This is a genomic window from Cumulibacter manganitolerans (assembly GCF_009602465.1).
Lineage (GTDB): Bacteria > Actinomycetota > Actinomycetes > Mycobacteriales > Antricoccaceae > Cumulibacter > Cumulibacter manganitolerans.
In genome coordinates this window covers 1-113,482 of record NZ_WBKP01000002.1, presented here as the reverse complement: position 1 = coordinate 113,482, position 113,482 = coordinate 1, and the positions used below count along the sequence as shown (strand labels likewise).

The window sequence follows — 113,482 nt, the reverse complement described above, 5'->3', positions numbered from 1 at the left end:
ATGACCACGCTGGTACGCCGCCGAGGGAGCGCCCGGGTGGCCGAGCCGACGACCGCCCGCGCCCGCCTACTCCTGTCGGCGCTCGATACTGAGATCTGGGAGCGTGTCGTGGAGATCCATCATGCGGCTCGGGACGTGGTGCGCACGCAGATCGGCGCAGACGTTGGCTGGACGGTCGCGAACAGAGCCCCGAAGTCGAGCCTCGGTGGCTCGGCAAGGTCGCGCGCCGCGATGGACCAGAGGCACGACGATCGCCGCAGGCCTGACCGCCGGCGTCCCAGAAGACCTGGGCGTACCGCGCCCGCCATCGATTGGGACGAAGGCCACCGTGCGCGTTATTACGAAGGCCAACCAACAAGACTCTGTCAAAGACAGGTCACTAGCTGCCCCGGCGCGGGGTCGCCGCCTTGTGCGGCGGGACGGGCAGTGGACGCCGGGGAAGGGTCTCCTTCATCACGACGGTCGAGTTGGGGACCCGGAGCCCCGGCAGCTTGGACAGGACGGAGTCGTACAGGAGCTTGTAGGCGGCGAGGTCGCGGCTCACTACCCGAAGGAGGTAGTCGGGCTCACCGAAGAGGCGCTGGCCCTCGACGATCTGCGGCACCTCAGCCACCGCGGTGTCAAACTCCGTAATGGCCTCCGCGCTCCCGATGAACGAACCAGTCGCGCTGAGGACTGCTGAGTGCGGCGGTCAGATGCGAGAGGATGTCGCGGCGGACTGGGTCAACGAGGCGGTTTCGTAGTTGAGGCGACCCGGGCGCGAAGGACGCAGAACAAGCCCTGGTCGGCGCCGGAAGATACTCGGGGCGGCTGACCGGCTTCGGCGATGACCTGTTGGGCGCCGTCGGCGGCGAGGTCGGCATCGGCGAGCAGGGCGCGCAGTTCTGTGGTGGTGCGGAGCCGGGCGTGGGCGAAGTAGGGGTCCTCGTGCTGCGTGGCGGCCAAGTGTGCTCCGGCAGCACTGGCCAGGTTGAGATAGGCGATCAATACCGACCCGCCCGGCCGGGTGACCCGGCTGGCTTCGGCCAGGGCGCGAGGGGGGTCGGTGACGAAGCACAGGGAGGTGATGAACGCGGTGAGTGCGAACCGGTCGTCGGGGAAGGGCAGTGCCTCGGCGACAGCGTCCGTGACGTGGATGCCGCGTTGGCGGGCGAGGGCGGCCATGCGGGGTGCGGGCTCTACGCCGGAGCCGATACCTAGGGCGGCAGCGAAGCGTCCTGTCCCGACCCCGATCTCCAGCCTGTCTGGCGCGGACGCGGCGGGGCGGGCGGGGTCGAGGAGGGCGGAGATGGCGCCCAGCTCGGCCTGGAAGACGTCCGGGTGCTCGTCGAACCAGCGGTCGTAGTCGTCGGCTCGGTCATCGAAAGCCGTAATGGGGCCGGGAAGGGCTGGCGGGGTGTGCATGCGTTTTCAGCCTCTCACCGTGGTGGTGTAGGGACACGGGGATGAGTTTCGTACATCCGCACCGCAACACCGGTGGCTGAGACAACGCTGACGGCGGCAGCAGCCCACACCGCAGCGTTCAGTCCCATCAGGTCAGCGACGATGCCGCCGGCGATCGCCCCGACGGCATAGCCGAGGTCCCGCCAGACTCGGTACACACCGACGGCGCGGCCGCGCCACGCGGGGTGGGCGACGTCACCGATGACAGCCAGGAGGGTGGGGTACACCATGGCTGTTCCCGCGCCGAGGATCGCGGTGCCGGCCGCCCACATTGCGAAGCTGTCGCCGAGGGCGATGAGCGCGAGCGCGACGGCCTGAACGAACATACCGCCGGTGATGAGATGTTTTCGTCCGATTCGATCCGACAGGCCACCGGTGAAGAGCTGCCCGGCTCCCCATACGGCCGGGTAGATGGCGAACAGGAGCCCGATCTGGTCCACGGGAAGATCCGCCGTGGCGAACAGGAGCGGGAAGAGTCCCCAGGACAGTCCGAAGTTGAGGTTATTGACCAGGCCGGCCTGGCTCGCCGACGACAGTGCCGGTTCCTTGAAAGTGGTCTGGGCGAGGATTTCCCGGTTCGTCAGGTCTGCATGGAGGTGGTCGTGCAGCCCGTCGGAGCGCGCCACATGTTGGCCTGCGTCGAGGAGGGCGTGGCCGCGGGTCTCCCGGACGAAGACGCCCGAGAGCAGTAGTGCCAGTGCGGTGTAGGACAGGCCGAGCAGGAACGGCGCCGGGCGTAGCCCGTACTGCTCGGCGAGGTATCCGGCTGCCAGCGAGGTGATGGCCACGGCGCCGTAGCCGGCGGCCTCGTTAAGGCCCATCGCCAGGCCGCGCTGGTTGGGGCCGACGAGGTCGATCTTCATCACGACGGTCGTTGACCAGGTCAGTCCCTGGTTGATGCCCAGGAGCACGTTCGCGGCCACAACCCAGCCCCAGTCCGGCGCCCAGATCAGCATTAGCGGCACCGGGATGGCGAAGAGCCAGCCGACCATCAGGACGGGCTTACGTCCGTACCGGTCAGAGAAGGTGCCCGCAAAGTAGTTCGCGATTGCTTTGGTGATTCCGAACGCAGCCACGTAGGTGAAGATGAACGTGTACCCGCTCAGCCCGAAGACATCCTCGGCCAGCAGGGGCAGCACAGTCTGCTGCTGGCCCACCATGCCGCCCACGAGAGCGTTGATCGCGACCAGCAGCGTGAACTGTGCGGCGTTGGCCCGCAGCCCGAGCCTGAGCGGCATCTTCTCCGGCATCACGGGACCTGCAGTTGGCGGCCTGTCGCGGCGACCCAGTCCTCGGGGCCGCCGTCCAGGACGCGGACGTCGGTGCGTCCTGCGCGTTCGAGGATGCTGGCCGCCCCCATGGCACGCTCGCCATGCCCGCACATGACCAGCACCGGCCCGCCAGGGACCTCCTCGAGTCTCTCGGTCAACGCCCCGAGTTCGATGTTGACCGCTCCCGGCACGTGCGCGGCGGCGAACTCCGGCGCCTGACGCACATCCAGCACAGTATCGTCGGCGACGAGCTCGTCACCGCGAGCCATCCGTCCGGTCGCGGCCGGTTGTCCGGCGGCCTGCCAGGCCGGCAGACCGCCGGCGAGCTCGCCGGCAAGAGCGTCGAAACCGACGTTGGCCGCACCCCAGACAATGTCCTCGACACGCTGGTCGTGGTTGCGCACGACGATGACCGGGCGGGTGGGATCTGCCAGCCACCCGAGCCACGTGGAGAACACCGATCGCAGCGTGATCGACAGCGAACCCGGCACATGACCGGCGGCGTAATCGGCCGCTGCACGCACGTCAACGACCTGCGCGCCCTCCGCGATCGCCGTGCGCACCTCTTCCGCGCCCAAGGCCGTCAGCGCTGGTGTCTCGCCCAAGATGACCGGCCCGGCCTCGTTGACCTCACCCAGCCGCAGGAAGTAATCCGGGAACGTCCCCATCGAGCCCACTAACGCGTCAACGAACTCCTCCTCCCCAGCGACCTGCAGCAGCGGGTTCGTCGCACGCTCGCGGCCGATGGTGCTCACCCGCTGATCACCCGAGGACGCCGAGCAGAACGAGCCCGCTCCGTGTGTCGGCCACACCGGCGTCTCGTCGGGCAACTCCATCAGCCGCTGCAACGAGTGAAACTGTGCCCGCGCCAACGGCACCGTCTGATCTGGGCTCACCAAGTCCGTACGCCCGGCCGTGCCGACCATCAACGAACCTCCGGTGAACACTCCGGCGATTCGGTCCCCATCCCACAGCAAATACGACAGGTGCTCCGGAGAATGCCCTGGGGTGTGCAGCGCCTGCAACGCGAACGAGCCGACCGGCACGGTATCGCCGTCGCTGAGACCGTGCACTTCGAAACCACGCGGGCCCACCTCGGGTGCCAGCACACCGGCTCCCTCCACTGCGGCGAGCTCACGCACTCCCGAGATGAAGTCGGCGTGCATGTGTGTCTCGATCGCCCAGGCGATGCGCAGCCCGCGCCGCTGCGCCTCGGCACGCACCTGCCGCAAGTCGCGCTCCGGGTCCATCACCAGGGCGCGACCGCCCCCGACATCCAGCAGATACGTCGAGTTACCCAGACCTTCGTCGACGACCGGGATGAGATCGAACTGTCCCACGGTATTCACTCCTGTCCCCGTACTCGCCGCCAAGCGAGTACGCTGATGTTCCACAAGAACCTGGAATAGGCTCACATCCAGTGTTCCACAAAATTTTGGAGGATGTGATGGGGGATCGTCAGAAGAAGACCGAGCTGTTCGATCAGATCGCACGCGTCGGCAAGGCCGTTGGCAACGGAAAACGACTGGAGCTGCTCGACCTGCTCGTCCAGGGCGAACGCAGTGTCGAGAAGCTTGCCGCAGCAGCCGACCTCGGCCTGACCACGGCGTCCGCGCATCTGCAGGTGCTCAGGCAGGCAGGTCTTGTCACCACCCGCCGCGAGGGGACGAAGATCTACTACAACGTGGCCGGCCTCGACGTCATCCGCCTCTACGAGCAGTTACGCGCCGTCGCGACGGACCGAGTCGCCGACGTTCGCCGCGCCCGCGACGACTACCTCGGCCTCGACCCGACGGCTCCGGTCGATCAGACCGCCGAGACCAGCCGTGAGGAACTACTGGCCAAGGCCGCCGACGGCCGGGTGACGGTGATCGATGTCCGCCCCCGGGAAGAGTACGAGTTCGCCCACGTACCCGGCGCGCGCTCACTCCCGCTCGACGAGCTCGCGGAACGGCTCGGTGATCTTCCCGAGGACCAGGAAGTCGTCGCCTACTGTCGCGGCGCATACTGCGTCCTGGCTTACGAGGCCGTCAATCTTCTCCACGATCAAGGAGTGCCCGCTCGCCGGCTCCAGGACGGCATGCTCGAATGGCACCTGAGCGGCCTACCAGTCGAAAACGGTCAGGCGGCGTGACGGATCGGCCCCTCACTACAGCCTTCTTTACTGCTCCGTAGCGTCCGCTGTGACCGTGACTCGCTCGTCATGATCCGGTATTCCGAGGACGCGTGGGTCCGGTCAGGCGATCCACTCGGCGAGGTCGGCCTCAAGAGCGTGGCGAGGCTTGGCGCCCACGATCGTCTTGACGGGTTCACCGCCGACGAAGACCTTCATCGCCGGGATCGAAGTGATCTGGTATTTCGTTGCAAGGTCAGGGTTCTCGTCGACGTTGAGCTTGAAGATGCGGATCTTGTCGGCGTGAGCAGATTGGATAGCGTCGAGGACGGGGGCCACCATGCGGCATGGACCGCACCATTCGGCCCAGAAATCAACGAGCACAGGGCCGTCGGCCTGTAGTACGTCCGTTTCGAAGGTGGCGGAGGTGGTCGTCCGCGTTGTCATGGTTTCTCCTCAGGTGATGCGGTCGTGGCGGCGTCGACGAGCGTTGGGAAGACATCGTCGAGAGTGGCGAGGTAGTGCTCGGCATCGAGCGCGGCGACGGTACCGCTGGCGGCGGCTGTCACGGCCTGGCGGTATGTGGGGTCGATGACATCGCCCGCGGCGAAGATGCCCGGGACCGAGGTGCGAGAGGATCGTCCATCGACCGCGATCGTGCCCTGAGAGGTCAGGTCGAGCTTCCCGTGGATGAGGTGTGTCCGGGGGTCGTTGCCGATGGCGATGAACAGCCCGTCGAGCGCAAGTTCGCGCGTATCACGCGTGACGAGGTCACGCAGGACGACGCCGCTCAGCTGGCCCTGGCCCTTCAGCTCGGCGACCTCGCTGTTCCAGATGACCTCGATCTTGGCGTTGTCGAAGGCGCGCCTCTGCATGATCTTCGAGGCGCGAAACTCGTCACGGCGGTGAATCAAATACACCTTCGACGCGAACTTGGTGAGGAATGTAGCCTCCTCCATCGCGGAGTCGCCGCCGCCGACGACCGCGATCTCCTTTTCTCGGAAGAAGAATCCGTCGCACGTCGCGCACCACGAGAGGCCGTGCCCGGACAGCTCATCCTCGCGTGGGATGTTCAGCTTCCGGTAGGCCGAACCGGTCGCGAAGATCAACGAGCGTGTCTCCTCGACTCGTCCTGACCCGAGCGTAACGCGCTTGACTGCCCCGTGGAGGTCGAGCTCGGCCGCGTCGTCGTAGACGACTTCGGCGCCGAAGCGCTCGGCCTGTTGCTGCATCTTCGCCATCAGATCGGGACCCATGATCGCCTCGGGGAAGCCCGGGAAGTTCTCGACCTCGGTGGTGTTCATCAGTTCGCCGCCGACCTCGACGGAACTGGCGATGATCAGTGGCCGCAGATTCGCGCGCGCGGCGTAGATGGCGGCAGTGAACCCGGCGGGACCAGAGCCGATGATGATGACATCAAGCATGGTGAAGCAGAACCTCTTCTTGGGAACGTCATTAGGTGGTATTCGGGAACGCGATTAGGTGGCCCGGCCGCCGGGCAGCTGCCGGGAGGCGGCCGTGGCGTGACTGGGTCGGATGCGGGGCAGTGGCGGAGCGAGTACGCCCCCGCCGAGAGCAAGCCCGTGAAAAACGGAGAGGGTGACGACCTCCCGGACATCGCTCCACCACCCCGCTCCAGCCCGCGCGATCAAGACGTTGAGCGCACCTTGGGATCATCCGTTCGTAGGGCGTGGGTGGTCATGCGGTAACAGCGCGGCGGGCACGGGCCCACAGCAGCACCGGTATGAGCAGGAGGGCGAGGATGCCACCGCCGAGAGAGAGTGCCTGGTAGCTGGTCGCGGACATGACCATTCCGGACATTGCTCCGCCTCCGGCGCCGGCCAGGGCGATGAGCACGTCGATGGTGCCCTGCGTGCGCGGCCGGTTCTGCGGCACGGTGGCGTCCACCACGAGCGCGGTGCCGGATACGAGACCGAAGTTCCAGCCGAGGCCGAGCAGTACGAGCGCGAGGATCAGCAGGCCGAGCGAGTCGCCCGGCGCGGTCGCGGCGAGCACCCCGGCGAGCAGCAGCGTCACCCCGGACGCGATGACCATGGGGGTGCGGCCGAGCTTGTCCACCAGGATGCCGGTGAACAGGGACGGCAGCCACATCGCGCCGATGTGCATGCCGATGACCAGGCCGACGGCGGCCATCTCGTGGTGATGGGCGCGCATGTGGATCGGGGTCATCGTCATGATGGCGATCATCACGATCTGGGTCAGGACCATCACCGTGGCACCCACGTATGCGCCGATTCCGACCTTCGGCACCGCCCTGTTTGCCGAGCCGTTGGGTTCCTTCGCCGCAGTCTCCGTGGCGATGCGTCGAGCTAATAGATACGGGTCCGGGCGCAGGAGCATGAACAGCACGAGGCCCGCGGCGCCATAGGCGACGGCAGCGAGGATGAACGGCCCGGCCAATGTCGGCACACCCACCGAGTCAGCGAAGGCACCCATGGGATCGATCAGGTTCGGGCCAGCGACGGCACCGATGGTGGTCGCGACCATGGCCATGCTGGTGCCGAAGCCGCGCTTGTTCGCGGGAGCGAGGTCGGTGCCGGCGTAGCGGGCCTGGAGGTTGGTGGCGGTGCCCGAGCCGTAGATGAACAGGGCGAGGAACAGCAGCGGCACATTGTCGAGAACCGCGGCCGCGACGACGCCAGCGGCCCCGAGCCCGCCGGCGATGAAGCCGTAGGCCAGGCCCACTCGTCGGCCAAACCGCTGCGTGGATCGGCCCACCAGGAACGCGGCCAGCGCGGACCCGAGGGTGAACAGGCCCGTCGGCACTCCGGAGAGGGCGTCGGAGCCGAGCATGTCCTGGGCCAGCAGCGCACCCACCGAAATACCCGCGGCAAGACCGGCGCCGCCGAGGATCTGGCTGAGGATGACCACAGTCAATGTCCGCTGATGAACCCGGGCGGCTTCCTCTCCCGTCGTAACTGCAGTGATACTGCTCAGAAGGCGGGTCGGGTCGAGCGGTATCGGGAGGGCGGGGTCGCGGAGTCTCAGATCGAGATTCGTCGGCGGCGGCCTGCTCGCGGTGATCTCGTCAGGCAGCGGATCGGCTGTTTGTGAGGGTCGTGCACCTGGCAGGTGTTCGACCTGGTGCCGGGCTCCTTCGGGGTCTGGCGCCGGGGTCTCTTCTGACCTGCCGGAGCCCTCATGCACGACACCGCCGCGTCGCCGGCCCACCCTCGGATTGGTTCGCTGTTCTCCGGATACGGTGGTCTTGATCTGGCCGTCGAGCACGCTACCGGCGGGCAGACGGTCTGGTTCTCTGAGCTCAACACCGCCGTCGCGGGCGTCTTCGCCCACCACTGGCCGGATGCCCCGAACCTCGGCGACATCTCCACAATCGACTGGGCCACAGTGCCGCCGGTAGACGTCCTCTGCGGCGGCTTCCCGTGCCAGGACATCTCGACCGTCGGCAAAGGCGCCGGCCTCGCACCGGGTACCCGCTCGGGACTCTGGTCGTACATGGCGACCGCGATCGAAGTGTTGCAACCCCGGCTCGTGGTGATCGAGAACGCCGGCGGGTTGCTGTCTGCAACCGCCACCCGTCCCGAGACGAAAGGTCAACGCCATGACGACCGCAACCCCGACGACGCAACCCCCGGCCCCGCGAGCGCCATTCGCGACCTGGAATCCGAACCGTGGATGCTGGGAGACGACGCAGCTCGACCTCTTCGCGCGCTCGGAGCGGTACTGGGCGATTTGGCCGACCTCGGGATGGATGCGCGCTGGATCGGCCTACCGGCGTCACTGGCCGGTGCACCGCATCACCGGTTCCGCATCTTCAACACCGCCTATCGCCAAGACCCTGTTCCGGACGCCTCTGGCCTCGGACTCCTCGCGCGGTGGCGAGACGCTGGATCAGGTGCGGGCGGGCGTCGGGGAACGATCGTGCTGAGCCATCAGGTCATCGACCTGGCCTTGCACGGCCCGGCTGGCTCACCGGACAGAGGAGGCGAATCGGAGACGCTGTTCGCGCTCGTGGAGAGCATCTTCGTCGCTGGGGCGATACGCCGCCGCGATCGCCCGATGGGAACACATCACCGGACGCCCCGCCCCTGCGCCCGCGATCCTGAACGCCGTTGGCGTATCTGAAGATGCTGCGGGTCGAGGAGATGGCGCGCCTGCTGCGGGAGACCGATCTGACGATCGCGCAGGCGGCACGGCGGGTCGGGTGGCGCTCGCGTAACCGGGCCACGGAGGCGTTCGGCGAGTACGTCGGGATCACGCCGAGCCGGTATCGGGCCGGATGCTCTGCCGGTGGCCGGTTGCCCGCCTTTGAGCCTTCATTGCCCGCGTAAAGGCCACCATCGCCGGCCGTGGCGTCCGTGGCCGGGAGTTCGCTGATAGGCCGGTATGTCCTACGTCAGGTGCCTTTCGTGTTCCTGGCGGCCAACTTACCGATTCGTTTGTTCGCTGACCGTCTCGAACTCACCGGAGACACCTGGCTCACCTCGCAGGTAGCAGGCCCGCCACCCACACCCCGGGTGGCTGGGTCTACCGGGAGGAGGCCGAACGATGGCGACGAGGCAAGAGGAGGCCCGCCAGAAGCGGGAAGCGAAGCTCGACGAGCTCCACGAGCGACTGACCAGTGCGGTCGAACAGCTCGTTACGGGTGAGGACTGGGCCGAGATGCTCCGGTTCGCCGCGAAGTTCCGGTCGCGGAGCTTCAACAATGTGGCCCTGCTGTGGGCACAGCACGCGGCGAACTTTGAGGCCGGCCGGGTGCCAGAGCCGTTCCCGACCTACGTTGCCGGGTACCGGCAGTGGCAGCAGCTCGGCCGGCAGGTGGAGAAAGGCCAGCCCGGCTACCAGATCCTCGCCCCCGTCACGGGCCGGTTCGCGTCGGCGAACCCCGCGGACCCGGCCTCCTGGTACCGGCTGGGCCGGGGTGAGAAGCCGAAGCCGGGCGAGGTGGTGCGCTCGCGGATGGTCGGGGCGAAACCGGCCTACGTGTGGGATGTCTCGCAGACCACGGGCAATCCGATCCCTGAGACGCCGTCACCGGTGCTGCTCGTGGGTGAGGCGCCGGAGGGGTTGTGGGAGGGGCTGGCCGGGCAGGTCGAGGCGGCGGGGCTGACGCTGATGCGAGTGCCGCACGAGGGCATGATCGACGGCGCGAACGGCAGGACCGACTTCGAGGCGAAGACGGTCGCGGTGCGGGAGAACATGGACCCCGCCGCGCAGGTGAAGACCCTCGCGCACGAGCTCGCCCATGTGCTGATGCACGACCCGGATTCCGAGGATGCCCGTCAGCATCGCGGGATCGCTGAGGTCGAGGCCGAGTCCGTGGCGTTGATGATCGGTGCTGCCCACGGAATGGACACCACCGAGTACACGATCCCGTACGTCGCCGGATGGGCCGCGAACGTCGACGGCAAGGAGCTGGTCGAGGTGGTGCAGGCCACCGGGGAGCGGGTACGCAAGACCGCCGCCGGCATCCTCGATCAGCTCGACACGACCCAGGTGCCCGATGGCACCCCGCCGGGCCTGAGCCGCGACGCTACGACCCGGCAGAGCCCGGCGCAGGATGCCCCGGCCCGCGCTGCCGAGCCGTCGCCGGCACGACGGGCGGCACCGGAGCCTGACCGTGGGCGGCGCGGGATCGAGGGGCGGGGGCTGTGATGAGCGGCCGGAGCCGGTTCACCGCCGCGCTGCGGCAGATGGATGCCTCCTGGCCGCTGCCGGAGGCGGCGGTGCTGTTCGCCCGCGCTCGGGTGCCGGTGTTCCCGTGCGCGCCGGGCGGGAAGCAGCCGATCACTGGCCGGGGGTTTCATGATGCGACCACGGATGTGGCGCAGGTGGAGGCGTGGTGGGCGCGGTTCCCGTCGGCGAACATCGGGATGCCCACCGGCGCCGCCTCCGGCGTGGTCGTCGTGGACGTCGATGTGCACGACGTCAATGGTTACGACTCCTTCGCCCGCGCGCGCCGGGCCGGGCTGGTGGAGGGATGGGAGACGCTGGTGCGCTCACCGACCGGCGGCCTGCACGTCTACTACCCAGCCGCCGAAGGCGTGGAGCAGTCGTCGTGGCAGGCTGGGAAAGCGGGGATCGACTTCCGCGGCGATCGCGGCTACATCATCGTCCCGCCCTCGCGTCGCCGCATCGACGGCCAGCACGTGCTCTACCGGCCCGCGTCCTTCGCCCCGACCGACAGCCGGGCGCTGGAGGCAGGCCGGCTGCGAGAGTTCCTCGATCCGAAGCCGCCGACCCGCCCGCGCCGGACGGGGCCGACGGCGGCGCCGGAGGCGATGGCGGGCCGGTTGGCGGCGTGGGTGGCGCGCCGGCCGGAGGGCGAGCGCAACGCCGGTTTGTTCTGGGCTGCGTGCAAGCTCGCCGAGAACGGCCTGCCCCGAGATGACGCTCTCGACGTGCTGCAGGCCGCCGCCGCGCACGCTGGGCTGGGCGAGCGAGAGATCACTACGACCGTCCGCTCCGCCTACCGCGCCGTCGGCACCGCACCACCCGCGACCACGGGTGCCGGGTCGCGGTTCGAGGCCTCGCGTCCCGTCGTGCGGGCGGCGCCGGCCAGGGGGCTGGCATGAGCACGCGGGTGGGGCGTCGGTGGGCGGTGGTCGCCGCGGCGTCGGGCACGGTGCTGATCGGCGGCGGCGCGTTCTGGCTCAGCTTTGTCGCGTTGGCCGATCTGGCGGTGCGCTCGGGCATCGTCGCCAGGCAGGCGTGGATATGGCCACTGCTGGTGGACGGGCTGATCGTGGTCGCTACCGTCGCCGTCGTCGCCCTGGATGGGCATCGGGCGGCCTGGTACCCGTGGACGCTGCTGATCGCCGGCGCGGGCATGTCGGTGACCGCGAACGCCGCCCACGCACTGGTGACCGCCGAGGCGTCCGTACCGGGGGTGCTCGCGGCGACGGTCGCGGCCGTCCCGCCGCTGGTGCTGCTGGCCAGCACCCACCTGACCGTCGTCCTCACCCGCCCGGCCCCACCCGCCGAGCAGCCCCCGGTGCAGGAAGCCGCTGTGCTGAGCGCCGAGCCGCGCGAGCAGACCGGCGACGCTCAGCGGCTGGCGCTGCCGGAGCGTTCTGCGCCAGCGGTCGACGCTGAGCCCGAGACGCCGACAGCCCGGCCGCCCAGGCCTGCCACCGCTCTGATCCCCGCGGTGCCGACCGGCCCCGAACCGGAGCCGGCGCACGAGATCTCACCGGAACCGGATACCTCGGATGAAGTCAGCACCCGCCCCGCACCTGCACAGGATGCACGCCCCGCACCCGTCTCGAGGGCGGCCGGTTCGGTCCCGGATCGGCGTGCGCGAGCCGCGGCGCTGCGGGAGGCGGGCTGGTCGAACAAGCAGATCGCCCGCGAGCTCGGAGTGCACGCCTCGACCGTGAGCCGCTGGTTTCCGCGTCCCACCGGCAGCAGTGAGTCAGAAACCCCGATGAAGGAAGACAAGGAGAAGGATCATGAACCCCCACGAGCATGACCACGAGCACGCGGCCCGGCGTGAGACGCCGCAGGCGACACGCCCCGAGCTTGTTGAACGGGCGATGGCGCCGGATGCGATCGCCGCCGCCGATGTCGACCGCACGACCACCCCGGACGCGGAGGGCGCCGATCCCGATCCGTCGTTGCGGAAGGCGCGCGGCGTGGACTGGGTGCGTTCCTCGGACCTGCTGGCCCGTGGCAGCGGGGTTGCCTCGCGCCTGGCGATCGACTTCGAGGCGAACCTGGCGCACAAGGCCCATGACCCGCTGGCCCGCGGGGCCAAGCAGCTGGGCCAGCGGATGCGGGAGCTGCCGCCGGTCTCGGCGTTCGGCCGCAGCACAGGCCACGAGGGCGCTGGGCGTGGCCCGGTCGGGATGAGCTGAGGTGACCGGCCATGACCACGATCACCGATGCACCGGATGCCGGGGCGGGTGCGTGCACCTGCTTGCCAGGAGGTGCCGAGACCATGACGACGAACACTACGAATACTGCCGGCCCGGAGTACGTGTCCGGTGCCGGGCTGCGCGCTCTGCTGCGGCGACTGCACGCGGCCGGGGAGCGAGCCTGGGTCGACGATCCGGTCGCCGCGGAGCTGATGCGGTTCTGCGCGGAGAAGTACGGCGCGTTGGCGCGTAAACACGGGCTGGACCCGTGGGAGGCCGCCAGCGCGGCGTTCGATGTGATGCGCACCCGGTCGGCCAGGGAGGCGCATGACCCGTGGGGCGTGGTCACGCACGCGGTGCGGATCACATGCATTGCTGAGGAACGCGCCCAGGGCCTGCTCTGCTCGACCCACCAGGCCCGCCGCCCGCACATCTCGGCGTTCCACGACGCCGAGCGCATCTCCGACCGGGAGACGCCGCTGTGGGCGTACCACCCGGCGTTCCAGGTCACCGACCCCGAACCCGACACCGATCCCGCCGGCGGCAGCGCTGACAACGGCGACGGCGGCGGAGGGGTGCGGGCGGGAATGTCGGCGTCGTCGGCGATGGAGGACGCGATCGCGCTGGTGACGATGCTCGGCTGGGAACCGGCGACGGCGCGGGCGTCGGTGGAGCACATCTGCGGGGCGCTGGCCAAGGCCGGGGCACGGCACACCGCGTATGAGACGTTGCGCCGCGACCAGCACGCCCGGGCGCTGCTGGACCTCCCGGGCCGGTCCTGGACGGTGCTGCTCAAGGCGCTGCTGGGTACCCCGCACCCGGCGCTGGCGGCGACCCCGGCCGGGCGAGGCGTGCTGCTGCGGCTGCTGATCGGCGAGACGCTGCCGGTGCTGCTGCGCGATGACGATCTCGTGCTCACCCTGTGCCTGGCCGTCCCGACCCAGCGCCGCCGATAACTGAGACCGCACACAGAGAACCGACAGGCCGGGAAGAGGGGGTGAGTGGTGATGGGGATCGAGCTGGAACGCACGGTCGACTCGATCCAGGTCGGCACGCGCCACCGCACCGACCTGGGCGACATCGACGCGCTGGCCGCGTCGATCCGCGAGCACGGCCTGTTGCAGCCGATCACCGTCGCCATCGACGGGGTGCTGGTGTGCGGCAGGCGGCGTCTGGCCGCGATCCGGCAGCTCGGCTGGCGCACCGTCAGCGTCTGGGTGCGCAGCGGCATCTCCGACCGGCTGGGGCTTCTGCTGGCCGAGCAGGACGAGAACGTGCACCGCAAGCCGCTCACCCAGCTCGAAGCCGCCGCCTTGTATCGGGAGCTGAAGCAGCTCATGGCCGAAGACGCCGAACGCCGGCAGGTGGCCTCCCGGTTCAGCGCCGACCATCAGCCGAATAGCGACGGTGGTGGAAATTTTCCACCACCGTCGGGGCCGGTCGGGAAGGCCCGCGAGCAGGCAGCCGCGATGATCCCCGGCGGCACGTCCTACAAGACGATGGAGAAGATCGGCCACGTCCAGTACGTCGCCGATGACCCCGACGCCCCGGAGGCGTTGCGTGAACTGGCCGCGACCGAGCTGGCCCGGATCGAGGCGGGCGGGCCGGTCGACCCGGCCTACCAACGCATCCGCGCCGTGGCCGCCGAGGTCGAGCAGGCACGCCAGTCCGAGCTGCACGCCCTGGCCGCAGAAGCCGTCGCCCGCGTCACCGGCCCGGGTCGCGGTACGAAACGCAAGACGCCCGCCACCGAGACGGTGCGGGCGCCGGGCCGGTGGCCGGTGGCGGCGTTCGTGCAGACCTGGACGTCGCTGGCCGACTGGTGGACCCACTACGACCCGGACGAGCTCGCCGCCGAACTCACCGACGACCAAGCGCGCGTGTTCCTGACCGTGGTCGACGGCACGGTCGCCTTCGCCGACCGCCTGCGCCCCCTGCTCACCATCGACCCCACCGAAACCCGCGAGGCCGGCGACGATGCCGTCGGCGAGGAGCCCATGCAGCAGGGAGCCGCCGACGAGGGCGCGGTGCCGCGCCGGCACCTGCGCGCCCTCTAGCCTCGCCGCCCGACAGCGCCCGGTACGGGGTGGAGGCCGTGCACCTGGACGGCATGAAGACTTCTGCTGCTGACACTCCGCCCCGCAAGCGCGTGATCGTACTGATCGCCGCAGGCCTGTCCGTTCTGCTCCTGGCCGGGATCGGCGTCTACGGACTCATCCAAGGCCCGCGCACCGGCCCACCGCCCGACAACTCCGAGGCCGACGGGCCCGCGGCGACCGCCGCACCCGAAGACGGCACGCAGACTCCGGGCCGGATCGTCCCGGTGGAGCGCAGCAGTGACCCGGAGACGTTCGCCCGGAATGTCGCGACGGCGGTGTTCGCATGGGATACCGGCGCCGGGTTCATGCCGCTGGACTACACGGCGGTGGTGATGGAGGTCGCCGACCCCACCGGCACCGAGCAGGCCGGCCTCGCCAATGACCTCGCCGCCTACCTGCCCGTCCGCGAGGCGTGGGTCGATCTGCGCCAGTACGCCACCACCCAGCACCTGGAAATCACCGATGCGTTCGTGCCCGAGGCGTGGGCGACCGCGCAAGCGCAGGCCCAGCCCGGGCAGATCACCGAGGGCACGACAGCGATCACGATCGAGGGCGTCCGCTACCGCGCCGGGGTGTGGAACGAGAAACCGGTCGCGTCCGAGCACGAGGTGGCGTTCACCGTGTTCGTGATCTGCGAGCCCGCCTACGACACCTGTCATCTGCTGCGGCTGTCCGAGCTCGACAACCCCCTGCGCTGACCCGGACGAAGGAGGGCTGTTGTGGTGAAGAAGCTCGCGATCGTGCTGCTGGCGCTGGTGCTGGCGGCACCGTTGTTGTCGATGGTCGGGATCGGGCTGCTGATGAATCCCGCCCTCACCTCGACCTGCACCATCGACGGCGGCGGCTTCACCGTCGGGGAGGTGCCCGACGAGCTGACCGTGCGCACCCGCGACGGTGAGGAGTTCACGCTCAACAAGACCCAGCTGACGCATGCGGCCACGATCATCGAGACCGGCTCCGGCATCGACGGGGTGAATCGGGACGGGCTGCAGATCGCGATCATGGCGGCCCTGACCGAATCCACGCTGCGCCAGCTCGCCAACCCGAGCGCCTACCCGGAGTCGACGGAGTATCCCAACGACGGCACCGGCAGCGACCACGACTCGTTGGGGCTGTTCCAGATGCGCCCGCAGGCCGGCTGGGGCACGGTCGAAGAGCTGATGGACCCCACCTATCAGGCCGAGGCGTTCTTCGGCGGCCCCGACGGCCCCAACGCCGGCTCGCCGCGGGGCCTGTTGGACATTCCCGGCTGGGAAGACATGGGCAAGGGCGAGGCCGCCCAAGCCGTCGAAGTGAGCGCGTACCCGGACCGGTACGAGAACTACAGCCCTGTGGCCGTGACGGTCCTCGACGCCCTGCTCGGCACCGATACCGGCCCCGCCGCTGGCGATGACTCTGAGGCGGTGCCCGCCGTGGCCGGGGTGACGGAGTCGTCGCGGGTGGTGTTCCCCCTGCCGGAAGGCACCTGGACGCCGACCAGCCCGTTCGGGCCGCGCATCCATCCGATCACCGGGGAGCAGTCCTTCCATACCGGCAGCGATTTCTCTGCCGCCGACGGCACCCCGATCCTCGCCGCCGCGGACGGCACGGTCACCGTCGCGGAGTACAGCGACCAGTGGGGCGGGACGGTCGTCATCGAGCACAGCATCGACGGCGAGGCGGTGGCGACCGGGTACTTCCATTCCTGGGCCGACGGCATCCACGTGTCCGCCGGCGACACCGTGACCGCGGGACAGCACATCGCCGATGTCGGCAGCAGCGGGATGTCCACCGGCCCCCACCTGCACCTGGAGGTCTACGACGGCGGCACCGCCGGCGAGCACACCGACCCCGCCGCCTGGCTCAACGGCCACGACGCCGCCGACCTGCCCGAAGCCGAGACCGGCCCGCCCGGAGGCGACTGCGACCCCACCACCGGCAGCGGGCCGGGCGGGGAGCCGGAGCCGTTCACCGGCGACCACCCCGACGAGCTGGTGGACGGTCCGACCACCGGCGGGCAGATCACCCGCCGCACTCTGCACCTGTATCAGCAGACCTCGGGGGCGTTCCCCGAGGCCACCTGGGCTTGCTACTCGCCCCGCCCCGGCAGCGTCTCCGAGCATCCGCTCGGACGGGCGTGCGACATCGCTTTCGGGAACGCGATCGGGCAGCTGCCCACCCCGGCGCAGCACGAGCTCGGCTGGGAGGTCACGAACTGGCTGCAGACCCACGCCGAGACCCTCGGGGTGGAGTACCTGATCTGGGATCAGAAGATCTGGTCCCTGGCCCGCGACAGTGAGGGCTGGCGCGATTACGACGGCGGCGGCATGCACGATGCCGACTCCATCACCGGTGGGCACCGCGACCACCTGCATGTGACCATCGCCGATTCGGGCGGGGGTGCGTGATGGACGTGTTCCCCGATTTCGACGGGCTGGCCGGGATCGGCGAGATGGAAGAGGTCATCGGGGCGCTGCTGATGTTCGTGCTCGTCATCGCCGTGCTCATGCTTATCGTCTCCGGCATCGCCTGGGCGATCGGTGCGTCGACCGGGAACTACCAGGTCGCCTCCAAGGGACGTGCCGGTGTGCTCGTAGCGCTCGGCGCGGCGATCCTCGCCGGCAGCGGCATCGCCTGGATCAACTGGCTCGTCTCGGTCGGCGAACAGCTCTAACCCGCACACCACGCACGCTGCGCCCACCCTCAGCGGACTCGTCCCCGGCGGTGGGCGCTTTCTCGTGCTGGCGGGCCGGGGTGCACCTGGTGGCAGAACCATTTTTCCGTCTTCGTCCAGAGGAGTTCTGCCGTGATCGACATCGACCCCAACAGCTCGGGCCTGCCGGGCATCGACCAGCTGCGCGACATCGTCGGCGCCGTGATGACCGTCGGCCTCATCCTGTCCGTGCTCGCGCTGATCGTCTCGGCGATCGTGTGGGGTTTCGGCTCCAACTCCTCGAACCCGCACCTGGCGGGCCGGGGAAAGATCGGCGTCCTCATCTCCTGCGGCGCGGCCGTGATCTGCGGCGCGTCGGTGACGCTCATCAACTTCTTCTGGGACGTGGGCCAAGCGGTGTGAGCACCCGCCCTCCTCTCACACCCCTGTCCTGTAAGGGAGGTTCGTGATGGCGCTGTGCGATATCCCCGTCATCTCCAACGTGTGCGACTCGGCCGGTGAGGCGGCCGCATCGCTGATCTCGGCCCCGTTCGACTGGTTCGCCCAGGCCGTCGGCGGCGCCGCGGGCTGGCTGCTGGAAGCGATGTGGGCGGTGTTCGACACCACCACGATGGTCGACGTCACCCAGGACGGGTACGTGTCCGTCTACAACCTGCTGTTCGGCATCGGCATCTTTATCGTCCTGGTCTTCTTCTGCTTCCAGCTCATCCTCGGCCTCATCCGCCGCGACCCGACCGCCCTGTCCCGCGCCGCCCTCGGCGCCGGCAAAGCAGTGCTCGGCAGTTTCGTGGTCATCACCCTGGCCGCGCTGGCATTGGAGATCACCGACCAGCTGACCATCGGGATCATCCAGGCCGCCGGGGAGACGACCGGCACGATGGGCGACAAGATCATCCTGCTCGCCGCCGGCCTCACCGCGATCAACATCTCCGCACCGGGCGTCGGGGCGATCGTGACGATCTTCCTCGCCGGGCTCATGGTCGCCGCCACCGCGATCGTGTGGTTCTCCCTGTTGATCCGCAAAGCGCTGCTGCTGATCGCGATCGTCCTCGCCCCGCTCGCGTTCGCCGGGGCGGCGTGGGATGCGAGCCGGTCGTGGATCGGGAAATGGGCGGCGTTCGTGATCGCCCTGATCATCAGCAAGCTGGTGCTGGTGGTCGTGCTCCTGATCGCGATCACCCAGATGGCCACCCCCATCGAGGCCGATCTGACGGCGATCACCGAACCGATCACCGGCATCGTCATGCTCGCAATCGCCGCGTTCGCGCCGTACATGGTCTATCGCGTGATCTCCTTCCTCGGCTTCGACCTCTACAACACCATGGGCGCCGAACAAGAGGCCAAGAACGCCATGAACCGGCCCGTCCCCGTCCCGGCCACGCCCTCCGGCGACGGCCCGAAGAAGATCCTCGACGACGGAGGCGGCCGCGGTGGTGGCGGTGGGGATGATCCGCCTCCACCCGGAGGCGGTGGCGGCGGGGGGAACCCGCCCCCACCCCCGCCCGGCGGTGGTGGGGGCGGAACTCCGCCGCCCCCACCCGGAGGCGGCGCCGGAGCAGGCGCCGGAGCAGGCGCGGGTGCCGGTGGTGCGGGTGGTTCCGCTGCCGGTGCGGGAGCGGCTGCCGGGCCGGCCGCGGCGGTGGTGATCGGCGCGCAGGTCGCGAAGAAGGCCGCGACCGCCGGCCCCGAGGCCGGCGCGCAGATCGGCGGACAGGCCGAGGCCGCCGCCGATGGCGCGAACCAGAACACCTACGACACCGGCGCCGGCACGGACTCGCGGGTGCCGCCACATCAGACCCCGCCGCCGAACGCCCCCGACGGGCTGAAGCCGCCCGACAGCGACGGCCGCCCGCCGAGCAGGAAGGAGTGAACCGCGATGGCCACGAAACACAGCACGGAGGACACCAGCGCCCAGGCCGGGTCGGGGGCGGAGCTGGTGCCGGTGAAGTTCAGCCGCCTCACCCGCCGGGGCGTGCTGCTGGGCCTGTCCGCGTCGCAGCTGGTGACCCTCGGGATCGGAGTGCTGACGCTGGTGGGCGCGTTCTACGCCGGCGGCGGCATCCTCATCGCCGCTACCGCCCCGGTGTGGGTGCTGTCGGTCGTGCTGACCTGGATGCCGGTCGCCGGCCGCCCGGTCGTGGAATGGATACCCGCGGCCGGCTGGTGGCTGTGGCGCAGCACCGGCGGGCAGCTCGCCTACCGGCGCCGGATCGTCGCCCCGCGACCGGCGGGCACGCTCGCCCTGCCCGGCGACCAGGCGCGGTTGCGCGAGCACGTCGACCCGGAGACCGGGGCCGGGATGATTCACGACCCGCACCAGCACACCCTCACCGTCGTCTGCGAAGTGCGGCATCCCGCGTTCGTGCTGCTCGACCCGGCCGAACAGCACCGCCGCGTCACCGCCTGGGGCAGGGTGCTGGCGACCGTGTGCCGGTCCGGGCGGATCGCGACCTTGCAGGTGCTGGAGCGCACGCTGCCGGATTCGGGCACCGGGCTGGCGGAATGGTGGGCAGCGCACGGCACCCGCGACGGCTCCTGGGCCGCGACGACCTACCAAGAGCTGATCGAGCGGGCCGGTCCCGCCGGGGAACGCCACGCCACCACCCTGTCCCTGTCGCTGGACATGCAGGCCGCCGCCCGGCAGATCAGGACCGCCGGCGGCGGACTACGCGGGGCCGCCGCCGTGCTCCGCCAAGAGATGTCCACCCTCACCGCGGCGCTGCGCTCGGCCGACCTGACCCCGGCCGGGTGGCTCACCCCCGGCCAGGTCGCGGTAATCCTGCGTTCTGCCTACGACCCTGCCGTGGCCGCGACGCTGGAGCGGCACGGGGAGCTGGGCCAGTCCCTCGCCACGGCGGGGCCGGTCGCGGTCACCGAGACCTGGACCAGGCTGCACACCGACTCGGCGTACCACGCGGTGCTGTGGATCAGCGAGTGGCCGCGGTCGATGGTGTATCCGGGGTTCCTCGCCCCGATCGTGCTCTCCTCCGGGATCGGGCGGGCACTGTCGCTGATCTACACGCCGATGCGCACCGACCAGGCCACCCGCGACATCCGCAAGAAGAAGGTCGAACACATCTCGGACGCCGCCCAACGCCGCAAGATCGGGCAGATCGAGGACGCTGCGCAGACGGCCGAATACGAGGACGTGCTCCAGCAGGAGGCCGATCTGACCGCCGGGCACGGGGTGCTGCGCGTCACCGGCCTGATCGCGGTCTCCGCGCCCACGGTCGAGGAACTGGATGCGGCGGTCTCGGCGATCGAGCAAGCCGCCATCCAAGCCTCCTGCGAAACCCGCCGCCTGGTCGGCCAGCAGGCCGCCGCGTTCACCGCCGCCGCTCTGCCGCTGGCCCGCCAGGTGTGACGGCGTTCAGCCGTTCTGCTGAGTCACCGTCGTTCGCGAGAAGTGAGCGTGTTCGGGGGCAATATCGGGCCGGAGGCAATGCATGACCTCGTAAGTGTTGTTCATCAAGATGAAGCCGTCCGACGCCATCGCTCCGGCAGAAAAGACCACCTGATCGTCTCCAAGGGCTTCCAGGAGTTCTGCGTTGTCGTCTCCGTGCACCAGATCGCCGTAGAGGAACTTTCGCGCGATCTCGTTATCCCACGCATCGATGCGCGGCCCCGGTGCATCCGGATCAATGGGCGCTTGCATGATCCGCATCCGACGAACCGGGTACTTGCTCCACCCCTCACGCAGCTCACCTATCCGCTCCTTGTTGACGGCGTCTGCCGGAGGGCAGAAGAAGTCGAGGGCCGTCATGACGGTTCTCCACGCCAACCTGTCGCCCTTCTTGGACAGCGTCAGGGGGCGTATCAACGTGAGAGCGTAGGCGACTTGCTCTCTGGGAGGGATCACCTGGCGCAAATCTCGCACAGAGGTTTCGCCGGTGGTCTTATCGAGCACGAGGTTCATATGGAGCTGTTGCCCGAGCTTGAGTGCGTCATCGCGCTGAGCAAGTCCGCATGAGAACAGTTCGTCCGCACGACGCTTGAACAGCCGCAGAGTCTGGAGATGCTTGCTCACCAGCGGATCGCTGTTCTCATCGGCCACGCGGTCGCTCTCCTCGGTGTTGGTCGGATGCTCGGTGCGCACCTCTCAGTGACCAGAAGCTGAGGGAGGAACCGTGCCTACATTCTATGATCCCGTCGCCGACGCTGAGGAGGCGTCGCAGGCGTTGCGCGGTCTGGCGCACGCCAGCCGTGACATCGCCCATCCCGAGGACGCCTACACAGTGATGGGGAACCTGCTGTCCGGGGTGCGTTCCTTGCAGCAGTCCCTCGCACAGATCGCGCAGCAGCACAACCGGCACGAGGGCCGCGCCTTCGATGACCACGGCGACCAGGCCGCGGGCATCCGGGACGCCCACCAGGCCGCCGGGCAGCTCTTCGACGCGGCCACCGGACTCGATGCGGTGGAGGAACGGCTGAACCTCGCCATGCAGGCCGCTGGGCGGATCGCCTGGCACCCCGCACCCGGGCCGCCCGCGCCGTCAGCCGCCGCGAGCCTGGAGCGGGGGTCCGAGGCGGTCTCACGGTGGGTGAACATCGTGTTCCTCCAGGGCGAGGAAGCCGATGCGGTGCTGTCGATGATCGACCGACACGGCCCGGACGCGGCGATCGAACACTTGTCCGGCTTCGACTACGGCACCGAGACCACCGATGCGGCGATGGAAAACGGCTATGTCTACGACACCCTCCCCGCCGGGCCGTTGGACCAGGAGGCTGTCGGCGGCGAGTACACGCTGACCTACAACCCCGACATGGGGCACGTCGGCCTCTACCGCCGCCACCCGATCCCGCCCGAAGACCGCCTTGACCCCGAATCCCGCATGGCTGGGCCCATCGGCCCGAACGTCGGCGGCGCTGTGAGCGTGGCGGGAGCGGTCGGCGGGCCTGTGGCAGGAGCGGGAGGTGCCACCGGGGCCGGGGCGTCCCGGTCGACCAGAGCGCTCGGGGCATCCGATGCGGCGAGTGGCGGGCGCACGGCCCCGGCTGCGGCCGGGAAAGGCCGTCCGGCGAAGACCGACGGGTCGTGGTTCACCCATCCCGGCGTCGCGGCCGTCAAACGCGACCGCGGCCTCGGCCTGTAAGCGGCGCCCCGCCGTGCACGGTGCCGTCGCCCCGGTCACGGGGTGGCGGCGCCGCCGTGTGCGGGCCGGGGCGCACCTGACCGGCATCCCTGTCCGCCCTGCATCTCGGGAGGTCCCTGGTGCCCACGTTCTCCTATCCCGCCGCCTACGCCACCGAAGCGGCCCGGAATCTCCGCGCCCTCGCGAGCGCCGGCCAGCTCACCGAAGCGGGGGCGCATGCGATCATCGCGGACCTGCGCGATGCGACCGCGGCGATGCGGCTGGTGCTCGACCGGCTCGCCGCCGCTCACACCATCCCCAGTCACCCGACCGCGTTACGGGCCGCCGCGCTGCAGGCTGGCGATGAGCTCCATCAGGCTGGCACCACCCTGGACGAAGCCAGAGGCCGGCTGGCCGGAGCGGCTCGCGCCGCCGATGAGATGACCCGCATCGATCCCGCCGGGGCGCCTGCCGCCGGTGGCGCCACGCGGGGGTGGGGGCTGTGAGCGAGAAGGAGCGCCTGCACACCGCCGTTCTGGTCGCCCCTGCCGAGGAACGGAGGCGTCTGCGCAAACAGCGCCGCCAGGCCGCCGCACAGTTGCAGGCCGAGCAGCGCCGGCAGAAGATGGCCGCCGCGAAAGCCAAGGCCGACGCCGAGCGCGCCGAACGCAAGGCCACGCAGTATCTGCCGGCTGCCGGAGAGGCGGGGCCGGTGGCGTTGCGGACCCCGGGCCGGTTCCGGCTGCCTCGCCACCAGGACACCTCCGCGACGCTGGCGGCGCAGTATCCGTTCCTGGCCGAGGGAGGACTGGGCAGCGAAGGCGTCTTCGTCGGCCAGAACCTCTACTCCGGCGCCAGCTTCGTGTATGACCCGTGGGTGCTCTACCAGGCTGGGATCATCACCGCCCCGAACGTGGTGCTCGCCGGGATCGTGGGGTCGGGGAAGTCCTCGCTGGCCAAGAGCCTCTACACCCGGTCGCTGCCGTTCGGGCGGCGGGTGTACGTGCCGGGCGACCCGAAAGGCGAGCACACCGCCATCGCCCGCGCGGTCGGGGGCCGGGCGATCCAGCTCGGCCACGGCCTGCCCACCCGCCTCAACCCGCTCGATGAGGGCTACCGGCCGACCGGGCTCAGTGATGCGCAGTGGGCGACGACGGTCGCCTCCCGCCGTCGTGACCTGATCGGCGCGCTGACCGAGACAGTGCTGACCCGGCCGATGACCCCGCTGGAGCACACCGCGATCGACACCGCCCTGACCGCGACGGTTCGTGAGAACGAGGTGCCGATCCTGCCGATGATCGTCGACCACCTCCTCACCCCGTCGGACGACCCCGACGGGCGGCTGGCGGAGGACGGCCGGATGGTCGGGCACGCGCTGCGGCGTCTGGTCGCCGGCGACCTGTCCGGCCTGTTCGACGGCCCCAGCACCGAGCAGTTCGATCCGACGTTGCCGATGGTGTCGCTGGACCTGTCGCGGGTGACGGAGAATGCCACGCTCATCTCGGTGCTGATGACCTGCTCCAGCGCGTGGATGGAATCGGCGCTGCTGGACCCGAACGGCGGTCAGCGGTGGGTGATCTATGACGAGGCCTGGCGGCTGATGAGCGAGCCCGCGCTGCTGAAGCGCATGGACGCGCACTGGCGGCTGGCCCGCGCCTACGGGATCAGCAACATGCTCATCTTCCACAAGCTCACCGACTTGGAGAACGTCGGCGACCAGGGATCGGCGATGCGGTCGCTGGCCAACTCTTTGTTGGCGAACGCCGAGTCGCGGATCATCTACCGGCAAGAATCCGACCAGCTCGGCACCACCGCGAAGACCCTCGGCCTGACCGGCACCGAACGCTCCCTCCTGCCGACCCTCGGCACCGGGCAAGGACTGTGGCGGATCAAGGACCGCTCCTTCGTCGTGCAGCACCAGCTCCATCCCGACGAGTACGACCTGTTCGACACGACCGCCCGCATGAGCTGAAATCTCCGCAAGTTCCCCGGATTTCTGACTATTCGTCACTGTGGCTGACGGTTCGTCAGTATTCCTGAAGGTCTATCGGAAGCCCTGACGATTCGCGCGTGAACATGCGTGTCCAGCGCGAGACGGGCGGGGCGCACCTGGCGGGCATGAGAAAGAACCCCACCAGCCCCACTCCGTCCGAGTCCGCACCGGTGTCGTTGCGAACCGTCGTCCTGGACGTCCAGCCGGACGGGTCGATGACCGTCACGATCGACGGCACCCCGCACCCGCGACCTGAGAACACCGGGGTGTGGTCGCGGAAGATGTTCCCGCAGATCATCGACCAGGCCAGTGATGAGCGGGCGGTGCCGGTGCGGTTCGAGGTGCATGAGGCCGACGGCACCAGCTTCACCGACCTCATCCCGGCCGCGCCCCGCAAGCCCGTAGCCGAACCGACGCCGCAGAAGAAGGAGAAACGCAAGCCGGGCCGGCCGGTGCTGGTCGAGGTCACCGGGGACGGGTTCGTGCCCGGCGAGGACGTGGCGGTCGCGGTGATCGTCTCCCACACCGACGCCACCGGCGACGGCACCGCCCGCGCCCTCCTCGACCCGGCCCAGACCACCATCTCGGGTGGGGTGGTGTTGGTCGGGCGCATCTCCGGCACCATCGTCGTGGAGACCCTGCGATGAACATGGCGTCGCAGGGACGGCAGACCGGCAGCTTCGGCGACGAGCTGACCAACGCAGCCATGATCGGACTGGTCGCCCTGTTCGGCCTCGCGCTCATCCTGCGCGCCGCCGGCAGCATTGCCGCGTTCCTCACCGGCACCGACCAGCCGGCGGCAGGGCCGGCGGCGGGGGTCGGTGTGCTGTTCCGGCCCGGCGACCCCGCCGCCGCGCTCGACGCGGACGGGCTGCATCCGTTCGCCTACTGGACGGTCGCCGTCGTTCTGCTCGCCGCTCTCGCCGCCGCGGGCGGCTGGGTGTGGGTGCGGCTGCGCCGTCACGCCCGCAAGGTCGAGACCGACCCGCACACCACCGCCGGGATCGCCACCTCGCATGAGATCACCACCACCGCGTCAGCGCGGGCGCTGCTCAAACGCGCCGCGAACCTGCGCCCCTCCCTGGACAGCCCGACACCGGCGGACGTGGGGTACCGGCTCGGCACCAGCAAAGGCAAAGAGGTATGGGCATCAGTCGAAGACTCGATCCTGCTGATCGGGCCGCCCCGCTCCGGCAAAGGCCTGCACGTGGTGATCCCGGCGATCCTCGACGCGCCCGGCGCGGTGATCACCACCAGCACCCGACCCGACAACCTCACCGCGACCCTGCGCGCCCGCAAACGGATCGGCCCGGTGGCCGTGTTCGATCCTCAGCACTTGGCCGAGGGCGTGCCGGCAGGGATGCGCTGGTCACCCATCCGCGGCTGCGCCGACCCGCTCACGGCGATGATCCGCGCCACCGGCCTCGCCTCCGCCACCGGTTTGTCAGCGGGCGGGGTGGAGTCCGGCGGGTTCTGGGAAGGGAAGACCCGCACCGCCCTCCAAGCCCTGCTGCACGCCGCCGCCCTCGACCACCGAAGCCCGGAAGAGCTGTTCCGGTGGACTCTCGACCCCTCGGCGGCGGCCGAAGCGGTCGCGATCCTCACCAACCACCCCGACGCGGCGACCGGATGGGCGGACTCGCTGGAATCCATGATCGACGCCGACCCCCGCACACGGGACTCGATCTGGCAGGGCGTGTCCCTCGCCCTGGGCGCACTAGCCGACCCGCGGGTGCTCGATGCCGTCAGCCCCGGCCCCGGCAAGGACTTCGACCCCGAACGGTTCATCCGCGACAAAGGCACCCTCTTCCTCCTCGCCACCGGCGCCGGTGCCGGCGCATCCGCCGCACTGGTCGCCGCCCTGGTCGAAGACCTCGTGGAGACCGCCCGCCGGATCGCGGCCCGCTCACCGGGAGCCCGGCTCGACCCGCCCGTGCTGCTCGCGTTGGACGAGATAGCCAACCTCGCACCGCTGCCGTCCCTGCCGGTGCTGATGGCCGAAGGCGGCGGCACCGGCATCACCTGCGTGCCCGTCTTGCAATCCCTCGCCCAAGCCCGCGACAAGTGGAACGAGAACCAGGCGAACGCGATCTGGGACGCCTCGATCGTGAAGATCATCCTCGGCGGCGCCTCCAACAGCAAAGACCTCCAAGACCTCTCCTCGCTGATCGGCGAGCGCGACGAGTACACCGACAGCGTGACCCTCGGCGATCACGGCACCCGGCAGAACCAACGCTCCGTGCGGCGGGTGTCGATCTTCCCGCCCGACCGACTACGGACCCTGCCCTTTGGCACCGCCGTCACCCTGCTGCGCGCCGCACCACCCATCGTCACCGACCTGACCCCGTGGCCAGCCCGGCCCGACGCCGCCCAGCTGAAAACGAACCGCGGCGAGATCGAGGAACTGCTGCGCCGCCCCAACCACTCGGCGTAATGCGCAGGACGGCGGGCGTGCACCTGCCTGGCACAGCGGCCCCGTGACGAGGGGCTGCCCGAGCGCAGGAGCCAGCCATGTCCATGCACACTCAGACCTCGGCATCGGGGTTCATCGCCTCCGACCCGCAGCTGAGCCACACCTCCAAGGGTGATGCTCGGTTTTACGCCCGGTTCGGGCAGGAGCACTACCGTCGCGAGGCCGATGGGTCGTACACCCAGCTGGAGACGACCTACCACAACATGGTGATGTTCGGCCGGTCGGCGCAGCACGCGCACGAGCGGTTTGCCAAGGGCGACAAGTTCATCGCCGAGGGCTACACCCGCACTCCCGAGTACGAGCGCGACGGGGAGATGGTCGCCGGGGAAGAAGAGTTCATCGCCAAGCGGATCGGCCACGACGCGGCACGCACCCGCTACGAGGTCGACCGCACCCCGCGCCGTAACGCCGCAGAACGTCAGGCCGTCGAGCGTCAAGCGCCTGCCTTCGAGCCGCCCGAACGTCAGCAGGCCCGTTCCGCGCCGGCCATGGGCATGTGAGACGGGAGCCAGCATCATGACTGATCAGACCCCTATGGTTCCCGGTCCCAGCGAGTCTGAGCCGGAGGACTTTCCCGACGACATCGACCTGGACGACGACTACGACACCGAGGACGAGGGTGAGGAGGATGCCGGCCCGCCTGGACCGGTGAACTGGTACCTGCTGCGCGCCGACGTGCTCGAAAAGGAGTGGTACGCCCTGAACCGGTGGGTGGAGAGGCTGCGCCGCACCTACGGGCTGCCCGCCAGCGTGATCCCGCCGTTCTGGCACCGCCACGACGAACTCGTTTGGGAACTGTCAGCTCTCCATCTGCACTGGCTGTGCGCCTACCACCCCGAACAAGACGGGTCCGCCCCGTTCGGGTGGCACCGCGACTTCGCCGACGCCCGCGCCCGGCTGCGCGAATGGGTCGCTGCCTCCGGCACCCGCCTGGACCGCGACCGGCCCACTCGGCAGACCGCCTGGCCCGGCGAGGAACCGCCCGAGCCGGTCGAGGACGTGTTCGTCGCCGACCGCGACCGCGACTTCGTGGACTACGTCGCTGCACAGGTCGCCGAGCGCCGCGCCGCCGAGGACGCCTTCTACGCCGGCGCCGACGTAGATCCCGACACCGGGGAGGTGTTGGGCTGATGGGCACGTATGTGAAAAGGACGAACCGGCGCCGCTACGAGGACCGCAAGTTCTCGGTCCGGCCGGTGCATCGCGATGCCCCCGACCTGCACAAGCTCTGCGAAGTGCTGATCCGCCTGACCTTGCAGGAGAGCGGACAGTCCCGCATCGACCGTCGCGCCGCCGAACCCCCGGACACCTACCGCCCGGCAACCGTGGCCACGCCCGCAGGCGACGACGTTCCTCGCCCGGTCGAGGGCGCAACGGTAGAATGAAGCCGACAAGCCTCGCGTCGAGCGTGGCGTGTTGTGGTCCTAAACCCCACCCCGGGATCGGGGCGGGCAAGCGATACGTGGTCGACCTGTCGGCCTAGTCCTACGGACCCCACAGCGGGGTTCCTCTCACGATCAGCACCCATCAGACGGTCATCCGTCTGGGCGCGAGGTCCGATCCATCGTGAGAGAAGGACCCATGAACGCCACATCCCTGCGCATCGACCCGGTGCGCAGTCTCGTTGACCCACCCGCCAGCGGCGCCCTAGCCGTGTCCTACCTGCGCGTCTCCACCCGCGAGCAGGCCGAACGCGGAGGAGCCGACGAGGGATTCTCCATCCCTGCCCAACGCGAGGCGAACAACCGCAAGGCCGAACAGCTCGGTGCGGTCGTCGTTGAGGAGTTCGTCGACGCCGGAGCGTCTGCGAAGTCCGCCGACCGGCCCGAGCTGATGCGGATGATCCAATACGTCAAGGCCAACAAGGTCGCCTACTGCATCGTGCACAAAGTCGACCGGCTCGCCCGCAACCGCAGCGATGACGTCGCGATCCACCTCGCCCTCCAACAGGCCGGGGTCATGCTCGTCTCCGCCACCGAGAACATCGACCAGACCCCCTCGGGGATGCTGCTGCACGGCATCATGTCCTCCATCGCGGAGTTCTACTCCCGCAATCTCGCCACCGAGGTCACCAAAGGCATGACCCAGAAGGCCGCCGGCGGCGGCACGATCGGCAAGGCCCCGATCGGCTACCTCAACGTCCGCACCACCGACGAACTCGGCCGCGAAGCACGCACCGTCGAACTCGACCCCGAACGCGCCCCCATGATCCAGTGGGCATTCAAGGCCTACGCCTCAGGGAACTGGACCGTCAGCCAGCTCCACGACGAGCTCACCTCCCGCGGGCTGACCAGCGTGCCCACCCCGAAACGGCCCGGCAAGCCGCTCGCGGTGTCCTCGGTGCACCGGATGCTGATCAACCCCTATTACAAGGGCGATGTGATCTACCGCGGCACCCGCTACCAGGGCAGCCACGAACCCCTCGTGCCGCCCGAGGTCTGGTACCAGGTGCAGTCCGTGCTCACCTCCCACAAGAGCGCCGCCGAAGCCACCCAGCTCCACGACCACTACCTCAAAGGCACCGTGTTCTGCGGCGCCTGCGGCTCCCGGCTGATGGTCTCGAACGCGAAGAACCGCCACGGCAACGTCTACCCCTACTTCGTCTGCTCCGGCCGGCACTCCAAACGCACCAACTGCACCCGTGGCGCGATCCTCATCGAAGACGTCGAGCACATGATCGAGCGCTACTACGAGCGAGTGCAGATCACGCCCGCTCACCGCGAAGCACTCGGCGGGATGTTGCACCACGAGTTCGACCGGCTCATGGCCGACGAGACCGACGAGCTGAACCAGCTCACCACCAACCGTGACCGGCTCCAGCACGAACAAGAACGTCTCCTGCACGCCCACTACGCCGACGCGATCCCACTGGACCTGCTCAAACGCGAGCAAGACCGCATCCTCGGCGAGCTCCACCAAGTCAACCGCCGCATCGACGCCCACCACGGCGAGTACGCCGACGCCAGAGCCCACCTCGAAGACGCCCTCAACCTGCTCGCTAACTGCGCCGACATCTACGCACGCTGCGACGACACCAACCGCCGCCTGTGCAACCAGGCGTTCTTCACCAAGATCTACGTCGAGGAAGACGACGAACTCCGCGTCGAGTATCAGCGCCCCTATGAGATGCTGCTCGACCCCGAGGTCAGCGGCAACGCCCTCAACTGGGCCCAGGACAGCAACAAGGCCCGAACCCCTGCCAACGATTCGTCGGGCAAGGGTTCGAGCCTTGTGCGCGGGGTGGGCCCCGTGGGACTCGAACCCACAACCTACGGATTAAAAGTCCGCAGCTCTGCCAATTGAGCTAGAGGCCCGCGCCGGGCGGTCAGGTCGCCGGCGACATCCAAGTATGCCTGACGGCAACCCCGCCTCCGCCGGTCACCGGGTTTGTGCGGGCCCGGTGGCGAAAGCGGGGCGAGCCTGCAAGGATGATGCGAGCGCGACACTCCGGGAGGGGATAATGGGTGCATGGGGCACGGGCCCGTTCGAGAACGACGACGCCCTTGACCTAATCGGCGAGATCAACGACTCAGACCCAGATGCGGTAGCCGAGCTGCTGTCCGAAATCCTCAGCGTCCCCGACCCGAAGGACGACCTCGACGAGGTCGACGGCACTGAGGCGTACGCCGCGGCGGCGCTGCTCGCGGCGAAGCTGGAGCGGCTGGAGATCTCCTCGCCCGACGTCCTCGATGCCGTCTCGAAGATCCCGACGGACGTCGTGGGGGCGCTGCTTCCCGGCGCCCGCACCATGCTGACCCGGATCCTCGGCGAGAACAGCGAGTTCGCCGAGCTGTGGATCGAGTCCGGACGCCTGGAGAAGATTCGCGGCGAGATCGGCAAGATCCAGCGCGCCCTGCGCTAGCCCCGCCAGCGGGCGCTTCCTGGGCGTCGCGCCCCGACGACGCACGCTCAGCGGAAGGATGCCTATGAGGATCGCAGTGACCTACGGGTCCAGCACCGACTTCCCCGCCGTCATCGACGACGTCGTGGCCTACGAAGAGGCCGGGATCGACGCCGTCTGGCTCGGCGAGTCGTACGGGTACGACGCGATCAGCAGCCTCGGCGCGCTGGCGTACGCGACGTCGCGCATCCAGATCGGCAGCGGCATCATCCCGGTGCATACTCGCTCGGCGCCGCTCATCGCGCAGACCGCCGCCGGGCTCGATGCGCTCAGCGGTGGCCGCTTCGCGCTCGGGATCGGCACGTCCGGGCCGGCGGTCGTCGAGGGGTGGCACGGCCGGGCGTACGCCGCGCCGGTCCGCACGGTCGCCGAGACCATCCAGGTATGCCGCGCGGCGTGGGCTCGGGAGCGCGTCGCGAACGACTTCCTCGGCGTCCCCGCCGGCGACCGGCGTCCGCTGAAGATGATGGCGCGCCCGCCGCGCGCGGACATCCCGATCTTCGTCGCCGGCCTGGGGCCGCGCTCCGTGCGCAGCCTCGCCGCGCACGCCGACGGCTGGCTGACGGTGATGTTCTGGCCCGAGCGCGCGCAGTCGGTGTGGGGCGAGCAGCTGGCCGAGGGCTCCGCGCGCCGCTCGGCCGACCTCGCGCCGCTGCAGATCACCGCGCCGGTGTACGTCGCGATCGACCCGGACGACGACAGCCATGAGCTCGCGATGCGTCAGAACGCGGCGCACTACGTCTCGGTCATGGGACCGCCGCGCGACAACTTCTACTACGACCTGATGTGCCGGTACGGACTGCAGGCCGAGGCCGATGCGGTCACCGAGGCCTACCTCGCCAAGGACGTCGAGCGCGCGGCGCGGCTGGTCCCGGACGAGTTCGTCGCCGCCACCTCGCTCATCGGCAGCGCCGAGCACGTGCGGGAGCGGGTCGAGGCCTTCGCCGCAGCCGGCGTCACGATGCTGAACACCACCCTGGCCGGCGAGAGCCGGCAGGAGCGGATCGAGCAGCTCCGTCGCCTCCGGGCGATCACCGCCGAGGTGCCGCAGCCGACTTCTTGACCGGCGACTTGTCGCTCGTTGCCACCTTCGCGGCCGTCTTCCGCGCGGACGCCTTGCGGGAGGCGGCCTTCGCAGGCAGCGCGACGGCTGCGCCGCCCAGGGACTGGTAGAACTCCTCGTCCGCGGGCTCTGCGCGCAGGCCGAGCGCATTCGCCCAGAGATAGGTGAGTGTCTTGTTGGCCCGGTCGAAGTCGTAGTCGCGGCTCTCGGTCACATGCCAGGTATAGAAGGAATGCGTCGTCATGGCGACGAGCGCACTGGCCACCATGTCCGGATCGAGGTGGCTGCCGAGCGTGCCGTTCTGCTGCTGCCGCTTGACCAGCCCGAGGATCTGACGCTCGGCACGATGACGCAGCTGGATGCGCATCGCGTGCAGCTGCTCGTCGAATGTCGCGGCCTGCTCCATCAGCGCCATCAGCCGCAGGTTCTGCAGGTAGACCCGGTAGAACTGCTCGTTCCCCCGCTCGATGCGCTGGATCCTGGTCAGTGACCGGTCCGCGGTATCCGGCCGGTAGATCCCGGGCGAGAACTCGGTGACCACCGCGCGAAAGATGTCGGTCTTCGAGTCGAAGTACGTGTAGAAGGTCCCGTGCGCCACCTTCGCCTCGCCGGCGATGTCGACCACCCGGGCATTGAGGAAGCCATCGCGCTCGAACACGACCCGCGCCGCGACGATGAGACGTTCTCTCGTGCGCCGCGCCTTCGGCGTCATCGCCTCGAGCTTTTCCCTGGCCACCTCGGCAGATTCCTCGGTCATGCATCACCTTCCACGTCCCGGCTCCGCAGTGCCCCGAACCTGCCACGACATTACTGGCGCGGGAGCGGCGCCGGGCGGTGATACGCATCGCGCAGGAAGACGCAGGCACGACCAGTGCCGCCTTTGTTTGCCGAACAGTATTGACACCGACATCAGTTTCAGATGAGTATGACGTCGGTGTCAATTTTTGACGCAGATCACAACCGGCGCGACCGAAACGGGATGGCATGCCGCAAGCAGTACGTGACCTCGACGCCGGTTCGCCGGCAGCCGCCGGCGCAGAGCGGTCGGGACCGAAGTCTTCGGACGATCAGCCCATCTCCTTGTATGAATCCCTTTTCGCTCCGCGTTCGGTGGCGATCGTCGGGGCATCGGGAAAGGGCACCGGGATCACGACCCGACCGCTCCACCTGCTGCGTCAGCACGGCTTCGCGGGCGGCATCTACCCGGTCAACCCGCGCTACGACCGGATCGACGGTCTCCGTTGCTACCCCGACCTGGCGTCGATCGAGGGCGCTGTGGACGTCGTCCTCTCGCTGGTGCCGGCGCAGCACACGGCGGACGTCGTCCGGCAGGCTGCCGCGGTCGGGGCGCGCGTGGTCGTGATCTTCGCGTCCGGGTTCGCCGAGGTCGGCGACGCCGGCGCCCGAATGCAGAGCGAGCTCACCGCCATCGCGCGCGAGACCGGCGTACGGGTCATCGGGCCGAACTGCCAAGGACTCATCCACGTGCCGAGCAGCTTCTTCGGCACCTTCACCGCAGCCGCGGATCGGGAGATGCGCGGCACCAGCGGTGTGGCGTACGTCGGACAGAGCGGCGCGATCGGTGGCTCGGTCCTGGACCTGTCGGCCGAGATGGGGCTCGGCCTGACCGCGTGGGCCTCCACCGGCAACCAGGCCGACGTCGACCTCGTGGAGGTGGCGGACGCCCTCGTCGACGACGACGAGGTCCGCGTGGTGCTGATGTACGCCGAGGCCATCACCGACGGCGCCCGGTTCGTCGCCCTCGCCGAGCACGCCCGGCAGGCGGGGAAGCGTCTCGTGCTGCTGCGCTCCGGCCGCTCGGCCGCCGGCAAGCGGGCCGCGGCGTCCCACACCGGAGCGATGCTGGGCGACGACCGTCCGCTGGTCGCCGCCGCCGAGAGGTACGGCGTCATCCTGGTCGACGACGTCGACGAGATGCTCGCCGTCGGTGCCGCGCTCTCCGGTCACCAGCAGATGCGCGGCAACCGACTGGGCATCGTCACGACGTCCGGTGGAGCCGGAATCCTGCTGGCCGACCACGCCGAGCTCAACGGCGTCGAGGTGGCCACCCTGACCGACGACACCATGCGCGCGCTGACCCCGCTGGTCCCCGCCTTCGGCGCGGTCGGGAACCCGGTCGACGTGACCGCGCAGGTGCTCAGCGGCCCCAGCGGCAATGCGGACTTCGCCGAGGTCTGCCGGCTGACCGCGGAGGACCCGAACGTCGACGCTCTCGCCGTCGTGCTGACGATGGTCACCGGGGCGCGCGCCGCGGGCCTGGCCGAGACGCTCGTCGACGTGGCGCGGGCCAGCATCGACAAGCCGCTGTGGGTCGTCTGGCTGGCCAGCCGGGAGCAGACTCTCGACGCCCGCGGCGTCTTCCGGGACGCCGGTCTACCGATCTTCGCCTCCGCCGGCGATCTGGCGCGGACCGTCGCGCACGTCGCGCCCGCGCCGGTCTCCGGTGCACCCGGGTCCCCGTCGATGTCAGTCGATCCGGCGGTGCTGCAGAACCGTCCCGACCGCCTGGCGCGCGTCTTCCGTGCTCTCGGCATCGAACGCGCCACCCCGTCCCTCGCGACGTCGGGCGCCCAGGCCCGCGACCTCGCCGACCGTGTGGGCGGCCCGGTGGCGATGAAGATCAACGCGGCCAGCGTCCCGCACAAGTCCGACATCGGCGGTGTGCTGCTGAACGTCTCGCCCGACGGTGCCGAGGCGGCATTCGACGCGCTGGTCGCCGCGGCGCGCGGGCACCGGGTCGAGGACCTCGCGGGCATCGACGTCGAGCCGATGGCCCGTCCCGGGGTGGAGCTGATCGTCGGCGTGACGGCTGCCGGCGACGGGTTCCCGGCCGTCGTGAGCGTCGGGCTCGGCGGAACCACGACCGAGGTGTTCCACGACATCGCGTCGGCGTCCGCGCCGGTCGACGAGCACGAGGCGTCGATGCTTCTGCGCCGGCTCCAGGCGTGGCCGTTGCTCGACGCGTTCCGGGGTGGCCGTCGGGCGGACGTCGAGGCGGCGGCTCGGGCCGTGAGCGCGGTCAGCGCACTGGGCGACGCGGCGCGCGACCGGGTGATCGAGTTCGAGATCAACCCGTTGATCGTGCACGAGGAAGGCCACGGCGCGACTGCCGCCGACGCGCTGCTCCGCCTCGAGCCGGACGCCGACCCGCAGAGCCACTAGTTTCGCGCAACCCACTCCCCGAAAGGAAGCCGCATGGGCCAGATCGACCTGGAGAAGAAGGACGGCATCGCCGTCATCACCGTGAACTCGCCGGACGTCAAGAACGGGCTGACGCCCGAGATGGGCCAGCAGCTGCAGGACGCGTGCGAGGACATCGACGCGGACATGAGCATCGGTGCTGCCGTCGTCAAGGGCGCCGCGGGCACGTTCTGCTCGGGCGCCGACCGCCGGCGCTGGGTGCCGGGACGCGACCAGGCCGACGACGAGGTCTACAAGGAGAGCGGCGCGGTGTACGGCGGCTTCCGCCGGGTCGGCGACCTCAAGGTCCCGACCATCGCCGCTGTCCGCGGCGCAGCGGTGGGGGCGGGGATGAACCTGCTGCTGGCGACCGACATCCGCATCGTGGCCACCGACGCCCGCCTCATCTCGGGGTTCCTGAAGATCGGGCTGCATCCCGGTGGCGGCTACTTCACGATCTCGCACCGGACCGCCGGCCGCGAGGCGACGGCGGCCATGGGGCTGTTCCAGGAGGAGGTCAACGGCGCCCGCGCGGTCGAGCTGGGCCTGGCGTGGGAGGCGCTCGACGACGACCGGGTCGAGGACCGGGCCATGGAGCTCGCCGCACGACCGGCCAAGGACCCGGAGCTCTCCCGGGAAGCGACCCGGTCGTTCCGGGGCGAGACCGACAACTCGGCACTCGGCTGGGATGCAGCGCTGCAGTTCGAGCGCGCCATCCAGATGTGGTCGCAGCGCCGGCGAAACAGCCACTGACAGCCATCGATCTAGTCAAGGAGAAACCATGCGGCACAAGGGACTCACTGCAGCGCTCGCCGTTGCTTGTCTTGCGTTGACCACCGCCTGCGGAGGCGGCAGCTCGTCCTCGTCCTCCCAGGGCGCGTCCGAGCGCAAGGCGCAGACCAGCGACTGCCCACCCGTCGACAAGGCGCAGATCGACCCGACGGCGACGTTCACCTGGATCTACAGCGTCGGCAACACCAGCTTCGACCCGAACAAGATCACCACGAACAACAGCCAGATGTACCTCTACCCCATCTACGACAGCCTGGTGCACGTGGACGCCGCGGGTGAACCGAAGCCGATGCTGGCCAAGGACTGGAAGATCAGCGACGACGGCAAGTCGGTCACCATGAACCTGATCGACAACTGGACCTACCACGACGGCACCCCGTTCGACGCGGCGTCCGTCAAGGCCAACCTCGAGCGCAACAAGACGCCGGGAGGCTGGAACGAGCAGGCGTTGAGCGACGTCGCCGACATCAAGGTCGTCGACAAGGACACCGTCACCATCACGACGAACAGCGGCGCGCCGGCCCTGATCCCGGTCCTGGCGGGTTCCGCGGGGATGATGATGAGCCCGGCCGTCTTCAACGACCCCAAGCAGGCCCTGACGCCGACCGGCGGGTCCGGAGCGTTCAAGGTCACCGCCTACCAGCCGGGCTCGAAGGTGGAGTACACCGCGGTCGACAAGTACTGGGATCCGGACTCGCTGCACGTGGCGAAGATGAACTACCTCATCTCCGGTGACGACAACGCCCGGCTCAACTCGGTCATCACCGGGCAGTCCGACAGCACGTTCCTGCGCGCCAGCATGTACGACGCCGCGAAGCAGGCCAAGCAGGTCGTGTGCGAGGCACCGAGCCTGTCGAGCTACAACATCGCCTTGAACACCAAGAAGGCCGAGTTCGGCAAGAAGGAGGTCCGGCAGGCGCTGAACTACGCGATCGACCGCAAGTCGATCTCGGCCGTCACCGACGGCTTCTGCAAGCCCGGCATCCAGATGTACCCGGACTTCTACTTCGCCGCGAACGCCGACCTGGGCCCGGACAAGTACGCCTACGACCCAGGGAAGGCGACCGACCTGCTGAAGAAGGCCGGCCTCGACAAGGGCTTCGAGTTCACCCTCGAAGTCGTGAACCTGGCGCTGTACCAGCAGATCGCCGAGGTCATCCAGGCGAACCTGCAGGCGGTCAACATCAAGATGAACATCGTCCCGGTGGACATCGGCAAGCTCGCCGACGACTTCTCCGTGGCGAAGACCTCCGACGCGTCGCTGTTCGAGCAGAAGGCGGAGCAGGATCCGAGCATCCAGGTCGAGTCGTACCTGAGTCCCGACGGATTCAACAATCCCGGCGGCTGGAGCAACGACAAGATCACGGATCTGGCGAAGGAGGCGCTGTCGGGCAAGAGCAACGAGGAGCGCGGCAAGTCGTACTCGAAGCTGTTCCAGGTCGCGCACGACGAGGCCGCGCCGTTCGTCACGCTCTGCCACCTCACGACGCCGTTCGTGATGAACGACAAGACGATGGGCGTCGAGATCTACGCAGACGCCACGCGCCAGTTCCGCGGCGTGGCCAAGAAGAAGTAGCCCGACCGGTGGGGCCAGGCCAGTCCTGGCCCCACCCTTTCGGAGGTATCGGTGCTCCAGCTCATCACCCGCCGTCTGGCGGCGACCATCCCGCTGCTGATCGTCGTCAGCTTTCTGATCTTCTGCTTGATCCTGCTGACCGGAGACCCGGCGACCCAGCTCGCCGGGCAGAACCCGACGCAGGAGAAGATCGACCAGGTTCGCGAGCAGCTCGGCCTGAACGATCCGTTCTTCCATCGCTACTGGGATTGGCTGAGCTCGGCGTTCCAGGGTGATTTCGGGAAGTCCCTGTTCACCCACGAGTCGGTCATGAGCTCGATCATGAGCCGGCTGCCGGTCACCCTGTCCCTGGTCGTCGTCTCGCTGCTGATCGCGATCCTGCTGGGCGTCGCCCTGGGCCTGGTCGCGGGTCTGCATCCCGGCACCTGGATCGACCGCGCGGCGACGGTGACCGCGAGCATCGGCGTCGCCATCCCGTACTTCTGGGTCGGCATGATGCTCGTCCTCGCGTTCGCCATCGACCCGCAGATCCTTCCCGCCGTGGGCTACGTCAACCTCACCGACGACCCCGTCCAATGGTTCCTGCATCTCGTGCTTCCCGCACTGTCGCTCTCGATCGCCCCTATGGCGGTGATCGCGCGGCAGACGCGCGCCAGCGTGGCGACGGTCATGAACGAGGACTACATCCGCACCGCGAACGCCAAGGGCCTCGCCCGCACACGGGTGATCGCCAAGCACGCCCTGAAGAACGCCGCCGTGCCCGTCGTGACGGTGTTCGGCCTCGAAGCCAACCGGCTCATCGGCGGCACCGTCGTCATCGAGAACCTGTTCGTCCTTCCCGGTCTGGGCCAGCTGGCCTACCAGTCCGTCTTCCAGCGCGACTTCCCCATGGTGCAAGGGGTGCTGCTGTTCACCGCCATCATGGTGCTGCTCATCAACCTGCTGGTCGACATCTCCTACGGCTACTTCAACCCACGGATTCGGCAGTCATGAGCACACCCGAGCACACCCCAGACGCCATGGTCGCGACGTCGGCCGATCCGACCCCGATCGCTGCCGTCGAGCTGCCCAGGGCGCCGGGCACCCGGCGGTTCCTGCGCCGGTTCCTCGCCAACAAGCTCGCCGTCGCGGCCCTGGTCGTGCTGCTGCTCATCGTGCTGTCGTCGGCGTTCGCACCGCTGGTCGCGCCGTACAAGCCGGAGCAGATCGACGTGGCGAACCGGCTCGCCGGCACCACCGCCGACCACTGGCTGGGCACCGACTCGCTCGGTCGCGACACCTTCAGCCGGCTGCTGTTCGCCGGGCGCATCTCGCTGCTGGCCGCCGCTACCGCGGTCGGGATCGCCATCGTGGTCGGCGTCCCGACCGGGCTGATCGCCGGCTACTTCGGCGGCCGGACCGACTGGGCGATGAGCCGGATCGCCGACATCCTGATGACGTTCCCCGCCGTCCTGCTGGCGATGGCGATCATCGCCGCCCGCGGCCCGGGGCTCAGCACGGCCATGGTCGCCCTCGGCGTGGTGTACTCGCCGCGCCTGTTCCGGGTGGTGCGCAGCTCCGCCCTCGCGGTGCGCGCGGAGACCTACGTCGAGGCGTCGATCAGCATCGGCTCCAGCGCCTTCCGGATCATCCGCACCAGGATCCTGCCCAACATCCTCTCCCCCCTCCTGGTGCAGATCTCGCTGTTGCTCGCGGCGGCGCTGCTCGCGGAGGCGGCGCTCAGCCTGCTCGGTCTCGGCGTCATTCCGCCGACTCCCAGCTGGGGCAACATGCTGGGCCGCGGCTTCGAGGACATCCGCAAGGCACCGCTGCTCGTCGTCTACCCCGGCGTCGCGATCGCGCTCGCCACCATCTCCTTCAACCTGATCGGCGACGGGCTGCGCGACAGCTTCGGCCGCGAGACCCGGAAGGGCGACTAGATGACGAACCCCGCCGCAGAGACCGTCGACCTCCCGCGAGCTGCCGGCAAGCCGTTGCTGCGCATGGACGAGCTCCAGATCGACTTCGCCACCGATCATGGCTGGGCGAACGTCGTCGACCGGGTCTCCTTCGACGTGGCCCCCGGCGAGATCGTCGGCCTGGTCGGCGAGTCGGGATCCGGCAAGACGGTCACCAGCCTCTCCATCCTCGGCCTCATCCCCACTCCGCCGGGCCGGATCTCCGGCGGCCACATCTGGTACGGCGACGAGGACCTCACCTCGATCTCCGAGCAGCGGATGCGCGACATCCGGGGCAACGAGATCTCGATGATCTTCCAGGAGCCGATGACGAGCCTGAACCCGGCGTTCACCATCGGCGACCAGATCGGTGAGGCGTGGCGGGTGCACCGTGGCGGCAAGCGGGCGGCCGCAACCCGGCGGGCGGCCGAGATGCTCGACCTGGTGGGGATCCCCAACGCGGCGCGCCGGGTGAACGACTACCCGCACGAGTTCTCCGGCGGCATGCGCCAGCGGGCGATGATCGCGATGGCGCTGGTCTGCGAGCCCAAGCTGCTCATCGCCGACGAGCCCACCACGGCACTGGACGTGACGGTGCAGGCGCAGATCCTGGAGCTCCTCCGGCGGATGCGGGACGAGACCGGGACGAGCATCGTGTTCATCACCCACGATCTCGGCGTCGTCGCGGAGCTCTGCGACAAGGTCGTGGTGATGTATGCAGGGCAGGTCGTCGAGACCGCCGTGGGACGTGACCTTTTCGTCCAGCCGAAGCACCCGTACGCCGAGGGCCTGCTGACCGCGATGCCGCAGCTCGGCCCCCGCGGACAGCGTCTCGCCTCGATCCCCGGCCGCACGCCCGAGCCGTGGGCGATGCCGGACGGCTGCCGCTTCCACCCGCGGTGCCCGTACGCCGAGGAGATCTGCACCTCGGGCGTGATCGACCTGCGCAGCGTCGGCGAGGGCCGCACCGCACGGTGCGTGCGCACCGACGAGCTCGACCTGGAAGGGGCGAAATGACCGAGCACAGCGCAACCCTCGAGGCCGCCGGAGCACCCCAGCAGGACGGCTCCGCGCTCATCGACGTCCGCGACCTCAACGTGACGTTCACCAAGAAGTCGCTGCTGCAACCCGCGCGCGTCGTGCGCGCGGTGAACGACGTGTCGTTCCAGATCCCCGAAGGGAAGACCCTCGGTCTCGTCGGGGAATCGGGCTCCGGCAAGTCCACCACCGGTCGCGCTCTGCTGCGGCTGGTGCCCATCGAGAGCGGCACCGCTCGGGTGGCCGGCGCGGACATTGCCCGCCTGTCGGGAAAGGCGCTGCGCGCCGCCCGCCGCGACATGCAGATGATCTTCCAGGATCCGTACTCGTCCCTCGACCCGTCAGCGACCGTCGGCGCGTCGATCGCCGAACCGATGGTGGTGCACGACGGCGTCAGCGGGCGGCAGGCCGCCAACCGCACCGCCGAGCTGCTCGACCTGGTCGGCCTGCGCCCGAGCCATGCCACCCGCTACCCGTACGAGTTCTCCGGCGGCCAGCGCCAGCGCATCGCCATCGCGCGAGCCCTGGCGCTGAATCCGAAGTTCATCGTCTGTGACGAGGCCGTCTCGGCGCTGGACGTGTCGACCCAGAACCAGGTGATCAACCTGCTCGAGGACCTTCGCGAGCAGTTCGGGCTCACCTTCCTGTTCATCGCGCACGATCTCGCGGTCGTGCGGCACATCTCCCATGAGGTGGCGGTCATGTATCTGGGCCACATCGTCGAGATCGGACCTGCGGAGCGGATCTACAACACGCCGGCTCACCCCTACACCCAGGCCCTGCTCTCGGCGATCCCCGACGCCAGCCCCTACCGCGAGCGCCGCGAGCGGATCCTGCTCACCGGCGACCTGCCCGACCCGGCCAATCCCCCGACGGGCTGCCCGTTCCAGACGCGGTGCGCCTACGTGATAGACGTCTGCCGTTCGGAGATGCCGCCGATGACTCCGGTGACGTCCGGGGGCACGGTCGCCTGCCACCTGCAGTCGCACGGCCCCGCCCTGTCCGGGGACCCGCTCGGGTCACCCGGCGAGCTGCTCGCCGCGCGCGACGCAGAGGCCGTGTGATGGCGGGGCCACTGTCGGGCATCACCGTCGTCGAGTTCGGGCAGTTCGTCGTCGTGCCGTTCTGCAGCATGCTGATGGCCGACGCGGGCGCCCGCGTGATCAAGGTGGAGCCGCCGGCCGGCGATGCGTACCGATCACGCGAGGACGGCCTGCCGCGCGAGTTCAGCCGGCAGTTCGTGATCAAGAACCGCGGCAAGGAGAGCATCGCCCTCGATCTGGCGCATCCGCAGGCGCGCCCGGTCATCGAGCGTCTCGTGCAGCAGGCGGACGTCGTCCTGGTCAACCTCAGCCCCTCCGCGACCAGTCGCCGCGGTCTCGACTACGAATCGGTACACCGCCTCAACCCGCGGGCCGTGTACGGCGTCGTGTCGGCGTACGGGCACACCGGGCCGGACGCCGACCTGCCCGGTATGGATGTCGTGGTGCAGGCCCGGTCCGGGCTGCTGAGCTCGCTCGGGGCCCAGCAGGACGGCGTCCCGCTGCACAGCGAGGTGCAGGCCTCGGACTACTCCTCGGCGCTGCTGCTCTTCGGCGCCGTCTGCGCGGCGCTGTACGCGCGCACCGTGACCGGACGCGGGCAGCAGGTGGCGGCGTCCCTGCTCGGCGGTGCACTCGCGCTGCAGAACAACTCGATCGCCCACGTGCATGAGAAGGACGGCTGGCGCGAGGACTTCGTCCGCGACGACCTGCCACGGCTGCGCACCGCGGGCGCCGGCCGCGACGAGATCGAGGACCTCCGCGCGGCGCGCCGACCGGACCCGTCGCACCACACGGCCCACTACCGCGCCTTCCGCAGCCGCGACGGGTTCGTCGCCGTCGGCGCGGGCAGCCCGGCGGCCCGCAACCGGCTTGCCGTCACCCTGGGTATCGACCCGGCGCAGGCGGACACCGACCCGGACGGCTTCGGCAGGTCGGTCGCGACCGCGATGATGGCGCGCGACACCGACGAGTGGATCGCCGTGCTGCGGGCGAACGCCGTGCCGGTGGCACCGGTGCGGCACCTCGAGGAGCTGATGTTCGACGAGCACGCGCTGGCCGAGGGGCTGGTACGCGACTACGACCACCCGGTCATCGGGCGCTACCGGGCGCTCGGGCAGACCTTCCAGATGAGCGACACACCGCTCGAGCCGAGCAGGGCGGCCCCGGGCCTGTCCGAGCAGGCGCCGCAGATCCTCGCCGAGCTCGGTTTCGACGACGACGAGATTCGTGCGATGTACGACGCAGCCGCCGTACTCGCGCCCCCTACAACAGAGAAGGAGTGAGCATGCAGTTCGCCCCGACCCCGCTCAGCCCGGCCGAGCTGGAGCTGCGCGACGACGTGCGGGAGTTCCTCGCCGCGGAGCTGCCCGACGACCACGTGCCCGGCCTCGGCATGGCCGCCGGCCACGACCCCGTGTTCTCCAAGAAGCTGGCCGCCAAGGGGTGGCTCGGCATGGCGATCCCGAAGAAGTACGGCGGTCACGAGCGCACCGCCGTGGACAGGTTCATCGTCACCGAGGAGCTGCTCGCCGTGGGCGCTCCGCTCGGCGCGCACTTCGTCGCCGATCGCCAGTCCGCCCCGACCATCCTGAAGTTCGGCACCGAGGAGCAGCGCGAGCGCTTCATCCCGCGCATCGTCGCCGGCGAGCTGTGGTTCTCGCTCGGGATGAGCGAACCGGACTCCGGGTCGGACCTGTCGTCGGTGCGCACGACCGCGACCAAGGTCGAGGGCGGCTGGCTGCTCAACGGGACGAAGGTGTGGACCAGCGGCGCACACCTCAACCACTACTTCGCGGTGCTCTGCCGCACCTCCCCGCGCGGCGAGGACCGGCATCAGGGCCTCAGCCAGCTGCTCGTGGACCTGCACGACGAGAACGTCGAGATCCGCCCGATCCCGTTCCTCGACGGCAGCCACCACTTCAACGAGGTGCATCTCGCGGACGTCTTCGTACCGGATGAGATGGTGCTGGGCGAGGTCGGTTCGGGGTGGATGCAGGTCACCTCCGAGCTGGCGTACGAGCGATCCGGGCCGGACCGGTTCCTGAGCTCCTTCGGGCTGCTCAAGCACTTCATCGGCGAGTACGGCGACCAGCTTTCCGCACGGCAGCGGCAGATCGTCGGCGGCCTCACCGCCCGGTTCTGGACCATCCGGCAGATGTCGCTGGCGGTCGCGCGCATCATCGACCAGGGCGGCGCTCCGGCGATCGAGGCTGCGCTGGTGAAGGACGTCGGAACGAAGTTCGAGCAGTCCGTCGTGGCGCTCATCCGGGAGGCCGTGCAGCGGGAGATCGACCCCGACAGCACCTCCACCCTGCAGCACCTTCTCGCCGGCGCCGTGCTCTCGGGTCCGGCGTTCACCATCCGCGGCGGGACCACCGAGGTCCTCCGCTCCGTTGCCTCGAAAGGACTGCGCGCATGAGCACCGACACCTCCGAGATCCGCGCGGCGCTGCGCGGCATGCTGGCCGACGTGTGCGGCCAGGACGCGGTCGTTGCGGCCGAGCCGCTGGGCTGGAACGAGCAGGTCTGGCAAACCCTCGACGAGGCCGGGTTCACGCTGATCGGCGTGGCCGAGGACGCCGGTGGATCGGGCGGGACGCTGACCGACGGAGCCGTGGTGCTGCAGGAGCTCGGCCGCGCCAGCGCATCTGTGCCGTACGCCGAGCACGCGCTGATCGCCGGCTGGCTGCTCACCGAGTCCGGTCGCGACCTCGGCGAGGGCGTCCGCACTGCGGCGGTGCTGACCGGCCGCGACGAGCTCTCGATCGACAACGGAGCCGTCTCGGGCACGGTCGCGCGGGTCCCGTGGGCACGGGCCGCCGACCGGATCGTGCTCGTCGCGCCGTCCGGCGACGGCGCCCAGGTCGCGGTCGTCGACCGGTCGAGCGTGGAGATCCGCCCCGGCCGCAACCTCGCCGACGAGGCTCGAGACACCATCCGGCTCGACCGTGCCGCGGGCGAGACCTGGACGATCGATGCCGGCGCGCTGCGCGAGGCGCGGCTGCGGCTGGCGTTCGCGCGGGCCGCGCTGATCTCCGGCGCGCTCGAGCGCGTCCAGGAGATCAGCGTGCGCTACACCGGGGAACGCGAGCAGTTCGGCCGCCCCGTCGCTCGTTTTCAGGCGGTACAGCGGCACCTGGTGAAGATCGCCGAGCAGACCCACCTCGCGCGGATGGCCGTCGACGCGGCGGCGTACGGCGACCGCACCACGCTCGACGAGTTCGCCGTGTCGGCCGCGAAGATCATCGCGAGCGAGTCGGCTTCGGCGGCCACGGCGCACGCCCACCAGGCGCACGGCGCGATCGGCATGACCAAGGAGTACGAGCTCGGCCAGCTGAGCCGGCGGCTGTGGTCGTGGCGGGACGAGGGCGGCAGCGAGACGGCGTGGGGCGAGTCGCTCGGCGAGGCGATCGCGGAGGCCGGAGCGGACGCGCTGTGGCCGCGGATCTCCGACGGCGTCCACGAGGCGGCAACGTCGTGAGCGGCGTCGACGTCGACGTCAGCGAGCGCATCGCCACCGTCACCCTGAACCGGCCGGACCGGCTGAACGCGCTCAGCAAGGAGGTCATGGCAACCCTCATCGACGTCTTCGACGGCTTCAACTTCGACGACGACGTGTGGTGCGTCGTGTTCACCGGGGCCGGTGATCGCGCGTTCAGCGCGGGCGTCGACCTGAACGAGGTAGGGGACGGCGACAAGAACCAGGCCCGGTTCACGATGCCGAACTCCGGCTCGGCGCGCAACCCCTTCGAGACCGTCCTCGAGTGCCGCAAGCCGGTGATCGCGGCGCTGAACGGCGTGGCCGTCGGCGGCGGCCTGGAGATGGCGCTGGCCTGCGACATCCGGCTGGCGGCCGACCACGCCCGGCTGGGGCTGCCGGAGGCCAAGCGCGGCATGGGCGCCAACTTCGGCTCCCAGGTGCTCCCGCGGGTGATCCCGCGCGGGCTGGCGTACCAGATGCTGTACACCGGCGAGCTGATCGATGCCGCCACGGCGAAGCAGTGGGGGCTGGTCAACGAGGTGCATCCCGCGGCCGATCTCGCCGGCCGGGCCCGCGCGCTCGCCCACTCGATCGCCGGCAACGCGCCACTGACGGTGCGCCGCTACAAGGAGGGCATCACCAAGGGCGCCGACCTGCCGCTCAGCGCGGCACTCCGGCTCAACGTCGGGCCGAACCCGTACCTCAGCGAGGACCGGAAGGAGGGCGTCGCGGCCTTCGTGGAGAAGCGGACACCGAAGTGGCAGGCCCGCTGAGGCTGAGCCGAATCGCCCGCTCGCCGCTGCTCACTCCCGCGCTGGACGCCATCGCGGTCAGCGCCGTCAGCGTCGTCCCGCTGAACCTCGTGGCGGCGCTGAGCGTCCAGATCGCCGCGGAGCTCCACTTCACCGCGGGGGCGCTGGGTGCGGCGTCGGCCGCGTTCTTCGGCTCGCAGGCGGTCTGCTCACCGTTCGTGGGCCGGCTGGTCGACGCGGTCGGCGCGCGCCCGGCGATGCGGCTCACGTCGCTTCTGGTGGCCCTCAACCTGGCCGTCAGCGGCGCCTTCACGGCGAGCCTCGGCACGCTGATGATCAGCCTGATGGTCGCCGGCGCGGTCAACGCCCTCGCCCAGCCGGCGACCAATCAGTTCGTCGCCGAACGCATCCCGTTCCGGCGGCAGGGGTCGGCGTACGGCGCGAAGCAGTCGGCGATCCCGGTCGCGTCGCTCGCCGCCGGCCTCGCCGTCCCCGCCCTCGGCCTGACGATCGGCTGGCGGTGGACCTTCGTCGTGTTCGCCGTCGTCGCCGGCTGCCTGGCGCTGCGCTCCCCCGGTGGACGCCGCTCGATGGGCGCCGCACCCATCCCGGCCGCGCGACCCACCACGCTGACGCGACGCAGCCTCGTCGTCCTGAGCGTCTCGTCCGGGCTGGCTGCGGCCTGCGGCAGCTCGCTGGGTGTCTTCCTCGTGCAGGGAGCGGTCGCCGACGGGTGGACCGAGGGCGGTGCCGGTCTCCTGCTCGCGACGGCGAGCATCTTCGGCGTGATCGGCCGGTTCGTGGCCGGCGTCCGCGCCGACCACCGGGACGGCCGGCACCTACGGGTGGTCTCGCTGATGATGGCCGGCGGCGCGATCGGCACCGCGTTGATGGCGACCGGCGTCCCCGCGGCGTTCGTCGTCGGAGCGGTCGTGGCGTACGGCGTGGGCTGGGGCTGGCCCGGCCTGTTCATCTTCGCGGTCGTCCGGCTGAACTCCTCCCGGCCGGCCGCGGCCACGGCTTTCACCCAGGGCGGGACGGCGATCGGCGCGGTCGCCGGTCCGGTCTGCTTCGGGCTCTGGGTCGACACGCACAGCTTCGCGACGGCGTGGGCCGGGGTCGCGTGCGTGCTGCTGATCGCGGGAGCGGTGGGCTGGCTCGCGCGACGGATGATCATCGCCGAGGATCCCTTCGGCGACGCCGTCCCGTTCGCGCAGCCGACCTAGGCGCGCCGACGTCTTCGTGACCGCGCCGGCCGAAGCGCGCTCGATCCCTCCCCCGCGCCACCGTGCGGCTGCCGGCTTTCCTTGTATTCCCCCGATGCAGCGATCCTGCTGCATTCGGGGAAACTACCGCCGATCGCGGGCGGCGCTGACGCTACGGTTCGCGGCGCCCGTTGCCGAGTGATCGGTACTAGCAGCCGTTGGGCTGCACGCCGGACGATGTGATCCTCCAGCGTCCGTCGCCGCCGAGGTTCAGCTGCGAGTCGATGCGCATGCCAGGCGAGCCATGGGATACCAGCTCGCCGGTGGACACCTTGCTCATCGTCTCGGTGGTCGCGTCTCGGCACTCGTAGACCGTCGCCGTGCCGGCGGTGACGGACACCTGGATCGCCCCGAACGTCACCTGGCCCGATGGCCGGGTGCCGTCAGCGGCGAACTGCGCGAAGACCGCGACCCAGTTGTCGATGACGTGCTTCTCGGCGTACGGCGCGAAGGCGGTCCGCACCTGTTGCGCCGACGGCGTGCCGAGGGTGTAGATCGTCTCGTAGTAGTGCTTGTACGCCGCGAGCGCGGCTTGATCGGCCGGCGGGATCGTCGGTGGCGCCGAGGAGGGCGGCGGGATTGTCGGTGGCGCCGAGGGGGCTGCCGAACTCGAGGAAGCCGGGCCCGCACCGGAGGCGCCGGAGCTGCCGGAGGCACTGTGGTTGCTCGGATCCTCGGCCGGCTCACGTGCGGGGTCTGCCACTGACTCGGCGGCGGACAGCCCGCTCGGCTGGGTGACGTCGCCACCGCTGCACGCGGACGTCGCGGCGGCCGCGCAGGCGAGCATTGACCCGACGAGCCACCGCACGTGCCAGCCGCGGGGCGTCGGGGCTTGGTTGCGCTGCAATACCGCGCAGCGATCAGTCGTGGTCGGCATCGATGAGCTCGGGCTTCGCGGTGAGCACCGCGAGCGGATAGCCGGCAGGTGCGCTCGTCAGGTCGGGCAGCGTGCCGCTGACCGTCTGCGCTCCGTCGAACCCGACCCAGCTGACCGAGTACCGCGCCTGCACGGTGACCGGCCACGACGAGCCATCGGTCTCTTGGCGGAACTGCAGCGAGCACGTCGGCGACGCCTTGTCCATCGGCGTCCCCGGCGGAATCGGCGTTCCCGGCCCCGCGCAGGAGTAGTCGGGAGTGACACCGCCGTCGTTGGGATGAACGACGATCGTGGTCGGCGAGATGGTCGCCTGAATCCACACCGGGCCGGCCTCGACTCGCGGCGTGAGACTGTTCCAGCTCGTCGCCCAGAGCCACGTCTCGGCGTTCTTGAGCGTGGCGCGCCGGCCGTCAGCCAGCAGGTAGAACGGGTCCATGCTGACTGCGGGAGTCACCACCTGCACAGACGTCCTCGCTTGCTGCGCGAGCTGCAGCGGTGACGGCGGAGGCGGCGGTGCGGGACCGGGGGCGAGACCGGCCGCGGGGTCTTGCGGCTGCGCCGCCGGACCTCGGAGGCAGTTGTACAGCGACTGGCGCGTCTCGCACGAGCCGGCCTCACTCGCCGTAGCCGCCGCCGGCGCCGGAGTGCCCTGCGGAGCCGCCGGCGAGGGCGGAGCGGGCGGCGGTGCCGGCTTCCCGTCGGCCGCCGAGCTTGGCCCGCTTCCCGTAGCGTCGACATTGCCCATGATCGTCACCGTCGGCTCATCGGTTTGGATCTGAATATCGTCGGCCCTTGAGCCTGGGCCAGACACAATTAGAAGCCCTACGACGATCACGCACACAGCGATCGGTAATCGCCGTTGCCCAACTAACACGCCGACTCCGTCGCAACGGCCTTCACAACGAGCCAAGATCCCGACTCCTTTGTCAGCCGTCCGTCGATGAGCGTGCCCGGCCCGCCCCTGGTTAGGGTCGTTCCATCAGTCGTGGAGACAACGAGTTCCGAGGAACTGTCTCGGCATTCCTTTGTCGTCGCTTGAGCGCCCTTAACAACCACCTCGAGAGGACCAAAGTGAATTTCGCCGGCCGGCCGCTTCCCCGCTGCAGCTAATGACTTGAATACCTCGACCCAGTTATCGACCACAGGTTTCGTCGCGTAGATGTCGAAGGCCGCACGAACCTCGACCTCGGTCGGTGTCGCGAGTGTGTAGATCGCGTTGTAGTAGCCCTTGTACTGGGCGATGACGGCTTGTTCTTCGGATGACGAGGCGGCGGAGCTCGACTCCGCCGCGGAGGTCGTCGCCTGGCTGGAGGACGGCTCGTCGCTGAGAGTGGAGGGCTTGTCCGACTGGTCGGTGCAGGCGGCGAGGCTCAGCGCGAGGACGCCCGCGACGCCTGCACCCGCAAACCTCGTCAGTCGGATCATCGTCGAACCTCATTGCCGCTCGCTCGTGGCCACAGAATAACCAGGTCACGTGAAGCGACACCAGGTTTTCCACAGCACGCATGGCACTCGAGGGAGCCCTGCGCCGGAGGATGCGGTGGATTCCCGAGGTGCAGCAAGATTGCTGCATCAGGGGAAACCTACCGACTGGTAACCGGCCGGTGGGCGGCGAGTGGTCGACAGCGAGGTGCGACTCGCCGACTGGGACGGCGAGACGCGAGCTAGGCGGTCTTGGTGGACGCGGCGGCCTCGAGGCCGAGCTGCTTGATCGAGGTCTCGCGCATGTCGACCTTGCGGATCTTGCCGGTGACCGTCATCGGGAACTCGTCGGCGACGATCACGTACTTCGGGGTCTTGAAGTGCGCGAGGCGGCCGTGGCAGAACTCGCGCACCGCGTCGGCGTCCAGCGGCGCCGCGGCCGACGGCTTCATCTTCACCCACGCGCACAGCTCCTCGCCGTACTTCTCGTCGGGTACGCCGATGACCTGGACGTCCTCGATGTCCGGGTGGGTGTATAGAAACTCTTCGACCTCTCGCGGGTAGATGTTCTCGCCGCCGCGGATCACCATGTCCTTCAGCCGGCCCACGATGTTGCAGTAGCCGTCCTTGTCCATCGTCGCGAGGTCCCCGGTGTGCATCCAGCCGTCGACCACCGCCTCGCGGGTCTTCTCCTCGTTGTTCCAGTAGCCGAGCATCACCGAGTACCCCTTCGTGCAGTACTCGCCGGTCTCGCCGTACGGCACGGTCTCGCCGGTCGCCGGGTCGACGATCTTGATCTCGATGTGCGGCAGCACCCGGCCGACGGTCTCGGTCCGCCGTTGCAGGTTGTCGTCCGGCCGCGTCTGGCAGGACACCGGCGAGGTCTCCGTCATGCCGTACGCGTTGGTGATGCCCTCCAGGTGCATGTCCGACGCGATCCGCTTGGCCACCTCGATCGGCACGTTCGAGCCGGCGATGACACCGGTGCGCAGCGACGACAGGTCGCGGGGATGCTTGTCGAGTTCGGCGAGCATCGCGATGAACATCGTCGGGACGCCGTACAGCACCGTGCACTTCTCGGCGACCACGGCATCGAGGGTCACCACCGGGTCGAATGCCGGCGCCGGGATCACGGTGCAGGTCCCGTGCGTGAGGGCGCCGAGGTTCCCCATCACCATGCCGAAGCAGTGGTAGAAGGGCACCGGCAGGCACACCTTGTCCTGCTCGGTCCACTCCTGCATCTCGCTCATGAAGTAGCCGTTGTTCAGGATGTTCCGGTGCGACAGCGTGGCGCCCTTCGGGAACCCCGTCGTCCCCGACGTGTACTGGATGTTGATCGGGTCGGTCTGCTCCAGGCCGTCCATCACCGCGTGGATCCGGTCGACGTCCGCCTCGGTCGCCATCAACGCGTCCCAGCTGTCCTCGCCGAAGAAGACCAGCCGCTTCACGGTGGGTGTGTCGGCCTGGACGTCGTGCAGCATCCGCTGGTACTCGCTGGTCTTGAACGCCACCATGGCGACGACCATCGAGATCTCGGCCTGGTTGAGCACGTAGGCGAGCTCGTGCGCCCGGTACGCCGGGTTGATGTTGACCAGGATCGCGCCGATCTTCGCCGTGGCGTACTGCGTGATCGTCCACTCCGGGCAGTTGGGCGCCCAGATGCCGACGCGGTCGCCCTTCTGCACGCCCAGATCCAGCAGCCCCGTCGCGACGCGGTTGACGTCCTCGTCCAGCTGCTTCCAGGTCCAGCGCCGGCCCGTCGGGCAGTCGACGATCGACTCGCGATCGGGGAACCGGGCGGCCGTCTTCTCCAGCATCGCGCCGATGGTGTCCGTCAGCAGGGGCGGCTGGTCATCGCCCTTGCGGTAGCTCTCAGTCATCGCCTGTACATCTCCATAGCGTGCGAGGCGCCCGAGGCGCCCATGCGGCAACAGCAGGTGCAACCCACCCACCCGTTCATCCTGCCCACCGCAAGCAGAGTTGGGTAGGTCACATCGAGACGATACCCGCGGGACCACGTCGGCCCTATCCAGGTCGACGGTCGACCAAGCGCCCGATTTCCTATAGAACTTCTAGCAACCGCCAATCGATCCGGCGTATGCCGGGAAGGAGCCACCGGATGGGACCCCTCAAGGGCATCAAGGTTGTGGAGATCGCGAGCCTCGCGCCCGCGCCGATGGGAACGACGATCCTCGCCGATCTCGGCGCGGAGGTCGTCCTGGTCGACCGGCCGAACGCCGGACCGGGAGGCTCGCGCACCGGCGACGGCAACCCGATGCGCCGCAACCGCAAGTCGATCACCCTCGACCTGAAGAAGCCCGAGGCGCTCGAGGTGCTGCTCAAGCTCTGCGACGAGGCCGACGTGTTCGTCGAGGGGTTCCGCCCCGGCGTGACCGAGCGCCTCGGCATCGGTCCGGAGGACCTCGCGGCGCGCAACCCACGGCTCGTGTACGCCCGGATGACCGGCTGGGGCCAGACCGGCCCGCTGGCGCAGACCGCGGGGCACGACATCGACTACATCGCGATGACCGGCGTCCTGCACATGCTCGGCAAGGCCGGCGACAAGCCGCAGTTCCCCGCCAACCTCATCGGAGACTTCGGCGGCGGCGGCATGCTGATGGCCCTCGGCATCCTGGCCGCTCTGGTCGAGCGCAGTGTCTCCGGCAAGGGCCAGGTCGTCGACGCGGCCATGGTGGACGGCGCCGCCCAGCTCGGCAGCTTCATCTTCGGATTGCGCGGCGCGGGGCAGTGGAACGAGCCGCGCGGCGAGAACCTGCTCGACGGCGGCGCCCCGTTCTACGACACGTACGAGTGCGCGGACGGCGGCTACGTCGCGGTCGGCTGCATCGAGCCGCAGTTCTACGCCGAGTTCCTCAAGGGGCTGCAGATCGACCCGGCGTCGCTGCCCGACCAGCACGACCGCAGCCAGTGGGCCGCGACCAAGGCCCGCTTCGCCGAGGTGCTCGGCAGCCGCCCGCGCGCTCACTGGGAGCAGGTCTTCGAGGGCACCGACGCCTGCGTCGCGCCGATCCTCTCCCCCGAGGAAGCCGTCGTGCACCCCGCCAACACCGAGCGCGCGGTGTTCACCGAGATCGCGGGCGTCCCCCAGCCGGTCGGCGCCCCGCGGTTCAGCCGCACCGTGAGCGACCTTCCGACCGCGCCGCCGTCCCCCGGCCAGGACTCGGACGACATCCTGCGCAGCGTCGGCCTCTCCCCGGAGGACATCCAGCAGGTCAAGGACGCCGGGGCGCTCGGCTAGCACCTCGACGGAACGATCCGCCGCTCGCCGGGCGGCGGGTCGTCCTGGCCGAAGACCGACCAGCAGAGGTCGTTGCGCAACCGCCGATCGTCCAGGACGGGCGCGCGGACCGCGGCGGGCGGCAGCGCGCGTTGCCAGCGGCACTCGCGCCGGCCGGCCGGTTCTCCGGCGGCCGCCCGCACCGCCTCGATCGCGTACGCCGCGGACGCGCCGCGTCGCTAGACTCACTCGGATGCCAGGTGAGTCGTTCCCCGATACGCCGCCGGATCGCCGTGGCGAGGCCGATCCGGTCGGTCGGCGTGACCCTGACCGGGACGCCGGGGCACCGACCGAGCACCACCACTCCGACGACGCCGCCGAGGTGCCGCACGGGCACCTGGCCGCGGCCGCCTTCGCGGGTGTCGCGGACAACGAGTCGGTCCGCAGCGCCTGGCGCAAGCATCCGGTGGCGTCCATCCTCACCCGCGTCGTGGTCGCCGTCGCCGGCGTCCTGCTCGGTGTGCTGATCGGCGGGCATACCACCGCGGACGTCGGCCCCATCCACGTCAGCGCCGACCTCCTCGTCGGCTCCGGCGACGCCACGCTGCGCATCCCGCCCCTCGGGGCGCTCGACGTGGATGCGTACAAGGGCCCCTTCAGCCTCCAGATGACCGTGCTGACGGTCGATCGGGCCAAGGCGACGGCGTACGTCAACGGCAGCAAGAGCCTCGACGAGCTGACCGCGGCCGTCGAGTCGGACCTGCAGTCCGCCCTCACGACGCTGTTGATCAAGACCGTCGTCTGGGCCATCGTCGGGGGCGGCGTCGCCAGCCTCCTCGTCTTCCGGCGAACCCGCGAGGTGCTGGTCTCGATCGCCACCTCGATAGCGCTCATCGCGCTCAGCGGCGCGATCGGCTACGTGACCTTCGACGCGAAGGCCTTCCAGCAGCCGAAGTACACCGGTCTTCTCGAGCAGGCGCCCGCGATCGTCGGCAACGTCAGCAACTTGGCCGACAAGTTCGCCGACTACCGCAAGTCGCTGGTCAAGCTGCTGACCAACGTCTCCACGCTCTACACGACGGTCTCCACGCTGCCCACCGACCCCGGTGTCGCCGACACGACCAAGGTGCTGCACGTGTCCGACCTGCACATGAACCCTGCCGGCTTCGATCTGATGAGCAACCTGGTCAAGCAGTTCAAGGTGGACTTCGTGATCGACACCGGTGATCTGGTCGACTGGGGAACGCCGCAGGAGGCCGCGACGTTCTCCACCATCGGCGCGCTGAAGGTGCCGTATGTGTACATCCGCGGCAACCACGACTCGAAGACGACCGAGGCCCAGGTCGCGAAGTACCCGAACGCCAGGGTGCTCGACCAGACCGAGGCGGAGGTCGACGGCATCACCATCGCCGGCGTCGGCGACCCCCGGTTCAGCCCCGACCGCACGACGTACGACGACTCGACACTCAACGAGGCGGCCGCGAAGGCGGCCAAGGAGTTCGCGGCATACCTCGAGGCGGTGCCGAAGAAGCCGGACATCGTGCTGTTCCACGATCCGGGTCCCGCGAAGCTGCTGAAGGACTCCGGGCCGCTGATCCTCTCCGGCCACAAGCACAAGCGCTCGGTGAGCGCCGTGGACAAGGACACCCTGCTGATGGTGCAGGGCTCGACCGGCGGGGCGGGGCTGCGCGGCCTCGAAGGCGACAAGCCGACCCCGTTGACCGCGTCGGTGCTGTACTTCGACTCGGCCACGCACAAGCTGCGCGCCTGGGACGACATCACCGTCGGGGGTCTGGGCCAGACCGACGTGTCGATCAACCGCACCTTGGCGCCGCAGGCCGTCCAGGAGGCCGAGGAATCGGCCGCCAGCATCAGCTCCAGCGAGCCGTCGGAGTCGACGTCGAGCGCCAGCTCGTCCAGCCGGCCGCCGTCGGGCGCCCAGCAGCCGGCCTCCACCTCCGCGCCGCCCACCGAGGCGGCGACCACCAGCGGTCCGTGAGCGGGTCGCTGCCGTCGAGTGACAAACCGCACGCCGGGTGGCGCCGCTGTCTAAGAATCCCGTATGCTTCTCTAGCCCCAAACGACGGGGATCCGAACCTGGATATCTGTCGCGCGGAGGGTACGGCCCCATCGTCTAGCGGTCCAGGACTCTGCCCTTTCACGGCAGCAACACGGGTTCGAACCCCGTTGGGGTCACGAGGTACTATCAAGTGCTTCAGAAACTGAATAGCAAGGCCCTGTGGCGCAGTTGGTTAGCGCGCCGCCCTGTCACGGCGGAGGTCGCGGGTTCAAGTCCCGTCAGGGTCGCTTCACAAGCGATCGCGACATTGCAGTACGTCGCAAGCAAGGCCAGGTAGCTCAGTTGGTACGAGCGTCCGACTGAAAATCGGAAGGTCGGCGGTTCGACCCCGCCCCTGGCCACCACACGAGCGCTGGTCAGTCGCCCAGCGCCTCACCGAGAAGCTCCAGAGCGGCGACCGCGAACGCCTGCATGTTCGCTTCGCGATCGTCCGACCCCGTCTCCATCGCCCTGGACCGCTCGGTGGTTCCCACTACGCTCAAGCAGCTGTGGCCGGGCGCGTCGCCGTACCGATTGCCGGTCGGACCGGCCGCCCCGGTCTCCCCGATGCCCCACGTCGCGCCGAGCCGGCTGCGCACCCGGTCGGCGAGCGCGAACGCGTAGGGCTCGCTGGAGGAACGCATCCCCGTCAGGTCGGACGCCGTCAGCCCGAGCAGCTCTGCGCCCGCCACCCGGGTGTAGACCACCGCGCCGCCGACGAAGTACGCAGAGGAGCCCGGCTGGGCCAGCAAGGCCGCGGCGATCAGACCGGCGGACGACGACTCCGCGACCGCGACCGACTCACCGCGCTCCCGAAGCCGTTCCGCGACCTTCTTCGCTGCTGACAGCACCGGCTCCATGAGTCCTCCCGAGGGTCCCCGCGATCTGCGGTGGATTAGTGAACGCTGTTCGCCGATTAGCGTGCACTACTCCACCGCAGAAGGTTGGCGGGGGTCGTCGGCGACCACCAGCGGGCTCTCAGGATCGCCACAGAGTGGTGGGACCGAGGTGTGCGCTGCGACCCCGTAACGAACGGCGCGGCACGGATCGGCGTCGTCGCGCTGAACAGCGCACCAATCCTCCGTTCGCGTGCTGGTGCCCGAGCCGACGGACGGCGAGAGTGGCAGACGGTCGGCCGCCCACTCCGGCCGACAGCCCCCGTCCACTCCCTAAGGAGCGCAATGCCCAGCTCACGCGTCGTGAGAACCCTCGGCGTCGCGGCCACCGGCGCCGCGATAGCGTTCTCCGGCCTCGGCCCGGCGTCCGCCGATCCCGTCGCCTCCGGCAGCACCGCCACCCCGATCAAGCATGTCGTGGTCATCTTCGACGAGAACGTCTCCTTCGACCACTACTTCGCGACCTACCCGAACGCCGCCAACGTCGCGGGCGAGACGGCGCAGGGCACCGGCACCCCGGCGCCGGCGTTCACCGCCGCGCCCGGGACGCCGAAGAAGATCGACACGCTGGCCAACGCCGGCCTGCTCGCACCGAACAACCCGAACTCGGTCCAGCCGCAGCGCCTCACCCCTTCGCAGGCCGTCACGTGCGACCAGGACCATACGTACACGAACGAGCAGAAGGCCTACGACAGCGGAAAGATGGACCTGTTCGTGGAGTCGGTCAGCAAGGACGCCTGCGCCACGACGCCGAACGCGTACGGCCGTCCCGGCCTGACGATGGACTACTACGACGGCAACACCGTCACGGCGATCTGGAGCTACGCCCAGCAGTACGCGATGAGCGACGCGTCGTACAGCACGGTCTTCGGCCCGTCGACGCCCGGCGCGCTGAACCTCGTCTCCGGGCAGACCCACGGCGTGCGCTCGTACGACCCGACCACCCGGCAGCAGACCGCCACGCCCGATGCCTACACCGTCCGCGTCCCCGACGCCGCCGGCGTCGGCACCGTCACGAACGACCCGGATCCGGTCTGGGACGACTGCTCCTCGACCAAGCACCCGCTGGCCGGCATGGACGGGCCCAACGTCGGTGACCTGATGAACGCCAAGGGCGTCACGTGGGGCTGGTTCCAGGGCGGCTTCCGGCCCACGCAGGCCGCCACCGCCACCTCCCGCGCGGTGTGCGGGCAGAGCCACCAGAACGTCGCCGGCAACACCGTTCCGGACTACTCGCCGCACCACCAGCCGTTCCAGTACTACCAGTCGACGGCCAACCCGCAGCACCTGCCGCCGGCCTCGTCGGCCGAAATCGGCAAGAACGGGCAGGCGAATCACCAGTACGACCTCACCGACTTCGAGGACGTCGTCAACTCGGACAACATGCCGGAGGTCTCGTACCTGAAGGCGGGCATGTACCAGGACGGCCACGCCGCCTACTCGGACCCGATCGACGAGCAGGCGTTCCTGGTCAAGTACATCAACATGATCCAGCAGTCCAAGAACTGGAAGGATACGGCGATCGTGCTGGCCTACGACGACTCGGACGGCTGGTACGACCACAGCGCGGCGAAGGTGCTCAACGCCTCGAGCTCGCCGGACGACGCAGCCTGGTGCAAGGACGCCGCAGCCGCCGGCGTGCCGATCGCCGGTGGCTACCAGGATCGGTGCGGACCGGGCCCGCGCCAGCCGCTGCTCGTGATGTCGCCGTTTGCGAAGCGCAACTACGTCGACCACACGCCGACCGACCAGGCCTCGATCCTGCGGTTCATCGAGGACAACTGGCACCTCGGCGAGATCGGTGACCACTCCGCCGACGCGTGGGCCGGCGATCTCACCGGCCTGTTCGACTTCCATCACCCGAAGGCGCCCTCCGTGCTGCTCAACGGCGACGGCACCGTCGCCTCCAACAGCAAGCCCGTCCCGGGGAAGAACCCGGGAGCCGGCACCGACTAGTCCCGCAGCGACGAGGGGGCGTACGCCGATCCGGCGTACGCCCCCTCGTCACGTCCACGGGCCCGTTCGCCGTGCGCCACCGGTGCGCCGCCCTCGTCAAGCCGCTGTCCACAGCTCCGCGCCCGTCCACAGAACGGCCGCGGAGCGTTCGACGCCGTCCCCGGCAGTTTCTAGTTTTCCGGTCATCACGTCCGCCACGACCTCAGGTGACCGTCATGACCGCACCCCGCATCAGCGCCACGATCGGCGTCGCCGCGACCCTGTTCGCGCTCCTTCCCCAGCACGCGCACGCCGAGCCGTCCCCGGGCCCCGCGCCCTACTTCGCCGGTGAGCACGTCGACACGGGCCTCCATCTGCGCATCGCGGGCCACGGGCTGATGGGTACCTATACCTACGATGTGACGGCGAGCAACGGCCCACACGCCACGGCGTACTGCATCGACCTGAACACGACGTACCGCAAGGGTGCGGCGCTTCGCGAGGCGCACTGGGCGGACGCGCCGGTGATCGCGCCGTACGCGACGCAGGTCAACTGGCTGCTGCATCACAGCTACCCCTACCTCGCGCTCGAGAAGGTCGTCGCGGCCGAGCCCTTCGACAACGGGCTCTCGATCGGCGAGGCCGTCGCCGCCACGCAGGCCGCGGTGTGGCACTACAGCAACGGCGTCAACCTCACAGCCTCCGACGTGGCGGGCTCGGCCGGTGAGCGGCACGACGTGCTCGCCCTCTACCAGCACCTCGTCGGGCCGGCGAACGTCGGCATGAGCGAGATCCCCGACACGACGCTCTCGCTGACCGCCGACGGCACGAGCGGTGTCGCCGGCTCGCGGATCGGCCCCATCACCCTCACCACCTCCGCGACGGCGACCCTCGCGCTCACGAGCGCACCGGCCGGCAGCCGCATCGTCGACGCCCAGGGCCGGCCGGTCGGCGGCACCACGACGTCCACCGAGCTGTACGTCGAGGTGCCCGCCGACGCCGGTCCCGGCTCGGCGACCATCACCGCATCCACCGCCGTCCAGACACCGACCGGCCGCATCTTCACACCGACCGCCTCCGACCCCGAGTCGGCGACCCAGTCCCTCGTCCTCGCGACCGTGCAGCCGGGCACCGCCGAGGCAGTGATCACGGTCCCGTGGCGAGCCCGTCCCGCGCTCGGCACCACCGCGACCGATCGCGCCGATCACGACAAGCTGGTGCTGCCCGGCGGCATCGTCTCCGACCTGGTCGCCTACCGGGGGCTGATCGCCGGTCAGACCTACACCGTCGTCGGCCGGCTCATGGACGTGGCGACCGGCAAGCCCACCGGGACGACGGCGTCCACGACCTTCACCGCCACGGCGACCAGCGGCTCCGTCCGCGTCGATATCCCGGTCCCGGCCGGCACCGCGCCGGGTGCCGCGCTGGTCGTCTTCGAGAAGGCGTACGACGCCACCGGCGCGCTCGTCGCCGAGCACAGCGACCTCGGGTCCCAGGCGCAGACCGTCACCGTCGCCGCGCCGCCGCCCACCACCTCGGCTCCCCCTTCTTCCACACCTCCGCACCCGACCACCCCGTCCGCGCTGCCGGCGACGCCCACCACGGCGCACCCCAGCGCCACCCAGGCCGCCCCGCCGGTCACGACCTCGCTCACTCCGGCCCCGGTCACGACCGGCCCGCCTCCGACGACCACGCCGCCCGCTGCGACCTCAGTCACGCCGCCCGCGGCGCCGACGTCGTCCGCCGCGCGGGCGACGGCCGGGCCGTCGACGTCCGCCGGGCCGATGGCCGGCAAGGCGCTCGCCGGCACCGGCACGGACGGTGGGCGGTGGGCACTGATCGCCGGCTCGCTGCTGCTGCTCGGCGGCGGTGCGGCGCTGCTCGGGCGACGGCGCGGCAGCAGCTGACCGGTCACCGCTCGGCCACCCCGCAGGCAGGACCGAACCGGATCGCGTCGACCGGCACAATGACGGCATCGCACCCCGACAGAGCAGGAGCACCACCTCGTGTCAGAACCCGTCGATCGACCAGAGCAGCGAACCACCCGCCCGACGACGTCGGAGGCGCCTTTCGACCCGGCGCAGCATCGGTTCGGCGATGCGGCGTACCTCGAGGATCTCCACGTCGGCCAGCGGTTCTACATCCCGTCCCGCACCCAGACGCCCGCGCTGTTCAGTGCCTTCCAGCTGGCCAGCGGCGACAACCACCCCATCCACTACGACCGGCCGTACTGCCAGGCGCGCGGGCACCGCGACCTGCTCGCGCACGGGCTGCAGGTGGCGATCCAGGCGGCGTCCGGCGCGGGCGTGTTCCCGCACGTGCTCGGCGACTCGCTGATCGCGTTCATCGACCAGTCCTCACGCTTCCTCGCGCCGGTGTACGCCGAGGACACGCTCTACCCGATGCTGGAGATCACCGACCTCACCCCCAACCGCAGCACCGGCGTCGTCACCGTCGCCGTCACGATCCACAACCAGGACGGCGTCCTGGTCATGGACGGCCGGCACCGCTACCTCATCCGGCGCCGTCCCGCGCAGGCCTGAGACCCGCAGCCGCCCACCTGCGGCACCGAGGATTCGTTAGGATCGCTAACGAGTAGCCAACCACCGGGAGCCTTCATGAGCCAGCAGAGCGCAGCCGACTACCTCCGCGAGGCGGAGCAGACCGCCGTCCGGGTGGACGACATCCCCGCCGACACGCCGGTCCGCAACGTGGGCAAGGTCGGCGTCATCGGAGCCGGCACCATGGGCGGCGGCATCGCGATGGTGTTCAGCAACGCCGGTCACGATGTGGTCCTCGTCGAGCAGGCCCAGGAGGGCCTCGACCGGGGCCTGGCGACGATCAAGGGCAACTACGACCGCACCGCCGCCAAGGGCAAGATCAGCGAGCAGGACGTCGCCGAGCGCATGGGGCGCATCACCCCGTCGCTGTCCCTCGACGACCTCGCGGACGTCGACCTCGTGATCGAGGCGGTGTTCGAGGACCTCGAGGTCAAGAAGGACCTGTTCGCCCGGCTCGACAAGATCGTCAAGCAGGGCGCCATCCTCGGCACCAACACGTCGCGGCTCGACATCGACCAGATCGCGGCCGCCACCGAGCGGCCGCAGGACGTCATCGGCCTGCACTTCTTCAGCCCCGCCAACGTCATGCGGCTGCTGGAGGTCGTCCGCGGCGAGAAGACCGCGCCCGACGTCATCGCCACCTGCATGCAGCTCGCCCCGACGGTCGGCAAGAAGCCCGTCCTGGCGCGGATCTGCGACGGCTTCATCGGCAACCGCATGCTGACGCCGTACCGCCGGGAGGCCGAGTTCGTCCTCGAGGAGGGCGCCACCCCGGAGCGGGTGGACGGCGTCCTGAAGAACTTCGGCATGGCCATGGGGCCGTTCGCGATGGGCGACCTCGCCGGCCTGGACGTGAGCTGGGCCGGCCGCAAGCGGCAGGCCGCGACGCGCGACAAGTCGCTGCGCTACTCGACGGTCGCGGACCGCATCTGCGAGGCCGGCCGGTTCGGGCAGAAGACCGGCGCCGGCTGGTACCGCTACGAGAAGGGCGACCGGACGCCGATCCCCGACCCGGAGATCGACGCGCTGATCGAGAAGTCCGCCCAGGAGGCGGGGATCGAGCGCGGCGAGGTCTCCGACCAGGAGATCATCGACCGCACGATCCTCGCGCTGGTGAACGAGGGCGCACAGCTGCTCGACGAGGGCATCGCGCAGCGCGCGTCCGACATCGACGTCGTGTACGTCAACGGCTACGGCTTCCCCGCCGACCGCGGCGGCCCGATGCACTGGGCCGAGCAGCGCGGGCTGGGCGAGGTGCTCGCCAAGATCGAGGAGTACCACCGCATCCACGGCGCGTACTGGAAGCCCGCCGAGCTGCTGCGCCGGCGGGTCGCCGACGGCGCCGACCGCTTCTAGATCTCCCCGGCGCGCGGGCCGTCGCGGCGGGTTGTGCGCGCCCGCGCGGTGCCGGAGAATCCACGCATGTCGATGGCTGACTCCGCTTCAACAGCGTCCGAGGTCGACGTGGTCGTCGTCGGAGCCGGCCTCTCCGGAATCGGAGCGGGCTACCGGCTCCAGCAGGCGCATCCGGAACGCAGCTACGCCATCCTCGAGGCGCGCGACGCGATCGGCGGCACCTGGGACCTGTTTCGCTACCCCGGCGTCCGCTCCGACTCGGACATGTACACCCTCGGGTATCCGTTCAAGCCGTGGACCAGCCCGCAGATGATCGGCTCGGGCGACGACATCCGCGAGTACGTCGCCGAGACCGCCCGCGAGTTCGGCATCGACCGGCACATCCGCTTCGGCAGCAAGGCCACCGACGCGGCGTGGTCGAGCGAGACGCAGCGGTGGACCCTCACCGTGACGCACGGCGGCGAGCGGCGCGAGATCCGCTGCGCGTTCCTCTACCTGTGCGCCGGGTACTACCGCTACGACCAGCCGTACGATGCCCAGCTCCCCGGGCTGGACCGGTTCGCCGGCACGGTCGTGCACCCCCAGTTCTGGCCCGAGGGCCTCGAGTACGCCGGCAAGAAGGTCGTCGTCGTCGGCTCCGGCGCCACTGCGGTCACCCTGGTTCCCGCGCTCGCCGACAGCGGCGCGGCGCACGTCAGCATGCTGCAGCGGACGCCGACCTACATGACGGTGCTCCCGACGGAGGACCCCCTCGCCAGGAAGCTCGACGGCTCGCGGATCCCGCCCAAGATCGTCGACAAGATCAACCGGGCCAAGAGCATCGCCGGGAACTCGCTCATCTACCAGCTCTCCCGCCGCCGGCCCGAGACCGTACGCAAGATGCTGCGCGGCATCCTGGAGAAGGCCGTCGACGACCCGGCCGTGCTCGATCGGCACTTCACGCCGACGTACCAGCCGTGGGACCAGCGGCTGTGCCTGGTGCCGGACGGCGACCTGTTCCGCGCGATGAACGACGGGCGCGTCGACGTCGTCACCGACCACATCGAGACCTTCCTCCCCGAGGGCGTGCGGCTGCGCTCGGGGGACGTCCTGGAGGCCGACATCGTCGTGACGGCGACCGGCCTAGCGCTGGAGGTCGCCGGCGGCATCGCGCTCAGTGTGGACGGCGAGCAGGTCGACCCGGCGCAGCGGTGGCAGTATCGCGGGCTCATGCTCAGCGGCGTACCGAACGCCGCGGTGTGCTTCGGCTACATCAACGCCTCCTGGACGCTGCGCGCCGACCTGTCCTCGCGCTACGTGTGCCGGCTGCTGTCGTACCTCGACGAGCACGGCTACGGTGTCGCGATGCCGATCGCGCCCGGCGACCTCGATGCCCGTCCGATGCTCGACCTGCGCAGCGGCTACGTCACGCGCAGCGCCCACCTGCTGCCGCGCGCCGGGGCGGCCGCGCCGTGGCGGGTCCGGCAGAACTACGCGCTGGACGCGCTGCACATGCGGCGCGCCGATCTCGCCGAGTCCATGCAGTTCACCGCCAAGAAGCGGCCGGCGGCCGTTACCACCGGCTAGCGGTGGTTCTGGGACACTGGTAGGCGACCGACACGTCAGGAGCCTGCCACCCTCATGTCCGCCCCCCACGATCCCGAAGTCGCTCGTCTCGGCGCCGCCACCCGCCGCTCGTTCATGGCCGGCACGACCGCCGTCGCCGCCGCCGTTGCGCTGACCGCGTGCACGGGCCAGGGCGGCGGTCCGCAGCGGGCCAAGGTCTCCAGCGGCGACCGCATCGGCCGGGTCGACGCGGTGCCCGTGGGCGGCGGTCGGGTGTTCCCGAAGGCGAGCATCGTGATCACCCAGCCGGTCAAGGGCGACTACGTCGGCCTGTCGGCGATCTGCACGCACCAGCAGTGCACGCTGCGCGAGGTGAGCAACGCGACGATCTACTGCGGCTGCCACGGCTCGGAGTTCACCCTCGAGGGCAAGGTGCAGAAGGGCCCGGCCACCGCCGACCTCGATCCGCGGAAGATCAAGGTCGATGGCGACTACTTCGTCGTGGCCTAGGACCGGCTACTCGCGGACGACCTGCGCCGGAGTCTTGTCCGGCCGCCACCCCTTCCAGACCGGCTGCCGAAGCCGGCCGGACGACGTCCACTCGGCGTAGGACACCTCGGCGACGTAGACCGGGCTGACCCAGCGGGCACCGCGAGCGTCTGCCGGGGGGACGCCGGTGGCCTGTGGCGTACGGCGTTCGATCTTCGCCAGCTTCTTCAGCGTCTCGGCCAACACCCGGTCGCTCAGTCCGCTGCCGACCTTCCCGGCGTACACCATCTCCTCGCCGTCGGGGACGGCGAGCAGCAACGACCCGAGCGTCGCCGACCGGTTGCCCTGGCCGGGGCGCCAGCCCACGACCACGACCTCCTGTGTCTGCTGGTGCTTGAGCTTCAGCCACGCGGTCGTGCGCACGCCGGGTAGGTAGGGGCTGTCGAGCCGCTTGGCGACGATGCCCTCGAGCTCGAGGTCGGCGCTGCGCTGCAGCGCCTCGTCGGCGGTGCCGTCCAGCGGCGGCGGGACATGCGTGTGCTTCCCGTCCGCGACGAGCTCCTCCAGCGCCGTACGGCGCGCCGCATAATCCCGCTCCAGAAGGGATTCCCCGTCGATGTCGAGGACGTCGAAGAGCATCATCTGCACGCGGATGCGTGACGAGCTCGGCCGCTCCTGGAGCCGCTCGAAGCTCGGCCGCCCACTCGCGTCCAGAGCGACGATCTCGCCGTCGAGCACGCAGTCGTGCGCCGCGAGCTCGGCGATCTCCTGCAGCTCGGGATACGACTTCGTCAGGTCGATCCCGTTGCGGCTGGTCAGGACGACGGAACCGTCGCGGACGGCCGCCATGGCGCGGTAGCCGTCCCACTTGACCTCGTAGGCCCAGCCGTCGCCGCGCACCTGCCCGATCCGGCCGACGCTCGCCTGCATCGGGCGCAGCGGTCCGCGCCTGCGGGGCGCCTCGGGCGCGGCAGCAACGACCACGGGTGCCTCGACGTCCGACCCCTCGACGTCCGGTGGCTGGCCGCCGTCGAGACCGGCCATCGGATCACCGATGCGTTCGAGGCGCTCGATCACCTCGTACATCTCCAGGTGCCGTAGGCCGGGAACGATCTCCGCCCACTCCCGGGGACAGGCGACCTGTGGGGTCGGCGTACCGCGCAGCGAGTACGGCGCGACCGTCGTCTTCGCCGCGTTGTTCTGCGACCAGTCCAGCAGCACCTTCCCGCCGCGCAGCGACTTCTTCATGTCGCTGACGATGAGGTCGGGATGGTCGGCCTCCAGCGCACGCGCCAGCGTGTGCGCGAACTGCGACGCCTGCTCCGACGTCTGCTCGCCGTCCAGCCTGGCGTAGAGGTGGAGGCCCTTGCTGCCGGAGGTCACCGGCACACTGTCCAGCCCGACGTCGTCCAGGATGTCCTTGCACAGCAGGGCAACCTCGACGCAGGACTCCAGATCGGCACCCGGTCCCGGATCGAGATCGAGCACCAGCCGGTCCGGGTTCACCGGGTCGTCGCCGTCGAACTTCCACTGCGGCACGTGCAGCTCGAGCGCGCCCATCTGCGCGCACCACACCAGCGTCGAGGCGTCGTTGATGAGCGGGTACGTCACCACCCGATCGGAGTGCTTCATGCTTCGGCGCGCGATCCACGACGGCGCACCATTGCCGAGGTTCTTCTCGAAGAACACCTTCCCGGGCGTTCCCGCGTAGCCGACACCGTCGACGAAGCGTTTGCGCGTCGCGGGCCGCATCGCCGCGTGGAGCACGAAGTACGGCGCGACGGCCGCGTAGTAGGCGAGCACTTCCTGCTTCGTCGTCCCGCTCGTCGGGTACATGACCTTGTCGAGGCTGGTGAGCCGCAACGACCGTCCGTCGATGCGAGTGGCTGCGGGCAGGTCGGGGCGGGTCATAGCATCAGTGTGACGTGTCTTCGAGCGACGTGCCGAGCATCGGGAAGCGAGTGGGTCATGAGGTCGATCTGGAAGGGCGCGATCGCCTTCGGGCTGGTCAACGTGCCGGTGAAGATGTACTCGGCGACCGAGAACCACGACGCGCCGCTGCATCAGGTGCACGACGAGGACGGCGGCCGCATCCGCTACCAGCGCCGCTGCGAGAAGTGCAACGAGATCGTGGAGTTCGCGCACATCGACAAGGCGTACGTCGACGGCGACCGCACGATCGTGCTCACCGACGCGGACTTCTCGATGCTGCCCTCCGAGCAGAGCCACGAGATCGAGGTCGTCGAGTTCGTCCCGCGCCAGCAGGTCCCGGTGGAGCTGTACTCCTCGACGTACTACCTGGAGCCGGATTCGAAGTCCGCCAAGGCGTACGTGCTGCTGCGCCGGGCCCTGCAGGAGACCGACCGGCTGGCCATCGTGAAATTCGCGATGCGGCAGCGCACCAGGCTCGCCGCGCTGCGGGTGAAGGACGACGTGCTGGTCCTGCAGTCCCTGCTGTGGCCGGACGAGGTCCGCGAGGCCGACTTCGCCTCCCTCGGCGAGGAGGTGAAGGTCAGCGCGGCCGAGCTGAAGATGGCCGCGCAGCTCGTCGACTCGCTCGCGACCGATTTCGAGCCCGAGAAGTTCACCGACGACTACCAGGTGCAGCTCCGGCAGCTGATCGACGCGAAGATCGAGCAGGGCGACACCATCGACACCGAGGCGACGTTCGGCGCCCAGAAGTCGGCGGACGAGGGCGAGGTCATCGACCTGATGGAGGCGCTGCGTCGCTCCATCGAGACCAAGCGATCCGGCGCCTCGACCGACGCGTCGGCCGAGGCGGACGGCGGGTCCGAGACGGAGGACGAGACCGCGGCGGCCGAAGAGGAGGCGCCCGCTCCGCGCAAGAAGCCCGCGAAGAAGGCACCGGCCAAGAAGGCCGCCGCGAAGAAGGCGCCCGCCAAGAAGACCGCCGCCCGCCGCAAGGCCGCTTCCTAGCCCGGTCCGGAATCACGGGGGATCTTCGCGCGCGCCGCCCCGTCGCCTGTGAGACTGTCGCCATGCTGTCGTTGCGCATCTCGGCCCCGGCGTCCCTGAGCGATCAGGTGGTGACGCTGCTACGCGACGCCCCGTACGTCACCGGGCTGAGCATCGTGCGCGGCGCGTCCCTCGTCCCGGTGGGTGACGTGATCACCGCCGACGTCGCGCGAGAAGGCGCCAACGCGGTGATCGACCAGCTACATCGGCTCGGCGTGCATCGCGACGGCGCCATCCGGCTCGACCCGGTGGCGACCTGGCTGTCGCTCCCGGCGCTCGAGGCCGAACGCGCCGCACCCGGCGCGTCCGCGGACGCCGTCGTCTGGACCGAGGTGGGCAACCGCGCCTACCAGGACTCCGAGCTCAACTGGACCTACCTGAGCTTCATGGTGCTCGCCACCCTCCTTGCCGGCGTGGCCATTGTGCTCGATTCGCCGATCCTGACGGTCGGCGCGATGGTGCTGGGACCGGAGTTCGGCCCCATCGCCGCCATCGGGCTGGCGCTGGTCCGGCGCCGGCCGCACCTGCTGCGGCTGGCCACGACCACGCTGGTGCTGGGCTTCGCGGCCGGGATCGCGTGCACGTCCCTGGCCGCGCTGCTCGGCCGCGCCATCGGCTGGGTCTCGCTCTCGGACATCCTGCACCGCACGCAGACCGAGTTCATCTACTCGCCCGACCGCTGGAGCGTCGTCGTCGCGACGGTCGCGGCAGCGGCCGGCGTCCTGTCGCTCACCTCCTCGCGCACCGGCGGCCTGGCCGGCGTGTTCATCTCGGTGACGACGGTCCCCGCGGCCGGCAACCTCGGTATGGCTCTCGCGTTCGGCGCCTGGAACGAGCTGCGCGGCAGCGCGCTGCAGCTGAGCCTCAACCTGGCCTGCATGGCCGCCGCCGGCGCCGGCACGCTCGCGCTGCAGAACCTGATCTGGGGACGACTGACGGTGCGCCGCAAGACGCTGATCGGCCGGCCCGACTGGGACCGCACCGCCCCGGTCGACCGGGCCGCCGAGCGCGCGCGGCGCGAGCCGAACCGCTAGCGCTCGGTGCCGGCCGCGGTGGGCGCCGCCAGCGGCGAGCTGGCGACCAGACCCAGCATCGCGCTGTGCGCCCGGACCAGCGCGTCGCCGTACGCCTCCTCGGTGCTCGGGTCGGCGCTGATCAGCTGGGCGAACCGCTTCGCGGCCCCGGTGACCAGCTCGGCGATGACCCGCGGCGGGATGACCGGGTGCGCCAGCCCCTCGTCCACCAGTCGCTGCATGTACTTCTCGTGCCGGCGGTTGGTCCGCCGATGGATGTCCTCCAGCAGCGCGGCGTACGCCGGGTCGCCCAGCGCCTGGTGCGCGATCACGGTGAGGACGCCGTAGTGCCGGACCCACTCGTGGATGTAGGCGCGGAGCGTCAGCTCGAAGGTGTGGTGCGGCGTTCGGCCCGACTGATCCTGCAGCTCGATGAAGTGCTCACGCACCCGCCCGGCCACCACCGCCAGCACCTCGTCCTTCGAGGAGAAGTAGGCGTAGACGGTCGGGCGGGTCACGCCGGCCGCCTCTGCGAGGTCGGCCATCGTCGTCTCGGCGTAGCCCTTCGAGGCGAACACCTGCTCGGCCGCGTCGATCAGCTGGTCGCGCCGCCTGCTCATGCGAGGCTCGCTCGTAGCGCCCGGATCACGAGCTCCCGGGTGCGGGCCGGATCGATGACGTCGTCGATCTCGAACGCGGCCGCAGTGCTCAGCGCCTTGCCGCGCTCGTACTGCTCGGCCACCAGCTCGTCGTAGCGGTGCTTGCGCTCGCGCGGCTCGTCGATCGCCTCGAGCTCCTTGCGGTAGCCGAGCCGGACGGCGCCCTCCAAGCCCATCCCGCCGAACTCGCCGGTCGGCCAGGCGACGCTGAGCACGGGGGCATGCATGGACCCGGCGGCCATGGCCATCGCGCCGAGACCGTAGCCCTTGCGCAGGATGACGGTGACGATCGGCGTGTCCAGCCGCGCCCCGGCGACGAAGAAGCCGCCGAACTTGCGGACCGTCCCGTGGGTCTCCGACTCCGGACCGACCATGAACCCGGGCGTGTCGCACAGCGACACCAGCGGCAGCCGGAGGGCCTGCAGCATCGTCAGGAACCGCGAGGCCTTGTCGGCCGCGTCGTGATCGATGGCGCCACCCAGGTGATGCGGGTTGTTGGCCATCAGGCCGACCGCGATCCCGTCGATGCGCGCGATCGCCGTGACGATGCCGGCCCCGAATCCGCGCCGCAGCTCGATCAGCGATCCGGTGTCGACCAACGTCTGCAGCACCGGCCGCACGTCGTAGCTGCGCAGCCGGTTCTCCGGGACGAGGTGACGCATCAGCCGCTGGTCGGCGCTCGTCCCCTCGCGGACCTGCCGGGTGAGCAAAACGATCGTCTCGCGCGCCGTCCGCACGGCGTCCGCCTCGTCCTCGGCCAGGATGTCGACCACGCCGTTGGGGTACTGCACCGACATCGGGCCGACCTCGCCCGGCGGATAGACGCCGAGGCCGCCCCCCTCGATCATCGCCGGACCGCCCATGCCGAGGCTCGCCTCCGGGGTCGCGATCACGACGTCCGCGCAGCCGACGAGGGCGGCGTTGCCGGCGAAGCAGTAGCCCGACACGACGCACACGATCGGCACCTTGCCCACGAGGGAGGCGAGGGTGCGGAAGGTCGGGACCTCGAGCTGCGCCACGTACGGGTGGTCGGTGTCGCCCGGGCGGCCGCCGCCGCCCTCGGCGAACATCACGACCGGCAGCCCCTGCCGCCCGGCCACGTCCAGGAACCGATCGGTCTTGCGGTGGTTCTGCAGGCCCTGCGTTCCGGCGAGCACCAGGTAGTCGTACGACATGACCGCGACCGGGCGGCCGTCGATGGTGGCGGTGCCCAGCACGATGCCGTCTCCGGACGTGCGCTCGATGAGGTCCTGCACCGACCGGCGGCGCCGCTGCGCGGCGAGCGTCAGGGCGCCGTACTCGACGAACGAGCCGTCGTCGACGAGGTCGGCGATGTTCTCGCGCGCCGTACGCCGGCCCTTCTCGTGCCACTTGCGTACCGCCTCCGTGCGCCCCTCGTCGAGGCCGTACCGGTGCCGCTCCAGCGACTCGCGCAGATCGGGCCGGATCTCGTCGAGGTCGAGCTCGACGTCGTCGTGGGTCGCCTCGGCGCCGGGCTCGGCCTCCTCGAGGTAGACCAGCCCCTGTCCCTCGGAGACCACGTCGCCGACCTCGACGGCGATCGCCCGCACGACGCCGGCCTGCGCCGCCGGAACGACGTGCTGCATCTTCATCGCCTCGAGCACGATGACCTCGTCGGTCGCTCCCACGCTCTGGCCCTCGACCACGCCGATCTCCACGACGACCGCCTGCATCGGCGCGCGGACGGCGATCGCGTCGTCGGGCACCTCGGCGGCGACCGTCGCCGGGTCCTGCTCGTCGTGCTCCCCGTGCCGCTGCGCGGACCCCTTGGTCGCGGCCGCCGCGAGAATCTCGCCGAGGTGCTCGTCCACGAATCCGGTGTGCACCTGCCCGGCGGCCAGCGCGGGATCGTCGATGATCGCGCGCAGCATCCCGACGTTGGTCTGCACGCCCGCGACGTCCAGCTCGGCGAGCGCGCGGTCGGCGCGCGCCAGCGCCGCCTCGAGGGTGGGGCCGTTGGTGACCACCTTGGCCAGCAACGAGTCGTACCGCGGCGTGACCGTGTAGCCGGCGTACCCGTGGGTGTCGACGCGCACGCCCCGGCCGGACGGCGGCTGGAACCGGGTCAGCCTGCCGGTACCGGGGCGCACGGTGCCGTCACCGGCGACCGTCTCGGCGTTGACCCGCGACTGCACGGAGTAGCCGCGCGGGGCCGGCGAGCGGTGCACGCCCGCCTCGGCGAGCGTCGCGCCGTCCGCGATCCGCAGCGCAACCTCCACCAGGTCCAGGCCGGTGACCTCCTCGGTGACGGTGTGCTCGACCTGGATCCGCGGGTTGACCTCGAGGAAGACCAGCTGGTCGCCGGCCACGAGGAACTCGACGGTGGCGAGGCCGGCGTACGGCGCGGACCCGATGATCGCCTCGGCGGCAGCGTGCAGCCGGGCGCGCAGCGGCGCGTCGATCCACGGGGCGGGCGCGATCTCGACGAGCTTCTGCCGCCGACGCTGCGCCGAGCAGTCCCGGTCACCGACCGCGGCCACCGAGCCGTGCCGGTCGGCCACGATCTGCACCTCGACGTGGTGCGCGTCGCGCACCAGCTGCTCGACGTACAGGTCGCCGTTGCCGAACGCCGCGCGCGCCTCGGCCGAGCAGCGCTCGAACGCGACCGGCAGGTCGTCGATCGAGGTCACCGGCGACATGCCACGCCCACCGCCGCCGGCGAGCGCCTTGACCATGACCGCCGCGCCGTCGCCGAGCGAATGCATCAGCTCCACCGCCTGCGCCAAGGACGTCGGCCCGGTGGTGGCCACGGCGGTCGGCACGCCGGCGCCGTCGGCCTGGGCGCGCGCGGCCGACTTGTCGCCGAACAGCCGCAGCGCGTCGCTGTCCGGACCGACGAAGACGATGCCCTCCTCGGCGCAGCGCCGCGCGAGGTCGGCGTTCTCGCTCAGGAAGCCCAGTCCGGGGTGCAGCGCGTCGCAGCGCGACTCCCTCGCCGCCTCGACGACCGCCTCGACGTCCAGGTAGGCCGCGGGCCCGGCACCGGGGATCAGCACCGCCTCGTCGGCGCGCTGGACGTGCAGGCTGCCTCGATCGTCGTCGGGATAGATCGCGACGGTCTGCAGGCCCATCAGAGCGGCCGTGTCCATGATCCGAACCGCGATCTCGCCCCGGTTCGCCACGATGAGCTTGCGCATCGGCCACCCTCCCAGTCGACTGCTCGGCACTTTACATGTATGTAAAGAGAGTGAGCAAAGGTCGAAGGGCGGTCGTTACCTACCAGGTATCGAAGGACACGATCTGTTCGGCAGGCGGACGCTTGACGGGCTTGAAATCGGTTCCCTTGGTGTAGGCCACCGGCAGCAGAGCGAGCTGGGTGATGCCGTCCGGGATGCCCAGGAGGTCCGCGGCCCGCTGCTCCTCGTTGAGGTGCAGGGTGGTGTAGCAGGATCCCAGGCCGCGGGAGCGCAGCGCGAGCATGAAGCTCCACACCGCCGGGATGATCGAGCCGTACCACGAGGCCTGCGCCGCGATCGACAGGTCCTCCGGGCGGCCCTCGGCACACGGCACGACCAGCGCGGGGACGTCGGGCATCACGTCGCGCAGGTAGCGGGAGCTCGACCGCACCCGCGACTGCTGCTCCGGGTCGAGGTTCGGCGCGTCGGCCGGCGGCGCGGCGAGGTACTCCGCCGACGCGTCCTGGTAGATCCGGCCGAGCTCGCGGCGCTTGGCCTCGTCGGTGACGACGAGCCAGTGCCATTTCTGGCGGTTGCCGCCGGTCGGCGCCTGCTGCGCGAGGTCGATGCACTCCAGCAGCACCTCCCGCTCGACCGGGCGGTCCAGGTCCAGGCGCTTGCGCACGGCGCGGGTGGTGGACAGCAGCTTGTCGGTGACCGCGAGGTCGAAGGGAGCGTCAGTCATGCAGCCATTCGACCACTTCCGACGTCCGCCCTGTCAACCCGGCCCCGCCGCCACCGGCCGCGCGCTACCGTGGCGCACATGGGACAGCAGATCGAGCATCCCATCGATCCGGCGCTGCGCGGAGCGGTGCGCTCCTTCGTCGGTTACGCCTACGACGACGTCCCGCCCGGCGAGCACGTCGGGCTGCCGTCGACCACACTGACCTTCGTGGTGGCGATCGGCGAGTCGCTGGACATCGCCTTCGACGGCCGGCGCCGCCGGTACGCCGCGAGCATCGCGGGCCTGCACACCCGCCCCGCCACCATCCACCACGGCACCCGCCAGAGCGGCGTGCAGCTGGCCATCGATCCCCTCGCTAGCCGGGCGTTGTTCGGCGTCCCGGCCGCGGACCTCGCGCAGCGCGTCATCGACCTCGCCGAGCTCGCCGAGCCGGCCGCGCGGCGGCTGCTCGACGCGGCGCACACGGCCGGGTCCGGTTGCAAGGCCGTCACCGGCCGGACGGTGGGTCTGGGAGTCCCGTGTGCGTCGGTCGAGGAGCAGTTGCTCGGTGCCCGGCTGGGCGGCCGGCGGCCGCCCGCGCCCCGCGCCGAGATCGTCCGGGCCTGGTCGGTTATCCGGCGGACCCGCGGCCGGGCACCGGTCCGGGAGATCGCGCGGGACGTCGGCTGGTCGGTCCGGCACCTGGAGCAGGAGTTCGTCCGCGAGCTCGGCGTCACCCCCAAGCAGGCGTGCCGGCTGCGCCGGTTCGAGTACACGACGGCGCTCATCCGCGCCGAGCGTCCGCTCGCAGAGGCCGCCGCGCTGGCCGGGTTCGCCGACCAGCCGCACCTCACGCGCGACTGGCGGGCACTGGCCGGCACGACACCGACGCGGTGGCGGCGCTCGGACCGGCTCGCATTCGTACAAGACCTCGCCCACGACCTCGGGCACGGTGGGGAGCATGACTGATCACAGCATCTGGCCCGCATTCACCTACGACGACGCCGACGCGGCCCGCGCCTGGCTCACCGCGCTCGGCTTCACCGAGGGCATCCGGGTCCCCGCCGACCGGAATCCGGATCTCGTCCGCCACAGCGAGATGCTCTGGCCCGAGGGAGGTCGCGTGATGGTGAGCAGCCGAGCCCTCGGGAGCGAGCACGCCACCGCGCGCGGCGCGCAGGGCGTCTACGTCGTGTGCGGCGACCCCGACGCGGTCCGCGCCCGGGCCGGCCGCCTCGGCGCGGAGGTCGTGCACGAGCTCGCGGACGCCGACTACGGCTCGCGCGGCTTCACCGTCCGCGACCGCGAGGGCAACATGTGGAGCTTCGGGACCTACGCGGGTTCCTGACCCGGCGACCGGAGAACGTCGCGCCGGAGGCCGCCGCGCCATCCCGGGTGGCCAACGGTGCTCTTGCGCGACGTTTTCCGGAGCACCGCCGGGTGTCCCCGCATGTCGCGACGAGCCCGGGCACCGCGACGTTCTCCGGAGGGCCGCCGGGTCAGATGCGGGGTACGGTCCTGGCATGGCCCGTACGACGATCCGCAATGTGCGCCCCTGGGGCGGGGACCCCGTCGACCTGTCCTGCGCGGACGGCGTGATCGTCGCGATCGACCCCGCCTCGCCGGGGGCCGGGGACGCGCTCGACGGCGAGACCGTCGACGGCGCGGGGCTCATCGCGCTGCCATCCTTCGCCGACGTCCACGTGCACCTCGACTCGACCCGGTGGGGGCTGCCGTTCCGCTCGCACACGGCGGGACCCTCGCTGCGCGAGCACATCCTGGCCGACCGCGCCGGCTGGCGGGAGGACGCACCGATCGCCGAGAAGGCCTCCGCGATGCTCGGCCGGATGATCTCGCGCGGGACGACGAAGGTGCGCAGCTACGCGCAGATCGACTCCGACGCGGGTCTCGAGCGCCTGGACGGCGTCCTCGAGGCGAAGGAGCGGTACGCCCGCGAGTGCGACGTGACGATCATGGGCTTCCCGCAGTCCGGCATCATCTCCGACCCGCCGACGGCGCGGATCCTCGACCAGGCACTCACCCTCGGCGCCATCGACGTCGTCGGCGGCATCGACCCGTGCGCGATCGACCGGGACCCCAAGGGTCACCTCGACGTGGTGTTCGGCCTCGCCGAGAAATACCAAAAGCCGGTCGACCTGCACATCCACGAGACCGGCACCCTGGGTGCCTTCTCCTGGGATCTCGTCTTCGAGCGGGTACGCGCGCTCGGCATGCACGGGCGGTGCACGATCTCGCACGCCCTGGCTCTCGGCTCGAACGACGAGCGGACGGTCCGCACGCTGATCGAGCAGCTGGTCGAGCTCGACGTGGCGATCGCGACGGTCGCCCCGCGCGGCAGCGTCCAGATCCCGTTCCGCGAGCTGGTCGCGGCCGGCGTCCGGGTCGGGCTCGGGCAGGACGGCATGCGCGACTACTGGTCGCCGTACGGCGACGGTGACATGTGGAACCGGCTGTTCCAGCTGTGCTGGAGCCAGAACCTCAAGACCGACGACGAGCTCCGGCACGGGGCGTACGCCGCGACGCTCGGCGGCCGGCAGGTCATCGATCCGGCGGCGCCACGACCGGATGCGCTGGCCGGCACGCCGGGGATCGAGGTCGGCGACGAGGCCGACCTCGTGCTGGTCGCCGGCGAGACGCTCTCGGCTGCGGTGGTCGACCACCTGCCCGACCGGACGGTGATCCGCGCCGGCGTCCCGCTCGGCTAGCCAGCACCCGCGGCTCGCGGTGAGTTGTGCCCCGCTCTCACCGCTCGCGGTGGGTTGTACCCCGCTCTCGCGCCGATAGCGGGGCAGATCCCACCGCATCCGCGGATGCAGCCGGCGTACTCGCCGGCGGCCGGGAGGCTAGCGGCGGCCCTGCACCTCGCGGAACCGGTCCTCGGCGATCTTCCGGAACGCCGACATGTGCTCGGGGACGTCGATGACGTCCGGGTTGACGACGTCCTGGAACGCCGCGCCCTGGATCATCCGCTTGATCGGGACCTCGAGCTTCTTGCCGGTGCGGGTGTGCGGAATGCCGTCCACGGCGACGATCTCGTCGGGCACGTGCCGCGGCGAGGCCAGCTCGCGGATCCGCGTCTTGATGCGGTCCTTGAGCTCGTCGGTGAGCCGGTGACCCTCGTTGAGGACGACGAACAGCGGCATCCAGTAGCCGCCGTCGGCCTCCTCCGCGCCGATGACCAGGGCCTCGGAGACCTCGGGGATCGACTCGACCGCCGAGTAGATGTCGCCCGAGCCCATCCGCACGCCGTGCCGGTTGAGGGTGGAGTCGGAGCGGCCGAGCACGAGCACGCTGCCGCGGTCGGTGATCTTGATCCAGTCACCGTGCCGCCAGACGCCTTCGTAGTGGTCGAAGTAGGCGTTGTGGTACTTCTCGCCGGTCGGGTCGTTCCAGAACCGGATCGGCATCGACGGCAGCGGCTCGACGCAGACCAGCTCGCCCACCTCGCCGATCAGCGGCTTGCCCTGCTCGTCCCACGCCTCGACCTTGTAGCCCAGGCCGCGCACCGGCAGCTCGCCGCTCCACACCGGCACGTTCGGCGAGCCCATCGCGAAGGCACCGGCGATGTCGGTGCCGCCGGACATCGAGAACAGCGGGATGGCGCCGACCTCGTCGCGCACGTACTTGAACGAGTGGTCGGGGCACGGCGAGCCGGTGACGCCCATGATGCGCAGCGCCGACAGGTCGAAGTCCGCCGCCGGATGCACCCCCTGGTCCTGCGAGGCGCCGAGGAAGCCGGGGCTGGTGCCGAAGATGGTAACTCCGCAGCGCGCGACCACGTCCCAGCACGCCGCGGCGGTCGGCGCCATGGGCGCCCCGTCGTAGCAGACGATGGCGCCGCCGGCGGTCAGCCCGCCGATCAGGCAGTTCCACATCACCCAGGACGGCGAGGTGTACCACATGAACCGGTCGGTGCGCTTGAGGTCCCAGTTGAGCGCCAGCAGGCTGACCTGGACCGGCAGGACGCCGCCGTGCGAGTGCACGATGCCCTTGGGCAGGCCGGTCGTCCCGGAGGAGAACAGCACCCACAGCGGATGGTCGGAGCCGACCCGCAGCGGCTCGTACGGGTGGTCTCCCTCGATCATCTGCGCGAACGGGATGGAGTCGGCGACGCCCTTGCCGAGCCGGCTCACGCCGATGAAGTGCTGCACGGTCGGCAGACCCGCCCGCAGCTTCGTGACGGCGTCCCGCTGGTCGCGCTCCTTCTGCGCGAACCAGTGGCCGTCGGCGGTCACCAGCACCGTGGGCTCGAGCTGCGCGAAGCGGTCGACCGCGGCGGCGGGCGCGTAGTCCTGCCCGACGCCGGACCAGATGGCGCCGATCGACATCGTCGCGAGCGCCGCGACGATGGTCTCGGCGATGTTGGGCAGGTAGCCGACCACGACGTCCTCGGGACGGACGCCGAGGCCGCGCAGGTTGTGCGCGAAGCTCGCGACCTGGCGGCGCAGCTCGGCCCAGGTGAGCTCGGCGTGGTCGCCCTGCTCGCCGGTGGTGATGATCGCCAGGTCGTCGTCGGCGCCGCGGGTGACGACGTACTCCGCCAGGTTCAGCTCGGCGCCGGCGAACCACTTCGCGCCGGGCATCTTGTGCTCGTCGAGCACCTCGGTGAACTCGCCGGGGAGGTCGTAGTACTCCCACACGGCCGCCCAGAAGTCCTCGAGGTGGTCGATCGACCACTGCCACAGGTCGTTGTACGCCGTGACGTCGACGCCGTGCTTCTCGCCGACCCACCGGGCGAACGCGTGCACGTTCGTGGACTCGACGTATTCGGGGGTGGGCGCCCAGACGACCTCGGGGACGGCGTTCTCACTCATGGCTGCGTACCTCGCTGCGATGTTGGGGTGTGGGGCAATCCTACGAAGCGCCCGGGGTCGCCGTCGGCCGGGCGCCGGACGCCCCCCGGTCTAGGGCTCGAGCCGGTGCAGCAGGTGGACGAGCTGGCGGCGCTCCGCGGCGTCCAGCCGGGCGAAGAACTGCCGCGCATCGACCGCGCGGTGCTCCTCGACCTCGTCGAGGACGTCGCGGCCACGGGCGGTCAGCAGCACCACCGTGGAGCGACGATCGGTGGGGTGCGGGGCGCGCTGCACGAAACCCTTTGCCTCGAGGTCGTCGATCACGTCGGTCGCCGATCGCGCGACGATGCGCAGCCGCTCGGCGATGTCCGACAGCCGCAGCGGGGTGACGACCTTGTGGTCGGTCGGCGTGCCCTGCGCGATCATCCGCATCGCGCGGTACTGGTGGGCGGTGAGCCCGTACGGCTCGACGATCGCGACGGTGCGGCGGCGCAGGGCCCGGGAGACCTCCCGGATGAGGTCCGCCAGCAGGTCGGTGTCGTCGGTCACGGAATGCATCCTACCGATGCCGCGTTCACCTCATTGTGAGGTAACCTCACTAAGTCGTCCGAAGGAGAGGAGCCCGCGTGTCCGAGCCGTTCCTTGCCGGAGGCGGTGGTCCCGGCGCCCGCGGCCCCGCCCGGGTCGATCCCGCGGACCGCGCCCAGCTCGCGCAGTCCCCGGTCTCGCTGCGCCGCGTCGCCGCCCTCTTCGCGCCGCACCGCGCCGCCATCACCCTCGTCGTCGCGCTCATCGTCGGCTCGTCGGTGATCTCGCTGGCGCAGCCGTTCCTCGTGCGCGCCGTCATCGATGACGCGCTTCCGCACGCCGACACCGCCCTGCTGGTCTGGGCGGTGGCCGGCATGATCGGCATCGCGGTGGCCAGCAGCGTCCTCGGCGTCCTGCAGACCTGGCTCTCGACCACCATCGGCCAGCAGGTCATGCACCGCATGCGGGTCGACGTCTTCGACCACCTGCAGAAGCAGTCCATGGCCTTCTTCACCCGCGAGCGCAGCGGGGAGGTGCAGTCGCGGCTGACCAACGACATCTCCGGCATGCAGAACGTCGTCACCAGCACGGCCACCTCGATCGCCTCCAACGTCACGACGGCGGTCGGCACGGCGATCGCGATGCTCGCGCTGTCCTGGCGGCTGTCGCTGCTCTCGCTCGTCGTCCTGCCCCCGGCCATCTACATCAGCCGCAAGGTCGCGCTGATGCGTCGCGACAAGACCACCGAGCTGCAGCGGCGGCGCGCCGACCTGCAGTCCCAGATCGAGGAACGGCTCTCGGTCTCCGGCGCGCTGCTGATCAAGACGCTGGGCGCCACCGGGCGCTCCAGCGAGCGGTTCGGCGAGGCCTCGCGCGACATCGCCGACCTCGAGGTCCGCGCGCAGCTGGCCGGCCGCTGGCGGATGTCGACGATGACCATCATCTTCGCCACGATCCCGGCGCTGATCTACCTGGCGGCGGGCTTCCCGGCGACGTCCGGCGGCATGACGATCGGGACCCTCGTGGCGTTCAGCGCGCTGCAGGCGTCGATCTTCCGGCCGATCCTGGGCCTGCTGAACGTCGGCGTGCAGTGGATCTCCTCGCTGGCCCTGTTCAGCCGGATCTTCGACTACCTCGACCTGCCGATCGACGTCCCGGCTCCCGCACACCCCGTGGCGCTCGACCCCGAGACGGTGCGCGGCGAGGTGCGCTTCGAGGACGTCGGCTTCCGCTACCCCGGAACCGGCTCCCCCGCGCTGCGCGACGTCGCGCTGCGGGTGCCGGCCGGCGGCTCGCTCGCGCTCGTCGGCGAGACCGGCTCGGGCAAGAGCACCCTGGCGTCGCTGGTCTCGCGGATCTACGACCCCACCACCGGCCGGGTCCGCATCGACGGGGTCGACCTGCGCGACCTCGCCCCGGAGACCCTCGCGACCGTGGTCGGCGTCGTCACCCAGGAGGCCTACCTCGTGCACACGTCGATCCGCGAGAACCTGCTGCTCGCCAAGCCGGAAGCGAGCGACGCCGAGCTGTGGCGCGCCCTTCGCGCCGCCCAGATCGCCGACCTGGTCGCCGCGCTGCCCCGCGGTCTCGACACGGTGGTGGGCTCGCGGGGTCACCGGTTCTCCGGCGGCGAGAAGCAACGCCTGGCGATCGCCCGCACGCTGCTGCGCGACCCCAAGGTGCTGGTGCTCGACGAAGCGACGTCCGCCCTCGACAACGACACCGAGCGCGAGCTGCAGGCGGCCCTCGACCGGCTCGTGCAAGGCCGGACGACGATCACCATCGCGCACCGGCTCTCGACGATCGAGCACGCCGACCAGATCGCCGTCCTGGCCGGCGGTCGGGTGGTCGAGCTCGGCACGCATGCCGACCTGCTCGCGCTCGGCGGCCGCTACGCACAGCTCGCCCGCCGGGACCTGCTCGCCGCCTGAGACCGTCGGTCGGCCGCGGGCAGCGGGCTTCGGCGGCGAGAGCGGGGAAAGAAGCCCGCTTCCGCCGTCGAACCCCGCTCGGCCGGTGGACCCGCCCGGCCGCACAACCCCGCTCGCGGCGCCGGGCGGCTACGCTCACGGAATGATCCGCTGGTACACGGCTCTCATCGACCTTCCCGCGGCAGACCTCGAGGCCACGACGGCATTCTGGGCCGGAGCGACCGGCTACGCGCGTTCCGAGCGCGACGACCGGCACCTGACGCGCCTGCTGCGGCCCGACGGCGACCCGTACCTCGCGATCCGCCCCTCGGACGTCGCGCACAGCCGGGTGCACATCGACCTGCACGTGGACGACGTCGCGGCGTACGCCGACCGGGCGGTCGCGCTCGGCGCGACCCGAACCGCCGGCGCCGATCACGCCGCCGTGATGCGCTCCCCGGGAGGGCTGGGGTTCCGCCTCGGCCCAGAGGCGGCCTCGACGGTTCCGCCGCCGGCGACGTTCCGCGGCGTGCGCAGCCGGGTCAACCAGGTGTGCATCGACGTCCCGGCCGCCCTGTGGAGCAGCGAGTCCGACTTCTGGAGCGGCCTCATCGAGCGGCCGTACCGCCAGCTCACCAGGGCGACGTTCCGGCTCCTGCAGGACGACCCGCGCTTCCCGCTGCGCATTCTGCTTCAGCGCGACTCCCGGCTGCGCCAGGTGGCCGCACACCTCGACGTCGGCACGACCGACCGGGACGCCGAGATACTGCGGCACATCGCGCTCGGCGCCGTCGAGATCGAGGAGTTCGCCGAGTGGACGCGGCTGATGGATCCGTCCGGGATGCCCTACTGCATCACCGACCGGGACCCGGTCAGCGGTCGCCCTCGGTAGCCGCGAGCGCCTCCACGGCGTCCGACAGCCGCGCCAGGAGCTCGTCGAGCTCGTCGTCGGTGATGGTCAGCGGCGGAGCCACGAGCAGCGCGTCGTTCACGCCACCGGTGGTGGGATACAGCAGCAGGCCGCGCTCGCGGGCCGCCGCGGACAGCCGCTGGGCCCGGGCTCCCTGCGGCGTCGAGCCGTCGACGTCCAGCTCGATCGCCTGCAGCATCCCCAGACCGCGCGTCTCGGCGACGAGGGGGTGCCGAGCCGCGATCGTCTGCAGGCCGGACCGGAGGCGCACCGCCGCCCGCGCGCCCCGCTCCAGCACCGCCTCCTCCTCGAGCACGTCGAGCACGGCGAGCGCCGTGCGCGCCGACAGCGGGTTGCCGGCGTAGGTGTGGCCGCCCAGCACCCGACCCGACCCGGCCAGCAGCGCCTCATGCACCCGGCCGTCGACCAGGGCGGCCGCGATCGGGGTGTACCCGGCTCCCAGCCCCTTCCCGACCACGGCGATGTCGGGGCGGACGCCGAACTGGTCGATCGCCAGCGGCGTACCGCACCGGCCCATGCCGCTCATGACCTCGTCGGCGACGAGCAGCAGCCCGAGCTTGTCGCACAGCTCGCGGATCGCCCGCAGGTAGCGGATCGGCGGCACGGTGGCGCCCATCGTGGCGCCGCCCACCGGCTCGACGACCACGGCGGCCAGGGTCTCGGCCCGCTCGGCCAGGACGCGCCGCGCGCCGGCGACCAGGTCGGCGACCCACTCGCTCTCGGTGCGTCCGCCCTGGAAGCGGTACGCGTACGGCTCGGGGAGCGCCGGGAAGTCGTGCACGAGCTCGGCGACGGCGTCGCGGCGGGCGTTCCCCGAGAGGCTCAGCCCACCGAGGGTGTTGCCGTGATAGCCGCGGCGGAAGGACACGAACTGCGTGCGCCGCGGCTCCCCCCGCTCCCGGTGGAACTGCACGGCGAGCTGGATGGCGGCCTCGGTGGCCTCCGAGCCGGAGCCGACGAACCAGGCGGCGTCCAGCCCGGTGAACGCGCAGAGCCGGTCCGCCAGATCGGTGAGCGCGGCCGTGTCGAAGGCGCTGCGGTGCGCAAACGTCAGCCGGCCCGCCTGCTCGCGGATCGCCTGCACGACCGTGGGGTGACCGTGCCCGATGTTGCTCACGACCGCGCCCGAGCAACCGTCGAGGTAGCGCTTCCCTTCCGTGTCGGTGATCCAGACGCCCTCGGCGGTGACCGCGCGGGGCGGGTGCGCGCGCAGGTCGTTCCGCAGCAGGTGTCCAGGCATCGGCGGCTCCCTCGGCTCGGTGGCTCTGTCCCCTGATCATGCCCGGAGCGGCATGGGAGAGTGAGCACATGACTGCTCTCGAATCACTGTTCGGTCTCTCCGGCAAGGTCGCCGTCGTCACCGGCGGCAGCCGCGGCATCGGCAAGATGGCCGCTCGAGGCCTGCTCGACGCTGGTGCCCGGGTGTACATCGTCTCGCGCAAGGCCGCTGCCGTGGAGGACGCCGTCCGCGACCTCTCGGCGCACGGCGACGTCACGGGCCTGTCGGCCGACCTGTCGACCCCCGAGGCGTGCCGGGAGCTCGCCGCGGAGATCGGCGGACGGGAGGACGCCCTCGACATCCTGGTGAACAACGCCGGCGCCACGTGGGGCGCCGAGCTCGGCGAGTACCCGCCGGCCGCCTGGGACAAGGTCTTCGACCTCAACGTGAAGGCGCCGTTCTTCCTCACCGAGGCGTTCCTGCCGATGCTGGAGAAGAACGCGTCGCAGGACGATCCCAGCCGGGTGATCAACGTCGGCTCGATCGACGGCATCCACGTGCCGCGGCACACCGCCTTCGCGTACGGGCCGAGCAAGGCGGCGATCCACCAGATGACGCGGGTGCTCGCGTACAACCTCGGCAGCCGGTACATCACGGTCAACGCGATCGCGCCGGGGCCGTTCGAGTCGAAGATGATGGAGGCGACGCTGGCCGCCAACGGCGCCGCGATCGCGGCGTCCTCGCCGCTCGGGCGAATCGGCCGCCCGGACGACATCGCCGGCACGGTCGTCTACCTCTCGGGGCGCGCCTCGTCGTACGTGACGGGCAGCGTCCTCGCGGTGGACGGCGGCATCGCCACCACCGCAGGCCGCGACACGGAGTAGCCGAGCGGCCGGGGCTACGCCCCGAGCTGCGGGGTGTCGCCGTACTTCTGCCGCACCTTGCCCAGGTGCCCGGCGGCGATCGTGCCGGCGCCGGCGGCGATGAGCATCGCGAGGATGTCGACGAACCAGCCGCCGCTGGTCAGCAGCAGCGCCAGCAGGCCCGCGCCGCCCGCGGCGGCGACGGTCCTCCACTGCGACCGGACGTAGTCGTTGACCGGGCGGCCCGCGGCCCCGCGGGTCTTCGCGGCGTTGTCGAGGAGCATCAGATAGCCGGCGTCACCGGCGACGGCGAGCAGCCCGGCGATCGAGATCAGCACGGCGATGAGGTGGATCATGCCTGACCAACGTCTCGCGGGGAACGGGTGTTCCGGGCGCCGCTCGCGGTGGGTTGCACCACGCTGATCGCCCCGCAGCGGGGCACAACCCACCGCGAGAGGGCGAGCCATGGGACCCGCGGCGCGGGCCCGCCGGCGTCCGGGTCAGCGGACGGCGGCCTCGGTGAGCGACCAGTGGTTGGTCTCGCCGGGTGCGGTGCGCACCAGCCCGCGCTGCTGCAGCAGCTCGATGTGCGAGACCGCCTCCCCCAGCGCCGACCGGCGCTCCGGGAACTGGAACGTCGACCAGTCGCGCGCCCACGTGAGCCGCTGCGAGATCTCGAAGGCTGTCAGGCCGGGTTGGTCGCGCAGCACGTCGAGCAGCTCGGACAGCCGTTCCTCGTGGTGCGCGATGAGCTCCTCGGCGCGTGCCCGGATCCCGGCGTACCGGTACTCATGGCCGGGCAGGCCCTGCAGATCGGCGATCGCGTCGGCGACCTTGGCGACCTTGGTCAGGGAGTTCAGGTACCTCGCCAGCGAGTCCGGCGGGTTGTTGGAGTGCACCGAGATGTTGGGCGTGATCCGCGGCAGCACGTGGTCACCGGTGAACATCACCTTGCGCTCGGCGTCCACGAAGCACATGTGCCCCGGGGTGTGTCCGGGGGTCCACACGCCGTCGAGCTGCCAGCCGGGCAGGTCGAGGCGCTCGCCGTCCTCGATGAGCACGTCCGGCGGCGAGTGATCGACGAAGCGGCGGAACTCGCCGACCTCGCGCTGCATCAGGGCGCGGTCGGCCTCCGGGAGGCCGTGCTGCACGCCGTGCGCGTCGGCCTCCATCTGCCACTGCACTTCCTGGCCCTGCTCGACCATCAGCGTCTTGGCCTCGGCGCGGTGCAGCGCGATGCGGGCACCGGTCTCCTCGCGCAGCCGCTTCGCCAGGCCGAAGTGGTCGGGGTGCACGTGGGTGATCAGCACGTCCTTGATGTCGCTGATCGCGTAGCCGCCCTGGCGGAGCCCCGCCTCGAGCGCGTCGTACGACTTCTGGTCGTTCCATCCGGCATCGATGATCGCCACGCCGTCCGGCCGCTCGAGGACGTACACGAGCACGTACCGCAGCGGCCGGATCGGGATCTCCACCGGGATCGACCAGAGGCCCGGCTGGACCTCCTCCACCGGTGGCAGCACCTTGTCCAGCCACGCCTGCTTCTGCTTGTGCCCGATCACCTCGGCCGCCATACGCACTCCTCCGCTGTCCTGTGGTGGACGTTACGCGCCCCGCCAGCGCGGATTGTTCGCACCCCTCACAATCCGCGGGGTTATCCACAACCCGGCATCAGGCGGCGACGCGTGCCGGACGGCGGTGGCAGCATCGCTCGTGCCGGAGTCCGATCCAGCAGGGAGGTGCCCATGGCAGACGGCGCCGACCCACCTGCCGCCCACCCCGCGCGATTCGCCGTGACACCCCGGGTGCACCCGGTTCCGGCGTCCCGGCCACCGCCGTCGCAGCCGCGCCGGCGGAGCTTCGAGCACGTCGCCGTTCTGGACGTCGCCCTGCTGCTGTTCGTGTGCTTCGGGCACGTGCTGCTCGGCTACGCCGGGTGGATGCTCATTCCGTACGCCGTGACCGGGCTCGCCGTCGCGTTCGTGCTCTGCCTGGTCGCGGTCGGCATGGCGCGCCATCCCGAGGACGTGAGCGTCCGTACCCGCGTCGCGCACGTCCTGCTGTGGCTGGCCCTGTTCTGTCTCGGCGTGTTCATCCGCGACGCCGGCGACCTCCCGGGCACCGACGGCTCGATCTTCCTGCACGTCAACGACTTCTCCGAGTGGGCTCGCGCCACCGCACCCACCGGCGAGGCGCTCAGCCGGCGGGCCGTCGAGGTCACCGTCGTCGCGGCGATCGGCTCGCACCTCGTCGACCGGACCGCCGCCTGGCTGCGCGCAGAGATCGCGGCGCGGCGGCGTTGATCGTGGAGCGGCGGCATCGATCGCGGCGCGGAAGGTTCAGTTCCAGCCTTCCAGGCGCCCGACGTCCTCCCACGTGGAGACGTACTCCTGGTAGGCGTGCAACGCCTGCTCGAGGTCGCCGTCCTGCAGGTGCTCGATCGCCTCACCGGCGAGCGCGAGCGAGTCGTCCTCGCTCTGGCTCAGCGTGGTGACCAGACTGCCCAGCGAGCCGTAGTCGAGCTCGACCATCGCATCGCGGTCGAAGGTGCGCAGCCAGCGGATCACCACGTCGAGGTCGGAGATGAACGTGGTTACCCCGAACGTCTGGGAGATCAGCTCGAGGGCCAGCTCGCCGCGCTTCTGCGCATCCACGATCCCGACCCGGTAGACGAGCGTCTCGGGGTCCTCGGTCGGTACGGCGTCCGCCTGCGTGAACATCAGCGACCACCAGAACGGGACGTCCCAGGCGCTGGTGAGCACGTGGTCCTTCGCATCGCGCGGCACCGCGGCCCGCGGACGCAGCTGGCGACCGGCGGCCTGCCGACGCACCGAGCGGCCGAGGGTGACGTCGCTCAGCGGATACGGCAGCTTCCACTCGGAGTCGACGATCGCCTGCAGGGCCCGCGACTGGGTGTCGAGCGGGCAGACCACCTGGTTGCCGTTCCACTCGTCGAGCAGCGCCTCCTCGTCGACGTCCAGCAGCCGGAAGTCGACACGCGGTCCGAGCACGGCCTGCAGCATCGCGCCGCGCTCACGTTCCAGCGATCCGTCGGAGGCGCCCCGCAGCACGTAGCGGGCCCACCGGGCACGCGCGGCGGGGTCGAAGGACCACAGGGGCTCATAGACTCGCAGCGAGCTCTTGTACGACGCAAACACTCCCCGACGATAAGGCCGCAGAGCCCGCGACCTCGCGGATTTCGCCGTCAGCGCAACCCGGCCGTGAGACACGCGCCGCGTTGGCCGGTGCGAGGTGGGCGAAGCGACCAAAGACAGGTAGTCTTGTCGGCACGATATGACTAATGGATCCCGGGTCGCATCTACATGCGTCCCGCACTGCGTATGAGGGGGTCGAGCCATGGGGCGCGGCCGTGCAAAGGCAAAGCAGACCAAGGTTGCTCGCGAGCTGAAGTACTTCTCGCCGGACACCGATCTGACCGCGTTGCAGCGTGAGCTCGGTGGTTCGTCCGCCGCGCCCGCCGACGACGTGGAGTTCGAGGACGACCCGTACGCGGACCTCGCCAGCAAGTACGCCGACTACGACGACGAGCCCGAGCCGGGCCGCCGCAGCGCAGGCTGAGGTCGTCGCCTCCCTGCCGTTACCGGTAGTCGCCCACCATCGTCGTCGCGGCGTCCGCCTGCGCGGTGATCTCTCCGCACACCCACGCGTCCAGACCTGACTCGGTCAGCTGGCGCACCGCGCGGTCGGCGTCCCCGGCCGGCAGCGCGACGAGCATCCCGACGCCGACGTTGAACGCCCGCTCGGCCTCCGCGCGGTCGATCCCGCCGGCCCGGGTGATCAGCGAGAACAGCGGCGGCAGCGCCCAGGTCGAGCGGTCCACCGTGGCGCCGAGCCCGTCCGGCAGCACGCGCGGCAGGTTGCCCGGGATGCCGCCGCCGGTGACGTGGCACATCGCGTGCACGTCGACCTGGCCCAGCAGCTCGAGCAGCGGCAGCGTGTAGATCCGGGTCGGCTCCAGCAGCGCCTCCCCGAGGGTGGTGCCGAGGTCCTGGGGCGTCGACATGAGGTCGAGGCCGGCGTCGGCCACCACCTTGCGCACGAGGCTGTAGCCGTTGGAGTGGAACCCGGACGACGCCAGCGCCACCAGCCGGTCACCGGCTCGCACGCGGTCCGGTCCGAGCACCCGGTCGGCCTCGACGATGCCGGTCGCGCACGCCGCCACGTCGTACTCGTCCGGGTCCATGAGCCCGGGGTGCTCGGCGGTCTCTCCACCCACGAGCGCCGTCCCGGCCAGCCGGCAGCCGTCGGCGATGCCGCCGACGATCGCGGCGATCTTCTCGGGGACGACCTTGCCGCAGGCGATGTAGTCCTGCAGGTACAGCGGCTCGGCGCCGCAGACGACGATGTCGTCGACGACCATCGCGACGAGGTCCTGCCCGATCGTGTCGTGCTTGTCGAGCTGCCGGGCGATGGCAACCTTGGTCCCGACGCCGTCGGTGGACGACGCGAGCAGCGGCCGGCGCCACTTGCTGACGTCGAGCTGGAACAGCCCCGCGAAGCCGCCGAGCCCGCCGACGACCTCCGGGCGGGTCGCGGTGGCGACCTTGGCCTTCATCAGCTCGACGGCGCGGTCACCGGCCTCGAGGTCTACCCCCGCGGCGGCGTACGTCGATGGCGTGCTTGGGTCGGTCATGGTGGCCCTCTCGTAGCGAGCTGAACACCCCTCAGTCTGCCGTACCGGGCCCGCTGCCCCGCACGCGGCCGCGCGGCGCTTTCGACCGCTCCGACCCGCGCGCTGGCTCGTGCCAAGCCGCTCCGGCGCACCCACTACGATCGGGGCATGGCTTTGTTCTCCTCCGTCACCGAGGCGCCGCGCGACCCGATCCTCGGGCTCACCGAGGCCTTCAACACCGACGACAACCCGCAGAAGGTCAACCTCGCGGTCGGCGTCTACTACGACGACAGCGGCAGGATCCCGCTGCTGGGCTGCGTCCGCGCGGCCGAGGAGAAGCTGGCGGCCAGCCCCACCGCGCGTGGCTACCTGCCGATCGACGGCATGAAGGCGTACGACGCGGCCGTGAAGTCGCTGGTCTTCGGGGATGCGGTCGACCCGGCCCGGATCTCGACCGTGCAGACCCTCGGCGGTACCGGCGCGCTGCGCGTCGGCGCCGACTTCCTGCGCCAGACCTACCCCGGCGCCCAGGTACTGATCAGCGACCCGTCCTGGGAGAACCACCTGGGGGTGTTCGCCCGCGCCGGCTTCGAGGTGTCCGCCTACCCGTACTACGACGCGGCGTCCCGCGGCATCAAGTTCGACGCGATGCTCGCGACCCTGCGCAGCGCGCCGGCCGACACCGTCGTCGTCCTGCACGCCTGCTGCCACAACCCGACGGGCTACGACCTGACCGGCGAGCAGTGGGACGAGGTGGTGGCCGTCGTCCAGGAGCGCGGGCTGGTCCCGTTCCTGGACATGGCCTACCAGGGCTTCGGGGACGGGATCGCCGAGGACGGCGCGGTGATCGGCAAGTTCGCGGCCGCCGACATCGACTTCCTCGCGGCCACCTCGTTCTCGAAGAACTTCAGCCTGTACGGCGAGCGCGTCGGCGGTCTGTCGGCGTACTGCAGTGATGCGGCCGAGGCAGCCCGGGTGCTGTCGCAGCTGAAGGTGCTGATCCGCACCAACTACAGCAACCCGCCGACGCACGGCGCATCCGTGGTCGCGACCGTCCTCGACGACCCGCAGCTGCGCGCCCAGTGGGAGGCCGAGCTCGCCGGCATGCGCGATCGGATCCGCGGCGTGCGCGCCAGCCTCGTCGCGGGGCTGACGGCGGCCGGCGTGACGGACGACCTGAGCTACATCACCACGCAGCGCGGCATGTTCTCGTACTCGGGGCTCACCCGCGAGCAGATGCAGCGGCTGCGCGCCGAGTTCGGCGTCTACGGCCTCGACACCGGCCGGATCTGCGTCGCCGCGATCAACAAGGGCAACCTCGATCACGTCGTCAGGTCGATGGCCGCGGTGATCAACGGCTAGTCCCCCGCGCGCTCGGTCGCGACGCCCGGTTCTGCGGGGCAGCGGGGCACGCTAGGCGGCGGTTATCGTCGCCGGCTGCCCCGCAGAACGAGGCAGCCGGGAGGCGGCGAGCGGCTAGGGGCGGCGGACGGCGTCCTCGGCCCCGCTTGAGGCCTCCAACGACTCCAGGCCGTCGGCCGGGTCGGCGTCCACCCGCCGCTGCACGCCCTCGAGGACGTGCTTGCCGATCAGGTCCGCCGACGGCAGCTCGATGGGGTACTCGCCGGAGAAGCATGCGGTGCACAGCCGCGACGCGGGCTGCTCGGTCGCCTTGACCAGCTGGTCGAGGGACACGTACCCGAGCGAGTCGGCGCCCAGCGTGGTGCGGATGCCGTCGTTGTCCAGACCGTTGGCGATGAGCTCCGCGCGGCTGGCGAAGTCGATGCCGTAGAAGCACGGCCACTTCACCGGGGGTGACGAGATGCGCACGTGCACCTCGACCGCGCCGGCCTCGCGCAGCATGCGCACCAGCGCACGCTGGGTGTTGCCGCGCACGATCGAGTCGTCGACGACGACCAGCCGCTTGCCGCGGATGACGTCCCGCAGCGGGTTGAGCTTGAGCCGGATGCCGAGCTGACGGATGGTCTGCGAGGGCTGGATGAAGGTGCGCCCGACGTAGGCGTTCTTGACCAGGCCCTGCCCGTAGGGGATGCCGGACTCCTCGGCGTAGCCGATCGCCGCCGGCGTGCCGGACTCCGGAGTGGGGATCACGAGGTCGGCCTCGACGGGGTGCTCGCGGGCCAGCCGGCGGCCGATCTCCACGCGGGCGGCGTGCACGCCGCGGCCGGCGATCGTGGTGTCCGGGCGGGCGAGGTAGACGTACTCGAACACGCAGCCCTTCGGCGTGGGCGTCGCCCACCGCTCGGAGCGCAGGCCGTCCTCGTCGATCGCGATCAGCTCGCCGGGCTCGATCTCCCGGACGAACGACGCGCCGACGATGTCCAGCGCCGCGGTCTCGGACGCGACCACCCAGCCGCGCTCCAGGCGCCCGAGCACCATCGGCCGGACGCCGTGCGCGTCGCGGGCGGCGTACAGCGTGTGCTCGTCGCAGAACACCAGGGAGAACGCGCCGCGCAGCGTGGGGAGCAGCTCCATGGCCGCCGCCTCGACGCTGAGGTCCGGGCGGCTGGCCAGTAGCGCCGTGACGAGGTCGGAGTCGGTCGACGTCCCGCTCATCCCGGGCACGCCGTGCTCCTCCGCGCGGCGGGCCAGCTCGGCGGTGTTGACCAGGTTGCCGTTGTGCCCCAGCGCGATCGACGTGCCGGTGGACGTCGTGCGGAACGTCGGCTGGGAGTTCTCCCAGCTCGAGCCGCCGGTCGTCGAGTAGCGGCAGTGCCCGACGGCGATGTGGCCCCGCAGGCTGGACAGGGTCGCCTCGTCGAATACCTGGCTGACCAGGCCGACGTCCTTGTAGACGACGATCTGCGAGCCGTCGCTCACGGCGATGCCGGCGGCCTCCTGGCCGCGGTGCTGCAGGGCGTAGAGGCCGTAGTAGGCGAGCTTGGAGACGTCCTCGCCGGGTGCCCACGCGCCGAAGACGCCGCACTCCTCGCGGGGCTCGTCACGGATCTCGCGAGGCTCACGGGCTGGCTGCAATGTGGGACTCCCAGGCTTGGGCCGGCTGCTGCCGGTGGTGTGCGCCGTACCCGTCGATTCTAGGTGCGATCCACGCCCCCCGACACCCGCGCGCAGTGTCCGATCCGCCACGCCCGCTCAGCGGGTGGGCAGCACCGGCAGCACAGCCGACAGATCCGCGCGCGCGCCGCTGGCGACGACCCGGCCGGCCGCGAGCGCGTCCGTCCAGGCCAGCCGGCCGGTAGCCAGCAGCAGCCAGGTCCGCGGGTCGGTCTCGACCACGTTCGGCGGCGTGCCGCGCCGGTGGTCGAGTCCTTCCAGGCACTGCACGGCCACGAACGGCGGGACGCGCAGCTCGACCGCGCCACCGGGGTGCAGCAGCGCCAGATACCGGGCCGACAGCCGCACGGCGGCGGCCAGCTCCGCCCGCGGCGGCGTCGCGGCCTCGTCGTCGAGCCAGCCGGTGACGGCGTCCATCGCCGCCCGCGTGCGGGCGGGGTCGGTCTTGGCCACCCGCCTACCCCAGGTTGGCCCGGGCGTTGCGGAACATTCGCAGCCAGGGACTCTCCTGGGCCGGGGCGCCGGTCGTCCACGACAGCTGGATGTTGCGCTGCACCCGCTCGGGGTGCGGCATCATCGCGGTGAACCGCCCGTCCGGCGTGGTCACCGCGGTGAGCCCCTCGGGCGAGCCGTTCGGGTTGGCCGGGTAGCTCGTCGCCACCGCCCCTCCCGGGTGCACGAAGCGCGCGGCGCGGACGACGTCCGCGACGCTGCCCTGATGGCGGAAGTCGGCCAGGCCCTCGCCGTGCGCGACGGCGATCGGGATCCGGCTGCCGGCCATCCCGGAGAAGAACAGCGACGGCGAGTCGAGCACCTCCACGAGGGAGAGCCGCGCCTCGTACTGCTCGGAGACGTTGCGGGTGAACCGCGGCCACGCCTCGGCACCCGGGATCAGCTCGGCGAGGGCGGCGAACATCTGGCAGCCGTTGCAGATGCCGAGCCCGAAGGTGTCGGTCCGGGCGAAGAACGTGCCGAACGCCTCGGTGAGCCGGTCGTTGAACAGCACCGACCGCGCCCATCCCTCACCCGCGCCCAGCGTGTCGCCGTACGAGAACCCGCCGCAGGCCACGAGGCCGACGGCGTCCGCGAGGTCGAACCGGCCGGACTGCAGGTCGGTCATGTGCACGTCGTACGCGTCGAATCCGGCGCGGTCGAAGGCGAACGCCGTCTCCACGTGCGAGTTGACGCCCTGCTCGCGCAGGATCGCCACCTTCGGCCGGGCACCGAGATCGAGGTACGGCGCCGCGACGTCGTCGGCGGGATCGAACGTGGTGAGCAGCTCGAGCAGCGGCTGCGGCGCCCCGGCGGCCTCGTGCTCGGAGTCCGCGGCGGCGGGGTTGTCGCGCAGCCGGGAGATCCGCCACGATACCTCGTCCCAGGCGCGGTGCAGCTCGCCCAGCGGTGCGTCGATCGCCGGGCGGCCCGCGACGCGGACCCGCACGCGAGCGTCGGCGGCCGGGCGGGCGACCTCGGAGGTGAGGTCGTCGAGACCGTGGGCGGCGAGCACGGCGCGCGCCTCGGCGACCCGCGGCACCTCGATGACCGCGCCGAGCTCCTCTGCGAACAGCGCGGCGACCGTGGGCACGTCGACGTCCAGGCCGGCTCCCGAGGCGAACGCCATCTCGCAGAGCGTCGCCCAGACGCCGCCGTCCGAGCGGTCGTGGTACGCCGTGACGAGGTCCTTCTCGCGCAGCTCGTTGATCGCCGCGACGAGCGCGACCAGCCGGGCCGGGTCGTCGAGGTCGGGCACCGCGCGGCCGAACCGGCCGTCGACCTGGGCGGCGATCGACCCGCCGAGCCGGTCGCGGCCGGCGCCGAGGTCGATCAGCAGCAGGCTCGAGCCGCCGCCGGCGAGCTGCGGCGTCAGCGTGCCGCGCACGTCGGGCAGCGAGGAGAAGGCGGTGACCACCAGCGAGACCGGCGAGGTGACCTGCTTGGGCTGTCCGTCGGCGTCCCACCGGGTGCGCATCGACAGCGAGTCCTTGCCGACCGGTACGCCGATCCCGAGCGCCGGGCAGAGCTCCATCGCGACGGCGTGCACCGTGTCGTAGAGCGCGGCGTCCTCGCCGTCCTCCCCGCACGCGGCCATCCAGTTGCAGGAGAGCTTGGTGCCGGTGAGCGTGAACGGCGCGGCGAGCAGGTTGGTGATCGCCTCGCCGACGGCCATCCGCCCGGACGCGGGCGCGTCCACCGCCGCGAGCGGCATCCGCTCCCCCGTGGCCATGGCCTCGCCGGCGAAGCCGACGTGGTCGGCGAGGGTCACGGCGACGTCGGCGACCGGCACCTGCCAGGGGCCGACCATCTGGTCGCGGTGCGTCAGGCCGCCCACGGTGCGGTCGGCGATGGTCACCAGGAACCGCTTGCTGGCCACCGTGGGGTGCCGCAGCACGGCGAACGCGAGGTCCCGGAGCTGCGCGTCGTCGAGCCCGGCGAGGTCCAGGTCGTCGCCCGCGCGGGCGACCCGCTGCACGTCGCGGGTCATCCGCGGCGGCTTGCCCAGCAGCACCTCCATCGGCATGTCGATCGGGCAGTCGCCGGACGCAGCTTCGTCGGCGTCGTCCGCCACGACCAGCTGCCCGTCATCGGTGGCGCGGCCCACGACGGCGACCGGGCAGCGCTCGCGGCCGGCGAGCGCCCGCAGCAGCTCCAGCGACTCCGGCGCGATCGCCAGGACGTAGCGCTCCTGCGACTCGTTGCACCAGATCTCCTTGGGCGCGAGGCCCGACTCCTCGACGGGCACGGCGCCCAAGTCGAAACGGGCACCGAGGCCCGCGTCGTCCACCAGCTCGGGGAAGGCGTTGGACAGCCCGCCCGCCCCGACATCGTGGATGGCCAGGATCGGGTTGCGCTCGCCCAGCGCCCAGCAGTGGTTGATGACCTCCTGCGCCCGACGCTCGATCTCGGGGTTGCCGCGCTGCACCGAGTCGAAGTCGAGCTCCGCGGCGTTGGCGCCCGACGCCATCGAGGACGCCGCGCCGCCGCCCATCCCGATGCGCATCCCGGGGCCGCCGATCTGCACCAGCAGGGTCCCGGCCGGGAACCGGATCTTCTCGGTCTGCTCGGCGCTGATCGTGCCCAGGCCGCCGGCGCTCATGATCGGCTTGTGGAAGCCGCGGCGTACGCCGTCCACGGTCTGCTCGTAGACGCGGAAGAAGCCGCCCAGGCCGGGGCGGCCGAACTCGTTGTTGAACGCCGCGGCCCCGATCGGCCCCTCGAGCATGATGTCGAGCGGCGAGGCGATGTGCTCGGGAGCGCCGTACGGCGCGCGCTCCCACGGCTCGTCGGTACCCGGCAGGTGCAGGTTGGACACCGCGAAACCGGTGAGGCCGGCCTTCGGCTGCGACCCGCGGCCGGTCGCGCCCTCGTCGCGGATCTCGCCGCCGGCGCCGGTGGCGGCGCCCGGGAACGGGGAGATCGCGGTCGGGTGGTTGTGCGTCTCGACCTTCATCAGCACGTGCACGTCGCCGGTGCGCTCGACGTACCGGCTGGCGGCGTCCGGACGCTCCGGGATGAAGCGGGTGCGGCGGCCGCCGGTCATCACCGACGCGTTGTCCTTGTAGGCGACGATCGTGGACTCGGGATGCTGCTGCTCGGTGTGCCGGATCATGCCGAACAGGGAGCGCGGCTGGGCGTCGCCGTCGATGACGAAGTCGGCGTTGAAGATCTTGTGCCGGCAGTGCTCGGAGTTCGCCTGCGCGAACATCATCAGCTCGACGTCGGTGGGGTTGCGCCGCAGCCCGGTGAACGCGTCCACGAGGTAGTCGATCTCGTCGTCGGACAGCGCCAGGCCGTACGCGCGGTCCGCCTGCTCGAGCGCCGTCCGGCCGCCTTCGAGGACGTCGACGCGCTCCATCGGCGCCGCCTGCCGCTCGGCGAACAGCTCCTTGGCGTCGTCGACCGAGGACAGCACGATCTCGGTCATCCGGTCGTGCAGCAGGGCCGCGCAGGCGGCGTACTGCGCGACGCCGAGGTCGGCGTCCACGAACACCTCCACGACCCGCTCGATGCGGTGCACGTCGAGGCCGCAGTTGTGCGCGATGTCGGTGGCCTTCGACGCCCACGGCGAGATCGAGCCGAGCCGCGGCGCGACGACGAAGGAGGTGCCGCGCGCTCCGGCGGGATCGAACGGCTCGCCGTAGGTCAGCAGGCGGGTGACCTTCTCGGCCGTCGCGGCATCGAGCTCCCGCTCGCTGGCGACGAGGTGCACGTGCCGGGCGCGCACCTCTCCGACGTCGGGCACCACGGCGCGCAGCCGCTCGGCGAGCCCCCGCAGCCGAAACGGCGACAGCGCCTCTCCGGACGGGACGACGGTCAGCACGTACGGGTGGGAGGGGTCCATGCAGTGAGCTCCGATGCGCGGGGTGAGGCCTCCAGAGTATCGAGCCGGTGGCGCTAGCATCAGCGGCGTACACCTCATCTCGACCATGGGACGCCCGCAGGTCGACCCGATCCGGAGCGCACCGTGGCCCATCCCGATCCGCTGAACGGCTACCCGGGGCCTGCCGCGCCCCCGTCCCCGCCGGATGCGTCGCGGCGTCCGGCGCAGCGAGGCTGGCTGCGCGAGTATCGCTGGTGGGTCGCCGGCCTGGGCGCGATGGTCCTCGCGCTGGTCACCGCCATCGTCCTCGCCGTCACCCGCCCGTTCGGTCCGGGCAGCGACTGGAGCGTGTTCGCGCCGGCGCCGGCAGCCACGGGAGCGACGCTGAGCGCGGCGGACCTCCAGAAGGTCCTCGACGGCGTCGCCGGCCGGCTGCCCGCCGGCGCGTCGATCGAGACCTTCGACTACGACTCCGACGGCCTCGGCTACGTCACGGGCTGCTCGGCCGACGAGGAGTCGCTCGAGCTCGAGCTCTACGACCTCGAGGTCGACCTCGTCGAGCCGATGGCCGACTACTGCCCGGGCCTGATCACGCTCGAGCAGATCGACGCCGCGGCGGTCGCCGACGCGGTGCAGCAGGCCGGCGCGGGCTCGGGGTGGTACATCGACGTCATGGTCGGCTACGTCGACTACTGGGCTCCCGGCGGCCCCGAGGAGCCGCTGATCGGCGTGTCCGTCGACGGCGATGGGCCGATGCTGTTCGAGCTCGACGGGACACCGGTCGACGGCGGCGGCTCCTGGCCCGCCCCGGGCCCCATGTCGCCGCCCTCGGCGTTCGACGCCGCCGAGGCGGGCGACGCGATCGCGGCCGTGGTCACCGCGGGCGAGCTCGCGACCGCGAGCTCGATCTGCATCGACACCCTCGCCGGCGAGTACGTCGTCATCGGACAGCGCGCCGACGATCCGGCGACGTCCACCGAGTGGCACTCCGACTACGCGGTGTGGGAGGGCTCCAGCTGGCCGACCGCCGGTCCGGCGCCGGTCGCGGTGCAGACGCTGGACGTCGCAGCCGCCATCGACCTGCTTCCGCAGGTCACCGCTCAGCAGCAGCACAACTTCCCCATCTCCTCGATCTGCGCCGCGGTCGCCGGCTCGGCTGGCTACGAGGTCACGTATTCCGGTCTCACCGGCTACGACCTGCATGCGGTCGTCACCGACTCCGCCGGGGCCGTGCTGCGCCAGAGCTGACGGAGCCGCCGACACCCGTGACGGGTGGTTTCACCGGGTCTACATTCACGATCATGGGAGCGCGCGCCGACGACATCGTCGCGGTCGACCCCGCCGAGGAACCGGCGCGGCGCCGGGGCCGGACGATCGGGTTGGTCGCAGGCGTGTGCGCCGTCCTGCTGGCGATCGCGGTCACCGGCAACGCGCTGCGCTCGCACGGCGGCACCGATGGCAGGCTGACGCCGGCCGCCGACTACTTCACCGCACCGCAGATCGACGCGCTGTCGACCGCGCCGATCGGGCATCAGAGCGGGCGGCCGCTGCACTACCTGCGGCTGGCCAACGACGGCTCGGTCGGGTTCGGCATCTGCGCGGGCGAGCACCAGCTCCTCCACTTCGTCGTCCAGGGCCGTTCGGTCGAGCGCGCCAAGCTGACCGACGAACCGTGCATCGGCGGCTTCGAGGTCACCGACGCCGTGAAGTCGGTCATCGCTCAGCGCGCTGCGACCGCCGGCGCGGGGCGGGTCGAGGTGACCGTCGACAGCCACAACCGCCTGAGCCCGCTGATCGAGGTGACGCGGGCGTCGGTGACGGTCGCGTACGGCATCGACGGCGTGGAGGTCGGGCCGACCCGCACCGACGTCACCGATCCGGCCCTGCGTGCGGCCGCCCTGCAACGGATCCTCGCCGTCGCGTCCCTCGCGAGCGTCCAGTCGGTGTGCGCGTGGATCGACCGCGGCACGATGTCGGTGACCGGCACCGGTTCCGGGGTCGCCTCCTCCGGCGGGCAGGTCTGGGAGTACGTCGGCACACCGGTGCTGCAGGCGACGGCCGGCCCGATAGCCGGGCAGCTTCCCGCCGGCGAACGCGACCTGACGCCGTACCTGCCACCGCCGCCCGCGGCGGCCGCGGCGCTGGGCAGCGCGGCCGTGACCGGCGTCTGCCGCAGCAGCGCCCGCGTGGGCACGGCCGGCGCGCCGCAGGGCCCCGAGACCGCCGTCACGCAGCCGGTCGTCGACTACTTCACGCAGCCGGCCGCAGAACCGGCGTCACCAGGGGATCCCCGCGCGTCGTACGGCACCCCGGCCGCCACCATCAGCCCGGACGGGACGCTGCTCCCGCGGCAGTGACCCGCGCGCGCCGCCGGTGGCGGTCACCGGCAAAGCGGGGTTCGGAGGGCGAAGCGGGAAACTTTCCCCGCTTCGACCGGCGAAGCCCGTTCCGTCGGCGGGTGTCCGGCTACGCGCCGGGCTCGGTCGGAGCGGCGCCGGTCGATCCGGCGTGCCGCAGCTGCTCGCCGGAGTCTGCGACGGCGTCCTGGGCCCGCTTCGCCTCGTCGATCCGGCGGTCGACGTCGTCCATCCGCTGCTCCTGCTCACGATGCTGGCGCGCGGCGTCGTCCTCCTGCGCCGCCGCGGTGCCGGGTCCGGTCGCGGGGGCCGTGGTGCCGGGTCCGGTCGCCGCCTGGTGCTCCGGGGCGTCGGAGTGCTGCTTCTCGCGCGCCTCGTCCTCCTCGACCAGCGCCTCGCCGTGCTCGGCGTGCGCGTGGCCGCTGGCCTGCATGGCCGAGTTGCCGAACGCGCCGCCGAGGGTCTCCTCGATCCGACCGACGACCTCTTCGACCTTGTGCTTCGCTTCTCCGAAGAACCCCATCGCCCTCACCCTTCGCGCCGGGACGCCGACGGCATCCTGGCCACTATCCTGCCACTGTCACCGACGATCGGATGCATCTCATGAGCACCCCGGCCCGGGCCTGGCGACCGGCGCCCGTAGCGCAGCGGGCGGCTCGCGCCGTCCTGCGCGATCGCCGCCTGCTGGGCGCCGTGCTGCTCGGCGTAGCGGCCGGCGGGGCCGCCTTCGCCACGCTCGCGATCGTGCGCGCCGTCCCGCCCGACCGGGCTCCGGCGCCGACGACGGGATGGGGGATCGCGTCCGCGGTCGCGCTCGCCGTCGGCGGCGGCTTGTGGCTGCTCGCGGATACCCGGCTGTCCCGGCGTGCGGGGTTCGGCGGCGCGGGAGCGGGACTGGCGCTCACGCTGCTGGCGACCCTCGTGCTGCATCCGGGCCAATGGCGCAGCATCGCCGGGCACCCCGACAACTCCCCGTCGCGGTTCTACGCGACCCACGCGGTCGACGGCCTGCTCGACCGCCTGGCGTCGTACGCCGCCGATCGCACCGTCCTGGGGCTGTATCTGTCGAACCACTACGAGTCGTCGGTCATCGTCCCGCTCGCGGGCGGGCCGGCGGGCAGCACCGGCGGGGAGATCATCTCGGTGCTGGCGGACGGCAGCAAGCAGACCGTGCAGACGAAGCTCTCCCCCGGGGTGGCGGCGGCGGACGGCGTGAACCTCGATGCCGTCCGGCCGCGCGTCGTCGCCGCGGTGGTCCAGCAGGTCAGCCGGCAGCAGCGGCTCGGAGACCGCGACGAGGTCCGGGTGCAGATCCAGAACCGCGGCGGCGCCACGCGGCTCGAGGTGCTACCGCGCAGGGCCGGGGTCGATCAGCCATGGCGGTACTTCGACCTGGACGGCGAGCCGATACCCCGATGACGCACGGGCGCCGCGACTGCCGGACAGGCCGTCGCCGGTGCCATGTCCTCCGGGCGCCGGCTGGGGTAATGTCCAGCCCAGATTTGGAGTGATCGCTACATAACCCGATCACCCGTGACCACCACGTCGACAAGGGGATGAGCGATGGAGCTGCACGAGCTGGTAGCGGACTTTCTGGGCGCGCAGGGCTCGCCCGTGTTCGGCCTCATGGGCGACGCCAACATGCTGTACCTGGCCACCTACCAGGACAAGGGCCACCGCTACCTGCCGGTGTCCTTCGAGGGCAGCTCGGTGGGTGCCGCCGACGCGTACTTCCGGCTCACCGGGCGGGCCGGTCTGGCCTCCGTGACGCACGGTCCCGCGTTGACCAACACGATGACCTCACTGGTCGAGGCGGTACGGGCCCGCAGCAGCCTGGTCCTGCTCACCGGCGAGGTGCCGTTGGAGTCCACCCACTTCCAGCGCGTCGACATCGCGGCCGTCGCGGCGGCGGCCGGCGCCGGCTTCGAGACCATCTATCGCCCGGCCACGGCCCTGCGCGACATGACCCGGGCGATGCAGCGGGCCGTCGCGGAACGGCGTCCGGTCATCCTCGACGTGCCGTTCGCGATGCTTCGCGTGACGGTCCCGGATCCGGCACGCATCCCGCTGGCGGTCAAGGCGACTCCGGCGCGGCCGGACGACGACCAGCTCGAGGCCGCGGTGGGCGCCATCGTCGCCGCGCGGCGTCCCGTCGTCCTGGCCGGCCGCGGCGCGGTGGACGCCGGCGCCCGGGACGCTCTCATCGCCCTCGCGGACCGGCTCGGCGCGCCACTGGCCACGACGCTGCAGGCCAAGGGGTACTTCCGCGGACATCTCCGCAACGTCGGTATCCACGGCACGCTGTCGCACTCGGTGGCCTCCGGCGCGATCGGCGAAGCGGACTGCATCATCGCCTTCGGGGCCAGCCTGAACGTCTACACGACCGACGGCGGCGCGCTCACGAAGGACACGACCGTCGTCCACGTCGACGAGGACCCCGGCCGGTTCGGCCGGTTCACGCACGTCGACGCGCCGGTGGTGGCCGACGCCCGGCTGGCCGCCGAGGCGATGCTTGCGCTGCTGGTCGAGGCCGATCACACCGGTGGACAGCAGTGGGGCGAGCAGATCGCCGCGCAGGTCGCCGCGTGGAAGCCCGAGGACGAGTTCCAGGACCGCTCCGGCACCGACACGATCGATCCGCGCACCGCGATCGTGCGGCTGAACCGGCTGCTGCCCGAGGACCGCGTCGTGGTCAACGACATCGGGCGCTTCGTCGTCGCGGCGTGGCCGTACCTGGAGGTGCCCGAGCCCCAGGACTTCGTCAACATGGGCGCGTTCGGCTCGATCGGTCTCGGCCTGGGCGCCACCATGGGGGCGATCGGCGCGCACCCGGACCGGCTGATCGTGACGGTCGTCGGTGACGGCGGCTTCATGATGAACCCGACCGAGCTGGCCAGCGCGGTGCGCCAGCGGGCGAAGCTGCTGCTGGTGATCATGAACGACGGTGCGTACGGAGCGGAGTACTACAAGCTCGAGGACTACGGCGTCAACCCGGACTACTCGCTCAACCACTACCCCGACCTGGCCGGCGTGTGCGAGGCGCTCGGGGCGCGGGTCGCGCGGGTGCAGTCGGTGGACGACCTGGAGAAGGTCGCGGCGCTGCTCGACGAGGAGGGCCCGATCGCGGTCGACATCCGCCTCGACCCGGCCATGAACACTGCCCACTAGCCCCCGGGTGCGCCGAAGCGCACCGCAGGGGTACGCCGTCACGACCGTGCGAGGCATGCCAACGGTCGTCGAGCGAGCGAAGAACGAGCGACGTCGAGACGCCGCGGGCCGACAGTGCACCGCACCACGTCTCGACGTCGCCTCCGCCTAGCGGCTCCGGCTCGCTCGACGACCGTGGGTCGCGCCGTCGACGACCGTGGGTCGCGCCGTCGACGACCGTGGGTGGCGCCGTCGACGACCGTGGGTCGCGCCGTCGACGACCGTGGGTCGCGCCGTCGACGACCGTGGGTGGCGCCGTCGACGACCGTGGGTCGCGCCGTCGACGACCGTGGGTCGCGCCGTCGACGACCGTGGGTGGCGCCGTCGACGACCGTGGGTGGCGCCGTCGACGACCGTGGGTACGTCGCGGGCCTGCTCGATGCGCGGGTCGTCGACGACCGTAGGTACGTCGCGGGCCTGCTAGATGCGCGGGTCGTCGACCACGGTGTCGGCGGGATCGATCTCGCCGTCGTCGAGCGCCTCGCCGGGACGGCGACCCTCCTCGATCGCGTTGACGGCGGTCGGATCGAGGATCTCGTCGACCCGGACGCCCTCGCGCTCGAGCAGCAGCCGGCGGTCCTCGCGGACCTTGAAGCTGACCTCGGGGACGGCGGCGAGCAGCCGCCGCGTGTAGCCGCGGTGTGGACGCTCGAAGATCGCGTCGGCGTCACCGCTCTCGACGATCTCGCCGAGGTACATGACGGCGATCCGGTCGGCGACCTGGCGGACGACGCCGAGGTCGTGGGTGATGAACAGGAACGACAGGTGCCGTTCGGCCTGGATGTCCTTGAGCAGGTTGAGGATCTGCGCCTGCGTCGAGACGTCGAGCGCGGAGACGGCCTCGTCCGCGATGATGATCTCGGGCTCGGCGGCGAGCGCCCGCGCGATCGCAATGCGCTGTCGCTGGCCGCCGGAGAACTCGTGCGGGTAGCGGTGCAGCGCCGTGGACGGCAGCCCGACCAGGTCGAGCAGCTCCAGCACCCGCTTGTCGAGCTGCTTCCCGCGCACACCTTCGTGAATGATCAGCGGCTCACCGATGTTGAACACGACCATCTTCATCGGGTTCAGTGACGCGAACGGGTCCTGGAAGATCATCTGCAGATGGCGGCGCCTGCTGCGCAGATCCTTCTTGGACAGCGCCGTCCACTCCTGGCCGAGGACGGTGACCTTGCCGGCGTCGGGCGTCTCGAGGCCGGTGATGAGCTTGGCGGTCGAGGACTTGCCGGAGCCCGACTCGCCCACCAGTGCCAGCGTCTCACCGGCGTGCAGCTGCAGCGAGACGTTGTTGACCGCGTGCACGTGCGACTGCGGCCGGCCGAGGAAGTTGCGCCGCGTGACGAACTTCTTGTCCAGCCCCTCGACGTCGAGCACCAGCTCGCCGCGTTCGGGTGCCGTGCGGGTGGGCTCGGCTTGGGTCTGGGTGGTCATTCGACACCTTCCAGATTGAGCTCGTCGGCGCGGACGCAGCGCACGGAGCGTCCGCGCTCGCTGACGGCGAGGGGAACCGGAGCGAGGCACTTCTCCTCGGTGAAGCGGCATCGCGGCGCGAACCGGCAACCGGGCGGCATCTCGTGCAGCAGCGGCACCTTGCCCGCGATGGACGGCAGCTTGTCGAGCCGTTCGCGAGTGGAGGGCACCGAGGCCAGAAGGCCCGAGGTGTACGGGTGCTGCGGCGCCGCGATGACCTCCCGCGTGGTGCCGGACTCGATCACCTGGCCGGCGTACATGACGACGAGGTTGTCGGTGTACTCGCTGATGACCCCCATGTCGTGGGTGACCAGCAGCACCGCCATGCCCTCCTTCGCCAGCTGCTGCAGCAACCGCATGATCTGCGCCTGCACGGTGACGTCCAGCGCCGTGGTCGGCTCGTCGGCGATCAGCACCTGCGGCTCGCAGCTGACCGCCATGGCGATCAGCACGCGCTGCAGCTGGCCGCCGGACATCTGGAAGGGGTAGGCGTTGAAGCGCTGCTCGGGGTGCGGGATGCCGACCTTCTCGAACAGCTCGATGGTGCGGCGCTTCGCCTCGGCCTTGCCGACGCCGGTGTGCCCCCGGATCACCTCGCTGATGCTCCAGCCGACGGTGAACATCGGATCGAGGCTGGTCATCGGCTCCTGGAAGACCATCGAGATGGCGTTGCCGCGGGTGGCCCGCAGGGCCTTGCCGCGCAGCGCGAGCAGGTCGGTCTCGCCGAGCAGCGCGCGGCCGGCCTCGACCTTGAGGACCTTCGGCTCGAGCAGCTGCATGATCGACAGCGCGGTCACGGTCTTGCCGGAGCCGGACTCGCCGGCGAGCCCGGTGATCTTGCCCGGGTACAGCTGCAGCGACACGTCCTCGATGACGTCGAGGCGTCCCTGGTCGGTCGCGGCCGAGACCCGCAGGCCCTCGATCTTGAGGCTGGACGCCTCGCCGGTCCTGGTGGCCGTCGCGGTGCGGCCCGGTGCGCTACTTGGCATTGCGGATCTCCTTGCCCAGCGAGTCGCGCATGCCGTCGCCGAGGAACTGCAGCGCGAGGATCAGGACGGTGATGGCCAGTCCCGGCGGCAGCGACTGGAACGGCAGCTCGTTGATGCTCTCGAACGACCGTCGCAGCACCACGCCCCAGGACGCCTCGGGCGGCTGCACGCCGATGCCGAAGAACGACAGGCCGGCCTCCACGAGCACGCCGTAGCCCAGCATGACCGTGCACTGCACGATCAGCGACGGCGCGACGTTCGGCAGGATGTGGGTGCGGATGACGCGTAACGGCGAGGCGCCGATCGTCTTCGCCGCGTCGACGTACATCGAGGTGCGGACCGCCATCGTCTCGCCGCGCAGCACGCGGAAGAAGCGTGGCGCGAACAGGATGCCGACCGCGATCATCGCGTTCACCGTCGACTGGCCGCGCACCGCGACGATCGCCATGGCGAGGATGATGCCCGGGATCGCGAACAGCGCATCGGCGACGCGGGAGGACAGCCAGTCGATCCAGCCGCCGAAGTAGCCGGCCAGGAGGCCGAACGGGACGCCGATGACCAGGCCGACGACGACCGCGATCACCGGTGCGAGCAGCGTGATGGCGGTGCCGTCGATCATCCGGCTGAGGACGTCGCGGCCCAGGTCGTCGGTGCCGAACGGGTGCGCGTTGTGCGGCGGGAGGTTCTTGTCCAGCAGCGACTGGTCGGTCGGGTCGTACGGCATCAGCAGGTCGGAGAAGATCGCGACCAGGATGAAGAAGACCAGCACGGCCAACGAGAGCATCGCGAGCTTCTGGCGCACGAGACGCCTGACGAAGCGCTTGAGCGGGCTGCCGGTCGAAGCGCTGCCGATTCCCTCCGCGGCCGCGATGCGCGCGTCCGAGTCGGCGATCGCCGTCCGGGCGGCCCCGTCGGCGGCCTCGTCGGCGGGCGCCTGGGGCACCGCCTGCTTGGTCGAGTTCTCAGCCATCTCGCTCACCGCTTCCGGAGCTTGGGGTTGATCCACGCATAGGACATGTCGACCACCAGGTTGGTCACGATCACGATCGAGGCCACCAGGATCACCACGCCCTGGATCGCCGGGATGTCCTGGGACTGCACCGAGGTGAGCGCCAGGTCGCCGATGCCCGGCATCGCGAACAGCAGCTCGACGACGACCGCGGCGCCGAGCAGCCGCTCGACCTGCAGGCCGGTCACGGTGGCGACCGGCACGCCGGCGTTGCGCAGCACGTGGCGCAGCGTGACCGACCGCGACTTCACGCCCATGGCGCGGTTGGTCCGGATGAAGTCCTGACCGACGACCGTGACCACGGACGATCGCGCCTGCCGGGCGATGTCGGCCGCGGACGTCGCGGCCACCGCCAGGCCCGGCAGGATCATCGAGTAGATCCAGCCGCCGAATCCTTGCGAGATCGGTGTGTAGCCGGTCGCGTTGAACCAGCCCAGCTTGATCGCGAAGATCGAGATCATCACCATCGCCAGCCAGAACGCCGGCACCGAGATGCCCAGGGTGGTCAGCCCGGTCACCAGCCGGTCGGTGAGGCTGCCCGGGCGCATCCCGGCGATCAGCCCGGCCGGGATCCCGATCAGGATCGCGAAGAACATGCCCACGACGATGATGGAGAAGGTGACCCCGATGCGGTGCGTGAGCAGCTCGCCGACCGGCACCCCGTAGTGGAACGAGCGCCCCAGGTCGCCACCGATCGCCGAGGCGCCCCAGTCGAAGAACTGGATGAAGAACGGGCGGTCCAGGCCCATCTCGTGGCGGACGGCGGCGATCTGCGCCGCCGAGGCGCCGTCGCCGGCCATGGTGGCCGCCGGGTCTCCGGGCATGAGGTACACCAGCCCGAAGGTGATGCACGCGACGATCACGATGATCGGGATCGCCACCAACAACCGCCTGACGGCATACCCGATCATCGGCACTTCACCCGAATCTCATACATCCAGTAACCTTCCGGTTGAGCAGTCAGCCGGCGATCAAGCCGGCGTCCCGGTTCACAGGGAACGAGTTGGCATGACGGACGTCACTGCGAACCACGACACACAGACTATGTACTGAGCGCTCACTTAATAGCGAGGGGCCGTTACCGCTTCGTTACTAATGGCCCCGGCGGGACGGCAGAAAAGTCCCGCTCAGCGGCCCAGGGCGGCGTCCGAGATGATGCGCTGCTGGATCTCGCTGGTGCCCTCGAAGATCTTGGTCAGCCGCGCGTCGCGCCAGTACCGCTCCACGGCGAAGTCCGTCGTGTAGCCGGCGCCGGCGTGGATCTGCAGTCCCTCGCTGGTGACCCGCTCGGACATCTCGGAGGCGAACAGCTTGACCATCGAGGCCTGGGTGCTGGCCCGCTCGCCACGGTCGATCTGCCGGCAGACGGCGTACATCATCTGCCGGGCCACTTCGATCTGGGTGGCCATGTCGGCGATCTTGAACCGGATCGCCTGGAACTTCTCGATGGGGTCGCCGAAGACGATGCGCGTCTTGGCGTAGTCGATGGAGTCCTCGAGGGCGCCGCGGGCCAGGCCGATGGAGCGCGCCGCCGTGTGCGCGCGGGCGGTGTCGAGGAAGGACATGGCCATCCGGAAGCCCTTGCCCTCCTGCCCCATCAACGCGTCGGCCGGCAATGCGAAGTTGTCGAACGACAGCTCCCAGGTGTTCCAGCCGCGGTAGCCGATCTTGCGGACCTTGGTGCCGCTGATCCCGTCGGGGAAGGTGCCGCGTTGCTTGGGCACGAAGAACGTCGAGACGCCCTCGTGGCGGCGCCTGGGGTCGGACGGCGGCGCGGTGCGCGCGAAGACGGTGAGGAAGTCGGCGCCGTCGGCGAACGTGCACCACATCTTGGTCCCGTTGATGACCCAGCCGTCGTCCGTCCGTGTGGCCCGGCACGAGATGTTCGCGACGTCCGAGCCGGCCTCCGGCTCGGACAGCGCCGTCGCGTTAAGGAACTCGCCCCGGACCATCATCGGCAGGTACTTCTTGCGCTGGTCCTCCGAGAGCCCGTGCATCAGCGAGTTGCCGCGGGCCAGGATGCTGGCGACGCTCATCCAGCCGCGCGCCAGCTCCTCGGCGACGATGCAGTACTCCATCGCGCCGAGGCCGAGGCCGCCGTACTCCTCGGGCACCATGATCCCGAAGAAGCCGACCTCGGCCATCTTCTCCCGCAGGCTCATCGGGATCTGGCCCTCGATCGGGTCCAGCTCGTTGGCGACCGGCAGCACCTCGCGCATGGTGAACTCGCGCGCCAGGAGCTGGAGCGCGCGCTGGTCGTCGGTGAGGCCTCCGGCCACGAAGTCGTCGTTGGGCAGCATGCGGTCCTCTTATCTGGTGACGGTGGTGGGTGCGTGCAGTGCGTCGCCGGCCGCGGCGAGCGCCGCGGTCAGGCCGGTGAGCGTCGGTGACCGGTCGATGCCGGCCACCGCGGCGACGAGCCGGTCGACGACGCCGGACGGCAGCAACGGTGCGGTCAGCCTGCGGAACTTCGTCTCGAGGCGGTTCCACTGGGCCGCGAGCTCGCCGGCGGGCGCCGGGATGGCCATGTTGACCGCGGAACGAAGCGTCCGGCCGTCGGCCAGCTGGACGGTGACGTCGGTGGTGCTGAAGTCGCGCTCAGCGTCCTCGATGACGCGGACCCGCGTGGCGAGGTCCTGGACCGCGGTGTCCGCCAGCGATTCGGGGCGGAAGTCGGCCTCGCCGGCGCTGCCGCGCAGCCACGCCAGCGCGCTGGTGAAGGCCAGGCTGAACTTGCCCTGCAGCTCGGTGCGCGCGTCGGTCTGGTCGCACATGCCGATGTGCCTCGGGGACACCCCGAGCCGGATCTCCCGGACGTCGGCGCCGTGGGCCTCGGTGCGCAGCGCCAGGAGCGATTCGATGCTGGAGTGCGTGCCGTAGCAGGAGGCGTGGTACTTGAACAGCATGTCGGTGGTGCGCCACGGCCGACCCGGCGCGTCGACCTCCTCGCGCACGGTCGGGTCGGGGGTGACGCGGTGCGTGCTCAGGTAGCCCTGCGTGCCTCCGAGCCCGGGCTGTGGCCCCGTGGCACCCGCCCGTGCGAGCAGCGCGGCCAGCAAGCCCTCAGCGGCCGCGTGGCCGACCTGCAGCGACTTGCCCCACGACCCGAAGGCCGCCTTCAGCCCCGCCGAGGAGAGCGACGCGAGCCCGAGGGCGGTTTGCGTCTCGGACCCGTCCAGCTCGAGCAGCATCGCAGCCGCCGCCGCGGCGCCGAACACTCCCAGCGTGGCCGTCGAATGGAAACCGGCCTCGTAGTGCCGCGCGCCGACCAGGTCCGACACCCTCGCCTCGGTCTCGATGCCGCCGATGAAGGCACGCAGCAGCGCGTCACCGGTGCTGCCGGTGTCCTCGGCGAGCGCGAGCGCCACCGGCAGCACCGGGACGGTCGGGTGCCCGAACGAGGCGAGGACGTCGTCGAAGTCCAGGACGTGCCCGGCGGTGCCGTTGAGGCGCGCGGCGAGCAGCGGCGTCGTGCGGCCGCCGCCCACAAGAGTCGATCCGCCAGGCGCTGCCTCTGGGCGCAGCACGGAGCGCAGCCCGCGCACCGGCTCGCTCGAGGCGGCCGCGATGGTGACGCCGAGCCAGTCCAGCACGCTCGAGCGGGCGACCGTCCGGACGTCGTCCGGGATGGGGCCGCTGCGGTACTCCGGCAGGGCGCTCGCCAGTAGTTCGGTCTGATCAGCCATGCGCGTACGGCACCTTTCGGTCGGTGGGCGGGGTCAGTCCTGCTCGGGCGGCCGCGTCCAGGCCGCGAGCACGTCGTCGTAGTCGTGCTCGCCGAGCAGTGGGCCGCGGTCGGTGATCCGCGCCGGCGTCCCGCTGAACTTCAGCGGAACCCCCGCGACGGTGACGGGCGTCGCGGAGCCCGGCTGGGGGACGTCGACGAGCATCTCCCGCGCGGCGACGTGCGGATCGGCGTAGATGTCGTTCATGTGGTTCACCGGCCCCACGGGCACCCGGCCGCCCAGCTCGGCGACGATCTCTGCGGTGGTGTGCCCGGCGACCCACGCCGTGACGACGGGCGCGACCTCGTCGCGGTGCACCACGCGATCGATGTTCGCGGCGTACCGCGGGTCCTCCGCGAGGTCCGGACGCTGCATCGCGTCGCACAGGATCGCCCAATGGTGCGGGGCCTGCGCGGCCATCGCGATCCAGCCGTCGGACGTCTGGAAGATGTCGAAGGGGAACAGCAGCGGGTGCGAGTTGCCGATCGGCTGGGCGACGGCGTCCAGGTAGGAGTACTGGTACACCGCCCTCTCGCACAGCGCGAGGACGGCGTCGTACATGGCGATGTCGACGAACTGGCCCTCGCCGGTGCGTTCGGCATGCCGCAGGGCGGCGAGCACGCCGAGCGCGAGGAGGGTGCCGGGGAAGATGTCACCGACGCCGGGACCGGACTTGACCGGCTGGCCGTCCGCCGTGCCCGTGATGCCGAGGAAGCCGCCCATCGCCTGCGCGACGACGTCGAAGGCCGGCCAGTCGGTGTACGGGCTGCGCCCGGACCGCGGATCGCCGAACCCGCGCAGCGTCCCGTAGACGAGCGCCGGGTTGACCTCGTGCAGCACCTCGTAGCCGAGCCCGAGGCGGTCCATGACGCCGGCGGAGTAGTTCTCCAGCAGGATGTCGGCGTGGCGGACGAGCTCGAGGAACTGCTCCTTCGTCCGCGCGTCGCGCAGGTTCATCACCAGGCTGCGCTTGCCGCGGTTGACGGACTGGAAGTAGCCGGCCAACGCTTCGTCGGAGTCGCCTGCGCGGTGCGGGCCGCTGTGCCGGGTGACGTCGCCGGTCGGCGGCTCGATCTTGACCACGTCGGCCCCGAGGTCGGCCAGGATCATCGACCCGTACGGGCCGGCGAGCATCGCGGTCAGGTCGAGCACCCGCACCCCGCGCAACGGCCCGGTGGACGGCCGGCCGGTCACTCCAGGCCGCATAGCTCCGCCTGCTCGAGCACGGCCTCGAAGATCCGCGCCGTGGCGGCGTCGATCATCACGCCGTTGAGGTTCGCCGCGCCGTTGCCGGCCGCCTCCGCCTCACGCACCGCCTGCACGACGGCCTTCGCGTTGTCGATCTCGCCGCGGGTCGGCGCGTAGACCTCGTTGGCGATCTCGATCTGGCTCGGATGGATGGCCCACTTGCCCACCGCGCCGAGCGTCGCGGACTGCGCGGCCTGCACGCGGTAGCCGTCGGGGTCCTTGATGCCCCCGAACGGGCCGTCGATCGCGTCGATGCCGTTGGCGCGGGCGGCCACGATCATCCGGTTGCGGGCGTAGTGCCACATGTCGCCGGGATAGCTGAACGCGCCGCCCTGCCCTCCGCCGATGTGCCCGGCGCGGATGCCCTGGGAGGCCGAGAGGTCGCCGACGCCGAGGATCAGCGCTTCCAGACGCGGGCTGCAGGCGGCGATCTCCTCGACGCAGGACAGCGCCTCGGTCTCCTCGATCAGCAGCTCGAGGCCGATACGGCCGACCTCCAGGTCGTGCGCGATCTCCACCTGGGTCAGCAGGTCGTCGACGAACCAGACGTCGCGCGGCGACTTGACCTTGGGCACGATGATCACGTCGACGTACTGCCCGGCCGCTCCGACCACGTCGATCACGTCGCCGTGGCACCACTGCGTGTGCACGCCGTTGATCCGGTAGGCGCGCGTCTTCGAGCCCCAGTCCTGAGTGCTAAGCCCGGCGATGATGTTGGCGCGCGACGGGATCTTCTCGGACGGTGCGACGGCGTCCTCCAGGTCCAGGAACACCAGGTCGGCGGCGCTCTGCGCGGCCTTCGCGATCATCTTCGGGCTGCTTCCCGGGGTCGACAGCTCGCTACGGCGGAGCCGGTGCGGACGAGTGCTCATCTAGTTGACGCCTTTCCAGTGGGTGCTGCGCTTGATCAGAGCGGTCCGCTCGCCGGAGAACACCATCACGCCGTCCTGACGCACCCCGTAGTGCCGGAACGTGACGATGCCGGCGTCCGGCCGGTCGGCGTCCCGCACGTCGACGACCTCGGAGTACGCGGTGATGGTGTCCATGTGGACCACGGGGGCGGTGAAGCGGAGGTTGTCGTAGCGCAGCTCCGCCAGCGCGTGCTCCATCGTGTCGAAGCCCGACAGCCCCAGCACGAGCGACGCGGTGGCGAGCCCGAAGACCAGCCGCCCCTCGGCCAGCCCGTTGGCATTGTGCTCGTTCCAATGCGAGTCCGCGGTGTTCAGGACCTGCTTGGCGATCCCCGAGCCCTCGAGCTCGTCGACGGTCGATGCCCGGCTGTGCCGCAGCTTCTGCCCGACGGTGAAGTCCTCGAACCAGCCGAAGGCACCGAGAAGCCGCGAGCCGCTGGTGTTCGTCGTCGCGGTCATGCCGGCACCTCTCCCGGCTCGCCCTTGCGCACCAGGTTGGTGCGCCGGTAGGTCAGCACCACCTCCCCGGTCTCGTCGGTCACGGTGGTCCGCCAGGTGACGATGCCGGCCGAGGGACGGCTCTGCGATTCGCGCGTCTCCTCCACGACGGACTCCGCGGTGATCGTGACGCCCGGATAGACCGGTCGCACGAACTCGACGTCGTTCACGCCCAGGAACGGGCCGCCACCCTCGCTGAGATCCTCCACCGACAGGCCCACCGCCGTACACAGCAGCAGGGCGGGGTTCACCGGGACGTCGGGGTGTCCGTCCGCCTTCGCGTACTCGCGATTGACGTACAGCGGACGCCACGCGCAGGTACTGGTGCTGAACTGCATGGTGTCGGCGGCGGTGAGCGTGCGTCCCCAGTGGTGCACGAACCGCTGCCCCGGGTGGAAGGACTCGAAGCGGTTCTCGTGCGGAACGAGCTCGAACTCGCTGAAGTCGGGTTGGCCGGCCACATCCACCTCCATTGGTAGGTAGCCAACAACCTACTCCGCCTTAAGCGTCGGGCCGGTTCCGTTATTCGTTCGTTACCGATCTTTTCTGCCGCGGTGGCGGACGGCGGCCCAAAATGTAGTGAACACTTACTACAGAGCATCGCGCCGCGTGCGCGTGCACCGGAACGTCGAGGGGGAACCATGACTCAGGAGCCCGCCCGCCGCGGTCGGCCACCCGAGGCGTCCACCGGCGAGACCCGCAAGCGAATCCTGCACGAGGCGACGAAGCTGTTCGCTCGCCAAGGGTTCCACGGCACGAGTGTCTCAGAGATCGGCAAGGCGGCGGGTGTGCAATCGGGCGCCTTGTACTACCACATCAAGTCCAAGGACGAACTACTGTGGCAGATCCTCATCTCGTACATCGACGACATGCACGAGAGCACGACACGCACCGTGGCCGCGCACAGCGACCCAGCCGAGCGGGTGCGGGCGATGATCCACAACCACATCACCCAGATCATCCGGTATCGCCGCCAGGTGACCATCGAGCTGCGCGATCGCGCGGCGCTCTCCAAGCCGCACCAGGATCAGCTGCAGGTCAGCCGCGACGAGGTGCAGCGGCTGTGGCAGGAGGCCATCGAGGACGGCGTGCGCGCCGGCGTCTTCCGCTCGGACGACCGCGTGATCACGAACGCCCTGCTCAGCATGGTCAGCCTGGTCTCCCAGTGGTTCCGAGCGCGGGGCGAGCACTCCAGCGACGAGGTCGCGGAGATCCTCGCGGACCTCATCCTCGGCGGTCTGCGCACCGACTCGACCCCGGGCGATCCGGCGGCCGCAGCGCCGCCCGCTGGGGCGGAGGGGCGCGCGCTCACGGGGAATTGACACCCCTGATAGCCATTTATATATTTGAGCGACCGATACATTTTCCGGTCGCCGGACGGACCCTCGTCGCGACCCGGAACCCTCCGTGCAGAGACGAGGCACCATGCGTAGCCGACTTAAGTTCACCGCGGCCCTGTTCGCGACCAGCCTGCTGGTGGCCGGATGCGGTGACGCCCCGGCCAAGAAGACCAAGGCCACCGACCAGTACGCCACCGGCGTCGAGCTCGCCAAGGACTACGACCCGAACGGTCACTTCAGCTACGCGTACACGGCGTTCGCGTCGAGCTGGGATCCCGTCGACAGCATCAACGGGGCCGACATCGCGTTCTGGCGGCCGGTCTACGACACGCTGCTCTCGCAGACTCCGGACGGTGACATCGAGCCGCAGCTCGCCACCTCCTTCAAGGCCGCCGACGACCTGAGCTCTCTGACGCTCACGCTGCGTGAGGGCCTGACGTTCGCGGACGGCACGCCGTTCGACGCCAACGCCGTGAAGTTCAACCTGGACCGGTACCGCGCCAAGGAGAGCAAGATCGCCGGCGAGGTCTACCAGATCACCAGTATCGACGTCGTCGACCCGCGCACGGTCAAGATCAACGTCAGCGGAGGCCTCGGCCCGCTGTCCGTCGCGCTCGCCGCCCGCGCCGGCGTCATGGTCTCGCCGACGGCCGCGCAGGCCGGCACGCTGAAGACCGCACCGGTCGGCATCGGCGGCTACCGGGTGACCTCCCAGGTGCCCGGCGACCAGGTGAACTACGAGAAGGTCGCCAACTACTGGGACCCCGATGCGCAGAAGGTCGCGACCCTTACCTACAAGCTGATCAGTGACGACCAGACCCGTTACAACGCGCTCGCCGCAGGCGAGCTGGACGCCGCGCAGATCAACCCGGACCAGCTGGACGACGCCGAGAAGGCCGGCCTCAAGGTCATCGCCAAGCCGAGCGCGATCTTCCTGTACGTCGCGCTCAACACCCAGACGCCGGGGCTGGGCGATCCCGAGGTCCGCAAGGCGCTCAACATGGCAATCGACCGCAAGGCGATCGCCGAGGGCATGTACGACGGGCACTGCACCCCGCAGATCCAGCCGTTCTCGGTGGACAGCCCCGGGTACAGCAAGAAGGTCGGCGACGGTCTGGACGACTTCCCGTACGACCCCGAGGCCGCCAAGAAGATACTCAAGGACAAGGGGATCAAGGACCTCGAGCTGGTGAACGCGACCCCGAACGTCACCATCTACACCAAGTTCGCCGAGGTCGTGCAGAGCCAGTTCGAGGACATCGGCATCAAGGTGTCGGTCAAGCCGCTCCCGCCGGCGCAGATGGTCCAGGAGTTCTCGCTGGACAAGTCGGCACAGATCGTCAGCTCGGTCTTCACCGGCCTCAACGATCCGGACGCGCTGAATGGCCGCTACCTGGCGCCGAAGGCGCTGTTCAACCCCGGAGGCGCCGACAACCCAGAGATCCTGAAGTACGCCACGGAGGGGGCGTCCTTCCTCGATCCCGCGAAGCGCAACGCGGCGTACGAGAAGATGATGGATGCGTGGGTCAAGACGCCGCCGCACATCATCCCGGTGTGCATGATCCATCTGTCGACCGCCATGCAGAAGGACGTCTCGAACATCTACCACAAGTCCAGCGGCAGCCCCGACCTGCGCGGCGTCGCCGTCGGCAAGGACTGACGCCAGACGCACCACCCGCGCCGGCGCGGGGCCACTTCGGTGGTCCCGCGCCGGCGCGCTCGTTCGCTAGTACGAATGCCAGAATTAGCGCAGCCGGAGCCGGCGGACCGACCACGCACCGCCCGTTGGAGGGGTCATGAAGCTGCACGACGATGGGGCGAGCCCGCGGGAGGTGCCGCCCGCCGGCGGCGCGCCCGCGACCAAGCAGGCGCGCTCCGCCCTGTCGACCCGCAAGCTCCTGGACGCCGCCGCCGAGCTGATCTCCGAGGTCGGACTGACGAACACCACCCTCGCGATGATCGGAGAGCGCGCCGGCTACAGCCACGGCCTGGTGACCCGCCGGTTCGGCTCCAAGGAGGGTCTCCTGCTGGCGCTGGTCGATCGCATGACGATCGGCTGGTTCGAGACCTACGTGAACCCGGCGATCGACGAGGCCGACGGGCTCGAGGGGCTGCGGATCAGGGTCGCCACGGTCCGCGACGGCTGGAAGATCTCGACCCGGCGCATGCGGGCGCTGTACTCCCTGATGTTCGAGGCGGCGATCCAGCCGCTACCGAGCCTGACCGAGCAGATGCAAGAGCTGAACCGCATCGCGCTGAGCAGCACGGAGGAGGCGACGGCGCGCGGCGTGCGGGACGGCTCGATCCGGTCGGACGTCGACCCGAAGACGGTGGCCCGGCAGCTGACGGCGCAGTTCCGTGGCGTGGCCTACCTGGCCATGCTGCTGCCGGACGAGTTCGACGTGTTCGAGGCGTTCGCCGACATCGAGGCCTACGTGGACTCACTCGCCGGCGCCAGCACGCGCTGACCAACCGAGACAACCGACTTGCGGCGTACTTCGGTACCAAAACGCCGGGCGGATTCACGCGGTCGTCGCAACGCCTGTTGTTTTTGGCGGCGTTGAGAGTACCTCGTTGAGGACTTCGGCTGGT

At 70.5% G+C, this 113,482-nt stretch carries 102 protein-coding genes, 4 tRNA genes and 1 pseudogene; 67 read left to right on the top strand and 40 right to left on the bottom strand.

Annotated elements, in window-relative coordinates; translation table 11 throughout:
• Positions 1–379: 379 nt before the first annotated feature.
• The 4 genes from F8A92_RS01330 to F8A92_RS01315 form a co-directional block, all read right to left on the bottom strand.
• Positions 380–634 (bottom strand): Lrp/AsnC ligand binding domain-containing protein, encoded by a 255-nt coding sequence (locus F8A92_RS01330; RefSeq protein ID WP_228389106.1) that lies wholly within the window; start codon positions 632–634, stop codon positions 380–382.
• A gap of 89 nt (positions 635–723) precedes the next feature.
• The gene (locus F8A92_RS01325; RefSeq protein ID WP_153502769.1) at positions 724–1,404 is read right to left on the bottom strand and encodes a class I SAM-dependent methyltransferase; all 681 of its coding nucleotides are present in this window, start codon (positions 1,402–1,404) and stop codon (positions 724–726) included.
• A gap of 14 nt (positions 1,405–1,418) precedes the next feature.
• Entirely contained in the window at positions 1,419–2,693 is a 1,275-nt protein-coding gene (locus F8A92_RS01320; RefSeq protein WP_034721128.1) for an MFS transporter, read from the bottom strand.
• Entirely contained in the window at positions 2,693–4,054 is a 1,362-nt protein-coding gene (locus F8A92_RS01315) for an MBL fold metallo-hydrolase (protein ID WP_034721131.1), read from the bottom strand. Before F8A92_RS01315 ends, F8A92_RS01320 begins: the two co-directional genes overlap by 1 nt.
• Positions 4,055–4,134: 80 nt before the next feature.
• Between F8A92_RS01315 and F8A92_RS01310 the strand changes: the two genes are divergently transcribed.
• Complete coding sequence (locus F8A92_RS01310; RefSeq protein ID WP_228389102.1) at positions 4,135–4,848, top strand: ArsR/SmtB family transcription factor; 714 nt, start codon at positions 4,135–4,137, stop codon at positions 4,846–4,848.
• A gap of 102 nt (positions 4,849–4,950) precedes the next feature.
• On the opposite strand, the gene trxA is transcribed toward F8A92_RS01310, so the two are convergent.
• The 3 genes from trxA to F8A92_RS01295 all read right to left on the bottom strand — a co-directional run bounded on the left by trxA (position 4,951) and on the right by F8A92_RS01295 (position 8,076).
• Positions 4,951–5,274, bottom strand: coding sequence for a thioredoxin (gene trxA / locus F8A92_RS01305; protein ID WP_034721136.1), 324 nt, complete (start codon positions 5,272–5,274; stop codon positions 4,951–4,953).
• Positions 5,271–6,251 (bottom strand): thioredoxin-disulfide reductase, encoded by a 981-nt coding sequence (gene trxB / locus F8A92_RS01300; RefSeq protein WP_153502768.1) that lies wholly within the window; start codon positions 6,249–6,251, stop codon positions 5,271–5,273. The genes trxA and trxB overlap by 4 nt, the downstream gene beginning before the upstream one ends.
• Positions 6,252–6,525: 274 nt before the next feature.
• Complete coding sequence (locus F8A92_RS01295) at positions 6,526–8,076, bottom strand: MFS transporter (protein ID WP_228389101.1); 1,551 nt, start codon at positions 8,074–8,076, stop codon at positions 6,526–6,528.
• On the opposite strand from F8A92_RS01295, the gene F8A92_RS01290 reads away from it, so the two are divergent.
• The 14 genes from F8A92_RS01290 (at position 7,990) to F8A92_RS01225 (ending at position 20,781) form a co-directional block, all read left to right on the top strand.
• Positions 7,990–8,934 (top strand): DNA cytosine methyltransferase, encoded by a 945-nt coding sequence (locus F8A92_RS01290; protein WP_051518549.1) that lies wholly within the window; start codon positions 7,990–7,992, stop codon positions 8,932–8,934. The genes F8A92_RS01295 and F8A92_RS01290 overlap by 87 nt on opposite strands.
• A complete protein-coding gene (locus F8A92_RS01285; RefSeq protein ID WP_228389100.1) occupies positions 8,922–9,140 on the top strand; it encodes a helix-turn-helix domain-containing protein in 219 nt (72 codons plus the stop codon). The genes F8A92_RS01290 and F8A92_RS01285 overlap by 13 nt, the downstream gene beginning before the upstream one ends.
• 217 nt (positions 9,141–9,357) lie before the next feature.
• Entirely contained in the window at positions 9,358–10,464 is a 1,107-nt protein-coding gene (locus F8A92_RS01280) for an ArdC-like ssDNA-binding domain-containing protein (RefSeq protein ID WP_034717503.1), read from the top strand.
• A complete protein-coding gene (locus F8A92_RS01275) occupies positions 10,464–11,384 on the top strand; it encodes a bifunctional DNA primase/polymerase (RefSeq protein ID WP_034717501.1) in 921 nt (306 codons plus the stop codon). The genes F8A92_RS01280 and F8A92_RS01275 overlap by 1 nt, the downstream gene beginning before the upstream one ends.
• Positions 11,385–11,410: 26 nt before the next feature.
• The gene (locus F8A92_RS01270) at positions 11,411–12,280 is read left to right on the top strand and encodes a DUF2637 domain-containing protein (protein ID WP_153502767.1); all 870 of its coding nucleotides are present in this window, start codon (positions 11,411–11,413) and stop codon (positions 12,278–12,280) included.
• A complete protein-coding gene (locus F8A92_RS01265; RefSeq protein WP_153502766.1) occupies positions 12,261–12,665 on the top strand; it encodes a hypothetical protein in 405 nt (134 codons plus the stop codon). The genes F8A92_RS01270 and F8A92_RS01265 overlap by 20 nt, the downstream gene beginning before the upstream one ends.
• Positions 12,666–12,748: 83 nt before the next feature.
• Complete coding sequence (locus F8A92_RS01260; protein WP_034717510.1) at positions 12,749–13,621, top strand: hypothetical protein; 873 nt, start codon at positions 12,749–12,751, stop codon at positions 13,619–13,621.
• 51 nt (positions 13,622–13,672) lie between these two features.
• Entirely contained in the window at positions 13,673–14,722 is a 1,050-nt protein-coding gene (locus F8A92_RS01255) for a ParB N-terminal domain-containing protein (RefSeq protein WP_034717499.1), read from the top strand.
• Positions 14,723–14,775: 53 nt separating this feature from the next.
• Entirely contained in the window at positions 14,776–15,462 is a 687-nt protein-coding gene (locus tag F8A92_RS01250) for a hypothetical protein (protein WP_034717509.1), read from the top strand.
• A gap of 21 nt (positions 15,463–15,483) precedes the next feature.
• Positions 15,484–17,151 (top strand): M23 family metallopeptidase, encoded by a 1,668-nt coding sequence (locus F8A92_RS01245; protein WP_034717497.1) that lies wholly within the window; start codon positions 15,484–15,486, stop codon positions 17,149–17,151.
• On the top strand, positions 17,151–17,417 hold the full coding sequence (locus F8A92_RS01240) for a DUF6112 family protein (RefSeq protein ID WP_034717495.1): 267 nt from the start codon (positions 17,151–17,153) through the stop codon (positions 17,415–17,417). Before F8A92_RS01245 ends, F8A92_RS01240 begins: the two co-directional genes overlap by 1 nt.
• A gap of 132 nt (positions 17,418–17,549) precedes the next feature.
• The gene (locus F8A92_RS01235; protein WP_114306125.1) at positions 17,550–17,819 is read left to right on the top strand and encodes a DUF6112 family protein; all 270 of its coding nucleotides are present in this window, start codon (positions 17,550–17,552) and stop codon (positions 17,817–17,819) included.
• A gap of 46 nt (positions 17,820–17,865) precedes the next feature.
• Positions 17,866–19,287, top strand: coding sequence for a conjugal transfer protein TrbL (locus tag F8A92_RS18515; RefSeq protein WP_194291313.1), 1,422 nt, complete (start codon positions 17,866–17,868; stop codon positions 19,285–19,287).
• Between the two features lie 6 nt (positions 19,288–19,293).
• Positions 19,294–20,781 (top strand): SCO6880 family protein, encoded by a 1,488-nt coding sequence (locus F8A92_RS01225; RefSeq protein ID WP_153502765.1) that lies wholly within the window; start codon positions 19,294–19,296, stop codon positions 20,779–20,781.
• A gap of 6 nt (positions 20,782–20,787) precedes the next feature.
• On the opposite strand, the gene F8A92_RS01220 is transcribed toward F8A92_RS01225, so the two are convergent.
• Positions 20,788–21,513, bottom strand: a complete 726-nt coding sequence (locus F8A92_RS01220) for a hypothetical protein (protein WP_034721646.1) — start codon at positions 21,511–21,513, stop codon at positions 20,788–20,790.
• A gap of 31 nt (positions 21,514–21,544) precedes the next feature.
• Between F8A92_RS01220 and F8A92_RS01215 the strand changes: the two genes are divergently transcribed.
• The 9 genes and pseudogenes from F8A92_RS01215 to F8A92_RS19310 all read left to right on the top strand — a co-directional run.
• Complete coding sequence (locus F8A92_RS01215) at positions 21,545–22,510, top strand: hypothetical protein (RefSeq protein ID WP_034721645.1); 966 nt, start codon at positions 21,545–21,547, stop codon at positions 22,508–22,510.
• A gap of 119 nt (positions 22,511–22,629) precedes the next feature.
• Entirely contained in the window at positions 22,630–22,995 is a 366-nt protein-coding gene (locus F8A92_RS01210; protein WP_051518857.1) for a hypothetical protein, read from the top strand.
• The gene (locus tag F8A92_RS01205) at positions 22,992–24,461 is read left to right on the top strand and encodes an ATP-binding protein (protein ID WP_153502764.1); all 1,470 of its coding nucleotides are present in this window, start codon (positions 22,992–22,994) and stop codon (positions 24,459–24,461) included. The genes F8A92_RS01210 and F8A92_RS01205 overlap by 4 nt, the downstream gene beginning before the upstream one ends.
• 98 nt (positions 24,462–24,559) lie before the next feature.
• A complete protein-coding gene (locus tag F8A92_RS01200; protein WP_228389099.1) occupies positions 24,560–25,129 on the top strand; it encodes a hypothetical protein in 570 nt (189 codons plus the stop codon).
• Positions 25,126–26,916 carry a TraM recognition domain-containing protein gene (locus F8A92_RS01195; RefSeq protein WP_228389098.1) on the top strand — a complete coding sequence of 597 codons (1,791 nt, stop codon included), beginning with the start codon at positions 25,126–25,128 and terminating at the stop codon, positions 26,914–26,916. Before F8A92_RS01200 ends, F8A92_RS01195 begins: the two co-directional genes overlap by 4 nt.
• A gap of 77 nt (positions 26,917–26,993) precedes the next feature.
• Positions 26,994–27,455, top strand: coding sequence for a single-stranded DNA-binding protein (locus tag F8A92_RS01190; protein ID WP_034721960.1), 462 nt, complete (start codon positions 26,994–26,996; stop codon positions 27,453–27,455).
• 16 nt (positions 27,456–27,471) lie between these two features.
• Positions 27,472–28,086 (top strand): hypothetical protein, encoded by a 615-nt coding sequence (locus F8A92_RS01185; RefSeq protein ID WP_081794102.1) that lies wholly within the window; start codon positions 27,472–27,474, stop codon positions 28,084–28,086.
• Positions 28,086–28,340, top strand: a complete 255-nt coding sequence (locus F8A92_RS01180; RefSeq protein ID WP_228389097.1) for a hypothetical protein — start codon at positions 28,086–28,088, stop codon at positions 28,338–28,340. Before F8A92_RS01185 ends, F8A92_RS01180 begins: the two co-directional genes overlap by 1 nt.
• A 196-nt stretch (positions 28,341–28,536) precedes the next feature.
• Positions 28,537–29,583, top strand: a pseudogene (locus F8A92_RS19310) (recombinase family protein); the annotation flags it as partial.
• A gap of 613 nt (positions 29,584–30,196) precedes the next feature.
• Here the strand turns inward: F8A92_RS19310 and F8A92_RS01170 are convergent.
• Positions 30,197–30,269, bottom strand: a tRNA-Lys gene (locus F8A92_RS01170).
• Between the two features lie 146 nt (positions 30,270–30,415).
• Between F8A92_RS01170 and F8A92_RS01165 the strand changes: the two genes are divergently transcribed.
• Both F8A92_RS01165 and F8A92_RS01160 read left to right on the top strand, forming a co-directional pair.
• Positions 30,416–30,817 (top strand): DUF4259 domain-containing protein, encoded by a 402-nt coding sequence (locus tag F8A92_RS01165; RefSeq protein ID WP_194291312.1) that lies wholly within the window; start codon positions 30,416–30,418, stop codon positions 30,815–30,817.
• Between the two features lie 64 nt (positions 30,818–30,881).
• Complete coding sequence (locus F8A92_RS01160; RefSeq protein WP_153502762.1) at positions 30,882–31,919, top strand: LLM class flavin-dependent oxidoreductase; 1,038 nt, start codon at positions 30,882–30,884, stop codon at positions 31,917–31,919.
• Here F8A92_RS01160 and F8A92_RS01155 read toward each other — a convergent pair.
• Complete coding sequence (locus F8A92_RS01155; protein WP_153502761.1) at positions 31,888–32,676, bottom strand: TetR/AcrR family transcriptional regulator; 789 nt, start codon at positions 32,674–32,676, stop codon at positions 31,888–31,890. The genes F8A92_RS01160 and F8A92_RS01155 overlap by 32 nt on opposite strands.
• Positions 32,677–33,029: 353 nt before the next feature.
• Between F8A92_RS01155 and F8A92_RS01150 the strand changes: the two genes are divergently transcribed.
• The 12 genes from F8A92_RS01150 to F8A92_RS01095 are packed head-to-tail and all read left to right on the top strand — an operon-like array spanning position 33,030 to position 46,964.
• Positions 33,030–35,102 carry an acetate--CoA ligase family protein gene (locus F8A92_RS01150; protein WP_228389093.1) on the top strand — a complete coding sequence of 691 codons (2,073 nt, stop codon included), beginning with the start codon at positions 33,030–33,032 and terminating at the stop codon, positions 35,100–35,102.
• A gap of 33 nt (positions 35,103–35,135) precedes the next feature.
• Positions 35,136–35,873: an enoyl-CoA hydratase-related protein gene (locus tag F8A92_RS01145; protein ID WP_153502759.1), complete on the top strand. Its 738-nt coding sequence runs from the start codon at positions 35,136–35,138 to the stop codon at positions 35,871–35,873.
• Between the two features lie 28 nt (positions 35,874–35,901).
• Complete coding sequence (locus tag F8A92_RS01140) at positions 35,902–37,488, top strand: ABC transporter substrate-binding protein (RefSeq protein WP_194291311.1); 1,587 nt, start codon at positions 35,902–35,904, stop codon at positions 37,486–37,488.
• 51 nt (positions 37,489–37,539) lie between these two features.
• On the top strand, positions 37,540–38,481 hold the full coding sequence (locus tag F8A92_RS01135) for an ABC transporter permease (protein WP_153502757.1): 942 nt from the start codon (positions 37,540–37,542) through the stop codon (positions 38,479–38,481).
• Entirely contained in the window at positions 38,478–39,407 is a 930-nt protein-coding gene (locus tag F8A92_RS01130; protein ID WP_228389092.1) for an ABC transporter permease, read from the top strand. Before F8A92_RS01135 ends, F8A92_RS01130 begins: the two co-directional genes overlap by 4 nt.
• Positions 39,408–40,442 carry an ABC transporter ATP-binding protein gene (locus F8A92_RS01125; RefSeq protein ID WP_153502756.1) on the top strand — a complete coding sequence of 345 codons (1,035 nt, stop codon included), beginning with the start codon at positions 39,408–39,410 and terminating at the stop codon, positions 40,440–40,442. It abuts the gene before it with no gap.
• Positions 40,439–41,527: an ABC transporter ATP-binding protein gene (locus F8A92_RS01120; protein ID WP_153502755.1), complete on the top strand. Its 1,089-nt coding sequence runs from the start codon at positions 40,439–40,441 to the stop codon at positions 41,525–41,527. Before F8A92_RS01125 ends, F8A92_RS01120 begins: the two co-directional genes overlap by 4 nt.
• Entirely contained in the window at positions 41,527–42,789 is a 1,263-nt protein-coding gene (locus F8A92_RS01115) for a CaiB/BaiF CoA transferase family protein (RefSeq protein ID WP_153502754.1), read from the top strand. Before F8A92_RS01120 ends, F8A92_RS01115 begins: the two co-directional genes overlap by 1 nt.
• 2 nt (positions 42,790–42,791) lie before the next feature.
• The gene (locus F8A92_RS01110) at positions 42,792–43,925 is read left to right on the top strand and encodes an acyl-CoA dehydrogenase family protein (protein ID WP_153502753.1); all 1,134 of its coding nucleotides are present in this window, start codon (positions 42,792–42,794) and stop codon (positions 43,923–43,925) included.
• Positions 43,922–44,986 carry an acyl-CoA dehydrogenase family protein gene (locus F8A92_RS01105; RefSeq protein WP_153502752.1) on the top strand — a complete coding sequence of 355 codons (1,065 nt, stop codon included), beginning with the start codon at positions 43,922–43,924 and terminating at the stop codon, positions 44,984–44,986. The genes F8A92_RS01110 and F8A92_RS01105 overlap by 4 nt, the downstream gene beginning before the upstream one ends.
• Entirely contained in the window at positions 44,983–45,759 is a 777-nt protein-coding gene (locus F8A92_RS01100; RefSeq protein WP_153502751.1) for an enoyl-CoA hydratase/isomerase family protein, read from the top strand. The genes F8A92_RS01105 and F8A92_RS01100 overlap by 4 nt, the downstream gene beginning before the upstream one ends.
• Complete coding sequence (locus F8A92_RS01095) at positions 45,744–46,964, top strand: MFS transporter (RefSeq protein ID WP_153502750.1); 1,221 nt, start codon at positions 45,744–45,746, stop codon at positions 46,962–46,964. The genes F8A92_RS01100 and F8A92_RS01095 overlap by 16 nt, the downstream gene beginning before the upstream one ends.
• Positions 46,965–47,151: 187 nt before the next feature.
• Here the strand turns inward: F8A92_RS01095 and F8A92_RS01090 are convergent, their stop codons facing one another.
• From F8A92_RS01090 to F8A92_RS01075, 4 genes are all read right to left on the bottom strand, one after another.
• Positions 47,152–47,790, bottom strand: a complete 639-nt coding sequence (locus tag F8A92_RS01090) for a hypothetical protein (RefSeq protein ID WP_153502749.1) — start codon at positions 47,788–47,790, stop codon at positions 47,152–47,154.
• A 73-nt stretch (positions 47,791–47,863) separates the two neighbouring features.
• Complete coding sequence (locus F8A92_RS01085) at positions 47,864–48,337, bottom strand: hypothetical protein (protein WP_153502748.1); 474 nt, start codon at positions 48,335–48,337, stop codon at positions 47,864–47,866.
• Positions 48,338–48,747: 410 nt separating this feature from the next.
• Complete coding sequence (locus tag F8A92_RS01080) at positions 48,748–49,305, bottom strand: hypothetical protein (RefSeq protein ID WP_153502747.1); 558 nt, start codon at positions 49,303–49,305, stop codon at positions 48,748–48,750.
• A 239-nt stretch (positions 49,306–49,544) separates the two neighbouring features.
• The gene (locus F8A92_RS01075) at positions 49,545–51,182 is read right to left on the bottom strand and encodes an AMP-binding protein (RefSeq protein WP_153502746.1); all 1,638 of its coding nucleotides are present in this window, start codon (positions 51,180–51,182) and stop codon (positions 49,545–49,547) included.
• A gap of 239 nt (positions 51,183–51,421) precedes the next feature.
• Between F8A92_RS01075 and F8A92_RS01070 the strand changes: the two genes are divergently transcribed.
• From F8A92_RS01070 to F8A92_RS01050, 5 genes are all read left to right on the top strand, one after another.
• Positions 51,422–52,561 (top strand): CaiB/BaiF CoA transferase family protein, encoded by a 1,140-nt coding sequence (locus tag F8A92_RS01070; protein ID WP_153502745.1) that lies wholly within the window; start codon positions 51,422–51,424, stop codon positions 52,559–52,561.
• Positions 52,562–52,793: 232 nt separating this feature from the next.
• Positions 52,794–54,539, top strand: a complete 1,746-nt coding sequence (locus F8A92_RS01065; RefSeq protein WP_153502744.1) for a metallophosphoesterase family protein — start codon at positions 52,794–52,796, stop codon at positions 54,537–54,539.
• A gap of 124 nt (positions 54,540–54,663) precedes the next feature.
• Positions 54,664–54,736 (top strand) — tRNA-Glu (locus F8A92_RS01060).
• Positions 54,737–54,773: 37 nt separating this feature from the next.
• Positions 54,774–54,847: transfer RNA gene (locus F8A92_RS01055), tRNA-Asp, on the top strand.
• A 40-nt stretch (positions 54,848–54,887) separates the two neighbouring features.
• Positions 54,888–54,964 (top strand) — tRNA-Phe (locus F8A92_RS01050).
• Positions 54,965–54,976: 12 nt separating this feature from the next.
• Here F8A92_RS01050 and F8A92_RS01045 read toward each other — a convergent pair.
• Positions 54,977–55,450, bottom strand: coding sequence for a CinA family protein (locus tag F8A92_RS01045; protein WP_228389091.1), 474 nt, complete (start codon positions 55,448–55,450; stop codon positions 54,977–54,979).
• A gap of 330 nt (positions 55,451–55,780) precedes the next feature.
• On the opposite strand from F8A92_RS01045, the gene F8A92_RS01040 reads away from it, so the two are divergent.
• The 6 genes from F8A92_RS01040 to F8A92_RS01015 all read left to right on the top strand — a co-directional run bounded on the left by F8A92_RS01040 (position 55,781) and on the right by F8A92_RS01015 (position 63,402).
• Positions 55,781–57,451 (top strand): phospholipase C, encoded by a 1,671-nt coding sequence (locus F8A92_RS01040; RefSeq protein ID WP_153502742.1) that lies wholly within the window; start codon positions 55,781–55,783, stop codon positions 57,449–57,451.
• 215 nt (positions 57,452–57,666) lie between these two features.
• Positions 57,667–59,337, top strand: coding sequence for a VaFE repeat-containing surface-anchored protein (locus F8A92_RS01035; RefSeq protein ID WP_153502741.1), 1,671 nt, complete (start codon positions 57,667–57,669; stop codon positions 59,335–59,337).
• A 99-nt stretch (positions 59,338–59,436) separates the two neighbouring features.
• A complete protein-coding gene (locus F8A92_RS01030) occupies positions 59,437–59,973 on the top strand; it encodes a MaoC family dehydratase (protein ID WP_153502740.1) in 537 nt (178 codons plus the stop codon).
• A gap of 75 nt (positions 59,974–60,048) precedes the next feature.
• On the top strand, positions 60,049–61,347 hold the full coding sequence (locus tag F8A92_RS01025) for a 3-hydroxyacyl-CoA dehydrogenase (protein ID WP_153502739.1): 1,299 nt from the start codon (positions 60,049–60,051) through the stop codon (positions 61,345–61,347).
• Between the two features lie 66 nt (positions 61,348–61,413).
• Complete coding sequence (locus F8A92_RS01020) at positions 61,414–62,913, top strand: flavin-containing monooxygenase (protein ID WP_228389090.1); 1,500 nt, start codon at positions 61,414–61,416, stop codon at positions 62,911–62,913.
• A 54-nt stretch (positions 62,914–62,967) separates the two neighbouring features.
• Entirely contained in the window at positions 62,968–63,402 is a 435-nt protein-coding gene (locus F8A92_RS01015; protein WP_153502738.1) for a QcrA and Rieske domain-containing protein, read from the top strand.
• 6 nt (positions 63,403–63,408) lie between these two features.
• Here the strand turns inward: F8A92_RS01015 and ligD are convergent, their stop codons facing one another.
• The gene (ligD, locus tag F8A92_RS01010; protein ID WP_153502737.1) at positions 63,409–65,292 is read right to left on the bottom strand and encodes a non-homologous end-joining DNA ligase; all 1,884 of its coding nucleotides are present in this window, start codon (positions 65,290–65,292) and stop codon (positions 63,409–63,411) included.
• A 57-nt stretch (positions 65,293–65,349) separates the two neighbouring features.
• On the opposite strand from ligD, the gene ku reads away from it, so the two are divergent.
• The gene (ku, locus tag F8A92_RS01005; protein WP_153502736.1) at positions 65,350–66,318 is read left to right on the top strand and encodes a non-homologous end joining protein Ku; all 969 of its coding nucleotides are present in this window, start codon (positions 65,350–65,352) and stop codon (positions 66,316–66,318) included.
• A gap of 62 nt (positions 66,319–66,380) precedes the next feature.
• Complete coding sequence (locus F8A92_RS01000; protein WP_153502735.1) at positions 66,381–67,391, top strand: DUF389 domain-containing protein; 1,011 nt, start codon at positions 66,381–66,383, stop codon at positions 67,389–67,391.
• Here the strand turns inward: F8A92_RS01000 and F8A92_RS00995 are convergent.
• The 3 genes from F8A92_RS00995 to F8A92_RS00985 all read right to left on the bottom strand — a co-directional run bounded on the left by F8A92_RS00995 (position 67,388) and on the right by F8A92_RS00985 (position 71,911).
• On the bottom strand, positions 67,388–67,990 hold the full coding sequence (locus F8A92_RS00995; RefSeq protein WP_153502734.1) for a TetR/AcrR family transcriptional regulator: 603 nt from the start codon (positions 67,988–67,990) through the stop codon (positions 67,388–67,390). The genes F8A92_RS01000 and F8A92_RS00995 overlap by 4 nt on opposite strands.
• Entirely contained in the window at positions 67,987–71,187 is a 3,201-nt protein-coding gene (locus tag F8A92_RS00990; RefSeq protein WP_153502733.1) for a carboxyl transferase domain-containing protein, read from the bottom strand. The genes F8A92_RS00995 and F8A92_RS00990 overlap by 4 nt, the downstream gene beginning before the upstream one ends.
• Positions 71,188–71,266: 79 nt before the next feature.
• The gene (locus F8A92_RS00985; protein ID WP_153502732.1) at positions 71,267–71,911 is read right to left on the bottom strand and encodes a nitroreductase family protein; all 645 of its coding nucleotides are present in this window, start codon (positions 71,909–71,911) and stop codon (positions 71,267–71,269) included.
• 78 nt (positions 71,912–71,989) lie between these two features.
• Between F8A92_RS00985 and F8A92_RS00980 the strand changes: the two genes are divergently transcribed.
• The 3 genes from F8A92_RS00980 (at position 71,990) to F8A92_RS00970 (ending at position 74,616) form a co-directional block, all read left to right on the top strand.
• Positions 71,990–72,859, top strand: coding sequence for an AraC family transcriptional regulator (locus F8A92_RS00980; RefSeq protein WP_153502731.1), 870 nt, complete (start codon positions 71,990–71,992; stop codon positions 72,857–72,859).
• Entirely contained in the window at positions 72,852–73,238 is a 387-nt protein-coding gene (locus F8A92_RS00975) for a VOC family protein (protein ID WP_153502730.1), read from the top strand. Before F8A92_RS00980 ends, F8A92_RS00975 begins: the two co-directional genes overlap by 8 nt.
• Positions 73,239–73,413: 175 nt before the next feature.
• Positions 73,414–74,616 carry an amidohydrolase family protein gene (locus F8A92_RS00970; protein ID WP_153502729.1) on the top strand — a complete coding sequence of 401 codons (1,203 nt, stop codon included), beginning with the start codon at positions 73,414–73,416 and terminating at the stop codon, positions 74,614–74,616.
• Between the two features lie 138 nt (positions 74,617–74,754).
• Here F8A92_RS00970 and F8A92_RS00965 read toward each other — a convergent pair whose 3' ends face one another.
• Positions 74,755–76,725, bottom strand: a complete 1,971-nt coding sequence (locus F8A92_RS00965) for an acetoacetate--CoA ligase (RefSeq protein ID WP_153502728.1) — start codon at positions 76,723–76,725, stop codon at positions 74,755–74,757.
• Positions 76,726–76,815: 90 nt separating this feature from the next.
• Positions 76,816–77,253 carry a MarR family winged helix-turn-helix transcriptional regulator gene (locus F8A92_RS00960; protein ID WP_194291310.1) on the bottom strand — a complete coding sequence of 146 codons (438 nt, stop codon included), beginning with the start codon at positions 77,251–77,253 and terminating at the stop codon, positions 76,816–76,818.
• A gap of 77 nt (positions 77,254–77,330) precedes the next feature.
• Here F8A92_RS00960 and F8A92_RS00955 point away from each other — a divergent pair, with 77 nt between their 5' ends.
• Together F8A92_RS00955 and F8A92_RS00950 are read left to right on the top strand one after the other, a co-directional pair.
• A complete protein-coding gene (locus F8A92_RS00955; RefSeq protein ID WP_153502726.1) occupies positions 77,331–79,163 on the top strand; it encodes an ABC transporter ATP-binding protein in 1,833 nt (610 codons plus the stop codon).
• A 142-nt stretch (positions 79,164–79,305) separates the two neighbouring features.
• The gene (locus tag F8A92_RS00950; RefSeq protein ID WP_153502725.1) at positions 79,306–80,034 is read left to right on the top strand and encodes a VOC family protein; all 729 of its coding nucleotides are present in this window, start codon (positions 79,306–79,308) and stop codon (positions 80,032–80,034) included.
• On the opposite strand, the gene F8A92_RS00945 is transcribed toward F8A92_RS00950, so the two are convergent.
• A complete protein-coding gene (locus tag F8A92_RS00945) occupies positions 80,015–81,313 on the bottom strand; it encodes an aminotransferase family protein (RefSeq protein ID WP_153502724.1) in 1,299 nt (432 codons plus the stop codon). The two genes, F8A92_RS00950 and F8A92_RS00945, sit on opposite strands and share 20 nt — an antisense overlap.
• A 68-nt stretch (positions 81,314–81,381) precedes the next feature.
• Between F8A92_RS00945 and F8A92_RS00940 the strand changes: the two genes are divergently transcribed.
• Positions 81,382–82,176 carry an SDR family oxidoreductase gene (locus tag F8A92_RS00940; RefSeq protein ID WP_153502723.1) on the top strand — a complete coding sequence of 265 codons (795 nt, stop codon included), beginning with the start codon at positions 81,382–81,384 and terminating at the stop codon, positions 82,174–82,176.
• A 14-nt stretch (positions 82,177–82,190) separates the two neighbouring features.
• Here the strand turns inward: F8A92_RS00940 and F8A92_RS00935 are convergent, their stop codons facing one another.
• Both F8A92_RS00935 and F8A92_RS00930 read right to left on the bottom strand, forming a co-directional pair.
• A complete protein-coding gene (locus F8A92_RS00935) occupies positions 82,191–82,511 on the bottom strand; it encodes a hypothetical protein (protein WP_153502722.1) in 321 nt (106 codons plus the stop codon).
• A gap of 144 nt (positions 82,512–82,655) precedes the next feature.
• Positions 82,656–83,726 carry an MBL fold metallo-hydrolase gene (locus tag F8A92_RS00930; protein WP_153502721.1) on the bottom strand — a complete coding sequence of 357 codons (1,071 nt, stop codon included), beginning with the start codon at positions 83,724–83,726 and terminating at the stop codon, positions 82,656–82,658.
• A gap of 171 nt (positions 83,727–83,897) precedes the next feature.
• Here F8A92_RS00930 and F8A92_RS00925 point away from each other — a divergent pair, with 171 nt between their 5' ends.
• Complete coding sequence (locus F8A92_RS00925; protein WP_153502720.1) at positions 83,898–84,455, top strand: hypothetical protein; 558 nt, start codon at positions 83,898–83,900, stop codon at positions 84,453–84,455.
• A 36-nt stretch (positions 84,456–84,491) separates the two neighbouring features.
• Here F8A92_RS00925 and F8A92_RS00920 read toward each other — a convergent pair whose 3' ends face one another.
• Complete coding sequence (locus tag F8A92_RS00920) at positions 84,492–85,310, bottom strand: hypothetical protein (protein ID WP_153502719.1); 819 nt, start codon at positions 85,308–85,310, stop codon at positions 84,492–84,494.
• Positions 85,311–85,509: 199 nt separating this feature from the next.
• On the opposite strand from F8A92_RS00920, the gene F8A92_RS00915 reads away from it, so the two are divergent.
• Positions 85,510–85,731 (top strand): DUF3073 domain-containing protein, encoded by a 222-nt coding sequence (locus F8A92_RS00915; protein ID WP_153502718.1) that lies wholly within the window; start codon positions 85,510–85,512, stop codon positions 85,729–85,731.
• 19 nt (positions 85,732–85,750) lie between these two features.
• Here the strand turns inward: F8A92_RS00915 and purM are convergent, their stop codons facing one another.
• Complete coding sequence (gene purM / locus F8A92_RS00910; protein ID WP_153502717.1) at positions 85,751–86,806, bottom strand: phosphoribosylformylglycinamidine cyclo-ligase; 1,056 nt, start codon at positions 86,804–86,806, stop codon at positions 85,751–85,753.
• A 147-nt stretch (positions 86,807–86,953) separates the two neighbouring features.
• Between purM and F8A92_RS00905 the strand changes: the two genes are divergently transcribed.
• Complete coding sequence (locus F8A92_RS00905) at positions 86,954–88,147, top strand: amino acid aminotransferase (protein ID WP_153502716.1); 1,194 nt, start codon at positions 86,954–86,956, stop codon at positions 88,145–88,147.
• A 114-nt stretch (positions 88,148–88,261) separates the two neighbouring features.
• Here F8A92_RS00905 and purF read toward each other — a convergent pair whose 3' ends face one another.
• The 3 genes from purF to purL form a co-directional block, all read right to left on the bottom strand.
• Positions 88,262–89,782, bottom strand: coding sequence for an amidophosphoribosyltransferase (gene purF / locus F8A92_RS00900; protein ID WP_153502715.1), 1,521 nt, complete (start codon positions 89,780–89,782; stop codon positions 88,262–88,264).
• A 117-nt stretch (positions 89,783–89,899) separates the two neighbouring features.
• Positions 89,900–90,274 (bottom strand): sterol carrier family protein, encoded by a 375-nt coding sequence (locus F8A92_RS00895; RefSeq protein WP_228389089.1) that lies wholly within the window; start codon positions 90,272–90,274, stop codon positions 89,900–89,902.
• A 4-nt stretch (positions 90,275–90,278) separates the two neighbouring features.
• Positions 90,279–94,160 (bottom strand): phosphoribosylformylglycinamidine synthase, encoded by a 3,882-nt coding sequence (purL, locus tag F8A92_RS00890; RefSeq protein WP_153502714.1) that lies wholly within the window; start codon positions 94,158–94,160, stop codon positions 90,279–90,281.
• Positions 94,161–94,283: 123 nt separating this feature from the next.
• Here purL and F8A92_RS00885 point away from each other — a divergent pair, with 123 nt between their 5' ends.
• Both F8A92_RS00885 and F8A92_RS00880 read left to right on the top strand, forming a co-directional pair.
• The gene (locus F8A92_RS00885; protein ID WP_153502713.1) at positions 94,284–95,387 is read left to right on the top strand and encodes a hypothetical protein; all 1,104 of its coding nucleotides are present in this window, start codon (positions 94,284–94,286) and stop codon (positions 95,385–95,387) included.
• Positions 95,388–95,440: 53 nt separating this feature from the next.
• Positions 95,441–96,496, top strand: a complete 1,056-nt coding sequence (locus tag F8A92_RS00880) for a hypothetical protein (RefSeq protein ID WP_153502712.1) — start codon at positions 95,441–95,443, stop codon at positions 96,494–96,496.
• Positions 96,497–96,605: 109 nt separating this feature from the next.
• On the opposite strand, the gene F8A92_RS00875 is transcribed toward F8A92_RS00880, so the two are convergent.
• Entirely contained in the window at positions 96,606–97,019 is a 414-nt protein-coding gene (locus tag F8A92_RS00875; RefSeq protein WP_153502711.1) for a hypothetical protein, read from the bottom strand.
• An 80-nt stretch (positions 97,020–97,099) separates the two neighbouring features.
• Here F8A92_RS00875 and F8A92_RS00870 point away from each other — a divergent pair, with 80 nt between their 5' ends.
• On the top strand, positions 97,100–97,915 hold the full coding sequence (locus F8A92_RS00870; RefSeq protein WP_153502710.1) for a hypothetical protein: 816 nt from the start codon (positions 97,100–97,102) through the stop codon (positions 97,913–97,915).
• A 144-nt stretch (positions 97,916–98,059) separates the two neighbouring features.
• On the top strand, positions 98,060–99,664 hold the full coding sequence (locus F8A92_RS19185) for a thiamine pyrophosphate-binding protein (protein WP_153502709.1): 1,605 nt from the start codon (positions 98,060–98,062) through the stop codon (positions 99,662–99,664).
• Positions 99,665–100,123: 459 nt separating this feature from the next.
• Here the strand turns inward: F8A92_RS19185 and F8A92_RS00860 are convergent, their stop codons facing one another.
• The 10 genes from F8A92_RS00860 to F8A92_RS00815 all read right to left on the bottom strand — a co-directional run bounded on the left by F8A92_RS00860 (position 100,124) and on the right by F8A92_RS00815 (position 110,011).
• A complete protein-coding gene (locus F8A92_RS00860) occupies positions 100,124–101,131 on the bottom strand; it encodes an ATP-binding cassette domain-containing protein (protein ID WP_153502708.1) in 1,008 nt (335 codons plus the stop codon).
• Positions 101,128–102,159 (bottom strand): ABC transporter ATP-binding protein, encoded by a 1,032-nt coding sequence (locus F8A92_RS00855; RefSeq protein WP_153502707.1) that lies wholly within the window; start codon positions 102,157–102,159, stop codon positions 101,128–101,130. Before F8A92_RS00855 ends, F8A92_RS00860 begins: the two co-directional genes overlap by 4 nt.
• Positions 102,149–103,129, bottom strand: coding sequence for an ABC transporter permease (locus tag F8A92_RS00850; RefSeq protein ID WP_153502706.1), 981 nt, complete (start codon positions 103,127–103,129; stop codon positions 102,149–102,151). Before F8A92_RS00850 ends, F8A92_RS00855 begins: the two co-directional genes overlap by 11 nt.
• A gap of 5 nt (positions 103,130–103,134) precedes the next feature.
• A complete protein-coding gene (locus tag F8A92_RS00845) occupies positions 103,135–104,079 on the bottom strand; it encodes an ABC transporter permease (protein WP_153502705.1) in 945 nt (314 codons plus the stop codon).
• Between the two features lie 216 nt (positions 104,080–104,295).
• Positions 104,296–105,468, bottom strand: a complete 1,173-nt coding sequence (locus F8A92_RS00840) for an acyl-CoA dehydrogenase family protein (protein ID WP_153502704.1) — start codon at positions 105,466–105,468, stop codon at positions 104,296–104,298.
• A 9-nt stretch (positions 105,469–105,477) separates the two neighbouring features.
• Complete coding sequence (locus F8A92_RS00835) at positions 105,478–106,854, bottom strand: MmgE/PrpD family protein (RefSeq protein ID WP_153502703.1); 1,377 nt, start codon at positions 106,852–106,854, stop codon at positions 105,478–105,480.
• Positions 106,855–106,887: 33 nt separating this feature from the next.
• Positions 106,888–108,099, bottom strand: a complete 1,212-nt coding sequence (locus tag F8A92_RS00830; RefSeq protein WP_153502702.1) for a CaiB/BaiF CoA transferase family protein — start codon at positions 108,097–108,099, stop codon at positions 106,888–106,890.
• Positions 108,084–109,013, bottom strand: coding sequence for an HpcH/HpaI aldolase/citrate lyase family protein (locus tag F8A92_RS00825; protein ID WP_153502701.1), 930 nt, complete (start codon positions 109,011–109,013; stop codon positions 108,084–108,086). Before F8A92_RS00825 ends, F8A92_RS00830 begins: the two co-directional genes overlap by 16 nt.
• Positions 109,014–109,511 (bottom strand): MaoC family dehydratase, encoded by a 498-nt coding sequence (locus F8A92_RS00820; RefSeq protein ID WP_153502700.1) that lies wholly within the window; start codon positions 109,509–109,511, stop codon positions 109,014–109,016.
• On the bottom strand, positions 109,508–110,011 hold the full coding sequence (locus F8A92_RS00815) for a MaoC family dehydratase (RefSeq protein WP_228389088.1): 504 nt from the start codon (positions 110,009–110,011) through the stop codon (positions 109,508–109,510). Before F8A92_RS00815 ends, F8A92_RS00820 begins: the two co-directional genes overlap by 4 nt.
• Before the next feature lie 180 nt (positions 110,012–110,191).
• On the opposite strand from F8A92_RS00815, the gene F8A92_RS00810 reads away from it, so the two are divergent.
• The 3 genes from F8A92_RS00810 (at position 110,192) to F8A92_RS00800 (ending at position 113,358) form a co-directional block, all read left to right on the top strand.
• Positions 110,192–110,872 (top strand): TetR/AcrR family transcriptional regulator, encoded by a 681-nt coding sequence (locus tag F8A92_RS00810; protein WP_153502698.1) that lies wholly within the window; start codon positions 110,192–110,194, stop codon positions 110,870–110,872.
• Between the two features lie 103 nt (positions 110,873–110,975).
• Entirely contained in the window at positions 110,976–112,550 is a 1,575-nt protein-coding gene (locus F8A92_RS00805) for an ABC transporter substrate-binding protein (RefSeq protein WP_153502697.1), read from the top strand.
• A gap of 136 nt (positions 112,551–112,686) precedes the next feature.
• Positions 112,687–113,358 carry a TetR/AcrR family transcriptional regulator gene (locus F8A92_RS00800; protein WP_153502696.1) on the top strand — a complete coding sequence of 224 codons (672 nt, stop codon included), beginning with the start codon at positions 112,687–112,689 and terminating at the stop codon, positions 113,356–113,358.
• Positions 113,359–113,482 lie beyond the last annotated feature (124 nt).

What these genes read in the sequence shown, in the direction of transcription:
- F8A92_RS01325 (WP_153502769.1), bottom strand. Translation starts at nt 1,404, where the DNA reads ATGCACACCCCGCCAGCCCTTCCCGGCCCCATTACGGCTTTCGATGAC.
- F8A92_RS01320 (WP_034721128.1), bottom strand. Translation starts at nt 2,693, where the DNA reads ATGCCGGAGAAGATGCCGCTCAGGCTCGGGCTGCGGGCCAACGCCGCA.
- trxA (WP_034721136.1), bottom strand. Translation starts at nt 5,274, where the DNA reads ATGACAACGCGGACGACCACCTCCGCCACCTTCGAAACGGACGTACTA.
- trxB (WP_153502768.1), bottom strand. Translation starts at nt 6,251, where the DNA reads ATGCTTGATGTCATCATCATCGGCTCTGGTCCCGCCGGGTTCACTGCC.
- F8A92_RS01290 (WP_051518549.1), top strand. Translation starts at nt 7,990, where the DNA reads ATGCACGACACCGCCGCGTCGCCGGCCCACCCTCGGATTGGTTCGCTG.
- F8A92_RS01280 (WP_034717503.1), top strand. Translation starts at nt 9,358, where the DNA reads ATGGCGACGAGGCAAGAGGAGGCCCGCCAGAAGCGGGAAGCGAAGCTC.
- F8A92_RS01275 (WP_034717501.1), top strand. Translation starts at nt 10,464, where the DNA reads ATGAGCGGCCGGAGCCGGTTCACCGCCGCGCTGCGGCAGATGGATGCC.
- F8A92_RS01265 (WP_153502766.1), top strand. Translation starts at nt 12,261, where the DNA reads ATGAACCCCCACGAGCATGACCACGAGCACGCGGCCCGGCGTGAGACG.
- F8A92_RS01260 (WP_034717510.1), top strand. Translation starts at nt 12,749, where the DNA reads ATGACGACGAACACTACGAATACTGCCGGCCCGGAGTACGTGTCCGGT.
- F8A92_RS01255 (WP_034717499.1), top strand. Translation starts at nt 13,673, where the DNA reads ATGGGGATCGAGCTGGAACGCACGGTCGACTCGATCCAGGTCGGCACG.
- F8A92_RS01250 (WP_034717509.1), top strand. Translation starts at nt 14,776, where the DNA reads ATGAAGACTTCTGCTGCTGACACTCCGCCCCGCAAGCGCGTGATCGTA.
- F8A92_RS01240 (WP_034717495.1), top strand. Translation starts at nt 17,151, where the DNA reads ATGGACGTGTTCCCCGATTTCGACGGGCTGGCCGGGATCGGCGAGATG.
- F8A92_RS18515 (WP_194291313.1), top strand. Translation starts at nt 17,866, where the DNA reads ATGGCGCTGTGCGATATCCCCGTCATCTCCAACGTGTGCGACTCGGCC.
- F8A92_RS01225 (WP_153502765.1), top strand. Translation starts at nt 19,294, where the DNA reads ATGGCCACGAAACACAGCACGGAGGACACCAGCGCCCAGGCCGGGTCG.
- F8A92_RS01195 (WP_228389098.1), top strand. Translation starts at nt 25,126, where the DNA reads ATGAACATGGCGTCGCAGGGACGGCAGACCGGCAGCTTCGGCGACGAG.
- F8A92_RS01190 (WP_034721960.1), top strand. Translation starts at nt 26,994, where the DNA reads ATGTCCATGCACACTCAGACCTCGGCATCGGGGTTCATCGCCTCCGAC.
- F8A92_RS01185 (WP_081794102.1), top strand. Translation starts at nt 27,472, where the DNA reads ATGACTGATCAGACCCCTATGGTTCCCGGTCCCAGCGAGTCTGAGCCG.
- F8A92_RS01180 (WP_228389097.1), top strand. Translation starts at nt 28,086, where the DNA reads ATGGGCACGTATGTGAAAAGGACGAACCGGCGCCGCTACGAGGACCGC.
- F8A92_RS01165 (WP_194291312.1), top strand. Translation starts at nt 30,416, where the DNA reads ATGGGTGCATGGGGCACGGGCCCGTTCGAGAACGACGACGCCCTTGAC.
- F8A92_RS01160 (WP_153502762.1), top strand. Translation starts at nt 30,882, where the DNA reads ATGAGGATCGCAGTGACCTACGGGTCCAGCACCGACTTCCCCGCCGTC.
- F8A92_RS01155 (WP_153502761.1), bottom strand. Translation starts at nt 32,676, where the DNA reads ATGACCGAGGAATCTGCCGAGGTGGCCAGGGAAAAGCTCGAGGCGATG.
- F8A92_RS01145 (WP_153502759.1), top strand. Translation starts at nt 35,136, where the DNA reads ATGGGCCAGATCGACCTGGAGAAGAAGGACGGCATCGCCGTCATCACC.
- F8A92_RS01140 (WP_194291311.1), top strand. Translation starts at nt 35,902, where the DNA reads ATGCGGCACAAGGGACTCACTGCAGCGCTCGCCGTTGCTTGTCTTGCG.
- F8A92_RS01130 (WP_228389092.1), top strand. Translation starts at nt 38,478, where the DNA reads ATGAGCACACCCGAGCACACCCCAGACGCCATGGTCGCGACGTCGGCC.
- F8A92_RS01125 (WP_153502756.1), top strand. Translation starts at nt 39,408, where the DNA reads ATGACGAACCCCGCCGCAGAGACCGTCGACCTCCCGCGAGCTGCCGGC.
- F8A92_RS01120 (WP_153502755.1), top strand. Translation starts at nt 40,439, where the DNA reads ATGACCGAGCACAGCGCAACCCTCGAGGCCGCCGGAGCACCCCAGCAG.
- F8A92_RS01115 (WP_153502754.1), top strand. Translation starts at nt 41,527, where the DNA reads ATGGCGGGGCCACTGTCGGGCATCACCGTCGTCGAGTTCGGGCAGTTC.
- F8A92_RS01110 (WP_153502753.1), top strand. Translation starts at nt 42,792, where the DNA reads ATGCAGTTCGCCCCGACCCCGCTCAGCCCGGCCGAGCTGGAGCTGCGC.
- F8A92_RS01105 (WP_153502752.1), top strand. Translation starts at nt 43,922, where the DNA reads ATGAGCACCGACACCTCCGAGATCCGCGCGGCGCTGCGCGGCATGCTG.
- F8A92_RS01090 (WP_153502749.1), bottom strand. Translation starts at nt 47,790, where the DNA reads ATGCTCGCCTGCGCGGCCGCCGCGACGTCCGCGTGCAGCGGTGGCGAC.
- F8A92_RS01080 (WP_153502747.1), bottom strand. Translation starts at nt 49,305, where the DNA reads ATGATCCGACTGACGAGGTTTGCGGGTGCAGGCGTCGCGGGCGTCCTC.
- F8A92_RS01075 (WP_153502746.1), bottom strand. Translation starts at nt 51,182, where the DNA reads ATGACTGAGAGCTACCGCAAGGGCGATGACCAGCCGCCCCTGCTGACG.
- F8A92_RS01070 (WP_153502745.1), top strand. Translation starts at nt 51,422, where the DNA reads ATGGGACCCCTCAAGGGCATCAAGGTTGTGGAGATCGCGAGCCTCGCG.
- F8A92_RS01065 (WP_153502744.1), top strand. Translation starts at nt 52,794, where the DNA reads ATGCCAGGTGAGTCGTTCCCCGATACGCCGCCGGATCGCCGTGGCGAG.
- F8A92_RS01040 (WP_153502742.1), top strand. Translation starts at nt 55,781, where the DNA reads ATGCCCAGCTCACGCGTCGTGAGAACCCTCGGCGTCGCGGCCACCGGC.
- F8A92_RS01035 (WP_153502741.1), top strand. Translation starts at nt 57,667, where the DNA reads ATGACCGCACCCCGCATCAGCGCCACGATCGGCGTCGCCGCGACCCTG.
- F8A92_RS01025 (WP_153502739.1), top strand. Translation starts at nt 60,049, where the DNA reads ATGAGCCAGCAGAGCGCAGCCGACTACCTCCGCGAGGCGGAGCAGACC.
- F8A92_RS01020 (WP_228389090.1), top strand. Translation starts at nt 61,414, where the DNA reads ATGTCGATGGCTGACTCCGCTTCAACAGCGTCCGAGGTCGACGTGGTC.
- F8A92_RS01015 (WP_153502738.1), top strand. Translation starts at nt 62,968, where the DNA reads ATGTCCGCCCCCCACGATCCCGAAGTCGCTCGTCTCGGCGCCGCCACC.
- ligD (WP_153502737.1), bottom strand. Translation starts at nt 65,292, where the DNA reads ATGACCCGCCCCGACCTGCCCGCAGCCACTCGCATCGACGGACGGTCG.
- ku (WP_153502736.1), top strand. Translation starts at nt 65,350, where the DNA reads ATGAGGTCGATCTGGAAGGGCGCGATCGCCTTCGGGCTGGTCAACGTG.
- F8A92_RS01000 (WP_153502735.1), top strand. Translation starts at nt 66,381, where the DNA reads ATGCTGTCGTTGCGCATCTCGGCCCCGGCGTCCCTGAGCGATCAGGTG.
- F8A92_RS00995 (WP_153502734.1), bottom strand. Translation starts at nt 67,990, where the DNA reads ATGAGCAGGCGGCGCGACCAGCTGATCGACGCGGCCGAGCAGGTGTTC.
- F8A92_RS00990 (WP_153502733.1), bottom strand. Translation starts at nt 71,187, where the DNA reads ATGCGCAAGCTCATCGTGGCGAACCGGGGCGAGATCGCGGTTCGGATC.
- F8A92_RS00985 (WP_153502732.1), bottom strand. Translation starts at nt 71,911, where the DNA reads ATGACTGACGCTCCCTTCGACCTCGCGGTCACCGACAAGCTGCTGTCC.
- F8A92_RS00980 (WP_153502731.1), top strand. Translation starts at nt 71,990, where the DNA reads ATGGGACAGCAGATCGAGCATCCCATCGATCCGGCGCTGCGCGGAGCG.
- F8A92_RS00975 (WP_153502730.1), top strand. Translation starts at nt 72,852, where the DNA reads ATGACTGATCACAGCATCTGGCCCGCATTCACCTACGACGACGCCGAC.
- F8A92_RS00970 (WP_153502729.1), top strand. Translation starts at nt 73,414, where the DNA reads ATGGCCCGTACGACGATCCGCAATGTGCGCCCCTGGGGCGGGGACCCC.
- F8A92_RS00965 (WP_153502728.1), bottom strand. Translation starts at nt 76,725, where the DNA reads ATGAGTGAGAACGCCGTCCCCGAGGTCGTCTGGGCGCCCACCCCCGAA.
- F8A92_RS00950 (WP_153502725.1), top strand. Translation starts at nt 79,306, where the DNA reads ATGATCCGCTGGTACACGGCTCTCATCGACCTTCCCGCGGCAGACCTC.
- F8A92_RS00945 (WP_153502724.1), bottom strand. Translation starts at nt 81,313, where the DNA reads ATGCCTGGACACCTGCTGCGGAACGACCTGCGCGCGCACCCGCCCCGC.
- F8A92_RS00940 (WP_153502723.1), top strand. Translation starts at nt 81,382, where the DNA reads ATGACTGCTCTCGAATCACTGTTCGGTCTCTCCGGCAAGGTCGCCGTC.
- F8A92_RS00935 (WP_153502722.1), bottom strand. Translation starts at nt 82,511, where the DNA reads ATGATCCACCTCATCGCCGTGCTGATCTCGATCGCCGGGCTGCTCGCC.
- F8A92_RS00930 (WP_153502721.1), bottom strand. Translation starts at nt 83,726, where the DNA reads ATGGCGGCCGAGGTGATCGGGCACAAGCAGAAGCAGGCGTGGCTGGAC.
- F8A92_RS00925 (WP_153502720.1), top strand. Translation starts at nt 83,898, where the DNA reads ATGGCAGACGGCGCCGACCCACCTGCCGCCCACCCCGCGCGATTCGCC.
- F8A92_RS00915 (WP_153502718.1), top strand. Translation starts at nt 85,510, where the DNA reads ATGGGGCGCGGCCGTGCAAAGGCAAAGCAGACCAAGGTTGCTCGCGAG.
- purM (WP_153502717.1), bottom strand. Translation starts at nt 86,806, where the DNA reads ATGACCGACCCAAGCACGCCATCGACGTACGCCGCCGCGGGGGTAGAC.
- F8A92_RS00905 (WP_153502716.1), top strand. Translation starts at nt 86,954, where the DNA reads ATGGCTTTGTTCTCCTCCGTCACCGAGGCGCCGCGCGACCCGATCCTC.
- purL (WP_153502714.1), bottom strand. Translation starts at nt 94,160, where the DNA reads ATGGACCCCTCCCACCCGTACGTGCTGACCGTCGTCCCGTCCGGAGAG.
- F8A92_RS00880 (WP_153502712.1), top strand. Translation starts at nt 95,441, where the DNA reads ATGGGAGCGCGCGCCGACGACATCGTCGCGGTCGACCCCGCCGAGGAA.
- F8A92_RS00875 (WP_153502711.1), bottom strand. Translation starts at nt 97,019, where the DNA reads ATGGGGTTCTTCGGAGAAGCGAAGCACAAGGTCGAAGAGGTCGTCGGT.
- F8A92_RS00870 (WP_153502710.1), top strand. Translation starts at nt 97,100, where the DNA reads ATGAGCACCCCGGCCCGGGCCTGGCGACCGGCGCCCGTAGCGCAGCGG.
- F8A92_RS19185 (WP_153502709.1), top strand. Translation starts at nt 98,060, where the DNA reads ATGGAGCTGCACGAGCTGGTAGCGGACTTTCTGGGCGCGCAGGGCTCG.
- F8A92_RS00860 (WP_153502708.1), bottom strand. Translation starts at nt 101,131, where the DNA reads ATGACCACCCAGACCCAAGCCGAGCCCACCCGCACGGCACCCGAACGC.
- F8A92_RS00855 (WP_153502707.1), bottom strand. Translation starts at nt 102,159, where the DNA reads ATGCCAAGTAGCGCACCGGGCCGCACCGCGACGGCCACCAGGACCGGC.
- F8A92_RS00850 (WP_153502706.1), bottom strand. Translation starts at nt 103,129, where the DNA reads ATGGCTGAGAACTCGACCAAGCAGGCGGTGCCCCAGGCGCCCGCCGAC.
- F8A92_RS00845 (WP_153502705.1), bottom strand. Translation starts at nt 104,079, where the DNA reads ATGATCGGGTATGCCGTCAGGCGGTTGTTGGTGGCGATCCCGATCATC.
- F8A92_RS00840 (WP_153502704.1), bottom strand. Translation starts at nt 105,468, where the DNA reads ATGCTGCCCAACGACGACTTCGTGGCCGGAGGCCTCACCGACGACCAG.
- F8A92_RS00835 (WP_153502703.1), bottom strand. Translation starts at nt 106,854, where the DNA reads ATGGCTGATCAGACCGAACTACTGGCGAGCGCCCTGCCGGAGTACCGC.
- F8A92_RS00830 (WP_153502702.1), bottom strand. Translation starts at nt 108,099, where the DNA reads ATGCGGCCTGGAGTGACCGGCCGGCCGTCCACCGGGCCGTTGCGCGGG.
- F8A92_RS00825 (WP_153502701.1), bottom strand. Translation starts at nt 109,013, where the DNA reads ATGAGCACTCGTCCGCACCGGCTCCGCCGTAGCGAGCTGTCGACCCCG.
- F8A92_RS00820 (WP_153502700.1), bottom strand. Translation starts at nt 109,511, where the DNA reads ATGACCGCGACGACGAACACCAGCGGCTCGCGGCTTCTCGGTGCCTTC.
- F8A92_RS00810 (WP_153502698.1), top strand. Translation starts at nt 110,192, where the DNA reads ATGACTCAGGAGCCCGCCCGCCGCGGTCGGCCACCCGAGGCGTCCACC.
- F8A92_RS00805 (WP_153502697.1), top strand. Translation starts at nt 110,976, where the DNA reads ATGCGTAGCCGACTTAAGTTCACCGCGGCCCTGTTCGCGACCAGCCTG.
- F8A92_RS00800 (WP_153502696.1), top strand. Translation starts at nt 112,687, where the DNA reads ATGAAGCTGCACGACGATGGGGCGAGCCCGCGGGAGGTGCCGCCCGCC.